The 113,579-nt window shown below is 71.6% G+C and carries 99 protein-coding genes (2 of these 99 cut by a window edge); 45 read left to right on the top strand and 54 right to left on the bottom strand.

Annotated elements, in window-relative coordinates; translation table 11 throughout:
- Positions 1–779: the 5' portion of a class II 3-deoxy-7-phosphoheptulonate synthase gene (locus ACIRD8_RS17060; RefSeq protein WP_403991490.1), read on the bottom strand. Its footprint begins 577 nt before the window's first position; 779 of the gene's 1,356 nt are visible here — the first part of the coding sequence; it begins with the start codon at positions 777–779; the stop codon falls past the left edge of the window.
- A gap of 197 nt (positions 780–976) precedes the next feature.
- Between ACIRD8_RS17060 and ACIRD8_RS17055 the strand changes: the two genes are divergently transcribed.
- Together ACIRD8_RS17055 and ACIRD8_RS17050 are read left to right on the top strand one after the other, a co-directional pair.
- Positions 977–2,479, top strand: coding sequence for an anthranilate synthase component I family protein (locus ACIRD8_RS17055; protein WP_403991487.1), 1,503 nt, complete (start codon positions 977–979; stop codon positions 2,477–2,479).
- Positions 2,476–3,090, top strand: a complete 615-nt coding sequence (locus tag ACIRD8_RS17050; protein WP_403991484.1) for an anthranilate synthase component II — start codon at positions 2,476–2,478, stop codon at positions 3,088–3,090. The genes ACIRD8_RS17055 and ACIRD8_RS17050 overlap by 4 nt, the downstream gene beginning before the upstream one ends.
- Here the strand turns inward: ACIRD8_RS17050 and ACIRD8_RS17045 are convergent.
- Entirely contained in the window at positions 3,077–4,465 is a 1,389-nt protein-coding gene (locus tag ACIRD8_RS17045; RefSeq protein WP_403991481.1) for a PLP-dependent aminotransferase family protein, read from the bottom strand. The two genes, ACIRD8_RS17050 and ACIRD8_RS17045, sit on opposite strands and share 14 nt — an antisense overlap.
- 143 nt (positions 4,466–4,608) lie before the next feature.
- Between ACIRD8_RS17045 and trpD the strand changes: the two genes are divergently transcribed.
- A complete protein-coding gene (trpD, locus tag ACIRD8_RS17040; RefSeq protein ID WP_403991479.1) occupies positions 4,609–5,676 on the top strand; it encodes an anthranilate phosphoribosyltransferase in 1,068 nt (355 codons plus the stop codon).
- A gap of 98 nt (positions 5,677–5,774) precedes the next feature.
- Here trpD and trpC read toward each other — a convergent pair whose 3' ends face one another.
- Complete coding sequence (gene trpC / locus ACIRD8_RS17035) at positions 5,775–6,569, bottom strand: indole-3-glycerol phosphate synthase TrpC (protein WP_403991858.1); 795 nt, start codon at positions 6,567–6,569, stop codon at positions 5,775–5,777.
- Positions 6,570–6,778: 209 nt separating this feature from the next.
- Here trpC and ACIRD8_RS17030 point away from each other — a divergent pair, with 209 nt between their 5' ends.
- From ACIRD8_RS17030 to ACIRD8_RS16990, 9 genes are read left to right on the top strand one after another with little or no spacing between them, the layout of a single operon-like run.
- Entirely contained in the window at positions 6,779–7,039 is a 261-nt protein-coding gene (locus tag ACIRD8_RS17030) for an acyl carrier protein (protein ID WP_403991476.1), read from the top strand.
- A gap of 34 nt (positions 7,040–7,073) precedes the next feature.
- Positions 7,074–8,309: a beta-ketoacyl-[acyl-carrier-protein] synthase family protein gene (locus tag ACIRD8_RS17025; RefSeq protein ID WP_403991473.1), complete on the top strand. Its 1,236-nt coding sequence runs from the start codon at positions 7,074–7,076 to the stop codon at positions 8,307–8,309.
- On the top strand, positions 8,306–9,112 hold the full coding sequence (locus ACIRD8_RS17020; protein ID WP_403991470.1) for an alpha/beta fold hydrolase: 807 nt from the start codon (positions 8,306–8,308) through the stop codon (positions 9,110–9,112). Before ACIRD8_RS17025 ends, ACIRD8_RS17020 begins: the two co-directional genes overlap by 4 nt.
- The gene (locus ACIRD8_RS17015) at positions 9,109–10,065 is read left to right on the top strand and encodes a hypothetical protein (protein ID WP_403991467.1); all 957 of its coding nucleotides are present in this window, start codon (positions 9,109–9,111) and stop codon (positions 10,063–10,065) included. Before ACIRD8_RS17020 ends, ACIRD8_RS17015 begins: the two co-directional genes overlap by 4 nt.
- On the top strand, positions 10,062–11,171 hold the full coding sequence (locus ACIRD8_RS17010) for a beta-ketoacyl synthase N-terminal-like domain-containing protein (RefSeq protein ID WP_403991464.1): 1,110 nt from the start codon (positions 10,062–10,064) through the stop codon (positions 11,169–11,171). Before ACIRD8_RS17015 ends, ACIRD8_RS17010 begins: the two co-directional genes overlap by 4 nt.
- A 45-nt stretch (positions 11,172–11,216) precedes the next feature.
- Positions 11,217–12,104, top strand: a complete 888-nt coding sequence (locus ACIRD8_RS17005) for a hypothetical protein (RefSeq protein ID WP_403991461.1) — start codon at positions 11,217–11,219, stop codon at positions 12,102–12,104.
- The gene (gene fabG, locus ACIRD8_RS17000; protein ID WP_403991855.1) at positions 12,104–12,838 is read left to right on the top strand and encodes a 3-oxoacyl-ACP reductase FabG; all 735 of its coding nucleotides are present in this window, start codon (positions 12,104–12,106) and stop codon (positions 12,836–12,838) included. Before ACIRD8_RS17005 ends, fabG begins: the two co-directional genes overlap by 1 nt.
- Before the next feature lie 13 nt (positions 12,839–12,851).
- Positions 12,852–13,547, top strand: a complete 696-nt coding sequence (locus tag ACIRD8_RS16995; protein WP_403991459.1) for a 2-hydroxychromene-2-carboxylate isomerase — start codon at positions 12,852–12,854, stop codon at positions 13,545–13,547.
- A gap of 8 nt (positions 13,548–13,555) precedes the next feature.
- Positions 13,556–14,767 (top strand): acyl-CoA dehydrogenase family protein, encoded by a 1,212-nt coding sequence (locus ACIRD8_RS16990; protein ID WP_403991456.1) that lies wholly within the window; start codon positions 13,556–13,558, stop codon positions 14,765–14,767.
- Between the two features lie 71 nt (positions 14,768–14,838).
- Here the strand turns inward: ACIRD8_RS16990 and ACIRD8_RS16985 are convergent, their stop codons facing one another.
- The 7 genes from ACIRD8_RS16985 to ACIRD8_RS16955 form a co-directional block, all read right to left on the bottom strand.
- The gene (locus ACIRD8_RS16985) at positions 14,839–17,079 is read right to left on the bottom strand and encodes an MMPL family transporter (protein ID WP_403991453.1); all 2,241 of its coding nucleotides are present in this window, start codon (positions 17,077–17,079) and stop codon (positions 14,839–14,841) included.
- A 195-nt stretch (positions 17,080–17,274) separates the two neighbouring features.
- Positions 17,275–17,898: a hypothetical protein gene (locus tag ACIRD8_RS16980; RefSeq protein WP_403991451.1), complete on the bottom strand. Its 624-nt coding sequence runs from the start codon at positions 17,896–17,898 to the stop codon at positions 17,275–17,277.
- Complete coding sequence (locus tag ACIRD8_RS16975; RefSeq protein WP_403991448.1) at positions 17,895–18,755, bottom strand: hypothetical protein; 861 nt, start codon at positions 18,753–18,755, stop codon at positions 17,895–17,897. The genes ACIRD8_RS16980 and ACIRD8_RS16975 overlap by 4 nt, the downstream gene beginning before the upstream one ends.
- Positions 18,756–18,757: 2 nt before the next feature.
- Positions 18,758–19,057, bottom strand: coding sequence for an acyl carrier protein (locus ACIRD8_RS16970; protein ID WP_403991445.1), 300 nt, complete (start codon positions 19,055–19,057; stop codon positions 18,758–18,760).
- A gap of 76 nt (positions 19,058–19,133) precedes the next feature.
- On the bottom strand, positions 19,134–20,426 hold the full coding sequence (locus ACIRD8_RS16965; RefSeq protein WP_403991442.1) for a type III PLP-dependent enzyme: 1,293 nt from the start codon (positions 20,424–20,426) through the stop codon (positions 19,134–19,136).
- On the bottom strand, positions 20,416–21,801 hold the full coding sequence (locus ACIRD8_RS16960; RefSeq protein WP_403991440.1) for a hypothetical protein: 1,386 nt from the start codon (positions 21,799–21,801) through the stop codon (positions 20,416–20,418). The genes ACIRD8_RS16965 and ACIRD8_RS16960 overlap by 11 nt, the downstream gene beginning before the upstream one ends.
- A 44-nt stretch (positions 21,802–21,845) precedes the next feature.
- Positions 21,846–22,775: a 3-oxoacyl-[acyl-carrier-protein] synthase III C-terminal domain-containing protein gene (locus ACIRD8_RS16955; RefSeq protein WP_403991438.1), complete on the bottom strand. Its 930-nt coding sequence runs from the start codon at positions 22,773–22,775 to the stop codon at positions 21,846–21,848.
- 165 nt (positions 22,776–22,940) lie between these two features.
- On the opposite strand from ACIRD8_RS16955, the gene ACIRD8_RS16950 reads away from it, so the two are divergent.
- From ACIRD8_RS16950 to ACIRD8_RS16940, 3 genes are all read left to right on the top strand, one after another.
- Positions 22,941–34,262 (top strand): amino acid adenylation domain-containing protein, encoded by an 11,322-nt coding sequence (locus ACIRD8_RS16950; RefSeq protein WP_403991435.1) that lies wholly within the window; start codon positions 22,941–22,943, stop codon positions 34,260–34,262.
- Positions 34,259–35,110: an ABC transporter permease gene (locus ACIRD8_RS16945; protein ID WP_403991432.1), complete on the top strand. Its 852-nt coding sequence runs from the start codon at positions 34,259–34,261 to the stop codon at positions 35,108–35,110. The genes ACIRD8_RS16950 and ACIRD8_RS16945 overlap by 4 nt, the downstream gene beginning before the upstream one ends.
- Before the next feature lie 172 nt (positions 35,111–35,282).
- On the top strand, positions 35,283–36,230 hold the full coding sequence (locus tag ACIRD8_RS16940; protein ID WP_403991429.1) for an ATP-binding cassette domain-containing protein: 948 nt from the start codon (positions 35,283–35,285) through the stop codon (positions 36,228–36,230).
- A gap of 80 nt (positions 36,231–36,310) precedes the next feature.
- Here the strand turns inward: ACIRD8_RS16940 and ACIRD8_RS16935 are convergent, their stop codons facing one another.
- The 10 genes from ACIRD8_RS16935 to sbnB all read right to left on the bottom strand — a co-directional run bounded on the left by ACIRD8_RS16935 (position 36,311) and on the right by sbnB (position 46,421).
- Positions 36,311–38,848, bottom strand: coding sequence for an ABC transporter permease (locus ACIRD8_RS16935; protein ID WP_403991426.1), 2,538 nt, complete (start codon positions 38,846–38,848; stop codon positions 36,311–36,313).
- A complete protein-coding gene (locus tag ACIRD8_RS16930; RefSeq protein WP_403991423.1) occupies positions 38,848–39,639 on the bottom strand; it encodes an ABC transporter ATP-binding protein in 792 nt (263 codons plus the stop codon). The genes ACIRD8_RS16935 and ACIRD8_RS16930 overlap by 1 nt, the downstream gene beginning before the upstream one ends.
- Entirely contained in the window at positions 39,636–40,364 is a 729-nt protein-coding gene (locus tag ACIRD8_RS16925; RefSeq protein WP_403991420.1) for a sensor domain-containing protein, read from the bottom strand. Before ACIRD8_RS16925 ends, ACIRD8_RS16930 begins: the two co-directional genes overlap by 4 nt.
- The gene (locus ACIRD8_RS16920; RefSeq protein ID WP_403991417.1) at positions 40,361–40,597 is read right to left on the bottom strand and encodes a hypothetical protein; all 237 of its coding nucleotides are present in this window, start codon (positions 40,595–40,597) and stop codon (positions 40,361–40,363) included. Before ACIRD8_RS16920 ends, ACIRD8_RS16925 begins: the two co-directional genes overlap by 4 nt.
- Positions 40,594–40,902, bottom strand: coding sequence for an ArsR/SmtB family transcription factor (locus ACIRD8_RS16915; RefSeq protein WP_403991852.1), 309 nt, complete (start codon positions 40,900–40,902; stop codon positions 40,594–40,596). The genes ACIRD8_RS16920 and ACIRD8_RS16915 overlap by 4 nt, the downstream gene beginning before the upstream one ends.
- 125 nt (positions 40,903–41,027) lie before the next feature.
- A complete protein-coding gene (locus ACIRD8_RS16910; RefSeq protein WP_403991414.1) occupies positions 41,028–41,669 on the bottom strand; it encodes a 4'-phosphopantetheinyl transferase family protein in 642 nt (213 codons plus the stop codon).
- Between the two features lie 75 nt (positions 41,670–41,744).
- Entirely contained in the window at positions 41,745–42,713 is a 969-nt protein-coding gene (locus ACIRD8_RS16905; RefSeq protein WP_403991411.1) for a LysR family transcriptional regulator, read from the bottom strand.
- A gap of 688 nt (positions 42,714–43,401) precedes the next feature.
- Positions 43,402–44,145: a BTAD domain-containing putative transcriptional regulator gene (locus ACIRD8_RS16900; protein WP_403991849.1), complete on the bottom strand. Its 744-nt coding sequence runs from the start codon at positions 44,143–44,145 to the stop codon at positions 43,402–43,404.
- Positions 44,146–44,372: 227 nt separating this feature from the next.
- Complete coding sequence (gene sbnA / locus ACIRD8_RS16895) at positions 44,373–45,344, bottom strand: 2,3-diaminopropionate biosynthesis protein SbnA (RefSeq protein ID WP_403991408.1); 972 nt, start codon at positions 45,342–45,344, stop codon at positions 44,373–44,375.
- A gap of 15 nt (positions 45,345–45,359) precedes the next feature.
- The gene (gene sbnB / locus ACIRD8_RS16890) at positions 45,360–46,421 is read right to left on the bottom strand and encodes a 2,3-diaminopropionate biosynthesis protein SbnB (RefSeq protein WP_403991405.1); all 1,062 of its coding nucleotides are present in this window, start codon (positions 46,419–46,421) and stop codon (positions 45,360–45,362) included.
- Between the two features lie 310 nt (positions 46,422–46,731).
- Between sbnB and ACIRD8_RS16885 the strand changes: the two genes are divergently transcribed.
- Genes ACIRD8_RS16885 through ACIRD8_RS16875 form a run of 3 tightly spaced genes read left to right on the top strand, consistent with a single transcriptional unit; the run spans position 46,732 to position 50,148 of the window.
- Positions 46,732–48,282: a tryptophan halogenase family protein gene (locus ACIRD8_RS16885; protein WP_403991402.1), complete on the top strand. Its 1,551-nt coding sequence runs from the start codon at positions 46,732–46,734 to the stop codon at positions 48,280–48,282.
- Positions 48,283–48,316: 34 nt separating this feature from the next.
- The gene (locus ACIRD8_RS16880) at positions 48,317–49,618 is read left to right on the top strand and encodes a cation:proton antiporter (protein WP_403991400.1); all 1,302 of its coding nucleotides are present in this window, start codon (positions 48,317–48,319) and stop codon (positions 49,616–49,618) included.
- Positions 49,615–50,148, top strand: a complete 534-nt coding sequence (locus ACIRD8_RS16875; protein WP_403991397.1) for a flavin reductase family protein — start codon at positions 49,615–49,617, stop codon at positions 50,146–50,148. Before ACIRD8_RS16880 ends, ACIRD8_RS16875 begins: the two co-directional genes overlap by 4 nt.
- Before the next feature lie 16 nt (positions 50,149–50,164).
- On the opposite strand, the gene ACIRD8_RS16870 is transcribed toward ACIRD8_RS16875, so the two are convergent.
- From ACIRD8_RS16870 to ACIRD8_RS16820, 11 genes are all read right to left on the bottom strand, one after another.
- Positions 50,165–51,115, bottom strand: a complete 951-nt coding sequence (locus ACIRD8_RS16870; protein WP_403991394.1) for an ArsR/SmtB family transcription factor — start codon at positions 51,113–51,115, stop codon at positions 50,165–50,167.
- A 187-nt stretch (positions 51,116–51,302) separates the two neighbouring features.
- Positions 51,303–51,512 carry an MbtH family protein gene (locus tag ACIRD8_RS16865; protein ID WP_403991391.1) on the bottom strand — a complete coding sequence of 70 codons (210 nt, stop codon included), beginning with the start codon at positions 51,510–51,512 and terminating at the stop codon, positions 51,303–51,305.
- Positions 51,513–51,749: 237 nt separating this feature from the next.
- Complete coding sequence (locus ACIRD8_RS16860) at positions 51,750–53,321, bottom strand: amino acid adenylation domain-containing protein (protein ID WP_403991388.1); 1,572 nt, start codon at positions 53,319–53,321, stop codon at positions 51,750–51,752.
- 70 nt (positions 53,322–53,391) lie between these two features.
- Positions 53,392–54,378 carry a TauD/TfdA family dioxygenase gene (locus ACIRD8_RS16855; protein WP_403991385.1) on the bottom strand — a complete coding sequence of 329 codons (987 nt, stop codon included), beginning with the start codon at positions 54,376–54,378 and terminating at the stop codon, positions 53,392–53,394.
- A 138-nt stretch (positions 54,379–54,516) separates the two neighbouring features.
- Positions 54,517–54,750: a hypothetical protein gene (locus ACIRD8_RS16850; RefSeq protein ID WP_403991383.1), complete on the bottom strand. Its 234-nt coding sequence runs from the start codon at positions 54,748–54,750 to the stop codon at positions 54,517–54,519.
- Positions 54,747–55,088, bottom strand: a complete 342-nt coding sequence (locus ACIRD8_RS16845) for an ArsR/SmtB family transcription factor (protein ID WP_403991380.1) — start codon at positions 55,086–55,088, stop codon at positions 54,747–54,749. The genes ACIRD8_RS16850 and ACIRD8_RS16845 overlap by 4 nt, the downstream gene beginning before the upstream one ends.
- A gap of 59 nt (positions 55,089–55,147) precedes the next feature.
- Entirely contained in the window at positions 55,148–55,843 is a 696-nt protein-coding gene (locus tag ACIRD8_RS16840) for a 4'-phosphopantetheinyl transferase (RefSeq protein ID WP_403991377.1), read from the bottom strand.
- 200 nt (positions 55,844–56,043) lie between these two features.
- Positions 56,044–57,003: a D-2-hydroxyacid dehydrogenase family protein gene (locus ACIRD8_RS16835; RefSeq protein ID WP_403991374.1), complete on the bottom strand. Its 960-nt coding sequence runs from the start codon at positions 57,001–57,003 to the stop codon at positions 56,044–56,046.
- Positions 57,004–57,097: 94 nt separating this feature from the next.
- Positions 57,098–58,213 (bottom strand): nuclease-related domain-containing protein, encoded by a 1,116-nt coding sequence (locus ACIRD8_RS16830; RefSeq protein ID WP_403991371.1) that lies wholly within the window; start codon positions 58,211–58,213, stop codon positions 57,098–57,100.
- Between the two features lie 96 nt (positions 58,214–58,309).
- Positions 58,310–59,626, bottom strand: a complete 1,317-nt coding sequence (glyA, locus tag ACIRD8_RS16825; protein WP_403991368.1) for a serine hydroxymethyltransferase — start codon at positions 59,624–59,626, stop codon at positions 58,310–58,312.
- Positions 59,627–59,843: 217 nt separating this feature from the next.
- Positions 59,844–60,920 carry a Ku protein gene (locus ACIRD8_RS16820; protein WP_403991365.1) on the bottom strand — a complete coding sequence of 359 codons (1,077 nt, stop codon included), beginning with the start codon at positions 60,918–60,920 and terminating at the stop codon, positions 59,844–59,846.
- Between the two features lie 59 nt (positions 60,921–60,979).
- Here ACIRD8_RS16820 and ligD point away from each other — a divergent pair, with 59 nt between their 5' ends.
- The 5 genes from ligD to ACIRD8_RS16795 all read left to right on the top strand — a co-directional run bounded on the left by ligD (position 60,980) and on the right by ACIRD8_RS16795 (position 67,395).
- Positions 60,980–61,873 carry a non-homologous end-joining DNA ligase gene (ligD, locus tag ACIRD8_RS16815; protein ID WP_403991362.1) on the top strand — a complete coding sequence of 298 codons (894 nt, stop codon included), beginning with the start codon at positions 60,980–60,982 and terminating at the stop codon, positions 61,871–61,873.
- Positions 61,874–62,050: 177 nt separating this feature from the next.
- Positions 62,051–64,171 carry a HEAT repeat domain-containing protein gene (locus ACIRD8_RS16810; protein WP_403991359.1) on the top strand — a complete coding sequence of 707 codons (2,121 nt, stop codon included), beginning with the start codon at positions 62,051–62,053 and terminating at the stop codon, positions 64,169–64,171.
- The gene (locus ACIRD8_RS16805) at positions 64,168–64,488 is read left to right on the top strand and encodes a zinc-ribbon domain-containing protein (RefSeq protein ID WP_099174493.1); all 321 of its coding nucleotides are present in this window, start codon (positions 64,168–64,170) and stop codon (positions 64,486–64,488) included. Before ACIRD8_RS16810 ends, ACIRD8_RS16805 begins: the two co-directional genes overlap by 4 nt.
- Before the next feature lie 82 nt (positions 64,489–64,570).
- On the top strand, positions 64,571–65,935 hold the full coding sequence (locus ACIRD8_RS16800; RefSeq protein WP_403991356.1) for an FtsW/RodA/SpoVE family cell cycle protein: 1,365 nt from the start codon (positions 64,571–64,573) through the stop codon (positions 65,933–65,935).
- On the top strand, positions 65,932–67,395 hold the full coding sequence (locus ACIRD8_RS16795; RefSeq protein ID WP_403991353.1) for a peptidoglycan D,D-transpeptidase FtsI family protein: 1,464 nt from the start codon (positions 65,932–65,934) through the stop codon (positions 67,393–67,395). Before ACIRD8_RS16800 ends, ACIRD8_RS16795 begins: the two co-directional genes overlap by 4 nt.
- Before the next feature lie 10 nt (positions 67,396–67,405).
- Here ACIRD8_RS16795 and ACIRD8_RS16790 read toward each other — a convergent pair whose 3' ends face one another.
- Positions 67,406–68,326 (bottom strand): ADP-ribosylglycohydrolase family protein, encoded by a 921-nt coding sequence (locus tag ACIRD8_RS16790; protein ID WP_403991351.1) that lies wholly within the window; start codon positions 68,324–68,326, stop codon positions 67,406–67,408.
- A gap of 122 nt (positions 68,327–68,448) precedes the next feature.
- On the opposite strand from ACIRD8_RS16790, the gene ACIRD8_RS16785 reads away from it, so the two are divergent.
- Complete coding sequence (locus ACIRD8_RS16785; protein ID WP_403991348.1) at positions 68,449–68,763, top strand: SCO0607 family lipoprotein; 315 nt, start codon at positions 68,449–68,451, stop codon at positions 68,761–68,763.
- Between the two features lie 20 nt (positions 68,764–68,783).
- Here ACIRD8_RS16785 and ACIRD8_RS16780 read toward each other — a convergent pair whose 3' ends face one another.
- Positions 68,784–69,893 (bottom strand): ferritin-like domain-containing protein, encoded by a 1,110-nt coding sequence (locus ACIRD8_RS16780; RefSeq protein ID WP_403991346.1) that lies wholly within the window; start codon positions 69,891–69,893, stop codon positions 68,784–68,786.
- A gap of 189 nt (positions 69,894–70,082) precedes the next feature.
- Between ACIRD8_RS16780 and ACIRD8_RS16775 the strand changes: the two genes are divergently transcribed.
- From ACIRD8_RS16775 to ACIRD8_RS16765, 3 genes are all read left to right on the top strand, one after another.
- A complete protein-coding gene (locus tag ACIRD8_RS16775; protein ID WP_403991343.1) occupies positions 70,083–71,018 on the top strand; it encodes a diiron oxygenase in 936 nt (311 codons plus the stop codon).
- 41 nt (positions 71,019–71,059) lie between these two features.
- Positions 71,060–71,821, top strand: coding sequence for a TetR/AcrR family transcriptional regulator (locus tag ACIRD8_RS16770; RefSeq protein WP_403991340.1), 762 nt, complete (start codon positions 71,060–71,062; stop codon positions 71,819–71,821).
- Positions 71,822–71,894: 73 nt separating this feature from the next.
- On the top strand, positions 71,895–73,112 hold the full coding sequence (locus ACIRD8_RS16765; protein WP_403991337.1) for a hypothetical protein: 1,218 nt from the start codon (positions 71,895–71,897) through the stop codon (positions 73,110–73,112).
- Positions 73,113–73,145: 33 nt separating this feature from the next.
- On the opposite strand, the gene ACIRD8_RS16760 is transcribed toward ACIRD8_RS16765, so the two are convergent.
- Positions 73,146–74,177, bottom strand: a complete 1,032-nt coding sequence (locus ACIRD8_RS16760) for a hypothetical protein (RefSeq protein WP_403991334.1) — start codon at positions 74,175–74,177, stop codon at positions 73,146–73,148.
- Between the two features lie 114 nt (positions 74,178–74,291).
- On the opposite strand from ACIRD8_RS16760, the gene ACIRD8_RS16755 reads away from it, so the two are divergent.
- The 3 genes from ACIRD8_RS16755 to ACIRD8_RS16745 all read left to right on the top strand — a co-directional run bounded on the left by ACIRD8_RS16755 (position 74,292) and on the right by ACIRD8_RS16745 (position 78,551).
- Complete coding sequence (locus ACIRD8_RS16755; protein WP_403991331.1) at positions 74,292–74,567, top strand: hypothetical protein; 276 nt, start codon at positions 74,292–74,294, stop codon at positions 74,565–74,567.
- Positions 74,568–74,638: 71 nt separating this feature from the next.
- Entirely contained in the window at positions 74,639–77,245 is a 2,607-nt protein-coding gene (locus ACIRD8_RS16750; protein ID WP_403991328.1) for a PQQ-binding-like beta-propeller repeat protein, read from the top strand.
- A 151-nt stretch (positions 77,246–77,396) separates the two neighbouring features.
- Positions 77,397–78,551 carry an NlpC/P60 family protein gene (locus ACIRD8_RS16745; protein ID WP_403991325.1) on the top strand — a complete coding sequence of 385 codons (1,155 nt, stop codon included), beginning with the start codon at positions 77,397–77,399 and terminating at the stop codon, positions 78,549–78,551.
- 60 nt (positions 78,552–78,611) lie between these two features.
- Here the strand turns inward: ACIRD8_RS16745 and ACIRD8_RS16740 are convergent, their stop codons facing one another.
- Genes ACIRD8_RS16740 through ACIRD8_RS16720 form a run of 5 tightly spaced genes read right to left on the bottom strand, consistent with a single transcriptional unit; the run spans position 78,612 to position 84,303 of the window.
- Entirely contained in the window at positions 78,612–79,853 is a 1,242-nt protein-coding gene (locus ACIRD8_RS16740; protein ID WP_403991322.1) for a styrene monooxygenase/indole monooxygenase family protein, read from the bottom strand.
- Positions 79,854–79,903: 50 nt separating this feature from the next.
- A complete protein-coding gene (locus ACIRD8_RS16735; RefSeq protein WP_403991319.1) occupies positions 79,904–80,563 on the bottom strand; it encodes a GTP-binding protein in 660 nt (219 codons plus the stop codon).
- A complete protein-coding gene (locus ACIRD8_RS16730; protein ID WP_103513691.1) occupies positions 80,544–80,957 on the bottom strand; it encodes a DUF742 domain-containing protein in 414 nt (137 codons plus the stop codon). The genes ACIRD8_RS16735 and ACIRD8_RS16730 overlap by 20 nt, the downstream gene beginning before the upstream one ends.
- Positions 80,954–81,433, bottom strand: a complete 480-nt coding sequence (locus ACIRD8_RS16725) for a roadblock/LC7 domain-containing protein (protein ID WP_403991316.1) — start codon at positions 81,431–81,433, stop codon at positions 80,954–80,956. The genes ACIRD8_RS16730 and ACIRD8_RS16725 overlap by 4 nt, the downstream gene beginning before the upstream one ends.
- Entirely contained in the window at positions 81,430–84,303 is a 2,874-nt protein-coding gene (locus ACIRD8_RS16720; protein ID WP_403991313.1) for a nitrate- and nitrite sensing domain-containing protein, read from the bottom strand. The genes ACIRD8_RS16725 and ACIRD8_RS16720 overlap by 4 nt, the downstream gene beginning before the upstream one ends.
- A gap of 370 nt (positions 84,304–84,673) precedes the next feature.
- Here ACIRD8_RS16720 and ACIRD8_RS16715 point away from each other — a divergent pair, with 370 nt between their 5' ends.
- On the top strand, positions 84,674–85,459 hold the full coding sequence (locus ACIRD8_RS16715; protein ID WP_403991310.1) for a protein phosphatase 2C domain-containing protein: 786 nt from the start codon (positions 84,674–84,676) through the stop codon (positions 85,457–85,459).
- A 48-nt stretch (positions 85,460–85,507) separates the two neighbouring features.
- On the opposite strand, the gene ACIRD8_RS16710 is transcribed toward ACIRD8_RS16715, so the two are convergent.
- Positions 85,508–86,005, bottom strand: a complete 498-nt coding sequence (locus tag ACIRD8_RS16710) for a MarR family winged helix-turn-helix transcriptional regulator (RefSeq protein WP_403991307.1) — start codon at positions 86,003–86,005, stop codon at positions 85,508–85,510.
- A 234-nt stretch (positions 86,006–86,239) separates the two neighbouring features.
- Here ACIRD8_RS16710 and ACIRD8_RS16705 point away from each other — a divergent pair, with 234 nt between their 5' ends.
- Together ACIRD8_RS16705 and ACIRD8_RS16700 are read left to right on the top strand one after the other, a co-directional pair.
- The gene (locus ACIRD8_RS16705; protein WP_403991304.1) at positions 86,240–87,076 is read left to right on the top strand and encodes a lysozyme; all 837 of its coding nucleotides are present in this window, start codon (positions 86,240–86,242) and stop codon (positions 87,074–87,076) included.
- Positions 87,077–87,255: 179 nt separating this feature from the next.
- Positions 87,256–88,008 carry a polysaccharide deacetylase family protein gene (locus ACIRD8_RS16700; RefSeq protein WP_403991846.1) on the top strand — a complete coding sequence of 251 codons (753 nt, stop codon included), beginning with the start codon at positions 87,256–87,258 and terminating at the stop codon, positions 88,006–88,008.
- A gap of 98 nt (positions 88,009–88,106) precedes the next feature.
- Here ACIRD8_RS16700 and lon read toward each other — a convergent pair whose 3' ends face one another.
- Positions 88,107–90,536, bottom strand: a complete 2,430-nt coding sequence (gene lon / locus ACIRD8_RS16695; RefSeq protein ID WP_403991301.1) for an endopeptidase La — start codon at positions 90,534–90,536, stop codon at positions 88,107–88,109.
- Between the two features lie 332 nt (positions 90,537–90,868).
- Between lon and ACIRD8_RS16690 the strand changes: the two genes are divergently transcribed.
- From ACIRD8_RS16690 to ACIRD8_RS16670, 5 genes are all read left to right on the top strand, one after another.
- Positions 90,869–91,552: a spermidine synthase gene (locus ACIRD8_RS16690; RefSeq protein WP_403991298.1), complete on the top strand. Its 684-nt coding sequence runs from the start codon at positions 90,869–90,871 to the stop codon at positions 91,550–91,552.
- A gap of 231 nt (positions 91,553–91,783) precedes the next feature.
- Positions 91,784–92,521, top strand: a complete 738-nt coding sequence (locus ACIRD8_RS16685) for a response regulator transcription factor (protein WP_014154105.1) — start codon at positions 91,784–91,786, stop codon at positions 92,519–92,521.
- Entirely contained in the window at positions 92,518–93,594 is a 1,077-nt protein-coding gene (locus ACIRD8_RS16680; protein WP_403991295.1) for an ATP-binding protein, read from the top strand. The genes ACIRD8_RS16685 and ACIRD8_RS16680 overlap by 4 nt, the downstream gene beginning before the upstream one ends.
- Before the next feature lie 272 nt (positions 93,595–93,866).
- Positions 93,867–97,679, top strand: a complete 3,813-nt coding sequence (locus ACIRD8_RS16675; RefSeq protein ID WP_403991292.1) for a multifunctional oxoglutarate decarboxylase/oxoglutarate dehydrogenase thiamine pyrophosphate-binding subunit/dihydrolipoyllysine-residue succinyltransferase subunit — start codon at positions 93,867–93,869, stop codon at positions 97,677–97,679.
- A gap of 90 nt (positions 97,680–97,769) precedes the next feature.
- Positions 97,770–97,949 (top strand): DUF6104 family protein, encoded by a 180-nt coding sequence (locus ACIRD8_RS16670; RefSeq protein WP_014048295.1) that lies wholly within the window; start codon positions 97,770–97,772, stop codon positions 97,947–97,949.
- Between the two features lie 100 nt (positions 97,950–98,049).
- Here the strand turns inward: ACIRD8_RS16670 and ACIRD8_RS16665 are convergent, their stop codons facing one another.
- Positions 98,050–98,892 carry a hypothetical protein gene (locus ACIRD8_RS16665; protein WP_403991289.1) on the bottom strand — a complete coding sequence of 281 codons (843 nt, stop codon included), beginning with the start codon at positions 98,890–98,892 and terminating at the stop codon, positions 98,050–98,052.
- Positions 98,893–99,058: 166 nt separating this feature from the next.
- On the opposite strand from ACIRD8_RS16665, the gene ACIRD8_RS16660 reads away from it, so the two are divergent.
- Together ACIRD8_RS16660 and ACIRD8_RS16655 are read left to right on the top strand one after the other, a co-directional pair.
- Entirely contained in the window at positions 99,059–99,916 is an 858-nt protein-coding gene (locus tag ACIRD8_RS16660) for a DUF4097 family beta strand repeat-containing protein (RefSeq protein ID WP_403991287.1), read from the top strand.
- Position 99,917: 1 nt separating this feature from the next.
- Complete coding sequence (locus ACIRD8_RS16655) at positions 99,918–100,898, top strand: helix-turn-helix transcriptional regulator (protein WP_403991284.1); 981 nt, start codon at positions 99,918–99,920, stop codon at positions 100,896–100,898.
- A gap of 63 nt (positions 100,899–100,961) precedes the next feature.
- Here ACIRD8_RS16655 and ACIRD8_RS16650 read toward each other — a convergent pair whose 3' ends face one another.
- The 5 genes from ACIRD8_RS16650 to ACIRD8_RS16630 form a co-directional block, all read right to left on the bottom strand.
- Positions 100,962–101,534 (bottom strand): Clp protease N-terminal domain-containing protein, encoded by a 573-nt coding sequence (locus tag ACIRD8_RS16650; RefSeq protein ID WP_403991281.1) that lies wholly within the window; start codon positions 101,532–101,534, stop codon positions 100,962–100,964.
- Complete coding sequence (locus tag ACIRD8_RS16645; RefSeq protein WP_033298277.1) at positions 101,534–101,743, bottom strand: sigma factor-like helix-turn-helix DNA-binding protein; 210 nt, start codon at positions 101,741–101,743, stop codon at positions 101,534–101,536. Before ACIRD8_RS16645 ends, ACIRD8_RS16650 begins: the two co-directional genes overlap by 1 nt.
- 31 nt (positions 101,744–101,774) lie before the next feature.
- Positions 101,775–102,320 (bottom strand): GNAT family N-acetyltransferase, encoded by a 546-nt coding sequence (locus tag ACIRD8_RS16640; RefSeq protein ID WP_403991277.1) that lies wholly within the window; start codon positions 102,318–102,320, stop codon positions 101,775–101,777.
- Entirely contained in the window at positions 102,317–103,282 is a 966-nt protein-coding gene (locus ACIRD8_RS16635) for a zinc-binding dehydrogenase (RefSeq protein WP_403991843.1), read from the bottom strand. The genes ACIRD8_RS16640 and ACIRD8_RS16635 overlap by 4 nt, the downstream gene beginning before the upstream one ends.
- Positions 103,283–103,556: 274 nt before the next feature.
- Positions 103,557–104,807, bottom strand: a complete 1,251-nt coding sequence (locus ACIRD8_RS16630) for an NADP-dependent malic enzyme (RefSeq protein WP_403991274.1) — start codon at positions 104,805–104,807, stop codon at positions 103,557–103,559.
- Between the two features lie 521 nt (positions 104,808–105,328).
- Between ACIRD8_RS16630 and ACIRD8_RS16625 the strand changes: the two genes are divergently transcribed.
- Genes ACIRD8_RS16625 through ACIRD8_RS16615 form a run of 3 tightly spaced genes read left to right on the top strand, consistent with a single transcriptional unit; the run spans position 105,329 to position 108,042 of the window.
- Positions 105,329–106,288 carry an ABC transporter substrate-binding protein gene (locus tag ACIRD8_RS16625; RefSeq protein WP_403991271.1) on the top strand — a complete coding sequence of 320 codons (960 nt, stop codon included), beginning with the start codon at positions 105,329–105,331 and terminating at the stop codon, positions 106,286–106,288.
- A 27-nt stretch (positions 106,289–106,315) separates the two neighbouring features.
- Positions 106,316–107,284, top strand: a complete 969-nt coding sequence (locus tag ACIRD8_RS16620; RefSeq protein ID WP_403991268.1) for an amino acid ABC transporter permease — start codon at positions 106,316–106,318, stop codon at positions 107,282–107,284.
- 5 nt (positions 107,285–107,289) lie between these two features.
- Positions 107,290–108,042 (top strand): amino acid ABC transporter ATP-binding protein, encoded by a 753-nt coding sequence (locus ACIRD8_RS16615; protein WP_403991840.1) that lies wholly within the window; start codon positions 107,290–107,292, stop codon positions 108,040–108,042.
- Between the two features lie 67 nt (positions 108,043–108,109).
- Here the strand turns inward: ACIRD8_RS16615 and ACIRD8_RS16610 are convergent, their stop codons facing one another.
- From ACIRD8_RS16610 to ACIRD8_RS16600, 3 genes are all read right to left on the bottom strand, one after another.
- A complete protein-coding gene (locus ACIRD8_RS16610) occupies positions 108,110–108,886 on the bottom strand; it encodes a hypothetical protein (protein WP_403991265.1) in 777 nt (258 codons plus the stop codon).
- A complete protein-coding gene (locus ACIRD8_RS16605) occupies positions 108,883–109,386 on the bottom strand; it encodes a SigE family RNA polymerase sigma factor (protein WP_403991262.1) in 504 nt (167 codons plus the stop codon). The genes ACIRD8_RS16610 and ACIRD8_RS16605 overlap by 4 nt, the downstream gene beginning before the upstream one ends.
- 138 nt (positions 109,387–109,524) lie before the next feature.
- Positions 109,525–110,286: a class I SAM-dependent methyltransferase gene (locus ACIRD8_RS16600; protein ID WP_403991259.1), complete on the bottom strand. Its 762-nt coding sequence runs from the start codon at positions 110,284–110,286 to the stop codon at positions 109,525–109,527.
- Positions 110,287–110,381: 95 nt separating this feature from the next.
- Here ACIRD8_RS16600 and ACIRD8_RS16595 point away from each other — a divergent pair, with 95 nt between their 5' ends.
- A complete protein-coding gene (locus ACIRD8_RS16595) occupies positions 110,382–111,011 on the top strand; it encodes a CGNR zinc finger domain-containing protein (protein ID WP_403991256.1) in 630 nt (209 codons plus the stop codon).
- Here ACIRD8_RS16595 and sodX read toward each other — a convergent pair.
- On the bottom strand, positions 110,915–111,352 hold the full coding sequence (gene sodX / locus ACIRD8_RS16590) for a nickel-type superoxide dismutase maturation protease (protein ID WP_403991253.1): 438 nt from the start codon (positions 111,350–111,352) through the stop codon (positions 110,915–110,917). The genes ACIRD8_RS16595 and sodX overlap by 97 nt on opposite strands.
- A gap of 181 nt (positions 111,353–111,533) precedes the next feature.
- On the opposite strand from sodX, the gene sodN reads away from it, so the two are divergent.
- Positions 111,534–111,929 carry a superoxide dismutase, Ni gene (gene sodN, locus ACIRD8_RS16585; protein WP_014154121.1) on the top strand — a complete coding sequence of 132 codons (396 nt, stop codon included), beginning with the start codon at positions 111,534–111,536 and terminating at the stop codon, positions 111,927–111,929.
- A 121-nt stretch (positions 111,930–112,050) separates the two neighbouring features.
- Here the strand turns inward: sodN and ACIRD8_RS16580 are convergent, their stop codons facing one another.
- The 3 genes from ACIRD8_RS16580 to ACIRD8_RS16570 all read right to left on the bottom strand — a co-directional run.
- Positions 112,051–112,935, bottom strand: coding sequence for an SDR family oxidoreductase (locus tag ACIRD8_RS16580; protein WP_403991250.1), 885 nt, complete (start codon positions 112,933–112,935; stop codon positions 112,051–112,053).
- Positions 112,932–113,294, bottom strand: a complete 363-nt coding sequence (locus ACIRD8_RS16575; RefSeq protein ID WP_403991247.1) for a DUF952 domain-containing protein — start codon at positions 113,292–113,294, stop codon at positions 112,932–112,934. The genes ACIRD8_RS16580 and ACIRD8_RS16575 overlap by 4 nt, the downstream gene beginning before the upstream one ends.
- 95 nt (positions 113,295–113,389) lie before the next feature.
- Positions 113,390–113,579 carry the final stretch of a LysR substrate-binding domain-containing protein gene (locus tag ACIRD8_RS16570; RefSeq protein ID WP_403991244.1) on the bottom strand. Its footprint extends 764 nt past the window's final position, so only the last 190 of its 954 coding nucleotides appear in the window; the start codon falls outside the window, past its right edge — the gene reads right to left on this strand; it ends in the stop codon at positions 113,390–113,392.

The following is a 113,579-nucleotide window of genomic DNA, read 5'->3' as shown; positions in this document are numbered from 1 at the left end:
ATGTGCCCGCTGGTGGCGTAGGTACGTCCGCTCTCCGCCTCGGTACGCGTGAGAGCGGCCTCGTAGTCGAGGAGCAGACCCTCGTGTCCGACGAAGAACTCGGCGGACGACAGCTCCGTGGTGTCGACCCCGCAGGCCCGCATGAAGGCGATGCTGCGGTCGATCTCGTCGGCGATCGACTCGTAGCGGGCACCGGCCTCGGAGTTCGCGACGAAGCCGCGGTTCCAGGTGTGGACCTGTCCGAGACCGGCGAATCCGCCTGTGGCCAGGGCGCGCACCAGGTTGAGCGTGGTCGCCGAGCTCTCGTACATCCGTTTGAGCCTCCGCGGGTCCGGGCGACGGGCCTCCGGGGTGAACTCGACGCCGTTGACCGCGTCACCCCGGTACGAGGGGAGTTCCACCCCGTCACGCCGTTCGACCGGGCTGGATCTCGGCTTCGCGTACTGCCCGGCCAGCCGTCCGATCTTGACCACGGGCAGGCTGGTGGCGTGGGTGAGGACGACGGCCATCTGCAGGAGCGTCCTCATCTTGCCGTTGATCGCGTCGGCGGTCAGCCGGTCGAAGGTCTCCGCGCAGTCGCCGCCCTGCAGCATCACCGCCTCCCCCCGGGCCACCGCGGCCATCCGGGCGCGCAGCAGGTCGCACTCGGCGGCGAAGACCAGCGGCGGCGCCGTGCCGAGGAGGTCCGTGACGCGCCGGAGTTCCCCGGTGTCCCCCCATGCCGGCTGCTGGGCCGCCGGAAAGGAACGCCACGAACTGACGGGTGAGTTGTCGTTCATCTCGACTGCCTTTCGTCGCCGGTATTCGCTCCAGCTGAATCCTCGGCCGTGCCCGGGGTCAAGGGTTTTCGAAGTGGTCCGTATGCGGGGCCGGGAATTGGTCTGGCAGCCGGTGCGCGGCTGCTGATTCTCTGATGTCAGCGATGAGAACACTCGCGTATTCCGGCCGGTGGCAGTCGATTCACAGGGGGTTCATCATGGATACGGCACGACGGGTCGAGGTCCGGGTCACCGCTTCCGGAGTGCCTCCGCACGATCCTCTGGAGCTTTACGAGCGATTGCGCGCGGAGACCGGTGACCGGAATGTCTTTCTGCTGGAGAGCTCCGGCGACACGGGAGCGGAGGGCCGGGGCGCCGTCGTGGGCGTCAACCCCGTCGCGGAGATCCGGGTGTTCGCGCGTCATGTCGAGATCGACGGGGCTCCGGGTGTGGTGGCCGCCCTGTCGCGGGCCGCCGAGGAGACCGGGGCCGTCCCGGAGGGCGCGCCGTCCGGGACCGTCCGGCTGCCGCTGCGGGACCGTGAGGAGATCTGGCGGCTGCTCCCCGCGGCCCAAGGCGTGTTCGCCGTGGACACGGATGTCCCCGTGACCGAGCACGCCTTCGGGTTCCTGGCCTCACTGGCCTACGAGGCGGTGTGGCACGTGGAGTCGCTGCCCGGGCGCGACGATCCCGGACGCGGGCCCGACATGGTGCTCGCCCTCTTCCGGGACACCGTCGGATACGACCCCGACACCGGCTCCGCCCGGCTGCTGACCGCGCAGAGCCCGCTCTTCGGCGCCCGGCAGGTGACCCCGCGGCGGGTGGCGGAGCTGGCCGCGTGCGCCGCGGAGGCGGCCCCGGCGCCCGTGCCCGGAGCTCCTGAGCCCCTCGGTGTCCAGGACACCGTGAGCCGTGGGACGTTCCTCGGCTGGGCCGAGCGCTGCCTCGAACACATCCGGGTCGGTGATGTCTACCAGATCCAGATCGGTCACCGCATCGACGTCCGCACCGCCCTGAGCCCCCTCGATCTGTACCGGCGTCTGCGGGCGCGCAACCCCTCCCCGTACATGTACCTGGCGCCCCGGGCCGGCAGTCTGCTGATCGGCGCCAGCCCCGAACTCTTCGTACGCGTCGAGGGAGACGGCATCGAGATGCGTCCGATCGCCGGGACGGCGCGCAGGGGCCTGGACGAGGCGGAGAACGAACGGCGCGTGAAGGAGATGCAGGAGAGCGCCAAGGAGCGTGCCGAGCACATCATGCTCGTCGACCTGTGCCGTAACGACATCGGGCGGGTCTGCCGCCCGGGCACCCTGCCGGTGGACCGGCTGATGGCTGTGGAGCGCTTCTCGCACGTCTTCCACCTCGTCTCCACCGTCACCGGCCGGCTGGCCCGCGACGCGGACACCTGGGACGCGGTGCGCGCGACCTTCCCCGCAGGGACGATGAGCGGGGCCCCCAAGGTCCGCGCCATGGAGATCATCGACGGCCTCGAACAGGAACGCAGGGGCAGTTACGCGGGTGCCGTCGGCCTGCTCGACGTGCGGGGACGGGCGGAACTCGCCTTGTGCATACGTTCGGTCGAGTACGACGGCGACACCTACTCCACCCAGAGCTCGGCGGGCATGGTGGCGCAGTCGGACCCGGAGTCCGAGTGGCGGGAGACGCTGGCCAAGATGGGCGCCGCCTACTGGGCGCTGACCGGGAAGGAACTGCAGGCATGAGTGGCACGAGGGTTCTGCTGATCGACGCGTACGACAGTTTTGTGCACATCATCGACCAGTACCTGCGCACCCTGGGGGCACGCACCGAGGTCGTGCGCTCCGCGACCCGCTCCCCCGGTGAGCTCGCCGGGCTCGAACCGGAGGCCGTGGTCCTGGGCCCGGGGCCGGGACATCCGGCCGACTCCGGACACGTCGAGCTGGTACGGGAGTTCGCCGGCCGCGTGCCGGTCCTCGGTGTGTGCCTCGGCCATCAGGCGATCGCGTTGGCCTACGGGGGCCGCGTCGAGGTGGCCGGCCAGGTGATGCACGGACGGACCAGCGTCGTACGCCATGACGGCGCGGGTGTGTTCGCCGGTCTCGGGAACACGCTGGAAGCGACCCGTTACCACTCCCTGGTCGTCGCGGAGCCGCTGCCGGAGCCTCTGATGACCACGGCCGTCGCGGCGGACCACGGCTATGTGATGGGCCTGCGGCACCGCTCGCTGGCCGTGGAGGGCGTGCAGTTCCATCCCGAGTCCGTGATGACCTCGGGGGGCCTGGCCCTGATGGAGAACTTCCTCTCCTCGGCGGACGTGTCCCCCTCCCCCGGCCTGCGGCTCAGCCGCTCCTGACCGCCCGCAGGATCCTCAGCGCCTCCGTGATCCCGGAACGCGGCAGATGCGCGTGGCCGACGACCAGCGCGGGCGGCGCCGCGGACGGACGGGCGTGGAAGGCGGCGGCTCCGCGGACCGCCACGGACGCGCACAGCGCCCCGGCCACCAGCGCCGCCTCGTCGGTGTGCCGGGGCAGCCGGACGTAGGAGTGGAGTCCCGCCGCCGCGCCGGTCACCGACGCTCCCGGAAGGTACCTGCGGACCGCCTCCTCCAGGGTGTGACGCCGGGAACGCGCATGGGCGTTGAGGCGACGCAGATGACGGTCGAGCAGCCCGCACCTCAGCAGTTCGGCGAAGGCCAGCTGGGTGAGGGTCTCCGTCCCCAGGTCGTGACGTGCCCTGACCCTCAGGAGCCGGGCGAGGAGTTCCGCGGGTGCGGCGATCCAGCCCAGCCGCAGCCCGGGGGCGAGCGACTTGCTGGCCGTGCCCGCGTAGACGACGTGTTCGGGGGCGAGCCGCTGCAGCGCCAGGGGGCGTGGGCCCCGGCCGTACCACAGGCCGCCGTCGTAGTCGTCCTCGATGATCAGGCCGCCCGTGTCGCGAGCCCATCGCACCAGGGCCTCGCGTCGCTCGGCGCACAACGTCGCACCCGTGGGGTACTGGTGGGCCGGGGTGATCAGTACGGCGCGCAGGCCCGACACGGCCAGTGCCTCGACGTCGAGTCCCAGGTCGTCCACCGGCAGGGGCACCGGGCGCAGGCCGGACTCCCGTACGAACTGCCGCTGGCCGGGGTGGCCGGGGTCCTCCGTCCCGAGCGCCTCGACACCCTGCTCGCGCAGCACACCGCAGAGCAGTGCCAGCGCCTGCGAGAAGCCGGCCACCACCGCGACGTCCTCCGGGGCCGCCCGGACCCCCCGGGTCCGCCCCAGATAGCGGGCGAGCTCGATCCGCAGCCCCGGGTCACCTGCCAGCGGCGGGTAGGCGTGGGCGGCGGGGCCCGCCGACCAGAGGACTCGTTCGTAGCAGGCGAGCCATTCGCGGCGGGGGAAGGCGAACAGGTTCCCGCCCCCCGGGAGCAGGTCCCAGCGTGCGCCGGGGGCCCGGCTCTCCTCCAGCAGGGTCGGCACGATCTCCCGGCCGGTGAGGTGTTGCACGACGCGGGTCCCCGCCCCCTGGGCCGCCTCCAGATATCCCTCCGCGACGAGCTGGCCGTACGCCTCGACGACCACACTGCGCGAGACGTCCAGGTCGTCGGCGAGACGACGGCTGGAGGGAAGTCTGGTACCGGGGTGCAGAATCCCGTCGCCTATCTCCATCTTGATGAAGTTCTGTATTTGCGCGGTCAGGGAGACATGGGAATCTCTGACGACGTCCATTGCCATGTGCAGGGCCATGGCAGGGCTCCTTTCGGAATTGGACCGCAATGATCGACATGGAGTGGTCTGGCGGGCTTCGGATTGCGTACACAGACTGGCCTTCGGCACAAAGGCGTTCCGCTCTCCGCCGCGCCGTTCGCTTCGTTCTAGGGAGAATTGACGTGACTGTCGAATCGCCGGACCGGACATGGTCCGAACTGCTGGACGCGCTGCTGGACGGACGTGGGCTGTCCGCGCGGGAGACCGGCTGGGCGATGGATCAGGTGATGTCCGGCGCCGCGGGTCCGGTGCGGCTCACGGGGCTGCTCGTGGCGTTACGGGCCAAGGGCGAGACCGCCGAGGAGATCGAGGGGCTCGTCGAGTCCCTGCGCCGCCATGCCGTGCCGCTCAGCGTGCCGGGTACCGCCCTGGACATCGTCGGTACCGGCGGGGACGGCTCGCACAGCGTCAACATCTCCACGATGTCGGCGGTGGTCGCGGCGGGCGCGGGCGCGCTGGTCGTCAAGCACGGCAACCGCTCCGCCTCGTCGTCCTGCGGATCGGCCGACGTGCTGGAGGAGCTGGGGGTGACGTTGCACCTGCCGGCGCAGGACGTGGCGGAGGTCGCCGAGGAGGTCGGCATCACCTTCTGCTTCGCCCCCTCCTTCCATCCGGCCATGCGCCACGCGGCGGCGCCGCGCCGCGAGTTGGGTGTCCGCACGGTCTTCAACGCGCTGGGACCACTGGCCAATCCGGCCTCCCCCGCCGCGACGGCGATCGGAGTGGCGGACGCCCGGCTCGCTCCGCTGCTCGCGCGGGTACTGGCACGACGCGGCACGGAAGGCTTCGTCTTCCGTGGCGACGACGGCCTGGACGAACTGTCGGTCACCACGGCCTCCACGGTCTGGACGGTCACCGACGGCCGGGTACGGTGCGAGGCCCTCGACCCTCGCGACCTGGGGCTGGCCCTCGCCCCCGCAGGTGCGCTGCGCGGCGGCGACCGGGCTCACAACGCCCGGGTGTTCCACGAGGTGCTGGCCGGTGCGGGGGGTCCGGTGCGGGATGCCGTCCTGCTGAACGCGGCCGCGGGGCTGGCCGCTCTGGAGCCGGCGGCCGGCCGCTCCGTCACCGAGCGGCTGGCCGCCGGGCTGGGGCGGGCGGCGGAGTCGGTGGACTCCGGGCAGGCCGCGGCCGTACTGGAGCGCTGGGCCGCGCTCACCACCAAGCGGGCGGAACGCACGGCCGGCTGACGGCCGCACGCGTCGGGGCCGGGGCCCCCGGCGGTCACCGGCAGGTCCACGGAGCGTGCGGGGCGCGCCGTCTCCCGGAGCGGTCCTCCGGTGGGTTCTCACCGGACCGGCCGCCGGCCGGCGAGGAGGTTCCTCACGGCCTCACCCGGGCTGTCACCGGTGACCAGCGCCTCACCGACCAGCACCGCGTCCGCTCCGTCCCGCGCGAGAGCGGCCACGTCACGCGCGTCGCGCACCCCCGACTCCGCGACGCGCACCGGACCGGCCGGGATGGACGGAGCGACCCGGGCGAAGGTCCCCCGGTCGACCCGCAGCGTCCTCAGGTCGCGGGCGTTCACACCGATCACCCCGGCGCCGGCGGCGACCGCCCCTTCCACCTCATGCTCGTCGTGCACCTCCACCAGCGGCGTCAGCCCGATCTCCTGTGCCTCCGCGTGGAGTTCGGCGAGCTGGGCCCGGCCGAGCGCCGCGACGACCAGGAGGACGAGGTCGGCGCCGTGGGCACGTGCCTCCCAGAGCTGGTAGGAGTCCACGACGAAGTCCTTGCGCAGCACGGGTACGCCGACGCGGCTGCTCACCGCATCGAGGTCGGCGAGCGAGCCGGCGAACCGCCGCTGTTCGGTCAGGACGCTGACCGCGGCCGCACCGCCGGCCACGTAGTCGGCGGCGAGCGCCGCCGGGTCCACGATGTCGGCGAGCGGCCCGCGCGAAGGACTCGCCCGCTTCACCTCGGCGATGACCTGGACCCCCGTACCGCTGCGCAGCAGCGCGGCGCAGTCCCGCGGGGCGGTCAGGGCCGCGCACCTGTCCCGCAGCTCCGACCGGGGCGTGCGCGCCCTGCGGAACGCGAGGTCCTCCCTCACTCCTCCGACGATCTCGTCGAGCACATTCATCGCGGGAATTCCCTTCACGGCCGGGACGGTCGACGCAATCGAGACCGGACCATAGGCGCGTCGCACACACGGCATCACCTTCTTTAAGCCGCAGCCGAAACATCGTTGTCAGCCGCGTGAACGAGGGCGTCAGCGGGCCGTCAGTTCGGCGTCAGCTCTCGTCGGGAGAATCCACGATGTCCCGTCGAAGCAATTCATCTGGAGGCGAAATGACCAACGCGGTCCGCATCAACGAGGAACAGCGTGCCCAGATCAAGGAAATCGTCTGCGAGATTCTCGAGATCGAGCCCACGGACGTGACCGACTCCAGCCTCTTCAAGGAGGACCACAACGCGGACTCCCTGGGAGCGATCGAGATCCTTTCCTCGCTCGAGCGCACCTTCGACATCGAGATCGACCAGGCCGAACTGACGCGCATGGTCAACCTCGACGGCGTCGTCGCAGTGGTCGAAGAGAGCCTGTCCAAGTAATCCGGGCGACCTGGTCAACGACGAAGGAGAGGCAGTGACGAACAGCACGGATCAGGAGCCGCGCCGGGTGGTCATCACAGGGCTCGGTGTGGTGACCAGCATCGGGACCGGTCCCCGTGAATTCCTCGACGGGCTCCGCACGGGCCGCAGCGGCGTCAAGCCGATCACTTCCTTCGATACGGCCGGCTACGCACACGCCAACGGCTGCGAGATAGACGACTTCGACCCGGCCGAGTGGATCGAGAACATCGATCCGCAGGAGCTCGGCCGGGCAAGTCAGTTCTCCGTCGCCGCCGCGCGCATGGCGGTCGCGGACGCGGGGCTGGATCCGGAGGAACTCCGGGCCCGCCGGGCCCTGGTGTCGGTGGGCACCACCGACGGCGAGTCCCATGATCTCGACACGCTGATGGCCGATCAGCTCGCCTCGGGCCCCGAGGGGCTCGACGGACGCGTGGCACGCAGGACGGGTGCCGGCATGCTCTCCAGCAGTATCGTGCGTGAGCTGCGGCTCACGGATGTGGAGGCGGTCACCATCCCGACGGCGTGCGCCGCGGGCAACTACGCCATCGGCTCGGGGTTCGACGCCATCCGGTCCGGCGAGGTCGACGCCGCGCTGTCCGGCGGCGCCGACGCCATCTGCCGTAAGACGTTCACCGGCTTCTACCGGCTCGGCACCATCGCTCCCGAGGTCTGCCAGCCCTTCGACGCCGACCGCAAGGGCATCCTGACCGGCGAGGGCGCGGGCATCCTCTTCATGGAGAGCCTGGACTCGGCGCTGGCCCGCGGTGCCCGTATCTACGCGGAGGTCCTCGGGTACGGCCTCAACTGCGACGCGCTGCATCCGGTCGCTCCCGACCGGGACAGCCTCGCGGCCTGCATCGAGATCGCCCACCGCAACGCGGGCGTCAAGCCCGAGGACATCGATTTCATCTCGGCGCACGGCACCGGCACCAAGGCCAACGACGTCACGGAGGCCGGTGCCATCCGGCAGGTCTTCGACACACCACCGCCGACGGTCTCCATCAAGAGCATGCTCGGGCACACCATGGGTGCGGCGAGTGCGCTGGCCTCGGCCGCGTGCGCGCTCGCCCTGACCGAGGGGTTCATCCCGCCCACGATCAACCACAACCGGACCGATCCCGACTGCGGGCTCGATCCCGTGGCCAACACCGCACGCGAGGCCGAACTGCGGGTGGTGCAGAACAACGCGCTCGCGTTCGCCGGCAACAACGCGGTCCTCATCCTCGGCTCGTACGCGAGCGCGCGGTGACCACCGTGCCACGGGCGCGGCTGCGCAGACCGGCATCGGGCGGTGACCCCCGGCGCGTGCTGCTGCTGCACGGGCTGGGCGGCACCGCGGCGGTGTGGGAGCGCATGGCGCCGCTCGCGGACGAACGGCTCGAACTCTGGGACGCCGAGCTGCCCTGGCGCGGCATGGCCGGCACCGACCAGAGCCTCCTCACCGATCCGGGCCAAGTCCTGGCGGGCCTGGCCGACGCCTCCTACGACGGTGTCGTCGCCCATTCGTTCGCGGCCGGGATCCTCCTGGAGGAGTACGCGAGCGGCCGCATCCCGCCGCGGCCGACCGTGCTGCTCAGTCCGTTCCACAAGTCCACGCCCGGCGAGTTCGACTGGTCGTCGATCACCTACTACCTCAACGGCTTCCACCAGGTCTTCGAGGAGGCCCTGGAGGTAGGGGACACCGGCCGGTACGCCGCCAGGCACCGGACGTGGCTGGCCCGCCAGTTGCGCGACCTGGTCGGTCCGTACGGCTGGATGCGCTTCTTCGAGTGCTATCTGCGCTCCCCCTTCGTGGATCTGGACGCGGTGCGGGCCCCGGTGCTGGTGGTGTCCGGCGAAAAGGACACCGCGGCGTTCCCCCGGGACGGCCGTGCCCTGGCGGCCGGGCTCCCCGACGCACGCTTCGAGCTCCTGGCCGGCTGCGGCCACTTCCCCATGCAGGAGCAATCCGCCCAGGTGGCACGGCTGCTGAGCGACTTCCTTCTCCCGGCGTCCGAGGGGCACCGGGCATCACGCACCTCTACCGTCCACACGTCCCTGGAGATGTCATGAGCGTTACCGCCGTCGGCGAAGCCACCCGGACGGAGATCCGGCCCCGCTACGAAGGGTCGAACATCTGCACCTGGATCGGCTTCAAGCACGTGAACTACATGGTCGAGGAGGCCGTCTACGACCACCTGCGGCAGCGGGGTCTGGCCGCCGGCGACCTCTACGAGCGCTGTGGTCTCGGTGTCGACATCACCGACGTGGACACCAAGATCCTCACGGCCTTCCACATCGACGACCTGGCGACCGCGACCGTCCGCCCGGCTCCCGGCAAGGGGGACGGCGCGCGTTTCACCGTGGAGCTGACCGTGGAGCGGGAGGGCCGGCCGGTGAAGGCCGTCACCTCCAAGGTCGCGGTGCAGCTGCGCCTCGACCCGCGCGGGCACTCGGTGGAGGAGCCGCCCGCCGAGGCCGCCCCCTTCGTGGTCGACCGCCTCGGCCGGGGCGGCGAGCCGGTGCCGGTGCCGGAGGGCGCCGACCCGCTCGGCCTGCTGACGGAGGGCCGGAACGCCTTCGGCTGGGCCTGGCGGATCCCCTACTTCTACTGCCACTTCACCGAGCGGGTGCAGATGTCGGGCTATCTGCGGCAGATGGAGGAGGTCGTGGACCTCTTCCTCGAGGACCGCGGTGTGTCCATCAAGCGGCTGCTCGACGAGCAGGACTGGATCCCCGTCGTCCCGCACTCCCGGATCGAGATCCTGGACGAGGCACGGATGGAGGAGACCCTCTACACCGTCTACACGGTGGAGAGCGTCTTCAAGCGCCTCACCTACACCTCGCGGATGGACTGCTACGTCCTGCGTGACGGTGTGCTGGTGCCCACCGCCACCGGCCGGATCACGCACGGCTGGGCCGTCATCGGCAACCGGCGTGACTGGAGCCTCGTCGACTTCGACGACCGCCTGCTCGACGGCCTCAACGGCAAGGCGGGCGCGATCACCGGCCGGGGAACCGCGTGAGCACCGCGACGGCGGCGGCCCCCGTGCTGCCGGAGCGCAGGGCCACCGATGACCTCGTGTTCTCCGCCTGGTCGGCGGTGTCCCCCTTCGGGCGGGGCAGCGAGGCGTACGGCTCCGGGCTCCGGCAGGGCGTCAGCGCCCTGAGCGACGTCGACCAGGGCACCTGGCCGGGACCGTACGCGCAGGCGGCCACGGTCCCCGATTTCAGCGCGGCCGAGGCTCTGGGGAAGAAGGGGACGCGGACCATGGACCGGGTGACGGCCCTCGCCGTCTCCACCGTGGGGCAGCTCCTGGAAGCCTGCGGCCCGGACCTCGCCGAGCCCCCGGAGCGTACCGGTCTCGTCCTCGGCACGGGCTCGGGCAGCGTCCAGTCGATCATGGACTTCACCCGTGACTCGCTGACCGGTGGCAAGCCGTACCACGTCGATCCGGCCCGCTTCCCCAACACCGTCATGAACAGGGCCACCGGGCAGAGCGCCATCTGGCACGGCATCAAGGGCCCCAACACGACGATCGCGGGAGGCTGGCTGACCGGGCTGCTCGCGCTGAGTTACGCCGCCCGGCTCTTCCGGGGCGGGCACTGCGACCGCGTGCTGTGCGGGGCCGCCGAGGAGTACTCCGTGCAGCGCGCGTGGCTGGAATGGCACTCGGCCGACGACACCGCACGCACGCCGCTCGGAGAGGGCGGGACGGCCTGGCTGCTGGAGACGGCGGAGTCGGCGCGGGCCGCCGGCCGGGCACCGCTCGCCCGGCTCCGGGCGACCCGCTTCCGGACGTACCACTCCCCTGACGAGGCGTCCGCGGCCCTCACCCGGTGCGTCCGGGACGCCCTGGCCGATGCCGGGGTCTCCGCCTCGGACGTCGGCTTCGTGGCGCCGCTCGGCACCCCGGGAGAGGAGGACGCGGTACGCACGGCGCTCGGCACGGAACCCGCCCGGTGGCTGCGTGTCCGGCCGCTTCTGGGGGACACGTCGGCAGCCGCCACGGGCTTCCAGACCACCGCGGTCCTCGCCGCCCACGAAGGTGGGCTGTCCTCCGGGACAGCCGCCCTGATCACCGGAATCGACCGGGACGGCACTGTCGGCTGCGCGGTCCTCTCCGGCTGAACCGGAGACGGCCGGCCGCCTCACGACTTACGGAGCAATCCACCCATGCCACTGCAGTCCTCCACCGAGCGGACGCTCCGGGGCACGTACACCGTCGCCTCCGACGACCCCTTCCTCGCCGGGCACTTTCCCGGATTCCCCCTGGTGCCGGGGTTCCTCCTGTTCCAGTACGTGCACAGTCTGGTGAGCGGGGCCGGGGCTGTGGACCCCACGCTGCCGATCACGCTGGAGAAGGCGCGGTTCCGCAGCCCCGTACGACCCCGTGTACCGGTCCGGGCGGAGGCCACGGTGCGTCAGGAGGCGGGGGCCGCCCAGGTCTCCGCCTCCCTGACGACGGCCGAAGGCCCGGTCGCCCAGATGCGGATACGGATCGGCGGCGCACCGGCCCGGGACTCACCCGGCCCCGCACGGCACGGGGTGCCCGCGACCCCGGCCACCACGCTCCCGGAGATCGAGTCCCTGATCCCGCACCGTGCCCCGGCGCTGCTCGTCGACTCCGTGATCCACGCCGAGCCGGGCAAGCGGCTCCACGCCCGCAGGGCGGCCGTCGCCTGTGACGCTCCGTCGGTCACGGCCGCCCACGGCTCGTCCCAGGTGGTGCCGCCGGGCCTGGTCCTGGAGTCCTGGGCCCAGTCGGCCGTCGCGCTGGCCTGCTGGACACGGCCCAATCCGCAGGTCGGGACGGGTCTCGTGACCCTCCTCTCGGGGGTACGCGACGCCAGGCTCCTCGCACCGGTGCCGGTGGGCGCGGTGATGGAGCACGAATGCGAGACGGTGCGCGACCTCGGCGACACCGTCATCACCACGGGCACCTGCTACGCGGACGGCCGGCCGGTCCTGGAGGTCGGGCAGCTCATGCTGGTCCTGCGGGCCGCCGACACGCTCGCGCCCCATTCGCCCGCCGCCCGCCGGTCAACCCAGGAAAGGTCATGATGTCCGTACAGAAACGGCGCGTAGCACTGGTCACAGGAGGCTCCCGGGGAATCGGGCGCAGTGTGGTCACCCGTCTGGCCCGCGACGGCTACGACGTGGCGTTCTGCTACCGGTCGAACCAGGAGGCCGCCGATCTGGTGGCCAAGGACGCCGAGCAGGAGGGCGCCGCCGTCATGACGCGGCGCGTGGACGTGGCCGACCAGGCCGAGGCGCAGGCGTTCGTACGTGCGGCGGAGGCGGAGCTCGGGCCGCTGGACGCCGTGGTGTCGTCCGCCGGAATCGTCCGCGACAATCCGCTGATCATGCTGTCGCCACAGGACTGGCAGGACGTGATGCGGATCAACCTGGACGGCACCTACAACGTGTGCCGCGCGGCCGTCTTCGGCATGATGAAGCGCCGCAGCGGCTCGCTGGTGACGCTGTCGTCGGTGGCCGGGGTGTACGGCCACGCCACGCAGACCAACTATTCGGCCTCCAAGGCCGGGATCATCGGGTTCTCCAAGGCGCTGGCCAAGGAGGTGGCCCCGCGCGGCATCCGGGTCAACGCGGTGGCGCCCGGATTCATCGAGACGGACATGACCTCGCAGCTGCCGTCCGACACCGGGGCGTCGATTCCGCTCGGCCGGTTCGGCAGGCCCGAAGAGGTCGCCGACCTCGTCTCGTTCCTGGTCTCGGAGCGCGCGTCGTACATCACCGGGCAGGTGCTCGGTATCGACGGCGGCCTGGTTCTGTAGAGGAGGACGGATCATGGCGAAGAAACCGGTGTTCTACTTCTCGTTACGCAGTCCCTATTCCTGGTTCGCCTACCGCGAACTGCTCGACAGGTATCCGGATGTGGCCGCCACCGTGACGTGGCGGCCCTTCTTCGAGCCGGACCCGCGGAGCGAGGAGGCCCTGCGGGAGGCCAGAGGTTCCTTCCCCTACGTGGCGATGTCCCGCGCCAAGCACCTCTACATCCTCAGGGACGTCGGCCGGCTCGCCAAGGAGAGGGGGCTGTCCCTGACCTGGCCGGTGGACCACGACCCGGTGTGGGAGGTGCCTCACCTGGCCTATCTGGTGGCGCTCCGCGAGGGCCGCGGGCCCGAGTTCGTCGCGGCCGCCTACCGGACGCGCTGGGAGGAGGGCGGTGACATCTGCGACCGTTCGGTGATCGCCCGGATAGCGGGTGAACTGGGCCTGGACCCGGTCGGGACGGCGGGTGCGAGCGACGACCCGGCGCTTCGGGAGGAGGGCACACGCCTCCTCCTCGACGTGTGCCGGGACGGTGTGTTCGGAGTCCCGTTCTTCGTGAACGGCTCCAGCCGCTACTGGGGCGTCGACCGGCTGGAGCGTTTCGTGGCCGAGGTGCGCGCGGGCAGGGAACCGGAGCCGGTTCCGCCCGCGGCGGTGCCCGGACCGGCCGGTGCCGGCTCCGACTTCGGACACGCGGGCGGCTGCGGATGACGGCCACCATGACGGACCTCGCCGAATCGTCCCTGCTCGACCCGGAACTGCGCGCACTGCGCGACCAGTTCGGCGAGTGGGGTGCCGACTTCCCCGGTCACGCCCTCGCGCTCGACTCCGACCCCGAGTGGATCCGCCGCTGCTTCGATCTGCCCGCCGTGCGCTATCTGTCGCGCATGGGGATACCGGCCGAGTACGGGCATGAACCCGAACCGATCGCCGGCCGGCGGTTCCGCGGTGAACTGGCCATGGAACGCGCGGTCATCATGGAGGAACTGGCCTTCGCGGACGCGGGCATGCTCGTCGCGTCGCCCGGCCCGCTGCTCGCCGGAGTCCTGGTCGACGTACTGGCGGACGCGGCGCAGAAGGAGTGGTTCTACGGCCGGATGACGGCCGAACCGCTGTGGACGTGCTTCGCCCTGACGGAGCCCGAGCGAGGTTCGGACGCCGCGGCGATGGCCTCCTCGCTGACCCCCCGTGAGGACGGGAAGGGCCTGGTGCTGAACGGCACCAAGCGCTACGTGGGCAACGCCGCACGCGCGGGGATCGCGACGGTCTTCGCCCGCACCGGTCCCGGGCCGCTCGGGGTGACCGCGGTGCTCACGGCTACGGACGTACCGGGTTTCAGGGCCGAGGCACTGCCCATGATCGGTCTGCGCGGCGCCATGATCAGCGCGATCGAGCTGGACGGCGTGCCCGTGGGCGAGGAGTCGGTCCTGGGCCGGCATCTGTCGGCGAGCCGGCGGGGCACCTGGGCGTTCATCCAGACGTTCAACCGGCTCCGGCCGGGCGTCGCCGCCATCGCGGTCGGTATCGCGCGAGCCGCGGCAGCGTACGTACGGTCCGGCCGGAGCGCTCTCACCGCGGACGAGCAGGACCGGCTGGACCGGCTGGACCGGCGTGTCCGTGCCTGCCGGGAGCTGGTGCACCGGGCCGCCGCCGCGGTCGACCACAACGGCTCGAACGGCTATCTGGCCTCGGCCGCGAAGGTGCGCGCGGCCGAACTGGCCGAGTCCGCGACGCGCGAGGCGTGTTCCTTCTTCGGGCCCGGAGCCCGGCTGGAACACCCGCTCCTGGACAAGTTCGCGCGGGACGCCAGGGCCATGGAGTTCCTGGAGGGCACCAGCAGCATGCAGAAGCTGAACCTCTTCCAGGGCTACCGCTCCAGCAGGTTCGACCGGGACCGGCCGTTCCCGGCGGGGAGCGTTCCCCGGGAGTGAGCCGCCGGCCGGTGTGTGTACGCAGATGTCCCCCACCACGGTCCGTGGTGGGGGACATCTGCGTCACGCGCTCACAGGGACGTCCGCACCTCCCGCCGGTGCTCCGTCCCGGCAGCGGGGGCGCTCTTCGCGAGGCCGCCCGGCCACCACAGTCTGTGGGCCAGGAGCTGCAGCGCGGCCGGCAGGACGAGGATGCGGATGATCACCACGTCGAGGATCACGGCGACGCACAGCCCGAAGCCGAGCTGCTTCATCTCCAGCAGGTCGGTGAACATGAAGCTCACGAAGACCGACACCATGACCACCGCGCCGCCGGAGACGACGCCCCCCGACCGGCTGACGCCCTCCAGGACGGCCTGCGTCGTGGACCGTCCCGCCAGGGCCGCCTCCTTGATCCGGCTCATCATGAAGACGTTGTAGTCGGTGGAGAGTCCGAAGAGGATCACGAAGAGGAAGAGCGGGACCCGGGAGACGATGAAACCGTCGGAGTCGTAGTCGAGCTGGTTCTGCACCCAGTCCGACTGGAACACCAGGACCAGCAGTCCGAGTGCGCCCGCCGCCGATGCCACGTTCAGGAGCGTCGAGACGAGCGCGACGGGTGCGGACCGGAAGGCGATCAGCATGACCAGGAAGCTCAGCACCAGCACGGCGCCGATCACCCAGGGCAGGGCGTTCATCTGGTGGTCGAGCACGTCCGCGTTGCGGGCCACGTCACCGGAGACCGCGGTCTCGGCGCCGGGGACCTTCCCCGCCGTCTGCGGCACCAGGCCGTTCCGGATCTGTTCGAGCGCCTGCTGTGCCTCCTCGGAGTCGATGGCGTACGGGGTGCGCAGGCGGACCGTACCGGTTCCGCCGTCCTCGGCCACCCTGGTCACCGCCTCGGAGTCGGAGCGCAGGAGGGGCTCCTGCCCGGCCCTGCCCACCAGGTCGTCCAGAGCGCCCCGCAGCTCGCCGCGGTGCTCGGTACCGGTCTTGACGACCACGAGGTAGTCGGCGCCCTGCGAAGGGAACTGCGCCATCATCCGGTCCCGTGCCTGGACCGCGTCGACCTTCGGCAGGGTGCTCACCTCGGTCGACGACAGCTGCATGCCGAGCGCGGGCAGGGCGAGCGCGGCGATCAGGAGAAGCCCGGTGGCGAGCGCGGCACGCGGGCGGCGGATCGCCGGCCGCAGGAGCCGCGGCCAGAGGGTGCCGGGGCCCGAGGACCCTGCCGTGATCCGGCCGATGAGAGGGAGACGCGGCCGGTCGATGGCCCGGCCGAGCTTGTTGAGCAGCGCCGGCAGCAGGGTCATCGACGCGCCGAGGACGATGGCGACCACCGCGATGGAACTGATGGCCAGCGAGGAGAACACCACGTCACCCACGACGAAGAGCGCGCCCAGCGACACGATGACGGCCCAGCCCGAGACCACCACGGAGTGTCCTGCCGTCGCGGCGGCGATACGCAGCGCGGCCTCGTCGCCGATGGCGGCTCCGGTCCTGGCGCGCTCCTCACGTACCCGCTTGAGGAAGAGCAGGGAGTAGTCCACACCGACCGCCATGCCCATCAGGAGGATCAGGCTGTTGTTGGCGCCCACGCTGGGGAAGAGGTGCGAGAAGAGCTGGGAGAGTCCCATCGCGGCTCCGACGGCCGAGAGGGCGAGCACCAGCGGCACCCCGGCGGCGATCACCGCGCCGAAGACGACCATGAGGATGACGAGGGTGAGCGGCAGGGTGATGCGCTCCGCGGTGGCGAGGTCCTTCCCCATGGACTCGGAGACGCCCTGCCCCATGGAGAAGTGGCCGGTCTGCGCCACCTGTACCTGCGGGTGCGCCTTCTGGACGGCCTCGGTCCGCTCCAGCAGCGCGGGGACGTCCTCGGAGATCGCCGCGTCCTCACCCTTCATGGTGAGCGTGACGAGTAACGCCTCACCGGTGGGGGAACGTTCGGGCTCGGCCACCTGCGCCACCGACGGCGCGCCGGTCATCCGCCGTACGGCGTCCTCGGCCGCGGAGCGTGCGGCCGGCTCGTCCAGGGAGGAGCTGCCGGGGCGCGGGGTGATGACGACCTTCTCCTCCAGCGGGTCGAGGATGCCGGCGGCTGCGGCCAGCTCCTCGGCCCGCCCGGCCTCGCCGACCCGGTAGTCCACGCTGTCGGCCATACGGGTGCCTGCCATCGAGCCCAGCGCGAGACAGACCACCACCAGCAGCAGCCAGCCGCCGATGGCACGCCACGGGTGCCGTGCGCTCCACAGCGCGACCCGGACGCTCAACCGGTCCGGTCTCGGTGCCGTGTTCCCGGTCCGGACGGCGCGCTCTTCATGACGGTTCATCAGTGGGTACCTCGCTCCGCGATTCTTATACCTGTCAGTCAACGATTACAGGTGTCTTTGTACGCCGTCAACTGTCACTGATGAATGAGTCGGAATGGCTTGTTCCAGGCGTTCGGAGGGATGGATTCCGGTCGATGGGCATGGCTGTGGGCCGGAGCGCCCACGCGCTCCGGCCCAGCTCGGGCCCTTGTTCCGTTATCCCGCCGGGTACGCCTCCGCCAGCAGCTCGGAGACGTACGCGACCTGTCCAGGACCCGTCGAGAGGTAGCCGGACGCACCCAGCATCCGCACCTGCGACCGGTCGGCGACGGTCAGCCGTTCCTGCAGGTCGTCCAGTGCCGCGCCGGACAGCTCCCCCGGTGCCGCGCCCTCGACGACGGCGCGCACCTCCAGGTGTTCCAGCAGCGCCTCGGCCACGGCCGACCTGAGCAACTGCTGCTGGAGCAGGGGGTTGCCGTCGCCCACCGTGCGCCCCTGGAGGTAGGCGACGACCTCCTCGCGCAGCCACTCGGACAGCCCGAGGCGGAGCCAGACCAGTCCGAGCCCGAAGGCCGCGTCCTGATGACCGGCGCCACCGCCGCCGTCATGGCGCACCATCACCACCGGCCCGCCGGGCAGGCCGGCGGAGCCCACCTCTGTCACGCCGGCCGGCAGCTCCGTGGTGGCGGCGTACAGCCCATGGCCTCCCGGGCCACGCGGAAGCCGGTCCGCGGCCACCGTCCCGCACAGCGCTGTCAGCGCGGGAGCGAGCCCCTCGTCCCGGGCGGCCCTGTGGACCGCCTCCAGGGTCTGCCCGCCGGGCAGGGTGCGGACCGTCATCGCGGCCGGTCCCCGGACGCCGTGGTGCACACCCCGAGGTCGCCGGTGACCGGATCGCGGTCGATCAGGACCAGCCGTTCCCGCGACAGGTCCGCCGTGGCGAGTTCCGACCACAGCGCCGCGCACGGGAAGCCCTTGGCGACCGTCCTGACCGCCGCCGCACCCTCCGGCAGGTCGCGCGCGGGCTCGATCCCGGGCCCCGCGACCAGCGTGACCGGACCCGCCTCCAGAACGGGCGCCAGCCGTCGTGCCAGTTCGCCCCGCACGTCCTCGGTGCCGACGCCCGGGAAAACCCGCGCGTCAGGTCGGGGACCCGGCCCGTCGTCCGCCGACAGCAGCAGTGCCACACCGGCGTCACCGGCCAGCTCGGTGCCGGTGTCGTAGGGCAGCGACGCCTGGTCGAGCACCAGCACGAGAACGTGCCGCATGCCGTGGCGGTGCGCGTAGGCGCCGGCCAGGCCCAGTGCGCCGAACGGCGTGATGCCGCCCTGCTCACCGACTCCGAAGGCGAGGGGACCGTGCGGCCAGGCGTCCGACAGATAGGTCGCTGCCGCCCGGCGGCAGTCGAGGTCCGGGGTGGCGTGCGCGACGACGGCCACCCCCACCTCCTCCCCGGCCACATCGAGCCGCTCGACGAGCTGCCGGGCCATCAGGGCGAAGTCGTTGCCCACGCCGCCGCCGACCAGACCGGGCCGGTACTCACGCCCGTAGGCCCCGGTCACATCGGAGAAGTGCCGGGCGGAGAACGCGTCGTCGATGCGGATGTCACCCCGGGGGAAGACCTGGTGGACCGCGCGGGTCAGGCGGAGCGCGGACGCAGGAGGAGCCCCGCCGGGAGATGCGGCCGTCCGGTACACGGTCAGACGCTCATCTCGTCGAGCAGGAAGTCGGCGAGCGTGCGCACGGTCTCGAAGTGCCGCATCTCCAGGCTGTCGGTGTCGAGTTCGACGGAGAGCCGGTCCTCAAGACCCATGAGCAGCTCGAAGACGCCGCTGGAGTCGAGGCCGACCTGGTCGAAGAGCCGGGAATCCTGTTCGAGCCCGGGGATGTCGTGGCCGAGTACCTCGGTCAGGGCGGCCTTGATCGCCTCCACGACCTCCTCGCGGCGCGGGTCCACGGCGGCCGCGGGTGCCTCGGGGGTCAGGGCTGTGTCGGACATGGTGGGGCTTCCTTCCGTGAAGTGCGTGGTGATGCCGCCCGGGACGGTCCCGGGCCGGGATGCGGGCGGGACGGCGTCAGCGTCCGGCGGAACCGCCGAACGGGACTCCCTCGGGCAGGCGCTGCGCACGCAGCAGGTCCTCGGGCCGGTCCGGCTCGCGCACCAGGTGAGCTCTGCCGTCCACCACGAGAACCTCGGCGGGATGACCGTGGCTGAGGAAGTTCACCGGCGAGGCGCTCGGTCCGTACGCTCCGGACCGCGCCACGCCGATCAGGTCTCCGGGCCGGACCTCGGGCAGTGCGACCTTCTTGCCCAGGGTGTCGTTCGGGGTGCAGAGCGGTCCGGTGATGTTCCAGTCGCCGCTCGCGCTCTCGTCCAGCCGGTTGAGTACCCGTATGGGGAAGTTCCGCTTGACGAACGAACCGATGCCCACCGCGGCCATGTGGTGGTTGGTGCCGCCGTCGGCGACCGCGAAGTTCTCCCCCATGGAGGTCTTCACATAGCGGACCCGCACGGTGTACGTCCCCGCCAGCGCCGTGAGGTAGCGGCCCAGCTCCATCACGAGCCGGGTGCCGGGATGGGCCGAGGCGAACTTGTCGAGCAGCGGATTGATGCGCGCGGCGACGTCGGCGAGGTCCAGGTCGCTCTCGTTGTCGAAGTAGGCGACGCCCAGGCCGCCCCCGATGTCGACCATGTCGAGCGGGAAGCCGAGTGTGCCGGCCAGTCGTTCCGCGAGCCCGAGGATCCGCTCCGTGTTCTCGGCGACGGCGCCCTCGCTGAGGATGCGGGTGCCCATGTAGACCTGTACGCCCATCAGGCGGACATGGGGGTGGCGCGCCGCCAGGTCCGGAGCGGCGAGCAACTGCGCCTCGTCGATGCCGAACTGGCGCGGCTTGCCCCCCATGGTGAGGCCGGAACCCTTCACCGCGAACTCGGGATTCACCCGCAGCGCGACGTCGGCCACGATGCCGCGGGCGGCGGCCGCCTCGTCGATGAGCGTCAGCTCGCCGAAGGACTCGCAGATGATCGTGTACACGCCGCCGTCCAGGCAGGCCTCCAGTTCCTCCCTGCTCTTGCCTGGGCCGAGGAAGACGATGTCCTCGGGGGAGACTCCCGCCCGGCGGGCCGTGGCCAGCTCGGCGAGCGAGGACACCTCGGCGCGGGCACCGTGCGCGTGCAGCAGTGAGCACACCGCCACGTTCGGGTTGGCCTTGAGGGAGAAGAAGACCTCCAGCCGCGGGTGGAGCAGGTCCCGCAGGTCCTTCATCCGCCCGCTCAGCGCGTCCCCGTCGTAGAGGTAGAGCGGGGTGCCGAACTCCTCGGCGAGATCGGTGATCCTGAGTCCTTGTACCTCGAACTCAGTGGGCATGAACCGCTCCTTCCGTCATGAGGCGAGCGGTGACGGCTTCGTCGAGCGCGGTGAGCCCGTCCACCGAGTCCGCCACCACCAGTCCGTAGAGGCGGCCGTCGAAGGGCTCACCGGCACGGACGGTGTGCCCGGCGTTGACGGTCGCGTAGTTGTTGACCAGCAGGCCCGAACCTCCGGGCCGCTCCAGCAGCAGGCCCTTGAGCAGGTCCGCGAGGGCCCCGAAGGGCAGCGGACCGGCGAGACGCAGCGGGTAGTGGCGGGCCAGGGCGCTGCGGCCCTCGCCGACGAACCGCTCCTGGAGGCGGACCTGGTAGGTCGACATGTTGTTGCGCGCGTTGATCTCCAGGACCGGGAACACCCCGCCCTCGGTGTCCAGCAGGGCGTCCACCCCGACCACTCCGTAATAGCCGTCGCGGGCCAGCCGGGCGCCGATGCCGGCCGCGGCCTCCCGCAGCGGCCCCAGCTGGGCGGGGGTGAGCAGAGCCGGCATCCGGTGGCCCTTGTGCACCCCGCCCTCCGTGACTGCCCGCTTCACGAAGTCGAAGTCGACGCGGCCGTCCCGGCCGACGGTGAACTGGTAGTTCAGGTCGCCCCCGTGGTCCACCCACTCCTCGACCACGAAGGCGATCCGCGGCTGCCCCGAGCGCTCCACGCGCTGACGGACCATGCGCAGCACGCGTTCGGTCCAGCGCTCGTTCTCCAGGACGACGATGCCCTTGCCGGAGACACCGAAGGCCTCCTTGACCACCGCGCGCTTCCCCCGGGCGAGCAGCTCCCCGGCGTGCCCCAGCGCCGTCTCCAGCTCGTCGAGCGTCTCGCAGGTCCAGCCCTTCGGCTGGCGCAGCCCCAGCTCGTCGGCGACACGACGGCTGTAGATCTTGCTGTTGACGGCCTTGCAGGCCTCCGCCCCCGGCGCGGCGAGCGGCAGTCCCGCGCTCCGGGACAGCTCCTCCTCCACCACGGAGACCCCGTGCGGCAGCAGTCGCACGCCGCGGCCGGCCAGTTCGCCCAGGGTGGCCAGCAGATCGGGGTCGGCGAGGGCGTCCTCGGTGACCGTACGCTGGCTGTCCTGTGTGCCCACGGAGTGGATCTCGGGCAGCTCGACGCCCAGGCGTTCCAGGTGCGTCAGGTAGTCGGGGTCGGGGGCGGCCTTCAGGACGACATGGTCGCCCTTGTCCGCGAGCAGCAGGGCCAGCTCGTCCATCCGGTTGACCACGGCGCTGCCCGAGGCGGCCGAGAAGCGTGGCAGCGTGTGCTCTCCCCGCGCCCACACCTCCTCCACCTCGAAGTTGCCCAGAAACACGAGGGGCGTCCCGGGGGAGCCGGCCACCGCCTTCTTCAGCCTGGGCAGGAAACCGGGCAGGAATTCGTCCATGTCGTCGACGCCTCTCTCCTGTTCTGTCCGATCGCGGACGGCCGTCAGTGCTGGAGCACCGCGGCGGCGAAGGCCTGGCCGAGACCCGCCGCGGTCATCAGGTAGTAACCCCCCGGCTCCAGCAGCCCGCGGTCGCGGGCGGACCGGTAGTTGATGAAGGGGTCCGCGCAGAAGCTGTGTCCCACGGCGCCGATGTTGTCGAGGAAGATCTTGCCGGGGGGTATACCGAGGTTCTTGGCCGCAACGGTCCAGGAGACCCGGTTGACGTTGTGCGGCAGGACGAGGTCGAGGTCGGCGACGGTGATGCCCGCCTCCTCGGCGGCGGCGACCACGACCTCCTCCAGCGCGTCCTGGTAGATACGGATGGCGTCCTTGGCCAGGTCCCCGGTCAGGTCGATCACTCCGTCGGCCCGGCCGTGGATGCTGCTGGCGTACCCCAGGACCCGGTCGGGACCGCCGCCCGGCCCGACCAGCACCGCGGCCGTCCCCTCCGCCATGATCGACACATCGACGACCCACTGCGAGAACGGGGTGAGCGTCTTGTCCCCCGCGAGGATCAGCGCGAGCCCGTCCGGGTCGCCGTCCCGCTCCAGCAGCATTCCCGCGATGTCGAGCGCGAGGAGTCCGGTGGCGCAGCCGTGGTCGGCGACGGCGAAGGTCCGGGCGCGGCGCAGGCCGAGGGCCTCCCGTACGTCCTGGAGCGGGTTCTCGGGGTAGGGGGCCGTCGTCCGCAGGCCCTTGGCCCGGATCACGTAGCGGATCCGGTCCTCCTGCCCGGCGAGCCCCTCCAGCTTGCCCGCGGCCGCCAGCAGCAGCTCGGCCTCCGAACGCCCGGGGGCCTTGCAGATCCGGTCGAGCCCGTAGAGCCGGGTGAAGCGTCGCACCTGCTGATCGTTCAGGCCCAGTGATTCCTTGAGCCCATCCACCGGCACGGTCTCCGGAAGATGGCTCGACACCGCCACCAATGAGGTCATGGCCCGGACGGTATTGAGCACCGCTGACGGCGCACTGACGGTCCGTCCGGTCCGGGTCAGCTCGCCGTCAGCGCGCCGTCAGCCCCGTTCCCGAGCATGAGCGGGTCCAGATCCGGGGGCGGCGGCAGGCACCGCGCCTCCGAGGCAGCTTGAAGAGGGGGCACCATGACCGCCACCGCATCCGGAGCAGCCGAGCTGCCGTTGTCCGCGGGCCAGGCCGACATCTGGTTCGACGAGATGCTCTCCGGGGGCAGTCGTGCCTACAACACGGCCGGCTATCTCGACATCACCGGGGATCTCGATGCGGATCTTCTGCGCCGGGCGGCACACCGCCTGGTCGAGGAGGCCGAGTGCATGCGGTCCCGGTTCGTCGAGGACGGCGCGGGACCGCGCCAAGTGGTGGTGCCCCTCGACCGGCTTCCCTACGCCGAACGCGACTTCACCGGTCACCACGACCCCGGGGCCGCCGCCGCCGGGTGGATGCGGGCCGATCTGGCGACCGCCTTCCCCTCCGACGGGACCCCGCTGTTCCGGCTGGCCCGGCTGCACATCGCCCAGGGCCGCTCGTACTTCTACATGTGCATCCACCACATGCTCTGCGACGGCTACAGCCAGGTGGTGTTCTGGCGGCGGCTCTCGGAGCTGTACGACGCTCTCCTGACGGGCTCCCCGGCCGAGGAGGGGACGCTGCCTCCGCTCTCCGCCCTGCTGGACGCCGAACAGACCTACGCCGGCTCGCACCGGGCCCGTCAGGACGCCTCGTTCTGGGAGAAGCGGTTCTCGCGGCCCCCCGCGCCGGTGAGCCTGTCCCGGCGGGACCGGCCGCCCGGCCAGGGCTTCGTACGGGCGGATTTCACCCTGACGGCAGGGACCGCCTCCGCCATGCGATCCCTCGCGCGGGCGTCCTCGGTCACCTGGCCGACCGTGGTCATGGCCGGGGTCGCCGCATACACCCAGCGCCGGACCGGTACGTCCGACGTACTCCTCACGGTGCCGGTGACGACCAGGGTCGGCGCGCTGATGCGGGCCGTGCCCGGCATGGTCGCCAACACGATCCCGATGGCCCTGTCCGTGACACCGGGCACGACGGCCGGTGAGCTGCTGGACCGCACCTCCCGGGAGTTCACCCGGATACTCCGGCACCAGCGGCACCGGGTGAGCCGGATCCGTCAGGCGATGGGGCTGCGCAGCGACGACAAGCGGCCCTTCGGCCCGCTCGTCAACATCCTGCCCCAGCAGACCGTGATGACGCTGGGTCCGTGCGAGATGACCGTCAACAACCTGTCGACGGGCCTGATCGACGACTTCGAGATCACCGTGGTCGACGCCACGGACGGCGGCATCACCGTGCACCTCAGCGGCAACTCCGGTCTCTACACCTCCGAGGACGCCGACGAACACGCCGCGTGCCTGAGCCACTTCCTCCAGGCGTTCGTGACGGCGGGCCGGGACACTCCCCTGGCCCGGCTGGACATCCTGGACGCCGCGGCCCGCGACCAGGTCCTGGCCGTGGGCCGCGGCACCCCGGACCCGGGCACGGACGAGGGTGTGGTGGAGCGGGTGCGCCGGGTCGCCGACCTGTACCCGGACGGTGTGGCCGTGCAGGACGACGACGGCGGGACGACCTACTCGGCTCTGGTGCGGAGCGCCGGTGCGCTCAGCCGCAGGCTGCCGGGCGCGGGCCGGGTGGCGGTGCTGGCCGCTCCGGGGTCCGGCTTCGTCACCGCCGTGCTCGGCGTCCTCGGCGCGGGTGGTGCGTACGTCCCGCTGGACGTCGACGCGCCCGGCGCCCGGCTCGGCGCGCTGCTGCGGGACAGCGGGGCGCGGCACGTGGTCGCGGACCCGGCCCACGCCGGCCTGGCCGAGGAGCTCGCCGCGGGTGCGGGTTCCGGGGTCGAGGTGGTCGTCCTGGACGGCGCGCTGGATCCGGCGGATGATCCCGCCCCCCTCACGGGCACGGGTGACGATCTCGCCTACGTCATCTTCACCTCGGGTTCCACGGGCCGGCCCAAGGGCGCGATGGTGCACCGCGCCGGGATGTTCAACCATCTGCTGGCGAAGGTCGAGGACCTCGACCTCTGCGAGACCGACACCCTGGTGCAGAACGCGCCCGTGACCTTCGACATCTCCGTGTGGCAGATGCTCGCGCCGCTGCTCGTCGGTGGCCGGGTGCGGGTCGTGCCGCGTCCGGTGGCCGCCGATCCCGACCTGCTGTTCCCGCTGACCACCGAGGCCGGGGTCACCGTTCTGGAGGTCGTGCCCTCACTGCTGCGCGCGGCCCTGGACAGCTGGGACGAGGGCGGCACCCATCCTCCGCTGGAGCTCCTGCGCATCCTGATGGTGACCGGTGAGACCCTGCCGGGCGACCTCTGCGGGCGCTGGTCCGACCGGTACCCCGATGTCCCCCTCGTCAACGCCTACGGTCCGACGGAGTGCTCGGACGACGTCACGCACGCGTTCATCGGCCCGCACGACGTGCCGGCCGGCCCGAGCGCGCCCATCGGACGCGCCGTGCGCGGCACGCGCCTGGTGGTGCTCGACGATGTGCTGCGCCCGGTGCCGCAGGGCACACCCGGCGAGCTCTACGCGTCGGGCACCGGGGTCGGCCGCGGCTATCTCGACGACCCCACCCGTACGGCGGTGGCCTTCCTGCCGGACCCCTTCGGCCCGCCCGGCAGCCGCATGTACCGCACGGGCGACCGGGTGGTGCTGCGGACGGACGGACAGTTCGAGTTCCTCGAACGCCGCGACCACCAGGTCAAGATACGGGGGCACCGGATCGAACTCGGCGAGATCGAGGCGGCGCTGCGCGACCTGGACCGGATCGCGGACGCGGCCGTCGTCGTCCACACGGATCCGGGCGGCCACAGACGGCTCCTCGGATATCCGGTCGCCGCCGTCGGCACCGCGGCGGACCCCGCGGCCGTACGCGAGGAGCTCGCCCGGGTCCTGCCCGACTACATGGTGCCGGCGCACATCCACTACCTGGGCTCCCTGCCGCTGACCGCGCACGGGAAGGTCGACCGCAAGGCGCTGCCCGCACCGGAGTTCGGCGCCCCGGTCACCACGGACCGGCCGCGCGGGCGCGGTGAGGAGATCCTCTGCTCCGCCATGGCGGACACGCTCGGCCGCGCCTCGGTCGGCAGGGACGACAACTTCTTCGCCCTGGGCGGCGACTCGATCAGCGCCCTGCAGGTGGTCAGCAGGGGCCGCCGGGAAGGGCTGGAGCTCTCGGCACGCACGGTGTTCGAGCATGCGACGCCCGCGGCGATCGCCGCGGTGGCCGGCGAGCCGGGCTCCGCACCGGGCGGCACGTCCGGGCCCGCCGACGACGGCATAGGCGAGGTGGAGCTGCTGCCCGCGGCCGACCAGCTCCGGGAGACGCTCGGGACGCTGGACGCGCCGATGCGCGAGTACAGCCAGCATGTGGCCGTCGAGGTGCCCGCCGGCCTCGAACACGGGCTGCTGGAACAGGCGCTCCAGACGGTGGTCGACTGTCACGACGCGCTGCGGCTGAGGCTGCACGTACCGGCCCCCGGCCTGTGGAGCACGGCCGTCGAGCCGCCCGGGGCCGTCGTCGCGGCGGATGTGCTGGAGGTGGTGGCGGACGACCGGCCGGACGCGGAGCTGATCGGCGCGCTCGCGGCACGGGCCAGGCGGGCCCTCGACCCCGTGGCCGGCGTCATGGTGCGGGCCGTCCTGGTGGAACGCGGGCCCGGTCGCACCGGCCGACTGGTTCTGGTCGCCCATCACCTGGTGGTGGACGGGGTGTCCTGGCGGATCCTCGTCCAGGACCTGCGGACCGCGTACGAGGCGCTCGCCGCGGGAGGCGAGCCGGTGCTCCCGCCCGTGACCACATCACTGCGCCGCTGGTCCCGTGAGCTGTCCGGGCATGCGAGGGGCGCCGGGCGGACCGCGGAACTCCCCCTGTGGACACAGCAGTCGGCCGAAGCCGAACCCCTGGTGGGCAGTCGGCCCCTGGATCCGGCCGAGGACGTGCACGCCACGGCCCGGACCCTGCGCACCGAACTCCCCCCGCATCTCACCGAGGCGCTGCTCACCGAGGTTCCCGCGCTCCTGAACGCCGAGATCAACGATGTGCTGCTGACCGCCTTCGCACTGGCGCTCGCCGGCCGGCGCCGGCACCACGCCGAGGCCGGCGGGCATCCGTCCACGGCGACGGTCGTCGAAGTGGAGGGGCACGGCCGCGAGGACCTCGTACCCGGACTCGACATCTCCCGGACCGTCGGCTGGTTCACCAGTTCCTATCCCGTACGTCTGGCTCCCGGCGAGGTGTCCGGGCCGGCCCTCTCGGCAGGCGGCACCGAGGTCGGCGCCGCGCTGAAACGCGTCAAGGAACAGTTGCGCACCCTGCCCGACCACGGCATCGGATTCGGTCTGCTGCGCCACCTCAACCCCCAGACCCAGCGGGTGCTCGCCCGGTCCGCCGCTCCGCAGTTCGGCTTCAACTATCTGGGCCGGTTCGGAGGTTCGGGCGGCCTCTGGTCCCTGGACGGCGCCGACGCGGTCGTAGGGCTGGGAGCCCACCCCGACACGCCGCTGCGCCACGCCGTGGAGCTGTCGTCGGTCGCCGACGAGCGGCCCGGTGGGACCGTGCTGGTCGCCGAGTGGGTCTGGGCCGCCGGCCTGCTGGACGAGAGCGACGTCGCGGATCTGGCGTCGGGCTGGCACCGGGCCCTGGAAGGGCTCGTCACCCACGCGCGGCAGCCCGGCGCCGGCGGGCGCACCCCGTCGGACTTCCCGCTCGTGAGCGTGGAGCAGCACGAGATCGAGGCGTTCGAGGAGGCCTGCGGCCCGGTCGCGGAGATTCTGCCGACCTCGCCGCTGCAGCAGGGGCTGCTGTTTTCCGCCCAGTTCGACGCGGAGGGGCTCGACCCCTACACCCTGCAGATCGGCGTGGATGTCCGGGGCCACCTGGACACCGGGCTGCTGAAGGCGAGCGCGGCGGAGCTGCTGCGCCGGCACAGCAGCCTGCGCGCCTGCTTCCCCCGGCGCGCGGGCGGGGATCCGGTCCAGGTCGTCCCGGAGGAGGCCGAGGCGCACTGGGAGCACACGGACCTGTCCGGCCTCACCGGGCAGGAACGTGAGGACGCGCTGGAGAGCGCGACCCAGCAGGAGTGGACGCACCGGTTCGATCTCGCCCGTCCGCCGCTGGTGCGCTTCCGGGTCGTCCGGCTCGGCGGGGAACAGCACCGGCTCCTGTGGAGCGTGCACCACTCGTTGGTCGACGGCTGGTCGATGGCGGTCTTCGCCCAGGAACTCTTCACCCTGTACGCGAACGGCGCGGACCCGGCCTCCCTTCCGGAACCCGCCCCCTATCGCGCGTACGCGGCGTGGCTGAGCCGTCAGGACGAGGAGGCCGCCCGCCTCGCGTGGAAGTCCGCGCTCGAAGGTGTCGGGGAACCGACCCGGCTGGTGCAGAACCCCGGCACGGACGGCCCCTCGCTCCCCGGCGAGCTGATCGTCGACCTGGACGAGGAGCTGACCGGCGGGCTCACCTCCGCGGCCGCCCGCAGCGGTGTCACACTCAACACCCTGATGCAGGGCTCCTGGGCGATGCTCCTGGGACAGCTCACCGGTCAGCAGGACGTCCTGTTCGGCGCGGTCACCTCCGGCAGGCCGGCCGGCCTGCCGGGCGTCGAGTCCATGGTGGGCTCCTTCCTCAACACGCTCCCGGTACGGGCGAGGCTGTCGCCGGGCCGCAGGTTCGACGAGGTACTGGGCGAACTCCAGTCACAGCAGTCCGCCCTGGCCGAACACCAGCATCTGGGGCTCGCCGAGGTACAGCGGCTCGCCGGTCTCGGCGATCTCTTCGACACCGTGGTGAGTTACAACAACTACCCGATGGCCGACGTGTCGAGCCTGGCGGGGAAGGTGCCGGGGCTGCGCTTCCTGAGCAGCCACGCGCGGGTCGTGGCCGAGTACCCGCTCGCGCTGTCCTGCTACCCGGGGAAGCGGATGCGGCTCCACACCCAGTACGCGCCCGGCTCCCTGGACCACGCGGCCGCTCAGGCCGTGACGGACCGGTTCGTCCGGCTCCTGCGCTCGGTGGCGGACCGGCCCGACGCGCCGCTCGCCGCTCTGGGGACGCTGTCGGACGAGGAGAGGTCGGCGCTGCTCGGCACGTGGGCCGGCGAGACGCCGGTGATGCCCCGGACCGTGGTGACCGAGGTCGTGGAGGAGTGGGCCGCACGTACTCCGGACGCTCTCGCCGTCATCGCTCCCGAGGGCGACCTGACGTACCGGGAGCTCAACCAGCGGGCCAACCGGCTGGCCAGACTGCTCCTGGCGCGCGGCCTCGGCCCGGAGCGGACGGTGGCGCTGGCCCTGCCCCGCTCCTCCGGCCAACTCGTCGCGGTCCTCGGTGTCCTCAAGACCGGCTGCGCCTTCCTCCCGGTCGACCCCGCCTACCCCGCCGACCGGATCGCGCACATGCTCGACGACGCGCGCCCCGCCGTGCTGCTGACCACCGGGGACCTCGCGGGGGCACTGCCGGCCACGGCGACACCGTCGCTCCTGCTCGACTCGGGTCAGGTCCTGACCGAGCTCGCCGGCCTGGCGGACACCGACGTGGCGGACACCGAGCGGACGGGCCCGCTGCTCCCGGAGCTGGCCGCCTACATCATCTACACCTCCGGGTCCACGGGCCTCCCCAAGGGGGTCCAGGTCGACCACGCGGGCTTCTCGGCCATGCTCACCAGCCTGACCGCGCGCTTCGGCCTCGACGGGACGGTGCGTGTGCTGCAGTTCGCGTCGTACTCCTTCGACGCCTCGGTGTGGGAGTGGGGTCTCGCCCTCCACAACGGGGGCGCCGTGGTCGTCACCGACGAGGAGGCCCGCGCCGGGGGCACGGCGCTGACCGGACTCCTCCACCGCACCGGGGTCACGCTGGCCGGTCTGCCCCCGGTGATGATGAGCACCCTGCCCGACGGGGCCGAGCTCCCGCCGGGCCTGACCGTCGCCGTGGCGGGCGAGGCGTGCCCGCCCGAGGTGACGGCCCGCTGGGCCGGCCGGGTGCGGCTGTTCAACGGCTACGGGCCGACCGAGGCGGTCGTGGCATCCACGGTGGGCGGCCCGCTGGGCGCCACCGCCCGGCCGCCGATCGGCCGGCCGACGGCGGCGCACCGGGTCTATGTGCTGGACCGGGCGCTCCGTCCGGTGCCGGAGGGCGTCACCGGTGAGCTGTACGTCGCCGGCGGGCTGGCCCGCGGCTACCTGAACCGTTCCGGGCTCACCGCCTCGCGGTTCGTCGCCGATCCCTTCGGCACTCCGGGAAGCAGGATGTACCGCACGGGCGACGTGGTGCGCTGGCTCACCGACGGGCAGCTCGACTACGTGGGCCGCCACGACGACCAGGTGCAACTGCGCGGCTACCGCGTGGAGCTGGGCGAGATCGAGGCCGCCGTAGCCGCCCACCCGGCGGTCTCCGGCGCCGTGGTGACCGTGCACCGTGACGCGTCCGGCCATCAGCACCTGGTGGCGTACGCCGTCGCGGACGGGGCCGTCGGCTCCGGCCCCGGGGCGCCGGACCTCGTCGACGCGCTGCGCGGCCACGCGCGCACACTGCTGCCTCAGCACATGGTGCCCTCGGCCTTCGTGGTCCTCGGCGCCTTCCCCGTGACGGCACAGGGCAAGGTGGACCGCAAGGCGCTGCCCGCCCCGGAATTCGGCGGCACAGCGGCCGGCCGGGCTCCCCGGACACCCGTCGAGGAGATCCTGTGTTCGCTCTTCGCCGAGGTGCTGGGACTGCCGGGCGTCGGCGTCGACGACGACTTCTTCACGCTGGGCGGCCACTCCCTGCTGGCGACCAAGGTGGTGGCGAAGGCGCGCTCGGCGCTGGGTGTGGAGCTCCCGATCCGAGCCCTGTTCGAGGCGCGCACGGTCGCCGGTCTCGCCGTGCAGGTCGCGGATGCCGCGGTCGCACGGCCCGCGCTGCGCCGCTCGGACACCGGGGCCGAGGACTCCCCCCTGTCCTACGCGCAACGGCGGCTGTGGTTCGCCAACCGCCTGGAGCAGGGCGGCCGGGGCACCTACAACGTGCCGTTCGCGCTGCGGCTCAGCGGCGCCGTGGACACCACCGCGCTGGCCGCCGCCCTGGGCGACCTGGTCGCGCGTCACCAGGTGCTGCGCTCGGTCTTCCCGGCCGTGGACGACACCCCGGTGCAGCGGCGGCTGCCCGCACGCGGCCCGCTCGGCCTCCCGGTCGGCCGGCCGGCTGCGGGGGAACTGCCCGGGATGCTGGCGGACGAGGCCGAGCGGGGCTTCGACCTGACGGTCGAACCGCCCCTGCGGGCCGTGCTGTTCGACGTATCCGAGGACGAGGGGGCGGCCGGCGAGGGGGGCACGGAGGCCGTCCTGCTGCTCGTCTTCCACCACATCGCTTTCGACGGCTGGTCCATCGCTCCCCTGGTACGCGACTTCGCCCTCGCCTACCGGGCCAGGTGCGGAGGCGCGGAGCCGCGGTTCGCCCCGCTGCCGGTGCAGTACTCCGACTACGCCCGCTGGCAGCACGACCTGCTGGGATCACCCGAAGAGCCGGACAGCATCGTCGCCCAGCAGCTGGCCCACTGGAAGAACACGCTTGCGGGGCTCCCCGAGGAGATCCTGCTGCCCCGTGACTTCGCGAGGCCGGCCGTGGGCAGCCATGCCGGGGACAGCGTCGGCTTCGCCGTCGACACCGCCCTCGCGGACGGGCTCGACGCACTGGCCCGGCGCTGTGGCGGCACCCTCTTCATGGTGCTCCAGGCAGCCTTCGCCACCCTGCTCGGCCGTCTCGGCGCCGGTCAGGACATTCCGCTGGGAACGCCGATCGCCGGCCGGACGGACGACGGACTGGGCGACCTGATCGGCACGTTCATCAATACGGCGGTGCTGCGCACCGACCTGTCGGGCAACCCTCCCTTCGCCGAACTCGTCGGCCGGGTGCGGGAGGTGAACCTCGCCGCGTACGCCCATCAGGACGTCCCCTTCGATCTCGTCGTCGACGCGGTCAAGCCGGCCCGCTCGCTGGCGAGGCACCCGCTGTTCCAGGTGATGCTCGTCCTGCAGAACACCGAAGAGGCCCCGGTGGTGGACCTGCCGGGTGTCGTGGTCCGTGGCGAGCCGGTGCCCCAGCGTCTGACCAAGTTCGACCTGCGGCTGCAGTTCGACCAGCAGGACGGGCTGAGGGGCGTGCTGGAGTACGCCACCGAGCTGTTCACGCGGGCCACTGCCGAAAGCGTCGTCCAACGTCTTCTGAGGGTCCTGCGCACCGTCGTGTCCGATCCGCAGACCCGGCTCACCGACATCGATCTTCTGACCGGAAAGGAGCGGCAGCGGGTGCTGACCGACTTGAATCACACGGACCGCGAGACCACGCGGGACTGCCTGCCGGACCTCTTCGAAAGGGCCGCCGGGCCGGCGGCGGACAGCGAAGCCGTAGCGGCATCCGGCGTCTCGTGGACCTATCGCGAGCTGGCCGGCCGGGCAGGCAGGCTCGCCCACCACCTGGTGGCGCTCGGAGCGGGCCCGGACCGCATCGTGGGTATCGCCCTGCCGCCCTCGCCCGACCTCGTCGTCGCCGTCCTGGCCACGCTGGCCTCAGGCGCCGCGTGCACCCTGATCGACCCCGCCCTGCCGGCCGGGAGGATCGAGGCCGTCACCGGCCAGGCCGGTCCGGTCTGCCTCGTGACGAACCGTGCGGCGGCCGCCCGACTGCCGCTGGGGACCCCGCTGGTGGCCCTGGACGACCCCGCCCTGCGGGAGGCACTGGACTCGCTTCCTCCGACGCCGCCCGCGGTGGCGCACGACCCGCTCCACCCGGCGCTGGTCGCCTACGCCCCGGACGCGGACGGCCGGCTGCTCGGCACCGTCGTCGGGCACGGAGCGCTCGCCGCCCGGGCGGTCCGCGCCTCCGGCGGCCAGGACGGCAGGAACCTGCTGACCCCGGCCGGTCTGGCCGCCGGGCTGCTCGCCCCGCTGATCACCGGCGGGACCGTACGCCCGGAAGCCCCCGCGGCCGGCCCGGACGTGGAGTCCGACGAGTACGTGGCGGAGATCCTCACCTCGGGGAGGGCCACGGGCGGCGTGCGCGCCTATGTGCTGGACGGCTCACTGCGGCCGGTGACCCCCGGAGCGATCGGCGAACTCTACCTTTCCGGCGAGGAGTTGCCGCGCGGCTACCTGGCAAGGCCCGGGCACACGGCCGAGCGCTTCGTGGCGGACCCGTTCGGCCCCGGCGGCGCCCGGATGCTGCGCACCGGCACCGCGGTCCGCTGGACCGCGGACAGCCGGATCCTTCCCGCGCAGCCGGACACCACCCGTGAAGAGGCTGACGCGGCGACGGCGGAACCGGCTCCCACGGCCCCGCGCACCCGGAGCGAGGAGGTCCTCCTCGGCATCGTCCACGATGTGCTCAAGCGGCCCGGCCTGGGGGTCGAGGACAACTTCTTCGCCAACAGCATGGACAGCATCCGCTCGCTGCACGTGGTGAGCCGGTCGGGCAAGGCCGGGCTCGAGATCACCGTCGCGGACGTGTTCGCCCACCAGAGCGTGGCGGCACTCGCGGCCGAGGTCGACCGCAGGCAGGAGCCGGCTCGTCAGGCGCCCCCGCGCGGCTCGGTGATCGACGAGGTGTTCCACCGCCTCGGGCAGAGCGACGAGGACCCGTTCGGGACGGTGGTCCGGCTCAAGCCGACCGGTACCCGGCCGCCCCTCTTCTGCCTGCACAGCGGAGTCGGCTTCTCGCTCCCCTACGTCGGTCTCGCCCAGCACCTCGGCGAGGACCGCCCGCTCTACGGGATCCAGGCCCCGAGCATCAGTGAGCTGGCCCCGCTGCCGGGCAGCGTGCGGGAGATGGCCACCGGATACGCCGAGCTGATCAGGAAGATCCAGCCGTCGGGCCCCTACCACCTGCTGGGCTGGTCGTTCGGCGGCTGCCTCGCCCACGAGGTCGCGGTGTGCCTCCAGGAGAGCGGGGGTGAGGTGGCGCTGCTGGCCGACCTCGACTCCTATCCGCGCACCGCCGAGGAGGAGGCGGGCGACGACCAGACCCTGCTCGGCTGGGTCATCGAGCTGGTGGGCCAGGACGCCTCGCGGTTCGCCGGACGCGAGCTGACCACGGACGACGTGGTGGCGGCGCTGCGGAAGGGCGGGAGCCCGATGGCCGCGCTCGGGGAGCGGAAGGTGCTCGCCATGCTCGACACGATGCGCAACAACGCCCGGCTGATGAGCGAGTTCAGGCCCCGTGAGTTCCGCGGTCGCATGCAGCTCTTCGTGGCCTCCGCGAACCTCTCCGAGTCCGAGGTCGCCGAACGCGCGGCCCTGTGGGCGCCCCACGTCGACGGCGCGGTGAACGTGCACCAGGTGCCGTGCGCCCACGACTACATGATGCATCCGGACCCGCTCGCCCTCATCGGTTCCGCCCTCGCGGCGGAGCTGCAGCGGCTGCACATGACCTCCGCCCTGCGCGAGGGCGGGTCGTCGTGACTCTCACCGCCACTCCGGGAGAACGGACCGCCGTGCCCGCGGCTCCGGGTCCCGCCGGGCGGCTGCGGCACTGTGCCGTGGAGGCCTTCGCGGTGGCGGGGCGCCGGCTGCGCCACCTGCGCAGGGCCCCGGGGCGGTTCCTCGGCATCACTCTGAACCCGCTGCTGACCATGCTGGTGCTCGGTTTCCTGCTGGAGAAGTCCCTCGTCGTACCGGGTGGCGGGAGCTACCAGGAGTATCTGTTCGCGGGCGCGGCGGTGCAGGGCGGTCTCGCCGGGGTGGGCCCCACGGCCATCGCTGTGGGCAGCGACCTCAAGGGCGGCATCATCGACCGGTTCCGCTCCCTGCCGGTGGCCCGTTCCAGCATCCTCCTGGGCCATACGCTCGCCGACTTCCTGGTGGGTCTCGCCGGACTCGTGGTGGTCACCGGATTCGGGCTGCTGCTCGGGTGGCGGCCGCACGGCGATGTCTGGCAGGTCCTGCTCGGCTTCGCCCTGCTGGCCGCCTTCTCGTACGTGATGCTCTGGGTGGGCGTGCTGTTCGGTCTCGCCTCGCGCAGCCTGGAGACGATCAGTTCGGTCACGCCGCTCGTGGTGACGGTGCTGCCGTTCCTCTCCGGCGCCTTCCTCGCCACGGAGAACCTGCCGGCGGGTCTGCGTACGGTCGCCGAGTGGAACCCGGTGAGCGCCGTGGCCCAGGCGTGCCGGGAACTGTGGGGCAATCCGGTGGCCCAGGGCAGCGGGCTGCCGGCCGAACATCCGCTGCCGGTAGCCGCGTTGACGCTGGGCACGCTGCTGCTCGTCTCGGTGACGCTGGCACTGCGCCGCTACCGGTCGGCGGGCGGCTGAGTTCCGTCCCTGCCCGTCGTCGACCCGAGCCCGGCCCGGACGCGTCCCCTGGACACAGCCGCGCCGGGCCACGGCACGAGTCCGCCGGCCCAGGCGCCCGGACCCACCCGACAGCACAGGCCGGCGCCACCCCACCGTGCCGCCGCATCCGCCAGGCAAAGGAGAGACCCGCATGGACGCGGAGCTAGCGATAGAGGCGACCGGGCTGCGCAGGCGGCACGGTGACACCCAGGCCCTGGACGGGCTGGACCTGTCCGTACGGCCGGGCACCGTGCTGGGACTGCTCGGCCCGAACGGCGCGGGCAAGACCACGACGGTGCGGGTGCTGTCCACCCTGCTCGCGCCCGACGCCGGGGTCGCCCGGGTGGCGGGCCACGACGTGGTACGGGAACCCGCCGAGGTCCGGCGGAGGATCGGCCTGGCCGGCCAGTACGCGGCTGTCGACGCGCTGCTGACCGGTCGGCAGAACCTGGAGCTGATCGGCAGACTTCTGCATCTGGACCGCCGTACCGTCCGCAGCCGCGCGGCCGAACTGCTGGAGCAGTACGGGCTGACCTCCGCGGCCGACAAGCCCGTCGGGGGCTACTCCGGAGGGATGCGCCGCCGCCTCGACCTGGCGAGCTGCCTCGTCGTCCGGCCGTCCGTGCTCTTCCTGGACGAGCCGAGCACGGGGCTCGACCCCGCCAGCCGGATCCTCCTGTGGGGCGCGGTACGCGAGCTGGTGGCCGAGGGCATGACGGTGCTGCTGACCACCCAGTACCTGGAGGAGGCCGACCAGCTCGCCGATCTGATCGTCGTCATCGACCGCGGCCGGGTGATCGCGGAAGGCACCGCGGAAGTACTCAAGAGCAAGGCGGGCCGTACCCATCTGCATCTCACGGTCCTCGACCGTGCCCAGCTGCCGGCGGCGCTCTCGGCCCTCACCCCGGTCATGGCCGGCACGCCCCGGACCGACGAGGAGCGCGGTGCCGTGACCGTCCAGATCGTCGAGGGCATGGCAGGGGTGACGGCCGCCGCCGCGGCCCTCAGGGACGCGGGCGTCGGGATCGGGGAGTTCGGTCTGCGCCGGCCCACCCTCGACGACGTCTTCCTCGACCTGACGGGAGGGGACCGGAGCTGACCGGCGCCGGCCGCGGCCGGCACTCACCGCGAAGCCCCCGGCGGGATGGTCCCGCCGGGGGCTTCGCGTTGTCACGGCGGTCAGGTCACCGCCACCGCCTCGGCCGGCCTGCCGCGCAGCACCAGGGAGGTGGGCAGCAGGCTCGCGGTGAGGGTCAGGAACCCCGCGAAGCCGACGACCGCGAAGTAGATCCAGACCGGGCCCTGAGGCATCCACGAGCCGCCGAGCGCGATCCCGAAGGGTGCCAGCGTCGCCACGGCGACCGCGCTTCCGAGCACGATGCCGACCACGGCGACCAGCACGGACTCGATGGCCATCATCCGCATGACCTGGCCGTTCGTGGCACCGACCAGACGCTGGAGCGCGAACTCCCTGCGCCGCTCGGATGCCGAGATCACCAGTGTGTTGATCAGGGAGATCACCGCGTAACCGACGATGGTGCCGGCGAGCATGTAGTTGATCCAGGCGCTCGTCGCCCCGTCGTCCGCGGCGTCCGCGGAGGCCCGGTTCACGATCCGCACTCCGGCCAGGCCCTCGGTCGCCTTCCGCACCTGGGCGGCGAGCTGCTCCGCGGAGGTGCCCTTCTCCCCGGAGACAAGGATCTCCGGCACCAGACCCGTGGTCGAATGCGCGAGCATCAGCTCAGCGGGCAGGAACGCGGTGCCGAATCCCTTGCGCGCCTCGTAGGACGCCACGATCTCCGCCTTCACCTGCGTGCCGTCACCCAGCAGCACGGTGACCGTGTCTCCGACGCCCTTGCCCTTCTCTCCCGTCAGGGAGGTCGGCAACGCGATCGAGTTGCCGCGGAGCTTCGCGAAGGACCCCTCGGCCGCCGGCGCCGCGAGGGTACGGTCGGCGCCCTCGGCGGTGATGCCCTGCACCGCGAGCTCGGTGTTGTCGGGATCCTCGCCCTCGGCCCGGTCCTCCGCGCTGAGCGGTTCGAGGATGTACGCGGTCCCGGGGAGGTAGGCGGAGGCTCCCCCGACCCCCGGCTGCCGGGCGATCGTGTCCACCAGGTCCGGAGCGAAGCCGCCGGTGGACGAGGTGACCACGGCATCCGCGGCAACGAGTTCGCGTGCGGCTTCCTCGGAGGCCTCGGCCTGCGAGGTCTGCAGGTAGATCAGGGCGGTGGCGAGCCCGGTGGCGAGCATCACGGGGGTGACGGCTCCGGCGACCCGGATCCGCCGGACCCGCGCGTTGTTCATGGCGAGGCTGCCCGCGAACCCGGTGAACGCCTGCAGCGGCCAGCGCAGGATCGCCGTGAACACCCTCGTGAGACCCGGGCTGATGAGGGCGAACCCGCCGGCCCAGAGCAGCGCCGCGGGGCCTGCCGTGCTGGCGGCGACCGTGCCCTCCATCACCAGGGCGGTGACCAGCGCGAGTCCGGTTCCGCCGGCGAAGCACAGCACCGCGAAGAGCAGTCTGCTCCCGCTCAGCCAACGGCGCTGCAGACCGGACTCGGCCAGCGCGTCGGCCGGGCGGGCCTTCGCGGCCCGTCGCGAGGCGATGAAGGCGGCGGCGACCGCCGAGCCGAGTGAGGTGCCGGCCGCGACGATCATGGGGACCCAGCCGGCCCGGAAGTCGATCTGCGGTGCGACGACACCGCCCCCGGCCAGCCGGTCCAGCATCCAGCCACCCGCGTAACGGCCCGGGAACAGGGCGAGCGCCACCGCGATCACGGCGATCACCAGTGTCTCGCCGACGATCATCCGGCGCAGCTGTCCGGGCAGGGTGCCGACAGCGCGCAGCAGCGCCATCTCGCGCAGCCGCTGCTGCACCAGCAGCGCAAGGGTGGAGCCCACGACGAAGACGGCGACCATGACGGCGATGCCTCCGAAGACCGCTGACAGCGAGATCAGCCGTGTCGACGCCGCGAGGGCCTGGGGGAACTCCGCCTTGCCCCGGGCGTCGCCGGTCAGGGTGACCGCGGGGCTGTCGCCGAGCGCCTTGCCGATCCGTTCCGCGAGCTCGCCGGGGGACGTGCCTGGGGCAGGCACGACGGCGATGGAGTCGACCTGGTCCGGCCGGCCCATGAGCCGCCGGGCCTCGTCGTCGGCGAAGTACACCGCGCTCGCGGCGCCGTCGACGGGCTCGGTGGTACCGCTCACCGTGACCTCGCGGGAGCCGCCGGCGACGGCGAGCCGCAGCCGGTCGCCCGGCTGCACGCCCAGCCGCTGCGCCGCCCTCCGGTCGAGGGCCACCTGCTCGGCGCCCGCGGGTGCCTTTCCCGACGCCGGTCCGGCCGTGGCGAGGGCGGCGCTGGACCAGCCGTGTCCCTGCAGCGCGTCGCTGCCGGAGCCCTCCGCGTCGCGCAGCGCGCCGACGGGGAACGTGACGTCCGGCAGCGCGCGTCCGACGCCCTCCACGCCACGCACCGTCTCGACGTCCGAGACGTCGAGACGGACACGTTCGGGGAGTACGTCGTGGTCGAAGCCCTGGTCCCCGGTGACCACGACGGAGGCGGCGTCGAGACGCTGCGGCGGCACCGCGCTGCGGATGCCGGTCTCCATGAGCGCGCCGCAGGCCATCAGGATCAGCGCACCGAAGAACAGGGCTACGAAGGACGCCAGGAAGCGCCCCTTCCGGAACTTCAGGGACTGCAGTGCCAGGCCGAACATCACACGGCCCCTTCCGCGATGTCGGAGAAGCGCTCTCCCCAGGCACCGAGGTGCGTCATGCGCTCCGCGATGGTGTCGGCGGACGCTCCGTACAGCTCGTCGACGACACGGCCGTCGGCCAGGAAGACGACGCGGTCGGCGTGCGAGGCGGCCACCGGGTCATGGGTGACCACCACGGCGGTCTGGCCCTCGTGGTGCACCGCGTCCCTCAGCAGTCGCAGCACCTGCAGCGCCGAACGGGTGTCGAGTGCGCCGGTCGGCTCGTCCCCGAAGAGGACGGCGGGCCGGGCGATCAGCGCGCGGGCGATGGCGACGCGCTGCTGCTGGCCTCCGGAGAGTTCTCCGGGGCGGTGTGCGGAGCGGGCCGCGAGGCCGACACGCTCCAGCGCCTGCTGCACGGCGCCGCGCTCCGGCTTACGTCCGGCCAGCCGCAGGGGGAGGGCCACGTTGTCGGCGACGGTGAGGGCGGGCAGCAGGTTGAACGCCTGGAAGATGAAACCGATGCGGTCCCTGCGGAGCATGGTCAGCTCCTTCTCCCCCAGCTGTGTCAGCTCCTGTCCGTCGATCTGCACGGAGCCGGCGGTGGGCCGGTCAAGGCCCGCCGCACACTGCAGCAGTGTGGTCTTCCCCGATCCGGAGGGCCCCATCACGGCGGTGAAGGTGCCGCGCCGGAAACCGATGGTGACCTCGTCCAGCGCGCGCACGAGGGTGCGCTCCGGCCCGTAGGTGCGGCTGACCCCGGTGAGCCGCACGACCTCGTCGGTGCGGGCCGCGGCAGGTGGCGTACTCATAATTCCCCTTGAGTGGTGGCGTTCCGGTCCGAACCGGAGCGGTCGAGTGGGCCGGGGCTCGCCAGGACGCGGCGCGCTTCGGCCAGCGGGTCGGCCGGGCGGCCGAGCACCGTGCGGGCGACGATGTGGTGCAGACTCGCCGCACCGGTCACGGCGTAGCAGGACAGCGGGACCAGCGCGCAGGCCACGACCGTGGCCACGAGCGCGGTCGGCAGGTCGCTCACGCCCAGGAACCCCAGAGCACCGCCCTCGGGAACGGCCCAGTACCAGGCGGGCACCAGGACCACCGCGAGGTTTGTCAGCCACAGGCCGAGCGCCAGGGCGTCGAGGAGCAGGAGCGGCACGAACAGGACGGTGAGGTAGGCGAGGTCGCGGAGTACCGCGGGATCCGTCCACCGTGTCCTGACGCCGTTGATAACGCCTGGTTCGGACACCGTCCTGTGGTCGGCGGTCACCGCTTCGGCGATCAGCCCGGTGCGCGCCCGTTCGATGTGCGCGCAGCCACGGACGACCGCTGCCGCGCCGATGAGCAGGGGGACTCCGAAGACCAGGAGGCTCAGGACGAAGCACACCACCACGACCACCATCGTGAAGGCGAACAGGAGGGGGCCGGCCAGCAGGTAGCTGGCCAGGTAGGCGGTGGACCTCCAGGGACGCGACGAACGCAGCAGCTCCATGGGGGCGGGCACCGGACCGACGCGGGCAGGCCGCGATTCAGCGCTCATGTGTCCACGCTCCGCAGCAGGCTCTCGACCCCGGCGATGCGTCCGTTGAGGTCCGCGAGTTCCGCGCGCAGGGCCTCCTGCTCGGCGACGGCCTCCTCGGCGAGCCTGCGGAAGCCCGCCATCGCGACGGCGTCGGCCCGGTGCCTCTGGAGCGTGAAGTAGGCCATGGTGGCCCCCGATACACCTCCGACCACGATGAAGGTGATCAGGATGGCGACGATGCCGCCCGTCATGTGGGACTTCCTTTCTCTTCCGCGGCATCGGCCGCCGTGTCAGCTCTGGCCTCGTCCTCGCGGAACGCCTCGAGCACGGTATTGGCCGTCACCTGGACCTCGAAGGGCTGGAGTTCGAAGAACTTCAGCGCCTTGCCGTCCTGCGACAGTTCCAGCACGCCCGCAACCAGGCCGGCCGCCTCCAGCCGCTGCAGATGCATGTAGAGGAGCGGTCTGGACAGGCCCAGACGGCGGGCCAGCTCGCTCACATGCACACGTCCGCCTGCCAGCTCGCGGATGATCCGAAGCCGTTGGGCATGCCCCATCGCTGCCAGAAGCACGAGAAGTTCGTCGGTCGTCAGAGCAGGACACCCCCTCCAGCTTTCACCTGTAATGCAAAACTGACATGTATAAGTGGGGGTGTCAAGCGCGGCGCGGGCGCCGTGCCGTCTCATGCACGCAGGTCCACGAACGCCCCCTCCGCGTCCGCTCCGGCCGCCGCCACGGCGAGACTCGCGGAGACGTCGGGGGAGGCCACGGTCAGGGTGGGCGCCGCCACGGCGAGCGCCGGGACGGAAGGCGTGCCGTCCCACCGCAGCCGGGTCCGGGCGGGCGGCGGCCAGCGGTCGGGCAGGGGCACCGGGCGGAGCAGACCACCACGGGCCAGCCCCGTGCCGAGCGCCTTGCCCATCGCCTCCTTGTGCGTCCAGAGCCAGAAGTAGGCCGCGGGCCGGTGCCGTTCCGGCAGCGTGCGCAGCCATGCCGCCTCTTCCGGCACGAACCACCGTCGCGCCAGGCGCAGAGCGGGAAGAGGACGGACGGCCTCGATGTCGACCCCGACGGGCCCCAGACCGGTCACCGCCACGGCCGCCAGACCGCGTCCGTGGCTGATACTGATGCGCGCACCGGGCCCGAGCCCGTCCAGCAGGGGTCGCCGCATGCCGTCATGGCGCACCCGCAGCGCTCGCGGTGCCACACCGAACTCCATGGCGGTCCGGGCGAGCGCCGCTCCCCTCGCCTGCGCGTCGCGCAGCCCCGCGGTCGCCGTGACGACGACCGTGACGTGACAGAGCGAGGGGGCGATACCGTTCACCCGGCCGATACTGCCGCCCCGGCCTGACGCCGCACTGACGGGAAATCGACGGCCGAGCCGTTGCCACGGACCGGGTCAGGCCCCGTACGCCGGCGTCAGGAACGCGCTCAGTTCCTTGAAGTCGTCGGGGTGTTCGCGTATCCAGGCCCAGTACCGCGGGATGCTCCGGGCGTATTCGGCGTAGTACCGGCGCACGGCGTCGACCAGGCGGCGCAGGGCGGCGTGGGCGACCGAACCTCGGCGCCACACGACGAGCATCTCGGAGCTCTCGGTGTCGCGGAGCGGCACCAGGGAGACGTCGGGGGTGGCGCCGGTGGGCGTGGTGAGAGCCGCCGCCTGCGCGTCCCGCACCCAGCTCATCGCCTCGTGGTGGCCATCGGCGTAGTGGAGCACCTCGGGGTGCGACGGCTCGAACCTGCCGAAGGTCCGGCTCTCGATGGAGTGGAACCAGTGGTCGCGGGCGTAGCACACCCAGTTGAGCGTCGACAGCTCCGAGGACCGCACCGCGTCACCCCCTGACAGCCGGTGCCCTTTCGGGAGGGCGAGCCACACCGGTTCGCGGGCGATGAGTGCCGCGTCGAGGGGAATCTCGTCCGTGTCCGTCGCACGGGCGAGCGCCACACCGGGGACCATGGCCGCGGTGAGTACTCCGCGCCGCACCGCGTCCACGGCGGCATCGGGGCTGAGGGTCTCGGTCTGCACCTCCGGCGCGGACAACGAGGAACGCAGCGCGTCCAGCAGGGAGGGCGGCGTCCACTCGGCGGTCCCGAACCGGAAGACGTCGCTGGCGTGCGAGGCCGCCTCGACGATCACCAGATCGGCCTGCTGGACGAGCTCGGAAAGTAAGGGAATCAGCCGCTCCCCTCGCTCCGTGAGCTCGACGCCATGAACCGAACGCACAAAAATCTGTCCGCCCAGAGCCTTTTCTATCCTTCGTAACTGTGCAGTCAGGCTCGATTGTGGAACATTTAGTTCGGACGCAGCCTTCGAAATGCTGCCCATTCTGTTTATGACCGTAACGATTCGGGCGTGCCGAAGTTCCACGTCCACAATTCCCCCATGAACGGCAGCGTATAAGAAGAGCGATTTTTGGCCCCTCCCGAGAGCCGCTCCACACGCTAACAGCGAACCTTCACCTCGTCCATGGATCATCCCCACAGGGCCTCCATGCACGATTTCAGCAGCTCGGCGGCCCGCACCCAATACCGATGCCCGTTCACCGGTGCCCGAGTTCATCGGACCGCATCCCCTGATTTGCCGTGGCTCCATCTTTCCGGGCCGCCCCGCCCGGACGTCCTGGTGCGGCACGACCTCCGCCGCGCTTTCTCCGTCGCACTCACCGGGGTCCGCCGTGCCGAGCGAAAAGGCTGGTCAGCCGGAAGGTCAGGAGCTCACGCCGCCTCGGCCGCACCGATGTACGACCGCGTCCCGCTCCCCGCCGCCCGACGTCTCCGGCGCCGGCGCCCGACACCGCAGGCGACCGGCCCGGACCCTCGTCGGCCCGGCGGCCGGCCGCCCGGCAGGAGCACCGGCGCCGTCACCTCGGGTGTCGCCGCGGCGAGCCGCCCTGCCCCGGCGAGGGTCGATCTTCGGTCATTCTTCCGGCAGCGGCCGACGGGCCCCTTACGGCACCGCTATGCACCCTCGTTCATCGAATTCCGGCCAGGTGAACTCCGGGCCCGGAACCCGGACCCGCGGGCCGGGGCCCGACTGCGCCGCGATGTGCCGGGCGTCAGGCCGAAGCCGAGTAGGCCAGGGCCATGCGCGGCTCCCCGAGCCCCGCGTCCTGGGCGAGAATTGCCTGGTAGACGGAGTGCAGAGCCCGTCCCGGCTCCAGTCCGAGGTCGTCCGCCAGACGCCGGCGCGCACCGTGGAAGACCTCCAGCGCCTCGGCCTGCCTGCCGTCACGGTAGAGCGCCAGCATCAGCAGTTCGCTGAGCCGTTCGCGCTCCGAATGCTCGGCGGCGAACTGCCTGAGTTCAGCCAGCGGGACCCGCTCCGCGTCGCCGGCCAGCTTCGCGGCCACCAGATCCTCGTAGGCGCTGACCCTGCGCTCCTCGAGATGCGCCGCCTGCGCGCGACACCGCAGGCCATCGGCGGCATCGAGCAGCGCGGGCCCCCTCCAGAGCGCGAGAGCCGCCTCCAGTTCGACCACTGCCGACCGTGGGTCCCGCCGGGCGAGCGCACCCCCCTTATCAGCCATTTCCACAAATCGGTGTGCGTCCACCGCATCGGGGGCGACATCGAGCAGATATCCACTCCCCACCGTACGAACCAGATTCTCGCCATCCAGCCCCGTAATGTCCTTCAATATTCTACGAAGGCGGACAACGTTGGCCTGGAGTGCATTTCGGGCATTCACCATGGATCGCCCGGCCCACAGCTCGTCCACTATCTGGTCGAACGGTACCGGGGCCCCCGGCGTCAAAGCGAGAAGACTGAGAACGACGCTTGCCCTCTGTGAAGCCGGCGACACCCTCCTGCCTCTCCAGGTGATGCACAGCGAGCCCAATACATTGACCTCCACGGCCTTACCCCCGTCACCATCGGAATCAGTCGCAATTCTGGCCACGTTCACCCCTCGGAGGGAAATACCATGCTGCCCACTCCGGCGTGATTCCGCGGTATACCCCCCTGCTGCGGGGTACAGCGACGCCGGGCCGCCCGGGGGAATGATGCGGCCCGGCGTCTGTTCCTGGGGGGTCAGCGGCTCGGTTCACTCACCGGCGACTGGTCCCCGTACACGTCCGCCACCCAGCTGGGCCGGTAGACGGAGTCGAGGTAGCGCTCACCCAGGTCCGGTGAGATCGCGACGGCGGTGACGGACTCCCCGTCCCGGTGCTTCCGCAGCCAGCGGGTCGCACCGGAGATCACGGTGCCCGTGGAACCGCCGAACAGGAAGCCGCCGGATGCCAGCCGGTGCACATCGCGGATGGCGTCGGTCTCCGCCACGTGCACCACGTCGTCGACGAAGGACTCGTCGAGAATGGGGGGCCGCACGCCGGCTCCCAGACCGGGGATCATCCGCGGTCCCGCCGGGCCGCCGAACGTCACGGACCCGATCGAGTCCACCGCCACGACGGTGACGGGCAGCCCCTCCTCCTTGAAGTAACGCGCGCAGCCCATCAGGGTCCCCGTGGTTCCCGCCCCCACGAACAGGACGTCCAGTTCGGGGAACGCCTTCGCGATGGACGGCGCCGTCGTGCGGTAGTGGGCCATCCAGTTGTACGGATTGGCGTGCTGGTTCATCCAGAAGTACCGGCTGTCCGATGCGCAGAGCTCACGCACCAGGTCCAGACGCGCCCCGAGGAACCCCGTCCCCGGATGCGGCTCGGTCACGACGTGCACCTGTGCCCCCATGGCCTCCATGAGCTGCCTGGTGACGAGGTTGCAGCGGGTGTCCGTGACACACAGGAAGCGGTATCCCCTGGTGGCGGCGATCATGCTGAGCGCCACCCCGAGGTTTCCCGAGGAGGACTCGACGATGACCGATCCGGGGGTCAGCTCCCCGCGCGCCTCGGCCTCGGCGACCATGGACGCCGCGGCCTTCAGCTTGATCGAACCGGCGAAGTTGAAGCCCTCGCACTTGAGGTAGAGCGGTACGTCGAAGGTGGGCCGCAGATCCACGTACAGATCCTCCACGTGGAAGTCCTCCGGCGCGGAGATCACGGGCATGGCGACCACCCCCTCTCAGCCACAGCGGGCGGCAGCGTCTACGCGGCCGTACCGGTCGACCTCGTGGAAGAACCCGTCCACCACCTGCAGTTCCCCGAGTTCCTGGATCATGTCGTACACGTGCTTGCCCACGGCCAGGTCCAGCACGCCGAGACCGAAGGGGGAGAAGATCACGGTGCGGTCCACCGGAGGACGCACCTTCCCCGTCAGCACCTCGTACAGCGTGCCGTCGATGAACTCCCGGCTCCCGGTGCACTGTTCGACCAGATGGGGTGAGGTGTCCGCCTTGAGCACGTGTTCCACGTCGTCCACGAAGTTGGCCGAGGCGAGCAGAACCTCGGGGCCGAGGTCGCGCAGGGACACGTTGAGGACGACCGGGTGGTGCGCGAACCACTCCGGGTCCACGACGTGCGGCGCGGACGCCACGGTGGCGAAGACCACCAGGTCCGATTCACGGATCAGCTCCTCGGCCCCCTCGTGCACCGTGACCCGCGCCTCGGAGCCGCTCTGCTCCAGGTAGGAGCTGAAGGACCGGGCGTGCTCCGCCGAGAGGTCGTGCACCCCGATCTCGTCGAACTGCCAGCCCGTGCCGGCCAGGTACATGTGGATGTGCCGGGCGATCAGCCCGGTGCCGATGAAGCCGATCCGCCGGGGGCGGCCCCGCTCACCGCTGAGCCGGTCCGCCGCCAGAGCGGCGGAGGCCGCCGTTCGGGCGGCGCTGATGATGGAACTCTCCAGACACGCGAAGGGATAGCCCGTGCTGTAGTCGTTCAGCACCAGCACCGCCGAAGCGCGCGGAACTCCGGATTCCACGTTCCCGGGAAAGCTGGAGATCCACTTCAGGCCCTCGACCCGGTTGTCTCCGCCGATGGACGCCGGCAGCGCGATGATCCGCGAGGCCGGGCGATCGGGAAAGCGCAGAAAGTAGGACGGCGGGTTGACCGTCTCTCCCTCGCCGTGCAGCCGGTAAGCCTTCTCCACCAGGTCGACGGTGCGCTGTTCCTGGCCCGCCAGGACGCTGTGCACCTGCACTCCGGGGATCACGGCGAACGGCGGTACATGGACTTGCTGTGTCATGCACAACTCCATTGAAGTAGGGCGGTGGCCCGGTGGTCACCCGCACGATGAGGCGCCGATCCGCCGACGCCTATCGCCATTCGCGCGGCAATGTTGCCGACTCGCGCTGACACAGGACTGACGCCCATTCGACCGGCACCCGATCCGGCGTCAACAGCCGTTCCCACCAGTACTTTTCGCCAGAAACTTAATGTCCTGTTCCTGGGTCGCGGACCGACCTAACGTAATTCCTCGGTGGCGCCACCCCAGCTTTTTCCCCTCCGGGACGACGCCATGCCAACCCATTCGATCCACCGAACAGGAGACAACGATGCTCAACAGAGTCGTTATTGTGGGCGGCGGCACCGCGGGATGGATGACGGCCTCATATTTCAAGGCTGCGTTCGGCGACCGGATAGACATCACTCTGGTCGAGTCCGGAAATGTCGGAGCCGTCGGCGTCGGAGAGGCCACCTTCAGCGACATCCGCCACTTCTTCGAGTTTCTCGGACTCAAGGAGAAGGACTGGATGCCGGCGTGCAACGCCACCTACAAGCTCGCCGTGCGCTTCGAGAACTGGCGCGAGAAGGGCCACTACTTCTACCACCCGTTCGAGCAGATGCGCTCCGTCAACGGCTTCCCGCTGGCCGACTGGTGGCTCAAGGAGAAGCCGAGCGAACGGTTCGACAAGGACTGCTTCGTCATGCCGTCCGTCATCGACGCCGGCCTGAGCCCGCGCCACCGGGACGGCACCCTCATCGACCAGCCCTTCAACGAGGGTGCTGAAGAGATGCAGGGCCTGACCATGTCGGAGCACCAGGGCAAGACGCAGTTCCCCTACGCGTACCAGTTCGAGGCTGCCCTGCTCGCCAAGTTCCTGACCAAATACGCCGTCCAGCGCGGCGTCAGGCACATCGTCGACGACGTCCAGGACGTCTCCCTCGACGACCGGGGCTGGATCGGATCGGTCCGCACCAAGGAGCACGGCGACCTCTCCGGCGACCTCTTCATCGACTGCACGGGATTCCGCAGCCTCCTCATCAACAAGGCACTCGAAGAGCCTTTCATCTCGTATCAGGACACTCTCCCGAACGACAGCGCCGTCGCCCTCCAGGTCCCGATGGACATGGAGAAGCGAGGAATTCTTCCTTGCACGACAGCCACCGCTCAGGATGCCGGGTGGATCTGGACCATTCCGCTGACCGGCCGTGTCGGTACCGGGTACGTCTACGCCAAGGACTACCTCTCCCCGGAAGACGCCGAGCAGACCCTCCGCGATTTCGTAGGGCCCAACGCGGCTGATGTCGAGGCCAACCACATCCGTATGCGCATCGGGCGGAGCAGGAATTCCTGGGTCAACAACTGTGTGGCCATCGGCCTTTCCAGCGGTTTCGTCGAGCCGCTGGAATCGACCGGAATCTTCTTCATCCACCATGCCATCGAGCAGCTCGCGAAGAACTTCCCCGGACCGGACTGGGACGCGAACCGGCGCAACACCTACAACGACTCGGTCCGTCACGTCATGGACGGCGTACGGGAATTCCTGGTCCTGCACTACGTGGCGGCGAAGCGCAACGACACCCAGTACTGGCGCGACGCGAAGACCCGGCAGATCCCCGAGTCCCTGGCCGAGCGCATCGAGTTGTGGCGGACGCAGCTGCCCGACTCGGAGTCGATCTACCCCTATTACCACGGTCTGCCCGCCTACTCGTACATATGTGTCCTGCTCGGCATGGGCGGCATCGACGTCAAGTCGTCGCCGGCGCTCGCACTCACCGACAACGAGGCGGTCCGGCGGGAGTTCATGAAGATCCAGGAGAAGACCCAGCGCCTGACCTCGACGCTGCCCAAGGCGTACGACTACTTCAGCCAGATCGGCTGAGCCCGCTCGACGACCGCGAAGGGACTGCGTATCCATGGTCGTTCTGGAATCCCTCGTCCGTCCCGCGCACGTGGCTGCCGCGATGGTCGCCGCACTGCTCCTGGCCCGCGCGGGGCGGGTGGCCGCCCGTAGGCTGCGGCAGCCGGAGGTCGTCGGAGAGGTGACGGTGGGCCTGCTGGTCGGGCCCGCCGTTCTCGCCCTGGCCGGCCGTGACCGGTTCGAGTCGCTGCTGCCGGGTGCCGTGCTCGACGCCCTCGCGCTCGTCGGCCAGGTCGGCCTGGTGCTGTACCTGGTCGGCCTGGCGCACAAGCTGCGCCCCGGCCCGGACAGCCCGCCCCAGCGTTCGCTGTCCGCCCTGGTCGTCTGCGCGTTCGGGGTTCCGCTCTGCACCGGCGTGCTGCTGACCGGATTCATCATGGTCACCGACGACACGGCGGCCCGCGGCAGCGCTCCGCTGCCCGCCTTCACGCTCATGGTCGCGGTGGCGATGTCCATCACCGCCGTACCGGTGCTGTCCAGGATCCTCGGCGACCGCGGTCTGGGAGACGCGCCCAGCGGGCGGCTCGCGCTCTCGGCCGCCATCCTCATGGACGGTCTCGGATGGATCCTGCTCGTTCTGGCCATCGGTCTCGGGACGGGGAGCCTCTCCGGACTCGCGGACGCCGGGACCGCTCTGTTCGTGGGCGGCGTCTGCGCTCTCCTGGTGCGGCAGACCCTGAGGACCCGGCGTGCGCGCCGGTTCCGTGAGCGGCTCCCCAGGACGGCCTCGGTCCTGCTCGGTTGTGCCGCTCTGGGCACCGCGCTGGCGACGGAGCACCTGGGGATGACCGCCATCGTGGGGGCCGCGATGGTCGGCCTGGCGATCCCCGGCGACGCGGGGTCCCCCTGGGCCTCCACGGTGTCCGGCGTCTCACGCGCCGGACGGACGCTGACCCCGGTCTTCTTCGTGGTCACCGGTGTGACGGTCTTCACCGGCACCTTCTCGGCGGCCTCCTGGTCACTGATCGCCCTGGCGGTCCTGCTCGGCTGCGCGGGCAAGCTGCTGGGCGGATACCTCGGAGCCCGGCTGGGCGGAAGCCGGCCCGCCGAGGCCCGGCGGATCGGCGTACTGATGAACACCCGGGGGCTGACCGAGCTGATCGTGCTGGAGGCCGGACACCGGGCCGGCATCCTGCCCGGGCCCCTGGTTCTCGCGCTCGTGGTGATGGCGCTCGTCACCACGGCCATGACCGGACCGCTGCTCGGTCCGGCCGGCCGCACCGGCGAGCCCGCGGAGAAAGCCATGTTCCGGCCCCCGTCACCCGATCCCGTCGTCACGGAAGGCAGCACACCATGACCGAGTCCAAGGCTCCGCCCGCCTCGACCCTGCCACCGCCTGCCGGGGCGACCTCCGACGGCTTCCGCACCATGATGAGTACCTTCCCCACCGGTGTGTCCGTGGTGACGGGCCTCGACCGCGAGGGCGGCCCCTGGGGGATGACGTGTTCCTCGGTCTGCAGCGTCTCGCTCGACCCGCCGACCCTGCTGGTCTGCCTGCGCGAGGGCAGCCCGACGCTCGCCGCCGTCCGTGAACAGGGTGGCTTCGCCGTCAACCTCCTCCACGAGGGTGCCCGTGAGACCGCCGAACTCTTCGCCTCCGGCAACCCGCGCCGGTTCGAGCTGACCCCGTGGACGCAGGACCCCGACGCGGGCGGACCACATCTCGTCCGGGACGCCCACACGGTCGCGGACTGCACCGTCGTACTGACCCAGCCGGTCGGTGACCACGTCACCGTGTTCGGCAGGACCCGGCGGATCACGCGGCAGAGCACCCGGCCGCCGCTTCTGTACGGGATGCGGGAGTTCCGGGCGTGGCCCGGTATCTGACCCGTACGTGCCCGGCTCAGGCCGGCAGGACGCGGCGCGTCCTGCCGGCCCCTTGGCGTGGCTGAGGCTGCGGCTGCGGCCCCCGGCCGTCGAGCAGGGCCATGCCCAGCGGGGTCACGGTGTGCAGGACCGTGTTGCGGATACGGCGCGTGGTGATGAGCCCGGTCTCCCGCAGCACGGCGGTGTGCTGGCTGGCCCCGGCCGCGGAGATGCCGAGCTTGTCGGCGAGCTGGGTGGTGGTGCAGGTGGTGCGCAGGACGCGCAACGCCGCGGCCCTGGTCTGTCCGACCAGCGCGCCCAGCGGGCGTTCGACGCCCTCCGTGTCCTCCCACAGGCACGCCGACCGGCGGGCGTCGGGCGGGGCCGCGAACGCGAGCACAGCGGCCCCGTCCGTGGATCGGCCGGCCAGGATCCGGGCGGGCGGGTCGCAGAGGAAGACCGAGGGCGTGAGCACCACGCCCCGGCCGTCGAGCCGGATCTCACCGTCTGGGACACCCGTCACCTCGAGGCAGGGCGCCCGCCAGACGAGGCGCGGGTGCAGGGTGGCCAGAAGCTGTTCCACTCCCCCGGCCATGACGATCCTGCTGCGCGCCTCGCGTTCGGTTTCGAGGTAGGCGGTGATCCGGTCCCAGTACGGTGCGACGGCGGTCTGCCAGGTGTCCGAGAGCGCCGCGGGCAGCTGCGGCTGCACGGCGGGCTGCCGGGCCGCGCCCGGGACCGCCTCGGTGTCGGCGATGAACCGCTCCGCGAGACCCAGCAGTGCATCGGCGTCGAGTGACGCCGTCTGCGGCGCCGTGGAGGGCCCGGGCGGCGTACGGCTGCCCACCTTCCGGCGCCAGTGGACGTACGGCAGGCCGACGCTGCGGCCCAGCAGCGACACGGCGAACGCCGTCTCCATGACGGGGCCGACGGTGGCCCCCAGGCGGATTCTCGCTATGTCGGCCGCAGTGAAGTGGATCCTGAGCATGGATGACCCCCGTAGGTCCCGCGAATGCGAAGTGCCCCGTCGAGGGGCGGGAGCCGGTCCTCGTCATGGGACGCGGGACACGGGCTCGTCCGGCCCGGCGGCGCGCACCGGGTCGGGGCAGAGAGCGGCCCGCGTCCCCAGGACGCGGGCCGGCCACAGAACGTTCACGGCGTGCGACGCCGCCGGATCAGGCCGACTGGGGCTCCCTGAGGGAACGCGGCCGCATGTCCGTCCAGTTCGCTTCCACGAAGGCGAGTGCCTCCGCCCTCGGCGCCGCGTCGAGCGCGACCTGCCAGCCGTCGGGCTGCTGGGCGAAGGACGGCCACAGGGAGTGCTGACCTTCGTCGTTCACCAGCACCAGAAACGTTTCGTCCTCGTCGTCGAAGGGGTTCGCCACGTGTACTCCCTGTCCGGATGGCTTACGGGGCGCGGACCTCCCTGGCCCGCCGGTGCGGGAATCGGGAACCTCAGGACCGCTGTGCCATCGTGGCCAAGTCCGCTGACGCCGGGCTGACTCGCCCCTGATGCGAGCCCCCGCCCGGTCCGGGACACCGGACGGACTCCGTCCGGACGGAGCGGCACCACGGCACACGCCGGGTGCCGCGGCCGCCTCCTCCCGGAGGCACGGAGGCGTTCACCGCCCGGCCGGCAGCCCCGCCCACAGGTTCCGGGTCGCGGCCACGTCCCTCTTGCCGTTGGCGTTGAGGACGATCTCGGGAACGACATGCACCTGTCCCGGGACCAGCGCCGAAGGCAGCACCGCGGACAGCGCCTTGTGCACCGCCTCGGCCTGCTCGTCGGGCCGGTTCCGGCTGTCCGCGGGACGGACGAACAGCTCCAGTACGTCGACGGGCCCGCGGACGACCTCGAAGACGGCGTCCTCGACTCCCGGCACGGACAGGACGTGGTGCCTGAGTTCGCCCAGTTCGACGCGGTAGCCGTTGACCTTCCACTGGTCGTCGCGACGCCCCAGGTGGAGCAGCACCCGCTCCGGCAGCATCTCGACCATGTCGCCGGTGCGATAGGCGCGGCCGGGCCGGCCCCCGAGTTCCCGCTCGTCGATGAAACGGTCGCCGGGTGCGGAGGGGCCGAGGTATCCGGCGGCGACGGCACGGCCGGCGATCACCAGCTCCCCGGGCTGCCCCTGGGGAACCGGGCGCAGCTGCTCGTCGACCACGTAGGCGCGGGTGTTCCACGCGGGCACCCCGATCGGCACCGTGGGCGTCGTGGGCAGCCGGGTGCGGTCGAAGGAGTGGGCACAGCAGCCGATCGTGGTCTCGGTGGGGCCGTAGTGGTTGACGAGCCGCAGGCCGTCCAGCCGGGAGCCGAGCCCGTTCAGCAGCGCGGGGTCGAGAGCCTCACCGCCGAACATCAGCAGACGGCTCGCGCGGTCGTAGCGGGGAGGCTCGACCAGTGCCTCGAAGAAGCGGGCGTGGGACGGCGTCAGCTTCACGAACGTGTAGGGATCCGTCCGGCCACCGAAGAGAGCGGCCTGGTCCCACAGGCCGGCCACCGTCACCACCCGCCCGCCCTGGGACAGCGGCACCCACAGCGACGTCATCGCCAGGTCGTACCCGAGGCTCGCGAACAGCGGACTGCCGCCGCCGCCCGTTCCGACCAGACTCCCGCACCACGCCACGTAGTTGGCCAGTGAGCCGTGCTCGACCATGACGCCCTTGGGAGCTCCCGTGGAGCCCGACGTGAAGACGATGTAGGCGAGGTCCGTGGCGCGGGGCGGCTCCCGGTCCGGCGGCGCCACGCTGTCGGCGAGAGCCGCCAGGTCGAGGACGGGCACATCGACCGCGGGCAGGGCCTGGCGCGCGGCCGCGCCGTCGTGCACCAGGGCGACGGGCCTCGCGCCGTCCAGTACCTGCCGGACCCGTTCCTCGGGATGGGTCGGGTCCACGGGCACATACGCGGCGCCCAGCGCCATGACGGCGAGGGCCCCCGCCACGGTGCCGGCCGTCCTGTCCGCCCAGAGCACCACGCGGTCCCCCGCCCCGGCACCCGCCTCGTCGAGCGCTGCGGCCACGACCATGGCCCGGTGCCACAGTTCCCGGTACGTCAGGAGGGTTCCGCCGGATTCCACCGCCACCGCGTCCGGCCGCTGCCGGGCGTGCCCCCGCACCATCTCCACCACGGAGCCGGCCGTGACCCGGCGGACCTCGCCGGCCAGCATCCCGGGATTCGTCCCTGACGGATTCATCGCTGCTCCTGTGTGTGGTTGCGCGCCCACGGCGGGGGTCACGCCGTCTCGGCTGCGGGAGGACGGGCCGTCAGGACGTGGGCGTGGCGGCGACCGCGTCACGGGTGACCATGTCGCCCATGGCCACGATGATCTTCCGCTCCCCTCCGAAGGGGTCACGGCCGTGCGAGACGAGCATGTTGTCGATGGCCACCACGTCGCCCTTCTCCCAGACGAAGCGCCGCGCCAGCGAGTCGTAGAGGCCCCGGAGCCGGCCGACCGCGGCCGCGGGGATCGGCGATCCGTCGCCGAAGAAAGCGCTGCGTGGGTACGCCGTCTCGTCGTCGCCGAAGATCGAGCTCATCACTTCGCGCACGGAGGACTCCAGGCACTCGGTGTGGTGCAGGAAGAGCTGGTTGAAGAAGACCTGTTCACCGGTCACGGGGTGCCTGATCACCGCGGGCCCCTGCTGTGTGGTGCGCAACGATCCGTCGCGTCGCCACTCGCACTCCACGTCCTGGGCGGCGCAGCGCGCCTCCACCTCGCCCCGGTCCTCGGTGCCGAACATCTGCTGCCAGCTGACGTCGAGTCCAGGGATGAAGTTGCGTACGTAGCGGATGCCGAGACGCTCGAAACGGTCGCGCAGGTCGTCGGGGAGAGCCGCCCACACCTTGCGGCCGTCGACGAGAGGGGTGGCACCGCCCTCGGCGGCCGGCTGCAGGCAGCAGAAGAACTGCCGGCTCGGCCACTGCGGCATGTGCGAGCTCTCGTGGTGGAAGAGGATCGACTGCTCGGACGGGTAGGGCGTCGACTTGTAGACCTGGTCGGCGTCCTTCTCGTGCGGCAGATCGCCGTAGTCGCCGTACAACTCGCCCACCAGGGAGGCGGCGAGCGACTCGAAGGCGTCGGGGGTCTCGACACCGAATCCGCGCAGGACCACCGCACCGTGCTCGCGGAGCAGGCCTTCCAGGGCTCCGCGGTTGTCCGCCGCCCACTGCGGTGCGATGTGGTCCGGTGCGGTGCACCGGACCAGCGGGGGGAAACTCTCGTCGTGGAACCGGACGCCAGGACCGAACATGCCCGACCAACCCTTCTGCTCAGGGGGAACGGCGCAAGTCTAAAAAGGGGTCGGACCGGTGGACCAGACTCTTAAACCGCGGACTAAAGTCGCAGGTCAGCCGAGCGATGAGGGCATCAGCAGATGGCCCGGGCGGAATCAGTCGACGCTGCGGAGCAGGTTCTCGACCGCTGTGACGCGTTCGCTGATCACGGCGAGTTCGCCGTTCACCGACGCCTGCCGCGCGACCGCCTCCTCGGCGAGCTTGCGGTACGAGGCCATGGCCACGGCGTCGGCCCGGTGCCGCTGGAGTCTGAAGTACGCCACCACGCTCGCCGTGACACCTCCGACGACGATCAGAACAATGGCGATCGTGATGACGGCCCCGGTCATGTCCTCTTCCCCTTCGCGTCGTCCGCATCCCGTACGTCGGACATCGGTTCGTCGGACCTGACGGCCCCGAGGATGGTATCGATATTCAACCGCAGGTCGAATGCGGTGAGTTCGAAGTACTTGAGCGCCTTGCCGTCGTCGGACAGTTCCAGGTTGCCCGTCACCAGGCCGGCCTTCTCGAGACGGTCGATGTGCATGTACAGCAGGGGCCTCGACATGCCCAGCCGACGGGCGAGCTCGCTCACGTACATCCGGCCGCCGGCGAGCTCAGCGAGAATCCTCAGCCGCTGCGCATGGCCCACGGCGGCGAGCACGGCGAGTAGCTCCTCGCTGCTCATGGCCACCTCTGACATCCCGGGTCGGTTCGAAGGAGACTCTCCCACGCCCCGGAGAATCATCAGAGGACCGGGGGTACCTCCACCACCACGGCCGCGACGATGTGCTCACCGACGGCGGCCGACCACCGTCCCTCGAACGATACGGGGCCATGGTACCCGGGGCGGACCTTGACCACGTCTGCCCGGAACATCCCTGTTTCCGGGCCGAGGGCGTCCGTGCGGGGCAGGAGCGCCACCTCGGCGTCCCGGAAGGAGAGCCGGATCCCGGTGAGCGGGAACCACGCCTTGTAGAGGGCCTCCTTGGCACAGAAGAGCAGCCGGTCCCAGCGCACCTCGGGATCCTCGTGCGCGAGGGCGGTGTTCCTGGCCAGCTCCGGCGGGAGCCCGATGGTCTCCATGACCCCGGGGCGCAGCGGCCGGTGCGGTTCGGCGTCGATCCCGATCGCGCGGAGGTCCTCCCGCCGCGCGACGGCGGCCGCCCGGTAGCCGCGGCAGTGCGTCATGCTGCCGACGACCCCCTCGGGCCAGCCCGGCGCGCCGTGGCGGTCCGGGAGCAGGGGGGCGGGCGGGTGCCCGAGTGCGTCCAGCGCGGTGCGGGCGCAGGCGCGCACCGTGGTGAACTCGCGGCGGCGCCCCTCCCCCATGCCGGCCGCGACGGCCTGCTCCTCGGGGAGGAGGGCGCCGTGCCCGCGCTCCGGTACGTCCTGGAAGGCCTCGGCGGTCCGCACGGAGGCCGGCAGGATCCGCCGGATCACCGCGGTTCGTTCCGGCTCACGCGGTGCTCGCAGAAGAACCCGGTTCCCAGGCCCACGCCGCAGTGCCGTTCCACCTCGCCGTACGACTCCATCTTCGGGCTCCTCAGCATCAGCGGGCGGGACCATGCTCACCGGCCCCGCTGACGGAACGCTGACACCGCGCCCGGCCCCCGGGCCCCCGGCGCGGGAGCGCGGACCGCTCAGCCGAGGGTGCGGACGGGAGCGCCGTCGAGATAGGCGCGGATGTCCTCCACGGCCTGGCCGTAGAACGTCTCGTAGTTGGCCCGCGAGACATAGCCCAGGTGCGGCGTCGCCAGCAGTCGGGGTGCCGTGCGCATCGGGTGGCCGGCGGGCAGCGGTTCGATGTCGAACACGTCCACTCCGGCGCCCGCGATCGTCCCCTTGTGCAGGGCGTCCAGCAGGGCGTCCTGGTCCACGACCGCGGCCCTGGACGTGTTGATCAGATAGGCGGTGGGGCGCATCAGGGCGAGCTCCGCAGGACCGATCAGCCCACGGGTGCGGTCGCTCAGCACGAGGTGTACGGAGACGAAGTCGCTGGTCTCCAGCAGCTCTTCCCTGGACGCGGCGAACCCCGCCCCGGCCTCCTCGGCCCGCTCCGGGGTCAGGTTCTCGCTCCAGGCCACCACGTCCATGCCGAAGGCGCGGCCGACGGCGGCGACCCTGCCGCCGATCTTGCCGAGGCCGAGGATACCGAGCCTGCGCCCGTGCAGATCCGCTCCGACGGTCGACTGCCAGGGGCCGCCCTCCCGGAGGGAGTTGGCCTCGGTCACGATCCCGCGCGCCAGTCCGAGCAGCAGCGCCCAGGTCAGCTCGACGGGCGGGGTGGCCGTGCTGGCGGTGCCGCAGACGGTGACCCCGTGGCGTTCGGCGGCGGCGTAGTCGATGGAAGTGTTACGCATGCCGGAGGCGACGATCAGGCGGAGCCGGGGCAGCCGCTCGATCAGCGTCGCGGGGAACGGCACGCGCTCCCGGAGTGTGACGACCAGGTCGAACTCCGCTAGGCGATCGGCCAGTTCGTCCTCCGATGCGCAGTGCTCGGCGAAGCTGACCACGTCGATGTCGTCGGCGACGGGCGACCAGTCGGCGGCGGTGGCCGCCACGGACTGGTAGTCGTCGAGCACGGCACAGCGGAGTTTCACGGTGTCTTCCCCTTCGGCGGCACGGCGTCGGCGCGGCGGTGCTGCCGCAGCACGCTGCGGCAGCACCGGGAAATCTACCGGCCGCGTCCGGGGCTCACACGTCCAGCCAGGCCTCCCCGTTCCGGGCGACGTCGTAGATCCGCTCCACCTGGGTGAGGGTGAACACACCTGTCAGCGGGGCGAGGGCGGAGACCTGGCGCTCCCGGCAGACGCGGATGCCGGCCGGGGTGGCGACCACCTCCAGCGCGGTGACCCCGGTGAACACCAGCACGGTCTGCACGGGCACGTCGAAGGCGCAGTACGCCTCCAGCGCCGCCCGGGCCCGCCGGGCCTCCGGGCGGCCGTCGAGCGCGTACGGCTGCGGGGCGCCGTCGTCGGTCCGCAGGGTGCCGTCGGCGATCCGTACCGCTGCCCCGGGACGGTGGTCGGTGCTCACGGCGAACACCCCGCCGGGCCCGATCAGCAGGTGGCCGATCTCCGCGCCGTCCGGCAGGGGCACGGAGTGCAGGACCCTCCAGCCGTGCCGGGTCAGCCGCTTGAGCTCGGCCCCGACCCGCCGCTCCCCCGCGAGGGCGCCGCGCCGGGGATCCGCGTCCTTGTGCCGCCGCAGCGCCCCGGTGGCCACCCGTACGAGCGCCCCGGTGCCGCTCTCGCCGAGCTGTTCCCGCAGCGCCGTCCCCGGCCGGCGCGGCGCGAGGTCGCTCCCGGGTGTCAGCGCGGGCAGGACGGCGGGCCGCCCGCGCCGCTCCGGGGCCGGAGCGGGAGCGGGAGCCGGATCAGGAGGAGGAGCCGAGGAGGGCTCGGCCACCCGATCCGGTACGGGTGCCCGCGCGGCCACCGGTTCGGGCGCCGGCTCCGCGCCCCGCACGGGTTCCGGTTCGGGCTCCGGCGGCGGCGCCGGTGTCCGTACGGCCGCCGTGTCCTGCCCCGCGCCCCGCTTCCGCATCCCCCGCATGGGCGGGATCCGCGGGACCGGCGGCGGGGCGGGCGGGGCCGGGTGCCCGGCCGGCGCGTCCTCACCGACGAGGGCCGGCAGGTCCGGGACCTGGCGTGCGAGTGCGTCGGCCACGGCGTCGCGGTACCGCGGGTGCAGGACGGTGATCGTGCCGCTGCCCCGGTCCGCCCATCCGATCGCGGTGCCGTCCGGCAGGTTCACGTAGAGCCGGTCGTGCCCGAAGAGCTGCCATGACGTGACCTTGAGATCCTGCATCGTGCCCCCTCTGTCCACCCCTCCGGCCATCCTGCTTTCCCCTCAGCCTGTACGGCGGTCCGGCCGCCGCACAGGGCGCAGAGCGGGCGCGCGGAATCAGGCCAGGGGGAGACCCGGCGCCGGATAGGCGTCCATCATGGTCCGCACTTCGTCCCGCACCTTGGAAACGGTCGATTCATCACCTGTACGAGCGGCGTCGACCACGAGATCGATCCACTGCGCGACCGCGCCCATCTCGGAGGCGGGGATGCCCCGTGAGGTCAGCGCGGGGGTGCCGATGCGGATGCCGGACGGGTCGAAGGGCTTACGGGGGTCGTACGGGACGGTGTTGTAGTTGACGACGATCCCGGCCCGGTCGAGCGCCTTGGCCGCGATCTTCCCGGAGACGTCCTTGCTCGTGAGGTCGGCCAGCAGCAGGTGGTTGTCCGTACCGCCGGAGACGAGGTCGAAGCCCCGTGCCGCCAGCTCTTCGCCCAGCGCTCGGGCGTTGGCCACGACCCGGTGGGCGTACGCGGCGAAGTCGGGCGCGGCCGCCTCCTTCAGCGCGACCGCGATGGCGGCGGTGGTCTGGTTGTGCGGGCCGCCCTGGAGGCCGGGGAAGACGGCGCGGTCGACGGCCCTGGCGTGCTCGGCCCGGGTCAGCAGCATCGCCCCGCGCGGTCCGCGCAGGGTCTTGTGGGTGGTGGTGGACACGACATCGGCGTACGGGGCGGGCGAGGGGTGCGCGCCCCCGGCGATCAGCCCCGCGATGTGGGCGACGTCGGCCACCAGCACCGCGCCCACCTCGCGGGCGATCTCACCGAACCCGGCGAAGTCGATCTCCCGGGGCACGGAGGTACCGCCGCAGAAGATCAGCTTGGGGCGCTCGGCCCGCGCCAGGTCGCGCACCTCGTCGAGGTCGATGCGCCCGGTGTCGCGCCGCACGCCGTAGCGGACGCCCCGGAACCACGTGCCGGTGGCCGAGACGCCCCAGCCGTGGGTGAGGTGCCCGCCCATCGGCAGCGACATCCCGAGGACGGTGTCACCGGGCTCCAGGAACGCCATGTAGACGGCGAGGTTGGCCGGGGAGCCGGAGTAGGGCTGGACGTTGGCGTGGTCCATCCCGAACAGTGCCTTGGCCCGCTCGACGGCGAGGGTCTCCACCTGGTCGATGACCTGCTGGCCCTCGTAGTAGCGCTTTCCGGGGTAGCCCTCGGAGTACTTGTTCTGCAGGACGGTGCCGGAGGCCTCCAGCACGGCGGCGGACACGTAGTTCTCACTGGGGATCAGGCGCAGGGTGTCCGCCTGGAGCCGCTCCTCGGCGTCCACCAGGGCGGCGAGTTCGGGGTCGGCCGCTGTGAGAGCGGGACGGCGTGCATCGGACGGCTGTACGGCCACGGGGTTCCTCCCGGGTCGGTCGCACGGGGGCGACATGGACCCGGATTGCCCAGGCGGACGGCCCTCCGGCGATGACGCCCCGGGCATGCCCGGAGTGTGCCGCTCCCTCGTGGTCGGTTCCACGGAGCACCCTGCCGGGTACGCGCCAGTCGCGGCACCGGTCACCTTACTGCGGTGCGGCCCGTTCGGACACAGCGCCGGGGCGCGCGGCGCGCGTGGCTTCCGGCCGGCACGGAGGCGGCTCAGGCGCGGGTCAGGCCGAGGTGCGCTTCCGTGTGCCTCCCGGCGACTTCTTCGCCCCGGTCTTCTTCGCCGTCGCCTTCTTGGGCGCGGCCTCCTTCGCAGGAGCCTCCTTCGCCGGGGCCTTCTTCGCCGCCGGCTTCTTCGCGGCACTCTTCTTCGCCGTCGTCTCTTTCGCCGCCGTCTCTTTCGCCGCCGTCCTCTTCGACGGGGTCCGCTTCGAGGCCGGGTCCCCGGACTTCTTCGCGCCGCCGCCCCGGCCGGACCCGATGTGGTGGACGTCCGCGTCCTCGCCCCCGTGACCGTCGTCCTCCCCGTGCGACTCCTTCGCCGCCCGCACGCTGCTCTCCAGCGCCGCCATCAGGTCGATCACCTTGCCGCCGGGCTCCTCGGCCTCCTCCTCCGCCACGGGTTCACCGGCCGCCTTCGCCGCGACCAGTTCCTCGACCGCCTCGCGGTAGTCGTCGTGGAGCGTGTCCATGTCGGCGTCGCCGAGGGTGTTCATCAGCGCGTCCGCCAGGTCCAGTTCGGCGTCGCGGACCTTGACACCGGCGTCCGGGGCGACGCCTTCCGGGGCGCGGATCTCGTCCGGCCAGAGCAGCCCGTGCATCGCGATCACGTCGCCGGACACCCGGAGCATGCCGAGCCGTTCCCTCCCGCGCAGCGCGTACTTCGCGACGGCGACCTTGCCGCTGCGCCTGAGGGCCTCGCGCAGCAGGGCGTACGGCTTGGCGGCCGGGACGCCGTTGGCCGACAGGTAGTACGCGGAGTCCAGCTGGAGGGGGTCGATCGCCGAGGACGGCACGAACCCCTCGATCTCGATCGTCTTCGCGGTGGGCAGCGGAAGCGAGGCCAGGTCCTCGTCGGTCACGGGGATCACCGTGCCGTCGGCGTCCTCGTACGCCTTGACGGTCTCGGAGGCGGGTACCTCCTCCTCGTCCAGCTCGCAGACCTTGCGGTAGCGGATCCGGCCCCCGTCCTCGGTGTGGATCTGCCGGAAGGAGATCGCGTGGTTCTCCGTGGCGTTCATGAGCTTGACGGGGATGCTGACCAGACCGAACGAGATGGAGCCGTTCCAGATGGACCTCACCGTTCACCCCTTACGACCGCCATGGCAGCATTCATCCGATTTCATGTGATTCTTATCGTATGACGCCGATCACGGAGGTGGAGGGGCGGCGCCTGGCGCTCAGCAATCTCGACAAGGTGCTGTACCCGGCCACCGGTACGACCAAGGGCGAGGTGCTGCACTACTACGCGGCCACGGCGGCGGACGCGATGCTGCCGCACCTGCGCGACCGTCCGCTGTCCTTCCTCCGGTACCCGGACGGCCCGGAGGGGCTGCGCTTCTTCACCAAGAATCCGCCGCCCGGTACGCCCGACTGGGTCCGCACGGCCCCGGTCCCCCGCAGTGACGACCCCGGTGCCCGGCAGGTGCTCGCCCAGGACCTGCCCTCGCTGATGTGGGCGGCGAACCTGGTGGTGGAGTTCCACACCCACCAGTGGCGGCAGGACTCCCCGGCCGTGGCCGACCGGATGGTGTTCGACCTGGACCCCGGGCCGCCCGCGAGCGTCGTCGAGTGCTGTGCGGTCGCCCTCTGGCTGCGGGACCGGCTGGCCGAGGACGGGCTGTCCTCGTACGGGAAGACCTCCGGCTCCAAGGGGCTGCACCTGCTGGTCCCCCTGGAGCCCACGCCCTCCGAGGAGGTCACGGCCTATGCGAAGGGGCTCGCGGTGGAGGCGCAGGGCGCGCTGCCCGAGCTGGCGGTGCACCGGATGACGCGCTCGCTGCGCCCGGGGAAGGTGTTCGTGGATTTCAGCCAGAACGCCGCCGCGAAGACCACCGCGGCCCCGTACACCCTGCGGGCGAAGGGCAGCCCGACCGTCTCCGCACCCGTCACCTGGGACGAGATCGAGGCCTGCGGGGCACCGGACGACCTCGTCCTCCTCGCCGGGGACATGGCCGCGCGGCTCGACCGGCACGGGGACCTGCTGGCTCCGCTCAACGATCCCGGGCGGGCCCGGCCCCTGCCCGGGAGCTGAGAGGGCGGAGGGTACAGGGCCCGCACAGCCCCTTCACAGCCCCGGGCGGGCACGGCGAGGAAAGGCCGCAAGTGGAGGGTGGATTGTCCTGGCCGTGGTGCACACTCTGCGCAGACGCTGCTTCGCGGGCACGGTTCCGGCCGTGTCCGGGGCGGGAAGACACGGGGAGGGTGTGGCGTGTTCACGGGGATCGACGAGGTCGACTGGGCCTCGATGGAGCATGCCTACGGCCCGGCCGACGATGTGCCGGGGCTCCTGTACGGACTCGCCTCCGCCGATCCGGCGGAGCGGGAGAGCGCGCTCGACGGTATGTACGGCGCGGTGCACCACCAGGGCGATGTGTACGCGTGCACGCTCGCGTGCATCCCGTTCCTCTTCGAGCTGGCCGTGGATCCTGGGATACGGGACCGGGGCGGGATCGTCGAGCTGCTCACCAGCATCGGCGGCATCGATCTGGACGAGGATGACGAGTGCGAGCTCGACGAGGACGAGATCGAGGGCGTCGCGAACTACGCGATGGCCGCGGCCGCCGTGTCCGCGGGTTCCGCGGTCTTCTTCGGGCTGGTCGCCGACGAGGATCCCGGGGTGCGGCTGGCCGCGCCGCTGGCCCTGGCCACCCTGCACGGCCGGCCGGGCAGGGTGCTCGAACTGCTGCGGGAGCGGCTGCCGGAGGAAGCGGACGACGAGGTGCGGCTCGCGCTCGTCGAGGCGGCGGGCCGGCTCGCCCTGCGTCACCGGCCGCTGGCGGGGCAGGCGGCCGACTGGCTGAGCCGGCTCGCCGCGGAGGCGTATCCGCCGGGGCTGCGGCTCGCGGCCCTCGCCCAGCTGGCCAGGTGCGCCCCGGACGCGCTGCCCGGTGATGTCGTACGGGTGGTGTCGGGCCTGCTGCGGGAGCTGCGCTCGCGGCCCTGCCGGCCGGAGCCGTCCGCCGCGCAGGCGCAGGGCGGCGACGACACCGCGGCGGACCGGGCGGCCTCGCCGACGCTGGTGGGCCAGCTGCGGGAGCTGTCGGCGGAGGACTCCGCGGGACGCAGCACCCCGTGGGCCGCCGACCTGCTGCGGACGCTGCACGTCGGCCTGGACGACCGGGTGGAGGACCGCACGGCGCTGCTGACGGACCAGCTGTGCAGCCCGGACCCCTGGCAGCGCCTCGACGCCGTACGGATGAGCGGCGGGCTGATCCGGGCCTGGCGCGGTTCGTACGAGGGGCTGGTGCGGCTGGTCGGCGCCCAGCTCACCGATCCGGAGCCACGGCTCGCGGAGGCCGCCTCGCATGTGCTGGAGGAGCTGTTCGGCCTGGCGGCACCGGCGGCCGACGCCCTGGCCGCGCGGGTGGCGGCGGATCCCGGGGGGTGGGTCAGGGAGTGGGCGAGCGGGCCGCCGGGCCTGGGCTCGGCGGTGAAGGCGCTGGCCCGGCTGGGTGACGCCCGGGCGCTGCCCGCGCTGGCGGCTGCCCTGGAGCGGCCCGAGGTGCCGCACGACGTGGGGTTCGCGATCCACTGCCTCGGTGACGCGGCGGCCCCGCTCGCCGGGGCGCTGCGGCGCAGGCTCGGCGAGGTCGGCCTGGACGAGAGCGCGTACGACCGGGCGAGCCCGCTGCTCGCCGGGCTGACGGCGCTGCGCGCGGGCGAGGCCGCCGAGGAGGTGCTGCGGGTGCTGCGGGGGGCACCCGAGTACCGGGGCGAGTGGCTGCGCACGGCGGCCCTGCGGGCGCTGCGGTCGTTCGGGCCTGCCGCCCGCTGTGCCGTTCCCGAGCTGCGGCGGCTGACCCTGCGGCCGGGGACGGCGGCGGCGACGGAGGCTGCGGAGGCCCTGTGGGCGGTCACGGGCGACGCCGACGCGGTGCTGCCGGTGCTGGCCGAGGGGCTGCGGGCGGAGCAGGTGCACGACTGCCGGGCGGCGGCGAGCGCGCTGGGCGGCCTGGGGAGGCGGGCCGAGGCGGTGGCGCCGAGGCTGCGGGCCCTGCTGGCGCACGAGGAGCTGTGGCTCCGGGTGGACGCCGCGATCGCCCTCCGTGAGGTCTCGGGGTGCACCGGTGAGGTCGTGCCGGTCCTCCTCTCCGCGTGGGAGAAGAACCGTCACGTCAGGGTCCGGGTCGCGGAATGCCTGGCGCGGATGGGCCATGCTGGTGCAGGGTCGGACGCGGCACAGGTGCTGCGTGCCGAGCTTCTCTCCGTACGCCGTCACAACGCGATGGACGGCGGATACGGCAGTCACGACACTTATGAGGACGAGAAGCTGCTGGCGCTCTGCCGGCGGGCGCTCACAGGAGACACGGGGAAAGGAACCTCATCATGATCATCTTCGGTACTCGGGGCTATCTCTACCAGCTGGCGGTCCTGACGATGGTGTGCGGCTGGTGCGGCAACCCCGCCGCGCACACCCTGCGCAAGCGGGTCACCAAGTTCACGCTGTTCTTCGTCCCGCTGTTCCCGTTCTCGACGAAGTACGCGACGCAGTGCACCTTCTGCGGCGGGGAGCGGCAGATACCCAAGGAGCAGGCCGACCAGCTGCTGGCACAGGCCCAGGGCGGGCAGGACGGCAATCCGTACGGCGCCGCGCAGCAGCAGCCCGGCTACGCGCCCCCCGGCGGCCAGAACCCGTACCAGCGCTGAGCTGCCCCGGGAACACCGGCCGGGGAGTGCCACGAGGCTGACATAAGGGAAATAGCACCCGCCTCTTGCTACGTTGCGGAGCATGACCGCAACGACGGCGGAGTCACGCCCGCCCGAGCTACGCCTGCCCAAGCGGCGCGGGGTCGAGCTCTCGCTCCTGATCGGGGCCGTGATCGTCTCCGTCTACGGCTACGCCGCCGTCGGCCTCGCCCGGAACGACGCCGTGCCCCCCGATGTCGCCGGGTACGGCGCCGGTCTCGGGCTCCTCGCCCTGCTCGCCCATCTCGCGGTCCGCTTCCGCGCCCCGTTCGCCGATCCGCTGCTGCTCCCCATCGCCGTCCTGCTCAACGGGCTGGGCCTGGTGCTGATCTACCGGCTGGACCTGGAGACCCCGAGCGACCGGGCGGCGACGACCCAGCTGATCTGGTCCACGCTCGGGGTCGCGTTCTTCATCGCGGTGGTGGTGTTCCTGCGCGACCACCGGGTGCTCCAGCGGTACGCGTACCTGTCGGTCGCCGCCGCCCTCGTCCTGATGATCGTGCCGATCTTCTTCCCGGCGGTGAACGGGGCCAAGATCTGGATCAGGGTCGGCGGATTCTCCTTCCAGCCGGGCGAGTTCGCCAAGATCCTGCTCGCCGTGTTCTTCGCCGCCTACCTCGCGGCGAACCGCAACGCGCTGGCGTACACCGGCCGCAGGATCTGGAAGCTCCAGTTCCCCACCGGCCGGGTACTGGGCCCCATCGTCGCGATCTGGCTGCTCAGCGTCGGTGTCCTCGTCCTCGAACGGGACCTGGGCACCTCGCTGCTGTTCTTCGGCCTGTTCGTGATCCTGCTCTACGTGGCCACCGGCAGGACCGGGTGGATCGCCGTCGGGCTGCTCCTCGCCGCGGCGGGCGCCTTCGCCGTCGGCTCGTTCGAACCCCATGTGCACAGCCGGGTGGAGGACTGGCTCGACCCGTACGCCACCATCAACGCCGGCCAGGGGCCCAGCCAGCTCGCGCAGTCCCTCTTCGCGTTCGCCGCGGGCGGCATGCTCGGCACCGGGCTGGGGCTCGGCCACTCCATCCTCATCGGCTTCGCCGCCAAGTCCGACTTCATCCTGGCGACCGCGGGCGAGGAGCTCGGCCTGGCCGGACTCACCGCGATCTTCCTGCTGTACGCCCTGCTGGTGGCCCGCGGATTCCGCGCGGGCCTGGCCCTGCGGGACCCCTTCGGACGGCTCCTGTCGATCGGCCTCGCCTCGATCCTGGCGCTCCAGGTCTTCGTGATCGCGGGCGGGGTGATGGGGCTGATCCCGCTGACGGGGATGGCGATGCCGTTCCTCGCCCAGGGCGGATCCTCCGTGGTCACCAACTGGATCATCGTGGCGCTGCTCATCCGGGTCAGCGACGTGGCCCGCACCCCCGACCCCGATACGGACGCCGCGCCGGCCGGGGACGGACCGTGATCCGCTACATCCGGCACGCCGCCGGATTCTGTCTGCTCCTGCTCCTCGCCCTGCTGGCGAACGCCGCCCGCGTCCAGCTCTTCGAGGCCGACGAGCTGAACGCGAACCCGGCCAACCGCCGCACCACCATCGACCGTTACGACCAGCCGCGCGGCAACATCCTGGTCGGCGACGAACCCGTCACCGGGTCGAAGGACACCGGCGAGCAGCTCGCGTACGAGCGCACCTACCGCCACGGCCCGCTGTACGCGCCGGTCACGGGCTACGCCTCGCAGACGTACGGCACCACCCTGCTGGAGAACGCCGAGGACGGCGTCCTCTCCGGCACCGACCCGATCCTGGCCCCGCTCCCGCTCTGGGGGGACATCACGCGCAGCCGGCAGCCCGGCGGGAACGTCGTCACCACCATCGAGGACTCGATGCAGCGCGCGGCGTACGAAGGCCTGGAGGGCCGGCGCGGCGCGGTCGCCGCCCTCGACCCGGCGACCGGCCGGATCCTGGCGCTGGTCTCCTCCCCCTCGTACGACCCCGAGGTCCTCTCCGGCACCGGCTCCGCCGTGACCGACGCATGGGCGCGGCTCAACCGGGCGCAGAGCCGGCCGATGCTCAACCGGGCCATCCGGCAGACCTATCCGCCCGGTTCGGCCTTCAAGATCGTGACGGCCGCCGCGGCGCTGGACGCCCGTGTGGTGACCGATCCGGACGCGGAGACGGACACCCCGTCGCCGTACGTCCTGCCCGGGACCTCGACCACCCTGCCCGACGAGGCGCGCGGCTGCGAGGAGGCGTCACTGGCGGAGGCGATCCGGGTCTCCTGCAACACGGTGATGGCGCATCTCGGCGTCGAGGTGGGGCTGGACGGGATGCTGGAGGCGGTGGGCAGGTTCGGCTTCAACGACGACGACCTGAGGATCCCCTCCCGGGTGGCCCGCAGCAATTTCGACTCGGACATGAGCGACGACCAGCTCGCCCAGTCCTCGATCGGCCAGTTCGACACGACGGCGACCCCGCTCCAGATGGCGATGGTGGCCTCGGCGGTTGCGAACGGGGGCGATCTCAGGCGCCCGCACCTGGTGGAGCGGGTGACCACCGACGACGGCGACACGGTCCGGCAGCAGGGCTCCGACTCGTACCACCAGGCGATGAACCCGGCGACGGCCCAGCAGCTCCGGCGGATGATGGTCGACGTCGTGGAGAACGGCACCGGCACGAACGCGGCGATCGACGGTGTGACGGTCGGCGGCAAGACGGGCACCGCACAGCACGGCATCGACAACTCCGGTACGCCGTACGCCTGGTTCATCGCCTGGGCGCAGGCGCCGGACTCCGGCCGCCCTGCGGTCGCCGTCGCGGTGGTCGTGGAGGACGCCTCGGCCGACCGGGCCGACGTCAGCGGCGGCGGCAACGCGGCTCCGATCGCCCGGGCGGTGATGGAGGCGGCGCTGGAGGGCGGAGACTGACGGCATGACGTCAGAGGTGGCGGCGGCGCTCGGCTGACCGTCGGCCCAGCGGCTCCCGTCGCAGGCGCCACTCGGCGGGGACGCCCTCCACGCCGGTCACCGCCCCGACGACACCGGCCGTGATGGCGCAGGTCGTGTCCACGTCGCCGAACCCCTCCGCCGTCGCCCACAGGGCGGCCTCCAGGTCGCCGGGGTGCCGGGCGGCGGTCCACAGGGCGAACGGCACCGTGTCGTCGGCCCTGATCCGGCTCCCGTTGCCCAGGAGGTCGGCCGCCTTCCACGGCTCGGTGGCGAACGGCACCTCCACGGCACGGAGTACGCCCTCGCGGACCAGCCCCTGGGGCGTGCGCTCCGCGACCGTCTCCAGCGTGAACTCTCCGCGTACGGAGAGGGCGGCGGCGACCGCGACCGCCACCGCGCCGGCGACGCCCTCCGGGTGGGCGTGGGTGACGACCGCCGAGAGCACGGCCTGCTCGCCGGCCCGGTCCGGGTCCGCGTGGAAGTACGCCCCGAGGGGCGCCACGCGCATCGCGGCGCCGTTGCCGAGGCTGCCGCCCTCGAAGAGCCCGGGTGCCAGCGTGCGCCAGTCGGCCGGAGAGGCCAGCAGCTCCGGGAGCAGGATGTGCATCCCGTGCCCGTAGCCCCGGGCCTGGTCCGCTTCGAAGGCGAGCGCGAAGTGCAGGGCGAGGCGGTCCTGTTCGACGTGGCCGTACTCGTCCAGGACCCGCTGCAGGGCGAGCGCCAGCGCGGTGTCGTCGGTCCAGTGCCAGACGGGCTCGTGCGGGGTCCGGCGCGCCCGGACCTCGGCGTACGCCTGTCGCGGCGGCCGGAAGAGCGGGAACCAGCGCTCGCCGAACGCGTCACCGAGGGCGAGCGCTTCGAGGCTGCGGCGCGCCGCCGCGGAATCACCGGGCCGGGAAGGGGAGTTCATGCCCGCCATCCTCCGTCCGCGCCCACGGTACGTACACCGGATATGAGTACGCGTGCTCACGCTCCTCGCCCTCCGGCCACGGCAGGCTGGGCCCCGTCAGCCACCGCCAGAGGGAGACCACCATGCGCACGGCCCACCGACTCCGCGTCCCGTCCCGCACCACGCTCGGGCTCGCCCTGGCCGCCGTCACGGTCGCCCTGTTCACCTCCGCCTGCTCCATGCAGGACGCCGTGTGCGGGGGCGGCGAATACCCGGTCCTGGCCGTGGGCAGCGCCGGCAGCGCGTGCGCGTCCGACGACGAGGAGCCGCCCAAGGGCTACGCCCGCTACCCGGAGGGCAAGGTTCCCGAGCACGTGGACGACACGTGGTACACGTACTGGCAGACCCGGACCCTCGACGAGAACGGAAAGACCATCGAGATCCCCGAGGAGAACTGAGGCCGCGCCGGGGCCTGCGCTCAGCCGTCCGTCCCGCCCTCCGCGATCGCCTCCGCGACCTCCGCGACCCGCTCCTGCTCCTCCACCGCGAAGCGGTCCCGGTCCAGCTGCTCGGCTATCTCCTCGTCCTGGGCCATCAGCAGGTCCAGGTTGGAGTCGCCCAGCTCGAAGACGCCCATGTCGACGTAGGCCTTCTGGAGCCGTTCGCCCCAGAGGCCGATGTCCTTGACGCAGGGCACGATCCGGCTGAAGAGCAGCTTGCGGAAGAGCTGGAGGTACTCCGAGTGCTCGGAGAGGTCCTTGGCCTCCTGCTTGCCGATGCCGAAGTTCTCCAGGACCTCGACGCCGCTGAGCCGGTCGCGCATCAGGTAGCAGCCCTCGATGACGAACTCCTCGCGCTCGCGGAGTTCGGCGTCGCTCAGCTGCTTGTAGTAGTCGCGCAGCGCCATCCGCCCGAAGGCCACGTGCCGGGCCTCGTCCTGCATGACGTAGGCGAGGATCTGTTTGGGCAGCGGCCGGGTCGTGGTGTCGCGGATCATGCCGAACGCGGCGAGCGCGAGCCCTTCGATGAGGACCTGCATGCCGAGGTAGGGCATGTCCCAGCGGGAGTCGCGCAGGGTGTCGCCGAGCAGCCCCTGGAGGTTGTCGTTGACCGGGTAGAGCATCCCGATCTTCTCGTGCAGGAAGCGGCCGTAGATCTCCGCGTGCCGCGCCTCGTCCATGGTCTGGGTCGCGGAGTAGAACTTCGCGTCCAGGTCGGGGACCGACTCCACGATCCGGGCGGCGCAGACCATCGCGCCCTGCTCACCGTGGAGGAACTGGCTGAACTGCCAGGAGGTGTAGTGCTTGCGCAGCTCGCCACGGTCCCGCTCGGTCATCTTCGCCCAGTGCGGGGTGCCGTACAGGGTGAGGGCCTCGTCGGGGGTGCCGAGCGGGTCCGCGGGGTCGACCTCCAGGCTCCAGTCGATGCGTTTGTTGCCGTCCCACTGCTTGTCCTTGCCCTTCTGGTACAGGGCGAGGAGGCGTTCGCGGCCGTCGTCGTAGTCCCAGCTGAACCGGGCCGCACCGGTGGCAGGCACCTGCCATGTCGGCGCGGGGGGCGGGGTGATGTAAAGGTCGTGTGTCGACACGGACAGCTCCTTCGCCTGGCGAGGGTCGTGCATTCCGTGGTGCTGACGTCAGTTGGCAGGTTCACACGTTGGTAGACGCGCGGTCAACAAGTCGCGCACAGGGGATTGACTGCCTTGCTGACAGGCAGTCTCATAATCCGTGAGCGGAAACTTGACCGCCGGTAACCCCTCTGCGAAGGGCTTTCAGCCATGACGACAGTGACCGACGAGTCCCTCCAGGCGCTGCGCGACGCGCTCGGCCCGCTCAAGGACCGCGAACAGGTCGCGATCCGCCTGCTGGAGGCCTCGGCCAAGCACTCCTTCGACCCGGACACCGATCTCGACTGGGACGCGGGCATCGAGGACGGCAAGTGGTTCTGGCCGCCCGAGCTGGTCTCCCTCTACGACACCCCGCTCTGGCGGACGATGTCCGAGGAGCAGCGGATGGACCTGGCCCGCCACGAGGCGGCGTCGCTGGCCTCGCTCGGGATCTGGTTCGAGATCATCCTGATGCAGCTGCTGGTGCGGCACATCTACGACAAGTCCGTGACCAGCAAGCACGTCCGCTACGCGCTCACCGAGATAGCCGACGAGTGCCGGCACTCCATGATGTTCGCCCGCATGATCGAGTGGGGCGGGGCGCCCAGCTATCCGGTCCCCCGGCGCTACCACAACCTGGCGCGGGTGCTGAAGACCATCTCCACCACCCCCGGTTCGTTCGCCGCGACCCTACTCGGCGAGGAGATCCTGGACTGGATGCAGCGGCTCACCTTCCCCGACGAGCGCGTCCAGTCGCTCGTGCGCGGAGTGACCCGCATCCATGTCGTCGAGGAGGCCAGGCACGTGCGGTACGCACGCGAGGAGCTGCGCCGCCAGATGGTGACGGCGCCGCACTGGGAGCGCCGGCTGACCCGGCTCAACTGCGGTGAGGCGGCACGCGTCTTCTCCGTCTGCTTCGTCAACCCGCAGGTGTACGAGAACGTCGGCCTGGACCGTCACGAGGCCGTCGCCCAGGTGAAGGCGAGCGGCCACCGGGCGGAGGTCATGCAGACGGGCGCGAAGCGGCTCACGGACTTCTTCGACGACATCGGCGTGCTCAACGGGGTGGGACGCAGGCTGTGGAAGAGCTCGGGACTGCTGGCCTGAGGCCACCGCCGCTTCTGCGGGGAGCGCTTAGGCTTCGGGGTATGACGTCCGCACCCGCAGCACCGCCGGCCCGCGCGTACCGACGGCTCGGTGTCGAGGAACGCCGCGCCCAGCTGCTGGTCGCGGCGCTCACGCTCTTCGCCCACCGGGCTCCGGACGACGTGTCGATCGACGAGGTGGCGGCGGCGGCCGGGGTCTCCCGGCCGCTCGTCTACCGCTACTTCCCGGGCGGCAGGCAGCAGTTGTACGAGGCCGCCCTCGGGTCGGCCGCCGAGCAGCTCACCCTCTGCTTCGCGGAACCCGCCGTCGGCCCGCCCACCGAGCGGGTCAGCCGGGTCCTGGACCGCTATCTCGGCTTCGTCGACCAGCACGACGCCGGCTTCAGCGCCTTGCTGCGCGGCGGCAGCGTGGCCGAGACCTCGCGCACGTCCACGATCGTGGACGGCGTACGCCGGTCCGCGGCCGAGCAGATCCTGCTCCACCTGGGCCGGGGCAGCGGCCCCGGACAGCAACCCGCGGGGCCGCGCCTGAGGATGATGGTGCGCACCTGGATCGCGGCCGTGGAGGCGGCGTCCCTGATCTGGCTGGACGAGGGGAAGCAGCCGGCCCCCTCGGACCTGCGGGGCTGGCTGGTCGACCATTTGATGGCCCTGCTCGCGGTCACGGCCGCCTCCGACGAGGAGACGGAGTCGGTGGTGGCGGACCTGCTGAGCCAGGAGACCGCCGACGGGCCCGCCGGACGGCTCGCGACACTGATCATCCCCGTGGCGGGCCGGGCCGCGCACCTGCTGCCGCCGGGCTGAGAGCCCACGGGAGCGGGCCGGTGGACCGATCCCCGGGGGACCCCCGCACGCCGACGGTCGCTAGTCTGCCCGGATGCGTGATGGGGGAAGCAACGACGACAGTGACGGCTCGCGCGCCGCAGCAGCCGACGGCACAGGGTCCGGCGGCCGGCTGCGTCGGCTGAGGGAGCACCGGGCGGCCGTCCTCGCGGTGGCGCTCCTGGTCCTCGCGGCCGGGGTGACGATTCCCCTGGCCGTCTCCGGCTCCGATGACGCCGGTGAACAGGCCTGCCACCACCTGCCCGCCTCGGCCCTCGCCCTCGCGGACGACCCCAGGGCAGCCACGGAGGCCCTCGATCCGGGGGACGATCTCGCCCGTATCGGATCGGCGAGGACACTGCTGAGGCACAAGAGCGTGTGCGGTGACGGCGCACGGGTTCTCGGCCGCATCGTGGACGGCGCCACGCGCTCCACAGGTCCCGGCAGGCCGCACACCATGGCGCAGGCCCGCGCGGCCTACGCGGTGGCGTCCGCCGTGCACGGCATCGAGCTTCCCGAGGGGCTGGCGCCGGGCATGGCCCGCATGGTGGCCGAGTACGTGGTGGACGCCGGAGCGCACCTGTCATGGAGCGGGGACAAGTTGCCCGGACCGGCGGTCTCTCCCGAGGAGGCGCGGCCCGACAGCAGAGGCTGGTCGATGTTCGGCCGCTTCCTTGCCCCGGGCGAGGCGCACCCCGTCTTCGAGTACTCCGGCAGCAGCCGGAGCGCGCACGCGGACATCGAGTCCCTGGTCGGGGAACTCAGCAAGGACCCGGAGGCGTTCGCGATTCTCTACGACGCCGAGCGGGCCAATTTCGCGCACTACCTGGAGCGGCTCACCGACGACGGCGGCGACCCGGACTTCCGCCCCCCGCCGCGCCCGGACAGCTTCTCCCCCACCTCCACGTCCTGGCCCGACAACGACCTCCAGGCCGTCGCCGACCGCATAGGTGCGCTCATGGGGCACCGGGCCGAGTACACCAGGAACCACACCATCCCCGATCTCGCCGAGTTCGACAGGGTCGTGCGCCGGAAGACTCGCGGCACCTTCCGCCCCGCCGGGAAGCAGGTGGACTCGCGTCCGGCCATGGGCGACATCGCGGACCGGCCGGTGGCCGGGCCGGTGGAGGGTGACCTCACGGACGGCCGGCGCCAGCTGTTGATCGTGCTGGACGACTGGGCGAAGGACCGCGATGTGCCGGTGCGGCGTGCCGCGGCCATGAGGCAGTCGATGGACGACTTCTATGTCCAGGCACTGAGGCTGCCGTTCTGAGCCGCCTCCGCGCTCCCGCTCGGCCGGCGCACGTCAGAAGTGGAAGCGCAGGCCGGAACAGCCGCGCCGCCGTACCTCGCCCTCGGCGAACAGCTTCAGCATCCGCTGCCTGACCGTCACCCCGACCCCCGGAATGTCCTGGGACCCCACCAGCGCGTAGTTGGCGGCCTCGCCCTCGCACTGTGCGGTGGCGGTCATGGACCGGGGCGTGCCATTGTCCCGGAGGGCGGTGAGGCGGTTGCTCCAGTCTCCGTACCAGGAGGCGAGAGCGAGCCTGGAGGGATCCTCCGTATCCTCCCCGTCCTCGGCGGAGAACACGTCACAACGACCGCTGGGCGAGGCGTCGTTGGCCCCTACGGCAATCTGCCATCTGCCGTCCGCGGGCAGTCCGGCTCCGGTCACCCACCCGCAGGCCGTTCCCTCGGCCCGCGCCACCGGAACCCTCTTCGGATCGTCCGGCGGTACGGCCAACGGCGCTGCCCGCTCCGGGGCCTTCAAGGGCTCCGCACCACAGCCGAGTTCGTCCGAGGCCGCACCGGTCAGCGCGACCGCCATCCGGTGGGCGGCCCCGGGGACTCCGGTGAGGACGTCCCGCCCCGCGTGGACGCTGACCAGGAGCTTGTGCTTCCTGCCGTCGTCGTCCGCGGGCAGGTCCGGGCAGGGCACGAGCAGACGAATGGATCCGAACTGGTCGACGAACCCGGGCATCCCCTCGGGCAGTGGGGCCTGCTGGTCGAATCCGTTCTGTGTGAAGACCGACGTCAACACCCGGTCCTGGTCGTCACGCCGGGTGTACGCGGCCACCGAGACGAACCGTTCACCGTCCGCCTCCCCGCCCGCGAGGGTGACCTCGCAGGTGTAGGAGCCGAGCTCCTTCGTTCTCGTCGACTCCTCCGAATCCAGGACGGAGCCGTCCGGCGTCAACTGCTCCACCGCGTCCCGGGGAAGTCCCCCGCCGCAGGCGTCACGGATCAGCACCCACTCCTTCACGTAGGGCTGCGCCACATAGCCGCCCACGCCCAGGATCACAGCCGCCGCCACCGACACCTTCACCCAGCGCCGCATCCGTCCCCGCCCCCGTCGCACCGTTCGGACTCCGGCCCCTGCCGGGGCCGTACGTACTGGCCGCACCCTACGGGCCGGGGAGCCGCTCCCGGCCCCCTGGGTCAGACTGGCACCGTGAAAAGCGAGAACACGCCCTTCCGCGGCGGCCCCCTGGACGGCCGGGTGCTGCCCGTCCTGCTCGGACCGACCGGCCACCCGCCCAAGTGGTACGAGGTCCCGGTGCCGGACGCCGACGGCGGCCCCGCCACCGTGTACGCCTACCGGCGCGCCCCGGCGGGCCATTCGAAGCGCCTCGGGCTGCAGCGCGGCTGGGTGTACGAGTACGCCCCCGAAGGCCGTGAGCGTTTCGCTCCCAAGTGGCCCTGGACCAGGCCCCGCAGCGGGTCCTGAGCCGTATCCGGGCCCCCGCCCGTAAGATCGGCGGTCAGGTGCCGAGGGCACGGTCACAAGGGGGGTGCGCCATGGAGGCGCTGCGTCAGGACGATCCACGCCACTTCGGCCCGTACACCGCGCTGGCCCGCTTCCGCGCGAGCGCGAGCGCCGTGCACTTCCTGGCCCGGGGCGCGGACGGCGACGATCTCGCCGTGGTGACGGCCGCCCGGCCCGACCTCGCCTCCGTACCCGCCTTCCGGCGCCGCTTCCGGGCCGAGGCCCGTACCGCCGAGCGGCTGGCGGGCGGCTGGGTGCAGCCGCCGCTCGCCTCGCCGGACGACGACGGCCTGTGGACCGCCGCGGCCTACGTTCCTGCGGTGACGCTCGCCGAGGCGATCGGCCTCGCCGGTCCGCTGCCCGAGCGTGCCGTGCGGATACTGGGCGCGGGTCTGGCCGAGACGCTCTCCCGGGTGCACGCCGCCGGGGCCGTGCTCCAGGGGCTGGCGCCCGAGACGGTGCTGCTGGCCGAGGACGGCCCCCGGCTGACCGCGTTCGGGCCGCTGGGGGCGGCGGCCTCCGCCGAGGCACGGGAGGGCGGGCAGCTGTCCGTACGGCTGGGCTATCTCACCCCCGAGCAGGTCGAGGGCGAGGAAGTGGGCCCGGCGTCCGACCTGTTCGTCCTGGGCCTGCTGCTGGCGTATGCCGCGACCGGGACGACCCCGCTCGCCGAGGGGCCCGCGGAGGAGGCGGCGGAGCGGATCGCGCACGGGTCCGCCGAACTCGGCGCCGTACCCGACGAGTTGCGCGCGCTGATCGCCCGCTGCCTGGCGAAGGACCCGGACGACCGGCCCGGGGCGGGTTCGGTCGCCGCGGAACTGGCGCTGGAGGGCGCGGCGGGCCTCGCCAAGGGCGGCTGGCTCCCCGGTCCCCTGTCGGCCGCCGTGACGGACCAGGCGGCGCGGGTACGGGCGCTGGAGGCGCCGGTGGACCCGGTGGCCCCGGTGGCCCCGGTGGCCCCGGTCCAGGACGCGGTGCCCGCGGACCAGGTGCCCACGGACGCAGCGCAGGAGAGCGGCGACACCACCGGCACCGGCGACATCGGCGAGGACAGCCGGACCACGCGCTTCCTGGGGGCCGGGGCGCGCGCACCGCGGTCCGACCGGGCCACGACCCAGCTCACCGTCCCCCAGGAGGCGGCCGGGCCCGTGCCCCCGCACTCCCCGGCACCCGCACCGGCGCCCGCCCAGCCCTACCCGTACGCCTACCCTGCCGCCGCCCCGCAGGCCGCGTCCGCCGCATCCGCCCCGTTCCACCGGGCCCTGCCCGCCGCCCTGCCGCCCGCCGCACCGGCCACCGCGCCGCGCGCCGCGTCCGCCCCGGCGACCAGCCGGCGGGCGCTGCTCACCACCGTCGCCGCCGGGGCTGCCGGGCTGGTCCTGGGCGGAACCGCCGTCGCCGTCATCGGGTCCGACGAGGCCGCCTCAGCCACGAACGACAAGCCCGCCGCCGAGCCCCGCCCCGCCGTCCCCGGACGGGCACCCGAGCCCCGGTGGATGTACACCCACCCGGCCGCCGCACCGGCCCCGCTCACCGCGGACGTCTGGCAGGACGAGCTGCTGGTGCTGACGGACACGGCCGGGGCGACCGCCGTCGATCTGCGGACCGGACGGAAGATCTGGGAGCGCGCCGACGCCGCGGGCGCCCAGGCGGTCCTGACGGCCGGGGACGGGCTCTGCTTCCTCGCGAGCCCGACCGAGTTCCTCTGGCTGTCGCCGAAGAACGGGCGGATCGAGCACCGGGTGCGCTTCGTGGACCAGTTCACCGGCGTACCGAACATGAAGGTGGGTCCGCTCACCGGTCTGTCCGGCACGGTTCTCTGGTTCACCGGCTCCCACACCGTCACCGAGAAGGCGCCGAAGCCGAAGAAGGGCAAGAAGCCCGGCAAGGACAAGCAGGTCGTCAAGGCGTACTTCTTCGCGTACGACGTGGTGCGGCGCAAGGAGCTCTGGCGCGTCGCCGTCCCCGCGGGCCGGGCGCCCGGCACCCCGGCCTACCGGCTGACCGCCGTCAGGGACGCCGACCTCGTCGTACGCCAGGACGCCGGCACGCTCACCCCCGCCGACGCCGCGGCGGGCAAGGGCAAGGCGTCCTTCCGCTGCTTCGAACGCACCACGGGGAAGCTGCTGTGGAACCGGCAGTTCGGCACGGTCGCACCCGAGGGCGCGGCGGCCGGCGACGAGGAGGGGCAGCTGTACGGCGCGGTGGGCGACGACCTCCAGGCCTTCGAGACCGGCACCGGAAAGCCGGTCTGGACACTGAACGGCACCGACTCGTCCGTCTTCGGCACCCCCCTCCCGGCAGGGACGCTGCTCCACACCACCAACCGCAACCAGGAGGTCGGCGCGGTCGAGCGGGCGACCGGGAAGCTGCTCTGGCGGCGGTCCACCGAGGTTCCGCTCGGCGGCGGCGCCCCCGCGCTCACGCTGAGCGGCGGCGGGAAGACGCTGCTCGCCGCGGACGCCTCGCAGGTGACGGCGTTCGCCGCGGCGGACGGGCGCCGGCTGTGGAAGTTCCAGGACATCGGGGCCCAGGACCCGAAGGGTGCCACCGTCAGTGCGTCCTACCGGGTGCTGGCCACCGGGAAGACCGCCGTCGTCCAGCGGGAACGGGCCTTCTACGCGTTCCCCGTGGAGTGACGTCCGGGCGTCCACCGTTCGGGGCATCCCCCGGACGGCACGCCGGGCGGTCCTTGCATCACCCGACACCGAGTGACCGGATGGACGAAATCCGAGCACTTGTGGGGTAGTCCGATTAATCGGCCTCGCCCCTGTCACCGGAGGTGATGTCGTGTCACGCGGGTTCGCGCGCACCCTCTGCACCGCGGCTCTGGCCGCGGTCGTCGCCGCCTCCCCCGCCGTCGCCGAGCCGTCGGGGCCCGGACCGGCTCCCGCACCGGCCGCCGGGGCGCCGGGGAGCGTCGCCGGGCTCCTGAAGCAGCTGCAGACGCTCTACCGGCAGGCCGAGGAGGCCGGCGAGCTCTACAACGGCACCGAGGTGGAGCTGAAGAAGCGGACCGCCGAGGCCGCAAAAGTGCGCGCCGAGCTGGCCAGGGCCCAGACCGCGCTGACCGTCGGGCGCCGGGACGCCGGACGGCTGGCGCGTGACCAGTACCAGGGGCGCACCGACTTCTCCGTGTACATGCAGCTGCTGCTGGCCGAGGACCCGTCCCGCGCCCTGGAGCAGAGCCATGTCATCGAGCGCGCCCAGGCGGGCCGCTCCGCCGTGGTGGACCGGCTGACCGGCGCGGAGAAGCACGCCGAGGCCCTGGAGGCCAAATCCCGGGAGGCGCAGGAGCGGCAGCAGGTGCTGACGGCCCGGCAGAAGACGCAGCGCGACACCGTGCGGTCCCGGCTGAAGGGCATCGAGGCGATGCTGGCCTCGCTGTCGGCCGAGCAGCTGGCCGCGCTGTCGGAGCTGGAGGAGAAGAACATCGGCGCGGCCCAGGACGCCCTGACCGCGTCGGGGTCGCTCAGCTCCGTACGCCCGCCGTCCGAGGAGGGCGGGGAGGCCGTCCGCTACGCCGTCGAGCAGATCGGCAAGCCCTATGTGTGGGGCGCGGAGGGGCCGGAGTCGTACGACTGCTCGGGGCTCACCTCGCAGGCCTGGTCCGCCGCCGGCCGGGACATCCCGCGCACCTCGCAGGAACAGTGGCGCCAGTTGCCGAAGGTGCCGCTCGGCTCGCTGCGCCCCGGCGATCTGGTGGTCTACTTCCCGAAGGCGACGCATGTGGCGCTCTACATCGGCAACGGCCTCGTGGTGCAGGCTCCCAGGCCCGGCGCCACGGTGAAGGTCTCGCCGCTGGCCTCGAACCCGCTGCTGGGAGCCGTACGCCCCGACCCGGACGGGGCACCGCTCAGCGCGTACACCCTGCCGGAACTGCCCGAGGGCGCCACCTCGGGGTCGGACACCGGGTACGACGCCCAGGGCACCCCGGACGACTGAGAACCGGGCCGGCACGCCCTCGTGACGGACGTGGCGGCCCGGTCCCCGTGCGCGCGGGTGTCAGCCCTGCGCGCCCGTCAGCGAGCCCAGGTACGCGTTCGTCTTCTCCGGCTCGAAGAAGAAGTTGTCGAAGTCCGCCGGGTTGTTGAACCCGTTGGCGAACCGGTCGGCGGCGGGCTGGAGCTGACCGGCCGCGCCGATCAGGTTCAGCACGTGCTCCGGGGGCGGCCCCAGCATCGCGTTCGTCCACTTCACGACGTGCTGGGTGTTCTCCCAGTGCCGCTCGAACGTGGCCTCCATCCACTCCTCGTCGAACGGCCGGTCGCCGTGCTCCAGGATCGAGTGGAGGTAGGAGTGCGCACACTTGGACGCGGTGTTGGAGCCCTGGCCGGTGATCGGGTCGTTGGCGACGACCACGTCGCCCACGCCGAGGACCAGGCCACCGCCGGGCAGCCGCCCGACGGGCTTGCGCACGGTCGGGGCGTAACGGCCCGCCAGCGTGGCGTTGGCGTCGGTCAGCTCGACCTTGGTGGCGCGTGCGTACTCCCACGGGGTGAACCGCTCCATGAGCTCCAGGGTCTTGGCCAGGTGCTCCGAGGGGTCCTTTATGCCCTGGAACGCGTCGAGCGGGCCGCCGGGGATGCCCTCCCAGAAGAGGATGTCCGCGCGGCCCGACGTCGTCAGGGTCGGCATGATGAAGAGCTCGCCGACGCCCGGGACCAGGTTGCACCGCACCGCGTCGAACTCCGGGTGCTCCGGGCGCGGGCCCAGACCGTGGACGTACGCGACGGCCAGGGCGCGCTGCGGGGCGTCGTACGGCGAACGGGAGGCGTCCCGGCCGAACATGGAGACGAGCTCGCCCTTGCCGGCCGAGACCATCACCAGGTCGTACGTACGGGAGAAGTAGTCCAGGTCCGAGACCGCGGCACCGTGGATGACGAGCTGCCCGCCGCGCTGGGCGAACGTCTCCATCCAGCCGGCCATCTTGACGCGCTGGTCGACGGACTGGGCGATGCCGTCCAGCTTGCCGACCCAGTCGATGACCCGGGAGGAGTCCGGCCCGGCGACCGAGACGCCGAGGCCCTCGATCCGCGGGGCCTGCGACTCCCAGAAGTTCAGCTGGAGGTCACGCTCGTGCTGGAGAGCGGTGTGGAACATGCACTGCGTCGACATGACCCGGCCGGACCGGATCTCGTCCGCGGTGCGGTTGGACATCAGGGTGACTTCGTACCCGTTGGACTGCAGTCCGAGGGCCAGCTGGAGACCGGACTGGCCGGCTCCGACTATGAGTATCTTCCGCATCGCGGTTCTCCGTTACGTGTACTGGGTGCGTGTGCCGTCATGAGGGGGTGTCATTCGGGGGCGACGTCGAGCGCGTGACCCACCAGGGCGAGCAGCGACTCGACGACGGTGATCCTCTTACGCGCATCCATGATCACAACAGGTACGTGCGGAGCTATCGTCAGGGCCTCCCTGACATCGTCCTCCTCGTAACCGGTCGTTCCCTCGAAGTGGTTGACGGCCACGATGTAGGGAAGGCCACAGCTCTCGAAGTAGTCGAGCGCCGCGAAGCAGTCGGCGAGGCGCCGTGTGTCGGCCAGGACGACCGCGCCGATCGCGCCGCGCACCAGGTCGTCCCACATGAACCAGAAGCGCTGCTGACCGGGTGTGCCGAAGACGTACAGGACGAGGTCGTCGTCCAGGGTGAGACGGCCGAAGTCCATCGCCACGGTCGTGGTGACCTTGTCGGGCGTGGCCGTGAGGTCGTCGGTCTCCTCACTGGCCTGCGTCATCAGCGCTTCGGTCTGCAGCGGGGTTATCTCGGAGACCGAGCCGACGAAGGTCGTCTTGCCCACGCCGAATCCGCCCGCGACCACGATCTTGGTGGCGATCGGCGCGCGGGTGTGGTCGAGCTGCCAGGTCTGTACCGTCTCGTCGGGCCGGTCCTGCTGGTCCTGCGGCCCCCGCTGACGCGGAGTGAAGAGCGGCGCCTCAGAGACGGCGGAGTCCATTGAGCACCCTTTCGAGCAGCGCGCGGTCGGGCTGGCCGGTGCCGTGACCGGTTCCGTAGACGCGGATCTTTCCTTGGTCGGCCAAGTCGCTGAGCAGCACCCGGACCACCCCGAGCGGCATCTTCAGCAGGGCCGAGATCTCCGCGACCGTACGCATACGGCGGCAGAGCTCGACGATGGCGTGGAGCTCCGGCATGACGCGCGAGGCGAGGTTGCCGTTGGTGAGCTCGCGGCGCTCCTCGGGGGCGTCCAGCGCGGCGACGAACGTCTCGACGAGCAGGACGTGGCCGAAGCGGGTGCGGCCGCCCGTGAGGGAGTACGGACGGACCCGTGCGGCCTTGCGGTCGGCGCCCCTGACGGGGAGTTTTCGTACGGGTTCAGCAGCTGACGTCACTGGGCGCTCTCCATCGATTTGCGCAGCTCACTGCGGAGTTCGGGGGTGAGTACGTGTCCGGCACGGCCGACGAAGAGCGCCATGTGGTAGGCGACGACGCTCATGTCGCAGTCGGGGGTGGCGTGCACACCGAGCAGGGAGCCGTCACTGATCGACATGACGAAGACGCTGCCCTCGTCCATCGCGACCATCGTCTGCTTGACGCCGCCGCCGTCCATCAGCTTGGCGGCACCGATCGTGAGGGACCCGATGCCGGAGACGATGGTGGCGAGGTCGGCGCTGGAACCCCTGGGGCCCGTCTGCCGTCCCGCCTTCCTGGCCGTCGCGAGACCGGGGTCCGAGGAGAGCAGCATCAGTCCGTCGGACGAGACGACGGTGACCGAGTGGACCCCTGGCACCTCCTCCACGAGATTGCTCAGCAACCAGTGAAGGTTCCGGGCCTCGGTGCTCAGCCCGAATGTGCTGGGCGCAGTCAACTGCGTGCCTCCTCGACTGTGTCCCCCGTCTCATCGATTCGACCGTCGGTACGGTCCTGGTCGGTCTGTGGCCCCGTCTCGGCGATCTCCGCCTCGACATCGCGGCGGCCGTCCTTCGCACCCTGGTGGAACCCGCCGAGCCGACGGCGCAGGGCCTCCTTGTCGAGGCTGCCCTTGCGCTCGGTGGCGGGGGCCGACGGCGGCGGCGCGATCTTCGGGGTGCGCTTGGGCAGCCCCTTGTCCGTGAGGCGTTCCGGCAGCGGCGCCGGGTCGGGCACCTCCTCACCGAGTCCGGTCAGCGGCTGCCGGGGGCCCGGAAGGGCGTCGGCGGCCGGAGCGGCGGCGGGCGCGGGAGCCGGGGCCGGGCTCGTGTCGGCGGCGCGCTCGTGGCGGTCGGGCCCGATGGCGTACGGGCTCGGCGCGTCCTGCTGCGCGGGCAGCCGGACCTGCATCGTGGTCTCGGACTCCGACTCGGGCCCGGGTCCGGGCTCGGGCTCGGGCTCGGGCTCGGGCTCGACGACGGGCGCGGACGCAGCAGGTGCGGGCGCAGCGGGCGCGGCCTCGGGCTCCGCCACGGGCGCGGTGGGCTCCGGTGCCGCGGGCTGCGGGGACGCCGCCTCCAGGGTCCGCTCGGCGGCCGCGATCAGCGGGTCCTCGGCGGGGAGGGACGAACGGGGCGGCAGCGCGTTGGAGTTGGCCTCGGCGACCGACCCCGGGAGGTTCAGCGTGGGCGCGTCCCCGGGCAGCGGCACGGGCGGCGGGGACGCCGCGGGGGGCGCCTTGGGCAGCAGCGCCTGCGGAAGGACGACGACCGCGGTCACCCCGCTCCCCTTCTGTTCGCGCAGCTGCACCCGCACACCGTGGCGGGCCGCCAGCAACGAGGTCACCTGAAGACCAAGACCGGCCCCGTCCGCGGCCTGTTCGCCCGCTTCGAAGGACGCCGGGTCGGCCAGCCTGGCATTGAGTTCGCTCATCCGGACCGCCGACATGCCGATGCCCTCGTCCTGCACGGAGAGCATCACCTCCCCGGTCTCCAGCAGCCAGCCGGAGAGCTCGACATGGGAGTCGGGCGGCGAGAAGGAGGTCGCGTTCTCCAGGAGTTCGGCGACGAGGTGGCTCAGGTCGTCGGCGGCGAAGCCCGCGACCTGGGCGTGCGGGGGCAGGGACTGGATGGTGACCCGCTCGTACCGCTCGATCTCACTGACCGCGGCGCGCAGTACGTCGACGAGCGCGATCGGGCCCGCGTGCCCCTGGTTGTGGTCGGTTCCGGCGAGGACCAGCATGTTCTCGCTGTGGCGCCGCATGACGGTGGCCATGTGGTCCAGCTTGAACAGGGTCGCGAGACGCTCCGGGTCCTGCTCGCGCTCCTCCAGGCCCTCGATGACACCGAGCTGGCGCTCGACGAGACCGAGCGTGCGCAGCGACAGGTTGACGAAGGTGTGGTGGACGGTGTTCCGCAGCCGTTCGAGCTGGCCGGTGAGCTCCGCCACCGTGACCTGGAGTTCGGCGCGCTGGAGCGTGAGGGCCTCCCGGCCGGCGATGAGCTCGCCCCGCTCGGTCTGCAGGCCTTCCAGCCGGCCGGTGACATCGTGGTGCAGTCCGTGCAGCTTGCCGTGCAGGGCGTTGATGGACCGTACGACCTGGGCGAACTCGTCGTTGCGCCCGGTGTAGCGGACCGGTTCGGCGGTCTCGGGATCGGCAGCGATACGGCCGGCCCCGATCCGCAGGACGGCGAGCGGCTGGGTGAGGGTGCGGGCGACGGCGGTGGAGACGCCGACGGCGATCAGCAGACAGCCCCCGAGCAGGGCGAGGCGGAGTTCCAGCGCGGTGACGTCGTCGTCGCGCAGCCCCTCAAGACGCTTGACCTGCGCGGTTCCCAGCGCGGACTCGACCCCGCGCATGCGGTCGATGCGGGCGGAGAGCGCCGCCTCGACCTTCTTCGGGTTGGCCGCCCGGTCGGAGTCGGACAGCTCGGGACGGTCGGTGAAGCGGGTGAGGTACTTCTCCGCGCTCGTGACCTCGGGGCCGGTGACCGTGGAGGAGAGCCGGTCCCGGGCGGACGGTCCGGCCGCCTGGTCGAAGTCCGCGAGGGAGGCGAGTTCGCGCACCCGCGCCTGCTGGGCGGCGGCGCTCAGTTCGTCGCGGTCGCGGTCGTTCTCGCTGTCGCCCTCGGCCTGGTTCTGCACGGGCAGCCCGGTGAACGGGTCGATCTGCTGCTGCTGCGGCTTCGTGCCGGGCACCGCGAGTGCGGCCAGGATCAGCCCCCTGGTGGCGGAGGCCTGCTCCACCGCGCCGCCGAGGGCGAGCGGGGCGCGGGTGGCGTCGGCGGCACGCGGCGGGGTCTTCTGCGCGAGCTCGTCGGCGATGCCGTGGAGCTTGGCGATGACCTCGGAGTACGCCTGGTACGCCTCCATCGCCGAGCCCTTGCCGGTGAGGGCGGTCCTGCGGAGCGAGGGGATGGCGGCGAGGTCACGGCGCAGCGCCGCAGGGGCGGCCTCCCGGATCTCGTCGACCTGCTGGTCGACCCGGGCCGCGGGGCTCGTGGTGCCGGGCGTGCCGTCCTCGTCCTCACGGCCGGCCGCGATGTGGGCGGTCACCTCGTCGCGCTCGTCCGCGAGGGAGTGCGCGAGAGTGATCGCCTGCTGGTTCAGCTCGGCGAGCGTGACCAGCTGCTGGGACTCGTTGAGGTCCGAGGACGCGCCGAGGGCCGCCGGGGCGCCCGCGGCGATGACCGTGATCCCCACGACGGCAACGCCGGCGACGAGCCGGCTGCGTACCCGCACGGTCCGCTTGGAGGCACCCGCTGCCTGAGGCATCGCCCCGGGCTCCTCGCGCGTGCTGTCCTTGCTCCGAGGCCGCTTCTTCTGCACCGGTGCTCGCAATCTTGACTCGTCCGCCCTTGAAGCAGAGGTGACGCACGGTCACGTGAATGGGGCGCCCCGCCCTGGTGTGCGCCGTACGGCTTCTGACCATTCCAGCGCTTTTGAGAGGGGGCCGTGCATCAACCGCTCCGCCACTCGAACGAGTGAACCGCACTCCGGAGTTGGCGAACAAGTCTCTCCACAGGCGCCGCGGACCATGCACGGACCGCCGGGTGGAACTTCGGGCCAGGCTTTGGCAGTATGCCCGCCCGCATATGCACGGAGCCCTGAATTCCGCCCTCGGCGACCATCTGACCTGCTGGTACGGCCCAACCGCCGATCGTGCAGGGTACGTGAAGGCATCGTGCAGACTGGCCGGATGCGCATCGAACTCGCCACCGGACCGGGCAGCCCCGAACGCCCCAACGAGGACTGGGCGTCGGCCGTCGCCCCCGCGGCAGGCCAGGGCGGTGTCCTCGTTCTGCTCGACGGCGTCACGCCGCCGCCGGGCAGCGACGGCTGCGTGCACTCGGTCCCGTGGTTCACGGCGCGGCTCGGAGGCGCGCTGGCCGAACTGTCCGCTTCGCGGCGGGATCTGACACTGACCGAGATCCTCTCGGCGTCCATCCGGCGCACCGCCGACACGCACCGTTCCCTGTGTGACCTTTCTCACCCGCGTACGCCTCAGGCGACCGTGGTCCTCGCGCGTTGGGACGACGAGCGGGTCGAGCACCTGGTGCTCTCCGACTCGGCCCTGCTCGTCGAGGCGCCCGACGGCACGGTCCGGCCGCTGCTCGACGACCGGCTCGACCGGCTGCCACCCGGCTCGCTCGCCTCGGAGGAGATCGCGGACGCACGCGTACGGAACAAGGAGGGCGGCTTCTTCACGGCGGCGGCGGACCCCCTGGTGGCGTCCCGTGCGGTGACCGGCGAGACCCCGCGGTCCGAGGTCCGGGCGCTGGCGGCGCTGACCGACGGGGCGAGCCGCTGGACGGAGAAGTTCCGCCAGGGCGACTGGACGGCCACCCTGGACGTGCTGCGCAAGGAGGGGCCGCAGGGGCTGATCGACCGGGTGCGGGAGCTGGAGCGGGCCGACACCGACCGGGTGTACCTGCGCCGGGGGAAGACGCATGACGACGCGACAGCGGTCCTGGTGGAGCTGTAGCGGCCCCGGCCGGCCGGGCCTGCCCCCGTGGTCCCGCAGCCGGACGCCTCAGTCCGCGGCGCGCTCGTTGAAGTGGTGCAGCAGCCGGGCCAGTTCCGCGACCTCGGCCCGGTCCCAGTCCTGGAGCTTGCGGGCGTAACGGCCGCGGCGGGCGTCACGGACGCTGCGGAAGCGCGCGAGGCCCTCGTCGGTGAGATGGACGAGCGAGGCGCGGCCGTCCGCCGGGTCGGTCTCCCGCGCCACCAGGCCGAGGCCCTCAAGAGCCCGCAGCTGGCGGCTCATCGTCGCCTTGCCCACCCCGAAGTAGGCGGCGAGGTCGGTGGCGCGCTGCCGCCCGGCCGACTCCAGCCGCACGAGGAGCCCGTAGGCCGCCGCTTCCAGATCCGGATGTACCTCGCGGGCCATTTCACCGGAATTGGCCCGCGCCCGGCGCAGAAAGACCGACAACTCCCGCTCCAGAGCGAGGAACTCATGGTCCACACCACTTCCGGCCTTCGTACCGGGTTCATCGCCGCTTCCGCTGCCGTGCACGTCAGCACCCCTCATACGCTTTCCCGCCGATGAAAGTTTCTTTCAGCCCCGGCCATCGCCGCAGCTGGACCAGTATTTCGCAGGAGTAGACCTCCGGCAGCGGCCAGGCCCCCTTCCGGAGCACGGGTCTACGTGCGTAGCGTCATGGGTGCCGTGGGTGGCATGTCCACACCATGACGCGCACCGCAGGAGCGTCCCGCACCCGCTCCTGGGCCATGAGCTCCCCCACCGAGCCCTCGGAGGCACGCAATGCCCGTGCACAGATCCGGAACCGCAGCACCCTCCCGCCGACGCCGCCTCTTCGCGGCGGGCACGCTCCTCGCCGCCCTCACCCTGCTGCTCACGCTGCCCGGCGCGGCGTCCGCGGACACCGTCCCCGAACGGGGGACGGCGAGGATGGGCCAGGGCGTGATCGCCCACGACGGCCAGGGAGGCACCCCCCCGACCGGGACGAGGGCCGTACAGACCGAAGGCGTGGACGTCGCCAGCCACCAGGGCAACGTGGCCTGGTCGACGCTGTGGAGCAGCGGCGTGAAGTGGGCCTACGTCAAGGCCACCGAAGGCACGTACTACAAGAACACGTACTTCACGCAGCAGTACACCGGCTCCTACAACGTCGGGATGATCCGGGGCACGTACCACTTCGCCACCCCGGACACGACGAGCGGTGCGGCCCAGGCGAACTACTTCGTGGACAACGGCGGCGGCTGGTCGAAGGACGGCAGGACGCTGCCCGGCGTGCTGGACATCGAGTGGAACCCGTACGGCGCCCAGTGCTACGGCAAGACCCAGGCCGCCATGGTCGCCTGGATCCGCGACTTCGTGAACACCTACAAGGCGCGCACCGGGCGTGACGCGGTGATCTACACCGCCACCAGCTGGTGGAAGGACTGCACGGGCAACAACGCGGGCTTCGGCACCACCAACCCGCTCTGGGTGGCCCGCTACAACACCACGGTCGGCGAACTCCCGGCCGGCTGGGGCGTCTACACGATCTGGCAGTACACCTCGTCGGGCCCGACGGTCGGCGACCACAACCACTTCAACGGCGCGCTCGACCGCGTGGTGGCACTCGCGAACGGCTGATCCCTCCGCTCCTCCAGCACTGGGCCCCGGTGACACGCTCCAGGTCACCGGGGCCCGGTGCTGCCCCATCCCCCGCTATGCACTCCGCGTATACACACTATGTATAGTCCCTGGCGTGCCGCACCACCGCCGTGCGGCCGAGCCATGGGGAGTGCGCTGTGTCTGTTGTGCCCGGAAAGATGTCTCCGTCGCGTACGGGGTTGGCCGCCGCCCTTGTGACGGTGCTCACCCTGACGCTCGGCGGATGCGCGATGCAGACCACGGCTCCGGGATCAGCCCGCGCCGACGCCGCCCCCGACGCCAAGGGGTCGTTCGGTTCCGTGGACTGCCGGAAGGCCAAGTGCATCGCCCTGACGTTCGACGCCGGGCCCGGGGAGAACACCCCGCGTCTCCTGGACATCCTCAAGGAGAAGAAGGTGCCGGCCACGTTCTTCCTGCTGGGCAAGAACCATGTCCTCAAGCACCCGGACACCGTGCGGCGCATCGCGGCCGAGGGTCACGAGGTCGCCAACCACACCTGGTCGCACGAGATCCTGACGGACAGGAAGCCCGCCGAGATACGCGCCGAGCTGGAGAAGACCCAGGACGCGATAGCGGAGATCACCGGTAGGAAGCCGCGGCTGATGCGTCCGCCGCAGGGCCGCACCGACGACACGGTCTCCGAGGTCAGCAAGGAGCTGGGCCTCTCCCAGATCCTGTGGAGCACGACCGCCAAGGACTACTCGACGAACGACTCCACGCTGATCAGGAGACGGACCCTCGAACAGGCGGACAAGGACGGGATCATCCTGCTGCACGACATCTACAAGGGCACGGTGCCCGCGGTGCCGGGCATCATCGACGCGCTGCAGCGGGCCGGCTACACCTTTGTGACGGTCCCCCAGCTGATGGCCCCCGCGGAGCCCGAGCCCGGCAAGATCTACCGCCCCTGAGCGGTGACGGCACGCGGAACGGCCCGCCTTCCGGGGGGGGAAGACGGGCCGTCCGTACCGGCCGTCGGCGTGATGCCACGCCCGTCACAGCATGGCGCCTACGCGGCGGCCGGGATCCTGTTCTCCACCCTGGCCGAGGCCGGGGCGAGCGCGATCTCCAGCACCTGCCGGACATCGGTCACCGGGTGGACGTCCAGCTTCTCCAGCACCTCGGCCGGGACGTCGTCCAGGTCGGCCTCGTTGCGCTGGGGGATCACCACGGTGGTGATGCCCGCGCGGTGGGCCGCCAGCAGTTTCTGCTTGAGGCCGCCGATCGGCAGCACCCGTCCGGTCAGCGACACCTCACCGGTCATCGCCACGTCCGTACGGACGAGCCGTCCGGAGAGGAGCGAGGCCAGCGCCGTCGTCAGGGTGATACCTGCGCTCGGGCCGTCCTTGGGGACCGCGCCCGCCGGGAAGTGGATGTGCACGCCCCGGTCCTTGAGGTCGGCGACCGGCAGCTCCAGCTCCGCGCCGTGCGACCGCAGGAAGCTGAGGGCGATCTGCGCGGACTCCTTCATCACGTCGCCGAGCTGACCGGTCAGGGTCAGTCCGGACGCCCCGGTCTCCGGGTCGGCCAGCGAGGCCTCGACGAACAGCACGTCGCCGCCCGCCCCGGTCACCGCGAGCCCGGTGGCCACCCCCGGCACCGCGGTGCGACGCCCGGCCGGGTCCTGGGCGGACTCGGGCACGTGGTGCGGCCGGCCGATCAGGCCCCTGAGGTCCTCGTCGGTCACCGTGAACGGCAGCTCCCGGTCGCCCAGTTCGTGCTGGGCCGCGACCTTGCGGAGCAGTCTGGCGACGGCCCGCTCCAGATTCCGTACGCCCGCTTCCCGGGTGTACTCGCCGGCCAGCTTGCGCAGCGCCGAATCGTCGAGCCCGACCTCGTCCTTCTGCAGACCGGCCCGCTCCAGCTGGCGCGGGAGCAGGTGGTCCCGGGCGATGACGACCTTCTCGTCCTCGGTGTAGCCGTCGAGCGTGACCAGCTCCATGCGGTCGAGCAGGGCTTCCGGGATGGCGTCGAGGACGTTGGCCGTGGCCAGGAACACCACGTCGCTGAGGTCGAGTTCGACCTCCAGGTAGTGGTCGCGGAAAGTGTGGTTCTGCGCCGGGTCGAGCACTTCGAGCAGGGCGGCCGCCGGGTCGCCCCGGAAGTCCGAACCGACCTTGTCGATCTCGTCGAGCAGGACGACCGGGTTCATCGAGCCGGCCTCCTTGATCGCCCTTACGATGCGGCCGGGGAGCGCGCCGACGTACGTACGCCGGTGGCCCCGGATCTCCGCCTCGTCCCGGACACCGCCGAGCGCGACCCGGACGAACTTGCGGCCCATGGCGTGCGCGACGCTCTCGCCGAGCGAGGTCTTCCCGACGCCGGGCGGGCCCACCAGCGCCAGCACGGCGCCGCCGCGCCGGCCGCCGACCACACCGAGGCCCCGGTCGGCACGCCGCTTGCGTACGGCGAGGTATTCGGTGATGCGTTCCTTCACGTCCTGGAGCCCGGCGTGCTCGGCGTCCAGGATCTCCTGGGCGCCCTTGATGTCGTAGGCGTCCTCGGTCCGCTCGGTCCAGGGGAGTTCGAGGACGGTGTCCAGCCAGGTCCGGATCCAGGAGCCCTCGGGGCTCTGGTCGGAGGCGCGCTCCAGCTTCTCGACCTCCTTGAGCGCCGCCTCGCGGACGTGCTCGGGCAGGTCGGCGGCCTCGACGCGGGCCCGGTAGTCGTCGGACTCGTCTGCGCCGGAGCCGGATTCACCGTTGAGCTCGGACAGCTCCTTGCGCACGGCCTCCATCTGCCGCCGCAGCAGGAATTCGCGCTGCTGCTTGTCGACGCCCTCCTGGACGTCCTTGGCGATGGACTCGGCCACGTCCTGTTCGGCGAGGTGCTCGCCGAGCCACTGGATGGCCAGCTTCAGCCGGGCGACCGGGTCCACGGTCTCCAGCAGCTGGACCTTCTGGGCGGTGGTGAGGAAGGGCGAGTACCCGGAGTTGTCGGCGAGCGCGGAGATGTCCTCGATCTGCTGGACCCGGTCCACGACCTGCCAGGCACCGCGCTTCTTCAGCCAGCTGGTGGCGAGCGCCTTGTACTCCTTGGCGAGCTCGGCGGCGGAACCGGGCACGGGATCCGGAACGGATACGTCGATCCGGGTGCCCTCGACCCACAGCGTGCTCCCGGGCCCGCTGGTCCCGGCACCGATCCGCACCCGGTCACGGGCCCGGATCAGGGCGCCCGGGTCCCCGTCCGACAGGCGTCCGACCTGTTCGACCGTGCCCAGGACACCGGTCCCGGTGTAGTTCCCGTCGATGCGCGGCACGAGCAGCACCTCGGGCTTGCCGCCCCCGGGCCGCGCGACTGCCTGGGCGGCCTCCACGGCGGCGCGCACCTCGGTGTCGGACAGGTCCAGCGGCACCACCATGCCGGGCAGGACGACCTCGTCGTCGAGCGGCAGCACGGGCAGGTCGATCGGTGTGAACGCCTGGGACTCGTTAGTCATGATCTCCCCTTCGGCAGGCAAGTTGAGCTATGTGGACTCAATGCTTGTGAGCTCATGAATGTTCCCCCGGCGGTGTTCGCTCTCAGCGATCACCCACATCACCCGACATGCCCTGCGGGGATCGGGGCCCGCACGGACAGCCCGCGACGCCCCGCTCCTACGGCAGCACCCTTCGGGGCACAGCCATTCCCCGGGCCGGAGTCCGACCCGGGACGGCCTCGCACCCCCGGAGGGTGAGACCGGGGAAATCCACTGGTCCACGGGCCCGGCGCCAAGGAGGATGGGCAGCCGCACGAGCGACCGCCGCCTGCCGGAGACCGGAGACCGCGCCCATGCCCGCCACAGACGCCCGCCGCCCCGTCGTCCTCGACCGTCGCGAAGGCCCCTTCGGTGAAGTCGTCCTGCGCGAGCACGGCGACGGCTTCGAGATCATCGCCAACGGCTGCTTCCTGATGGACACCTCCGACGGGCGCTCCGAGCGGCTGCTGATCGACGCGGCGCTCGCCTCGCTGCCCGCCGGCCGTCCGGACCCGTCGGTGCTGATCGGCGGGCTCGGCGTCGGCTTCTCCCTGGTGCGGGCGGCCGGCGAACCGCGCTGGGGCCGGATCGCGGTCGTCGAGCGGGAACTGGCCATCGTGGACTGGCACCTGGACGGACCGCTCAGCCGGATCTCGGGGGACGCCCTCGCCGACCCCCGGACCGAGATCCTCCGCACGGACCTCGTCGACCATCTCCGTACGACCACGGAGCGTTACGACGCGCTGTGCCTGGACATCGACAACGGCCCCGACTGGACCGTCACCCAGGACAACGGAAACCTCTACTCACCCGCCGGTCTCGCGGCCTGCCGGGCGCGCCTGACGCCCGGCGGAGTCCTCGCCGTGTGGTCCGCGCAGCCGTCCGAAGCGTTCGGCGACGCTTTGCGGAATGCCGGATTCCACGCAGTAACGACCGAAGAAGTAGCGGTTGCCCGAGGTGTGCCGGACGTGGTCCATCTCGCACTCAGGGACGACTGAACCCCCACGGGGTGTCCACATCCCTGCCGCACCATGGATCTACGGCGCAAGTCCGCCGATCCGTCTCCTTTCCTGTGGGTAACACCTTCACGACGGACAACACCCTGCGTAGCCGAGAGGCGCCTTCTGCCTTTACGCTCTGACCGGCACACAGGAACCACGACGTAATCCACAAGCGATAACCGTGCCTCCGGGGGAATGGCCTCCGCGAGAACGGGCAGGGGCGGGGCGATGGAACAGACACACACCACCCACAACGGCGTCGCGGCCACCCCCGGGGCTCAGCGCCGGGTGCTGGTGGTTGAGGACGACGCAACGATCGTCGACGCCATTTCCGCCCGGCTGCGGGCCGAGGGCTTCCTGGTGCAGACCGCACTGGACGGGCCCGCGGCCGTGGACGCGGCAGAGGCCTGGCAGCCCGACCTGATGGTGCTCGACATCATGCTTCCCGGCTTCGACGGTCTGGAGGTCTGCCGTCGTGTGCAGGCCCAGCGCCCCGTGCCGGTGCTGATGCTCACCGCACGCGACGACGAGACCGACATGCTGGTCGGGCTCGGGGTCGGCGCCGACGACTACATGACCAAGCCGTTCTCGATGCGGGAGCTGGCGGCCCGGGTCCACGTCCTGCTGCGCCGGGTCGAGCGGGCCGCGCTGGCCGCCGTGACGCCGCGCAGCGGCATCCTGCGCCTCGGCGAGCTGGAGATCGACCACGCGCAGCGCCGTGTCAGGGTGCGCGCCGACGACGTCCACCTCACCCCGACCGAGTTCGACCTGCTGGTCTGCCTGGCCAACACACCGCGCGCGGTGCTGTCCCGGGAACAGCTGCTGGCCGAGGTCTGGGACTGGGCGGACGCCTCCGGGACGCGTACGGTCGACAGCCACATCAAGGCCCTGCGCCGGAAGATCGGCGCCGAGCGGATCCGTACCGTGCACGGCGTCGGCTACGCCCTGGAGACACCCGCGCCATGACCCGGCCCGGTTCCGGACTGCGGCCCTTCTCGATCAAGGCCAAGCTGGGCACGCTCGTGGTGGTCTCCGTGTTCATCACGACCGGACTGCTGATCGTCGCGCTGCGGACCAGGACCGAGTTCCGGTTCATCACGGTCTTCTCGGTGATCGCCACCCTGCTGATCACCCAGTTCGTGGCACACGGTCTGACCGCGCCGCTCGACGAGATGCGCGCCGTCGCGCGGTCGATCTCGCACGGCGACTACACGAGACGGGTGAGCGGCGCCGGGCGGCGTGACGAGCTCGGCGACCTGGCGCAGACGATCAACCGCATGGCGGACGATCTGGAGGCGGAGGACCGGCACCGCAAGGAGCTGGTGGCCAATGTCTCCCATGAGCTGCGCACCCCGATCGCGGCGCTCAGAGCCGTCCTGGAGAACGTGGTGGACGGGGTGTCCGCCGCGGATCCCGAGACGATGCGTACGGCGCTGAAACAGACCGAACGCCTGGGCCGGCTGGTGGAGACCCTGCTGGATCTCTCCCGGCTGGACAACGGCGTGGTGGCGATCAAGGCGCGCCGCTTCGAGGTCTGGCCGTACCTGTCGGGTGTGCTGAAGGAGGCGAACCTCGCCGCCTCGCAGCGCCGGCTCTCCTCCGGCTCGGGCAACCACTCCCGTACGGACGTCCATCTGCACCTCGACGTGTCGCCGCCCGAGCTGACGGCGCACGCGGACGCGGAACGCCTGCACCAGGTGGTCGCCAACCTCATCGACAACGCCGTCAAGCACAGCCCGCCGCACGGCCGGGTCACCGTGCTGGCGCGGCGCGGGGAGCACCCCGAGTCGCTGGAGCTGGAGGTCATCGACGAGGGGCCCGGCATCCCGGAGGCAGAGCGCCACCGGGTCTTCGAGCGCTTCAACCGCGGCCAGGCGCCCTCCCCGCACGGGCCCGGGTCGGACGGCGGCACGGGACTGGGCCTCGCCATCGCCCGCTGGGCGGTGGATCTGCACGGCGGGCGCATCGGCGTGGCCGAATCCGCCCGCGGCTGCCGGATCCAGGTCACTCTTCCGGGGACCGCGCAGACACACGATTGACCCCGCGTTTGACCCCGCGTTCGAAGCGGAGGGCCCCGTTTCTCCCTCCCGTTCGGGAAAGAGATACGGTCCAAGGGGCCTCAGCACTGGCCTCGCGTACCCGAAGGGCAGCGGAACCCTGCTTGTTTCCCGCCATTTCATGCGCCGAAACCCGGCTTCCGATGTGATGTGCACGACGAAGACCGGCCCGGCCTGCACGTAACGGCTCGGGAGGCGTAGCCTTGATTTCCGCTGTCCATCACCTTGTGAAGCGGAAGAGGGCGGTTGCCGCCGTGTCGTCTCAGTCCCCCAGTAACTCGAGCATCTCGACCGATCAAGAAGCAGGCTCCGGGTCCAACCCGGCGGCCGCTTTCGGCCCCAATGAGTGGCTCGTCGACGAGATCTACCAGCAGTACCTCCAGGACCCCAATTCGGTCGACCGTGCCTGGTGGGACTTCTTCGCCGACTACAAGCCGGGCACGTCCGGCACGGCGGACAAGCCCGTTCCCGCACCCGCGGGAGCGGTGACCGCGGCCCCGGCCGTGAACACCGTGAACAACTCCGCTCCGGCACAGGCCGTGGCGCAGCCCCCGGCCGCGCCCCCTGCCGCTCCGGCCAAGCCCGCGGCCGCCGCCCCGGCGGCTCCCGCCAAGGCACCGGCCGCCGCCCCCGCGAAGGCCGCGCCGGCCAAGGCGGCCGTGGCACCCGCCAAGGCGGACGCCACGGCCGAGGCGCCCGCCGGCCCGGAGTACGTGACGCTGCGCGGCCCTTCGGCCGCCGTCGCGAAGAACATGAACGCCTCCCTGGAGCTGCCGACGGCCACGTCGGTCCGCGCCGTGCCGGTGAAGCTGCTCTTCGACAACCGCATCGTCATCAACAACCACCTGAAGCGCGCCCGCGGCGGGAAGATCTCCTTCACGCACCTCATCGGGTACGCGATGGTGCAGGCCCTCAAGGCCATGCCGTCGATGAACTACTCCTTCGCGGTGAAGGACGGCAAGCCGACCCTGGTCAAGCCCGAGCACGTCAACCTCGGCCTGGCCATCGACCTGGTGAAGCCGAACGGCGACCGCCAGCTGGTCGTCGCGGCCATCAAGAAGGCCGAGACGCTCAACTTCTTCGAGTTCTGGCAGGCGTACGAGGACATCGTCCGCCGTGCCCGTGTCGGCAAGCTCGGCATGGACGACTTCTCCGGTGTCACCGCCTCGCTGACCAACCCCGGCGGCATCGGCACCGTCCACTCGGTGCCCCGCCTGATGCCCGGACAGGGCCTCATCATGGGCGTCGGCGCGATGGACTACCCGGCGGAGTTCCAGGGCACCTCGCAGGACACCCTGAACAAGCTGGGCATCTCGAAGGTCATGACCCTGACCTCGACGTACGACCACCGGGTCATCCAGGGTGCCGCGTCCGGCGAGTTCCTCCGCGTCCTGGCCCAGCTGCTGCTCGGCGAGAACGACTTCTACGACGAGATCTTCAAGGCGCTGCGCATTCCCTACGAGCCGGTCCGCTGGCTCAAGGACATCGACGCCTCGCACGACGACGACGTCACCAAGGCCGCGCGGGTCTTCGAGCTGATCCACTCCTACCGGGTCCGCGGCCACGTCATGGCCGACACCGACCCGCTGGAGTACCGCCAGCGCAAGCACCCCGACCTGGACATCACCGAGCACGGCCTCACCCTGTGGGACCTGGAGCGGGACTTCGCGGTCGGCGGTTTCGCCGGCAAGACGATGATGAAGCTCCGCGACATCCTCGGCGTCCTGCGTGAGTCGTACTGCCGCACCACCGGCATCGAGTTCATGCACATCCAGGAGCCCAAGGAGCGCAAGTGGCTCCAGGACCGGGTGGAGCGTCCGCGCCCGGCTCCGGAGCGTGAGGAGCAGCTTCGGATCCTGCGTCGCCTCAACGCCGCCGAGGCGTTCGAGACGTTCCTGCAGACGAAGTACGTCGGCCAGAAGCGGTTCTCGCTGGAGGGCGGCGAGTCCGTCATCCCGCTGCTCGACGCAGTCATCGACTCCGCCGCCGAGGCCCGCCTCGACGAGGTCGTCATCGGCATGGCCCACCGCGGCCGGCTGAACGTCCTGGCGAACATCGTCGGCAAGTCGTACGCGCAGATCTTCCGGGAGTTCGAGGGCAACCTCGACCCGCGGTCGATGCACGGCTCCGGTGACGTCAAGTACCACCTGGGCGCCGAGGGCACCTTCACCGGTCTGGACGGCGAGCAGATCAAGGTCTCGCTGGCCGCCAACCCCTCGCACCTGGAGGCGGTCGACCCGGTCCTGGAGGGCATCGCCCGCGCCAAGCAGGACATCATCAACAAGGGCGGTACGGACTTCACGGTCCTGCCCGTCGCGCTCCACGGCGACGCGGCCTTCGCGGGCCAGGGCGTAGTCGCCGAGACGCTCAACATGTCGCAGCTGCGCGGCTACCGCACCGGCGGCACCGTGCACGTGGTGATCAACAACCAGGTCGGCTTCACCGCCGCCCCGGAGTCCTCGCGCTCCTCGATGTACGCAACGGACGTGGCGCGCATGATCGAGGCGCCGATCATCCACGTCAACGGCGACGACCCGGAGGCCGTGGTGCGTGTCGCGCGCCTCGCCTTCGAGTACCGGCAGACGTTCAACAAGGACGTCGTCATCGACCTCATCTGCTACCGCCGCCGCGGTCACAACGAGGGCGACAACCCGGAGTTCACCAACCCGCAGATGTACACCCTGATCGACAAGAAGCGCTCGGTGCGCAAGCTCTACACCGAGTCCCTCATCGGTCGCGGCGACATCACGCTGGAAGAGGCCGAGCAGGCCCTCCAGGACTTCCAGGGCCAGCTGGAGAAGGTCTTCGCGGAGGTCCGCGAGGCCACCTCGGCGCCGTCCCAGCCGCACGTCCCGGACGTCCAGGCCGAGTTCCCGGTCGCCGTGACCACCGCGGTCTCCTCGGAGGTCGTGAAGCTGGTCGCCGAGTCGCAGGTGAACATCCCCGACGGGATCACCGTCCACCCGCGTCTGCTTCCGCAGATGCAGCGCCGTGCCGCCTCCGTGGAGAACGGCACGATCGACTGGGGCATGGGCGAGACCCTCGCCATCGGCTCGCTGCTCATGGAGGGCACCCCGGTCCGGCTCGCCGGCCAGGACACCCGCCGTGGCACCTTCGGCCAGCGCCACGCCGTCCTCGTCGACCAGAAGACCGGCGAGGACTACACCCCGCTGCTCTACCTCTCCGACGACCAGGCCCGTTACAACGTCTACGACTCGCTGCTCAGCGAGTACGCGGCGATGGGCTTCGAGTACGGCTACTCGCTGGCCCGCCCGGAGTCCCTGGTCATCTGGGAAGCCCAGTTCGGTGACTTCGTCAACGGCGCGCAGACCGTCGTGGACGAGTTCATCTCCTCGGCCGAGCAGAAGTGGGGCCAGACGTCCGGCGTCACCCTGCTGCTCCCGCACGGCTACGAGGGCCAGGGCCCGGACCACTCGTCCGCCCGCCCGGAGCGTTTCCTGCAGATGTGCGCGCAGGACAACATGACGGTCGCGATGCCGACCCTCCCGTCGAACTACTTCCACCTCCTGCGCTGGCAGGTGCACAACCCGCACCACAAGCCGCTCATCGTCTTCACCCCGAAGTCGATGCTGCGTCTGAAGGCGGCGGCATCGAAGGTGGAGGAGTTCACCACCGGCGGCTTCCGTCCGGTCATCGGTGACGAGTCGGTCAAGGCCGAGGCGGTCCGCAAGGTCGTCTTCGTCTCCGGCAAGCTCTACTACGACCTGGACGCCGAGCGCGAGAAGCGCGGTGACACGGAGACGGCGATCATCCGTCTGGAGCGTCTGTACCCGCTGCCGGGTGCGGAGATCCAGGCCGAGATCGCCAAGTACCCGAACGCCGAGAAGTACCTCTGGGCCCAGGAGGAGCCGGCGAACCAGGGTGCGTGGCCGTTCATCGCGCTCAACCTGATCGACCACCTGGACCTGGCCGTCGGTGCCGACGTCCCGCACGGTGAGCGCCTGCGCCGCATCTCGCGTCCGCACGGCTCGTCCCCGGCGGTCGGCTCGGCCAAGCGCCACCAGGCCGAGCAGGCCCAGCTGGTCGCCGAGGTCTTCGAGGCCTGATCAGCGGCTGTACGTCATCGGAGGGCCCGGCCCCGCGAGCATCTCGCGGGGCCGGGCCCTCCGGCTTTCCGGCCTCGTTATTCTGGTCGCATGTACTTCACGGACCGTGGCATCGAGGAACTGGAGAAGCGGCGCGGCGAGGAGGAGGTCACCTTCGAGTGGCTCGCCGAGCAGCTCCGTACGTTCGTCGACCTCAACCCCGACTTCGAGGTCCCCGTCGAGCGCCTCGCGACCTGGCTGGCCCGGCTGGACGACGACGAGGACGAGTAGTCACCGTCCGGGCCGCCACCTTCCGGGCCGTCACCTTCAGGGGCTGTCACCTTCAGGGGCTGTCACCTTCAGGGGCTGTCACCTTCAGGGGCTGTCACCTTCAGGGGCTGTCCGCGCCCCTGAAGCGGTTGTACGCGAATCCCAGAAGGCCCTGCACGAGAAGGATCAGGCCCGCGGTGATCCAGCCGCCGCTGCGCCTGCGCGCACCCCACAGGGTCAGCGGCAGACCGGCGGCGACCTGCGCCGTCGCCACGGCGCGGGCCCTCGGGCCGACCATCCAGGGGCCGAGGCTGCCGCTCTCGACGACGTCGAGCTCCACCCGTACGGCATCGCGCCAGCCGGCCCATTCGATCTGTTCCGCCTCCGGATGGATCCTGGCGACCGAGCGCAGCCGGTCGGCGGGCTCGCCCGGGGTGAGCCCGGGCGGCAGAGCCACCCCGGCCCGGGTGAGTACGGCGAGCAGTCCACGCAGCCGGGCTCCGGCGTCCGCCTCCGGGTCCGCACGGGTGAGCGCCTCCAGCGCCTGGACATCCAGTACGGGGTCGAGGCCCAGCCGGGCGGCGGAGGTCCGCATGGCCTCCTCCTCGGCGGCCGGGGTGCCGTCGGCGAGCCAGGTGTAGCCGACGGGGCGGCGGAAGCCCGAGGCGAGGGTGTAGCCGGACCGGTCGTCGTCCCACCAGAGGGCGAGCACGGGCCAGGTGGATCCCACGGCGAGAGCGGTGGCCCAGCCGCCGACCACCCGGTCGACGGGTTCGGGGCCCCCGTCGGCCGCAGTGCCTTCACGGGGGTCCTTCTGCCAGGGCTTCCCCTCGGGGACGAGCACGCTCCAGCCGTCCCCGGCGGGCACGAGCAGCATGCGCTCCCGCAGCAGATGGGCCACGGGCCGTACGGTCTCGGGTTCGGCCCGGCAGAGGAGCAGGGCACCCACGGAAGTCGCGGTCATGCCCCACACGCTAGGGCAATTTGCCCATATATGAACCATTTACGGTACTCACCTACCCCTCCATGCCCCTTTCTGATCCGGCCTTGACTTTCCTCAACCGCGATATATCGTGTTCTGAAGAAGACGCGATATGTTGCGTCACGCCACCCAGTGGGAGGTCAGATCCATGCCTGAGTCGACGTGGACCGTCGCCGAGCCCCAGAAGCTCACCTTCGACGACCCCGTGACAGCACTCAACGTGCGCATCGTCGACGGCATGATCAATGTCGTCGGCACCGACGAACCGACCGCCCGCCTCGAGGTGTCCGCGATCGAGGGGCCGCCGCTCGTCGTGACCCAGGAGGGCGGCACCCTCACCGTGGCCTACGAGGACCTGCCGTGGCAGGGCCTCCTGACCTGGCTCGACCGCAGGAGCCCGCGCCGGAGCGCCGCGGTCTCGCTCGCCGTGCCGGCCGGCGCGAGGGTGGAAGTGGGTGTCATCGGAGCCGAGGCGGTCGTCTCGGGGATCCGAGGGCGCACCGAGCTGCGGGGCATCTCCGGCGACAGCACCCTGGTGGGTCTCTCCGGTGTCGTCCGCGCAGAGACCGTGTCCGGCAGCCTGGAGGCCCAGGCCGTCACCGGCGAGCTGCGCTTCCAGTCCGTGTCGGGCGATCTGACGGTCGTCGAGGGCGCGGGCACCTCGGTCCGGGCGGAGTCCGTCACCGGTCACATGGTGCTCGACCTCGACACCTCGCCGGCGCCGACGGACATCAGACTGACCTCGGTGTCCGGCGAGATCGCCATCCGGCTGCCCCACCCCGCGGACGCGAAGGTCGAGGCGAACACCGCGAGCGGTACCGTCTCCAATGCCTTCGAGGACCTGCGCGTGGGCGGCCAGTGGGGCGCCAAGAAGATCACCGGCACCCTGGGCGCCGGCACTGGCAAGCTGAAGGCGACCACTGTCTCGGGCTCGATCGCCCTGTTGCGCCGTCCACCCGCCCAGGACCACGCGCATGATGCCGAGCCGACCGGAAAGGTGCTCTGACATGGCCCCCGTATTCGCCCACGGCCGCCTGCGCCTGTACCTCCTCAAGCTGCTGGACGAGGCCCCCCGCCATGGGTACGAGGTGATCCGCCTCCTGGAGGAGCGCTTCCAGGGGCTGTACGCACCGTCGGCGGGCACCGTGTACCCGCGGCTGGCCAAGCTGGAGGCCGAGGGCCTGGTCACGCACGCCACCGAGGGCGGCCGCAAGGTCTACTCCATCACCGACGCCGGACGGGCCGAGCTGGCGGGCCGTGGCGGCGAACTGGCCGATCTGGAGCTGGAGATCCGCGAGTCCGTCTCCGAGCTGGCCGCCGAGATCCGTGACGACGTGCGGGGTGCGGCCGGCCAGCTCCGCAGCGAGATGCGCGCGGCGGCCTCCGAGTCCCGCCACACCTCCGGCGGCGGCAAGGGCGGCTGGGACCCCGGTCTCGGGGAGAAGGAGGCGTGGCGCACGGCGAAGGAGGAGCTGCGCAAGGCCAAGCAGGAGTGGAAGGAACAGGCGCGCAGGGCGAAGGACGAGTCGCGCAAGGCCCGCGAGGACGCGGAGCAGGCCCGCCGCCAGGCCCAGGAGGCGCACGAGAAGGCGCGGGAGCAGATGCAGAACGCCGCGCGTCAGGTCCAGGAGCACTTCGCGCGGGGCGACTGGCCCGCAGGGGTGCGTGAGGGACTGGCCGAGATCACCGGGCAGCTCGGCGGCTTCGCCAGGACCGGCACCTGGCCCTCGTACAGCCGTCCCGCACCCGAGGAGCCGGACATCGAGTGGGCCGCCGACGCAGCGGCCACCGGCGATCCGGCCCGCGACCTGGACCGCCTGCTGGACCGCTTCCGCGACGACATCCGTGACGCGGCCCGGGACCGGGGGGTCACGGAGGCTCAGCTCTCGGAGGCCCGGCGGCATCTGGCCACGGCCGCGACGCACATCGGCTCGCTGTTGCGCGCACCGGCCGACGAGGCGAAGGGGAAGACCTCCGGCCCGTCCTGACCCCGCGCGCCGTCCGGCCGGAGGAGAGACCCCGGCCGGGCAGCGCCCGCCCGGTCAGCCCGGTCAGCTCGCCCGGGCCTGGCCCTCTCCGCCGTCCCCGTACAGCGCTCGCTCCACCGTCGCGTAGGTCGCGCCGTGTTCGGCGAGCACGTCGGCGACGACGCCGGGGCAGGCCGTCAGGGCCAGCAGCAGGTGCTCCTCACCGATGAAGCGGTCGCGTCGGCCGAGGGCGATGCGCAGGGACTTCTCCAGGATGCTCTTGGCGCCGCCCGCGAAGGGGCGGCGTCCGGACCGCCGCCGAAGGTTCCCGCGATCGCCTGCCAGGGCTCCTTCGCCGTGAGCACCCTCGACCCGGGCAATGATCTCGGTGACGTCGATACCGATGCCGGCGAGCGCCTCCGTATCGGCCCTGGTGAGGCCGCCACGGCGACGGGCCTCACCGAGTGCCGCCTCGACCGAGGCGCGCCGGTCGGTGAGTCCGAGGGCGGCGACGGCGAAGGAGGCCCGACTGCCCTTCTGGTCCAGCAGGGCGAGCAGGAGGTGCTCCTCCGTGACGGAGTCCACTCCGGCCCGCTCGGCATGGGTGACCGCGCCGGTCACGGTGGCCCGGGCGCCCTTGGTGAATCGCTCGAACATCAATGCCTCCCGTACTTCTTGTGCACGGCCTGCCTGCTGACACCCAGCTCGGCAGCGATCTCCTGCCACGACCAACCCTGGACGCGGGCACTTCTCACCTGGACGGCTTCGAGTTGCTCGAGCAGACGCCGCAGCGCGGCGACGGCCCGCAGCCCGACGCGCGGGTCGTGGTCACCGGCACGTGCGGCGAGATCCGTTGCTTCGGTCATGACGTCAACTTACGTTGACAGTCGACCCCTGTCAACCGTCGTTGACATCATCGGTGGCGAGGCGGGCGTGGCGCTCCACGTCGTAACGGATGTCCCCGTAGCGGAGCTTCTCGCGTTCGATTCCCTCCGCGGTGAAGCCGGCCCGCACCGCCACCGCGCAGGAGGCGGGGTTGTTCGTCCTGTGCCCGAGTTCCAGCCGGTAGAGCCCCAGGCCGTCGAAGGCCCAGCGCGCCAGCGTGCGTACAGCCCCGGTGGCGACCCCTGTCCCGCGTGCCGTTTCGACGGTCCAGTAGGAGAGCCAGGCGACGTCGTGGACGTGGTTCACCGCCGCCAGGGTCACCGAGCCGAGCGGGGCACCGTCGCGGACGACGGCCCATGTGTATCCACTGCCGGCCGCCCGCTCGCCCTCCCGGGCGGCGATCCATTCCAGCGCCTCGGCGGTGGTCGTGACGGGCCGGCCCGCCTGCCGCGCCATCTCCTCGGGGGCAAAGGCCCGGAGCACCGCCGGGGCGTCGTCGGGCAGCCAGGGCCGCAGCAGCAGCCCTTCGGGCGTCTCCAGTTCGGTCGCCGGACTCACGACGTGGTGAGCACGATCTTTCCGAACAGGTCGCCGGCGGCGAGCCGCTCGAAGCCTTCGCGGGCGCGGTCCAGCGGCAGGGTCTCGTCGATCACGGGCCGCACACCGGTGGCGGCGCAGAACGACAGCAGGTCCTCCAGCTCGTCCTTGGAGCCCATCGTGGAGCCGACGACCTTGAGTTCCAGGAAGAAGATCCGGGTCAGTTCGGCGTGCGAGGGGCGGTCGCCGCTGGTGGCTCCCGAGATGACCAGGGTGCCGCCGGGCCGCAGCGACTTGACCGAGTGGGACCAGGTCGCCGCTCCGACGGTCTCGATGACGGCGTCGACGCGCTTCGGCAGCCTCGCGCCGGGCTCGTAGGCCTCGACGGCCCCCAGTTCGACGGCCCGCTTGCGCTTGGCCTCGTCACGGCTGGTGGCGAACATCCGGAGCCCGGCGGCCTTGCCGAGCACGATCGCCGCGGTGGCCACACCGCCGCCCGCCCCCTGGACGAGGACGGAATCGCCGGGCCGTACACCGGCGTTGGTGAACAGCATCCGGTACGCGGTCAGCCAGGCGGTCGGCAGGCAGGCGGCCTGCTCGAAGGTGAGTTCCTTCGGCTTGGGCAGCACGTTCCAGCTGGGTACGGTGACCTGCTCGGCGAAGGTCCCCTGGTAGCGCTCGGTGAGGATGGAGCGTGGCTCGTCCGGGCCGACACCGTGTCCCGTCTGCCCGATGACGGAGTGCAGGACGACCTCGTTGCCGTCCTGGTCGATCCCCGCGGCGTCGCAGCCGAGGATCATGGGCAGCTTGTCCTCGGCGAGGCCCACACCACGGAGGGACCAGAGGTCGTGATGGTTGAGCGACGCGGCCCTGACCTGGACGGTGGTCCAGCCGGGGCGCACCTCGGGCGAGGGTCGTTCGCCCAGCTCGAGTCCTTCGAGGGGCTGGTCACGGTCGATGCGTGCGGCGTAGGCGGCGAACATGGCCATGACGATAGGGCGTGACGCCACGTGACGTAACCGTTCGAGGGTGTGACACGCACCGCGCCGGCCCGCCCCTGGACAAACCCCTGCCCGCAAATTCCAGCCCGCCCGGCGTTTGAGGGCAAACCGCAGCCCACCCCGTGCCCAAGCGCGAAACCCAGCCCGCCCGGCGTTTGAGGGCCGGGGTCCGGGGCGGAGCCCCGGTTTCGGGAAGGGGCGGGGTGGGGGAACAGGCCCCGCGCAGCGGACCCCGCACCCCCACACCCCCACGGCGTCAGCGCCGCGCAACACCCTCCGCACGAGCGGCAGCAGCCACCGCGGCGGTGACCGCAGGAGCGACCCGCTCGTCGAACGGCGAGGGAATCACGTAATCCGCCGCCAGCTCGTCGCCGACGACATCCGCCAGCGCGTTCGCCGCGGCGATCTTCATCCCCTCGGTGATCCGGGAGGCACGCACCTGCAGCGCACCCGCGAAGATCCCGGGGAACGCCAGCACGTTGTTGATCTGGTTCGGGTAGTCCGAACGCCCGGTCGCCACCACGGCCGCGTACTTGTGCGCGACGTCGGGGTGGACCTCGGGGTTCGGGTTGGCCATGGCGAACACGAACGCGCCGGGTGCCATCGAGGCCACGGCCGGCTCGGGGACCGTACCGCCGGAGACTCCGATGAAGACGTCGGCACCGGCCAGCGCCGTCTCCAGGGAGCCGGTGATCCCGGCCCGGTTGGTGAGCTCCGCCAGCTCGCGCTTGACCTCCGTGAGGTCGTCGCGGTCGGCGCTGACGACGCCCTTGCGGTCGGCCACGGCGACGTCACCGATGCCCGCCTCCAGCAGGAACTTCGCGATGGCCACACCCGCCGCACCGGCGCCGGAGATGACGGCGCGCAGATCGCCGAGCGTCCGGCCGGACAGCTTCGTCGCGTTGCGCAGGGCCGCGAGGGTGACCACGGCCGTGCCGTGCTGGTCGTCGTGGAAGACCGGGATGTCGAGCCGCTCCTGGAGCTTGCGCTCGATCTCGAAGCACCGGGGCGCCGAGATGTCCTCCAGGTTCACGCCGCCGAAGGACGGCGCGAGGCGCACGACGGTTTCGACGATCTCGTCGGCGTCGGTCGTGGCGAGCGCGATCGGCACCGCGTCGACCCCGCCGAACTGCTTGAAGAGAATCGCCTTGCCCTCCATCACCGGGAGGGAGGCCTCGGGACCGATGTCCCCCAGGCCGAGGACGGCCGTGCCGTCCGTCACGACGGCCACGACCTGCGACTTCCAGGTGTAGTCGTGGACGAGCTCGGGCTTCTCGGCGATGGCGCTGCACACCTTCGCCACACCGGGCGTGTACGCGAGGGACAGGTCGTCCTTGTCGCGGATCGGAACGGTGGCCTGCACGGCCATCTTCCCGCCGCGGTGAAGGGCGAACGCCGGATCGAAGGGCTCGTCCGCACCGGTCAGCCCTGCCGCACCGGCCGTGCCGTGCGTCTTGCTGTCGCTCGTCTTGCTGTCGCTGCGAGGATTGACGATCTCCGCTGCCATTGTGTTGACCCCTTAAGTCTTCATCAGTTGAGGGTGGCCACTCCTGGTTGAGGAGGGGTGGGCGGGCACCGCGTACGTTCCCGGCACTGGCGGTTGGACCGCTCCGGCAGGGGAGGCACATACGCGCGGGCGCGCCGCACACGCGCCCTGAGCCCCGGATGAGGGGTGTAAAGGTCTTTCTTACCGGACGGACCGGGCCTCTTACGAGTCGGTATCGACTCGGTGACATGACTCATAGCCGAATATCTGGACAAGTCCACTAAGGACTACAAAGGCCGTCCGTAGGTCGAGACGCACCGGAGATTCTCCGGAGGGGCACGCACTTTCCAGCAGATGGTCCGGCCTTGCGGTACCGGCCCATTGAGGTTCGGGGGTCGCCCGTTACCCGATTTTGACATGACCGGCCCCCTGAATGGGCGAGTCCGAATGGCAAGATGCCCTAATCACACAAGGTGGCGACACTCGAAGGTGCGTGCGTGCCCACCTGACCAGCATTCCCTCACCGCCGGAGGATTCCGATCATGACCGCAAGCACCCTCTGTCGTACGACCGCGAAGTCCCGGATTGCCGCGGTCTGCGCAGTCGCGGTCGCCGGCACCCTGCTGCTGACCGCCTGTGGCGACCAGACCGACAGCGGTTCGACGAAGGCCGGTGGCGACACCTCCGGGAACACCGCCCCGCTCTTCGACAAGCTTCCGGAGAAGTACCAGAAGTCCGGTGTCATCAAGGTCGGCACCAATGCCGAGTACGCCCCGATGGAGTCCGTCGAGAACGGCAAGATCGTCGGTGTCGACCCCGACCTCGCGGACGCGCTCGGCAAGCAGCTGGGTGTGAAGTTCGAGTTCACCTCCGGTTCCTTCGACGGCCTGATCACCGCGCTCAACACCGGCCGCCACGACGTCGCCATGTCGTCCATCACGGACAACAAGCAGCGCCAGGAGGGTCTGGACGACAAGGGCAAGAAGCTCGGCAAGGGCGTCGACTTCGTCGACTACTTCCTGGCCGGCACCGCCGTCTACACCAAGAAGGGCAACCCCGAGGGCATCAAGTCCATCGAGGACCTGTGCGGCAAGGTGGCGGCGGTCCAGCGCGGCACCACGTACGAAGAGGCTCTGAAGAAGCAGTCCGCGGCCTGCACGGACGGCGGCGAGAAGGCCGTCAAGATCGAGTCCTTCGAGAACGACACCGAGGCCCAGACCCGTGTGAAGTCGGGCGGCGCCGTCGCCGGCGTCAACGACTACCCGGTCGCGGTCGACCTGGCCCGCAAGGCCGGTGGCGGCAACGACTTCGAGGTCGTCGGCGAGCAGGTCGACGCCGGCCCGTTCGGCATCGCCGTGAACAAGGACAACACCGAGCTGCGTGACGCGCTCAAGGAGGCCGTGGACGCGATCATCGCCGACGGCTCGTACAAGAAGGTGCTCGACAAGTGGGGTGCCGGGACCGGCGCGATCGACAAGGCCGCCGTCAACGGCGGCAAGTGACCGGCGCACCACCGAAGGGCAGTCACCATGACTGACAAGCTCGACAAGGTGCCCGGCGGCCCATCGGCCGCCGCCGCACCCGTCTCCAAGGCAACCACCGTCGCACCGGAGACCATCAAGGCCATCCCCGTACGGCACTACGGCCGCTGGATCAGCGGCGTGGTCGTCATCGCCCTGCTCGCCGCCCTGGCCTACGCCTTCTCGCAGGGCGACATCCAGTGGCAGGCGGTCCGGGACAAGCTGTTCGACGACACCGTTCTGGCGGGGGCGGGCCGCACGCTGATGATCAGTGTGCTCGCCATGGTCCTCGGCGTGGTCCTGGGTGTGGTGCTCGCCGTCATGCGGCTCTCCAGGAACCCGGTGACCAGCTGGGTCGCCTGGCTGTACATCTGGTTCTTCCGCGGCACCCCGGTCTACGTGCAGCTGCTGCTCTGGTTCAACCTGGCGCTGATCTTCCCGGTCCTCAACATCCCGTTCATCTACAAGGACGAGATGACCGATGTGATGACCCCGTTCATGTGCGCCCTGCTGGGGCTGGCCCTCAACGAGGCCGCGTACATGGCGGAGATCGTCCGGGCGGGCATCCAGTCGGTGGACGAGGGCCAGACCGAGGCCTCGCACGCGCTCGGCATGACCCAGGCGAAGACCATGCGCCGCGTGGTGCTCCCGCAGGCCCTGCGGGTGATCATCCCGCCGACCGGCAACGAGTTCATCAACATGCTGAAGACCTCGTCCCTTGTCTATGCCGTCACCTACAACGAGCTGCTGCGCTCCACCTCGCAGATCGGCTCGACCAGTTACGCGGTGATGGAGATGCTCTTCGTCGCCTCGATCTGGTACATCGTGATGACCAGCGTGTTCAGCGTCGGCCAGTACTACCTGGAGCGCCGTTACGCCCGGGGCAGCCTGCGGAGCCTGCCGCTCACACCGTTCCAGCGGATCAAGGTCAACCTCGCCTCCTTCAGCAACCGCCCCTCGGGAGGTGTCTCCGCATGACCGCCATGGTGAAGGCCGAGGGCGTCCACAAGTCCTTCGGCGCCGCGCACATCCTCAAGGGCATCGACCTGGAGGTCGCCCCGCGGGAGGTCTTCTGCCTGATCGGCCCGTCGGGCTCCGGCAAGTCGACGTTCCTGCGGTGCATCAACCACCTGGAACAGATCAACGCCGGGCGGCTGTACGTCGACGGGGACCTGGTCGGCTACCGGCAGAAGGGCGACAAGCTCTACGAGCTCAAGGACAGCGAAGTCGCCCTGCAGCGCCGTGACATCGGCATGGTGTTCCAGCGCTTCAACCTGTTCCCGCACATGACGGCCCTGGAGAACGTCATGGAGGCGCCGATCCAGGTCAAGGGCGAGGCCAAGGCCGTCGCCCGGGCCCGCGCGGAACGGCTCCTGGACCGGGTGGGCCTGTCCGACAAGGCGAAGAACTACCCGACCCAGCTCTCCGGCGGACAGCAGCAGCGCGTGGCGATCGCCCGCGCCCTGGCCATGGAGCCGAAGCTGATGCTCTTCGACGAGCCGACGTCGGCCCTCGACCCCGAGCTGGTCGGCGACGTCCTGGACGTCATGCGCGGCCTCGCGGAGGACGGCATGACGATGATCGTCGTCACCCACGAGATGGGCTTCGCCCGCGAGGTGGGCGACGCGCTGGTCTTCATGGACGACGGCGTCGTGGTCGAGTCCGGCCACCCGCGCGACGTCCTGTCGAACCCGCAGCAGGACCGGACGAAGTCCTTCCTGTCGAAGGTGCTGTAGGGCCGGAGCGACACGACGGAGGGCGGTACGGGGCCGGATCCCGTACCGCCCTCCCGTGCTTTCCCCGCTACCTCGCGGGCAGCAGCTCCGGGCGCTGCATCAGCGCGCGCAGCTGTTCCTGGTCGAGGGGAGGGCTCGTGAGCAGCGGGCCCTGGGACCGGTCGCCGAGGTATCCGCTGCTGGCCCGCATGCCCAGCAGCGAACCGTCCTTCAGCTGCAGCCGCCCGACGCGTTCGGGGCCCCACTCCGGCGTGCTGTCCCGCCCCGCGTACTCCATGGAGTCGCTCCAGGTCGTCAGGGTGCTGCCGTCCGGGAGCTTCTCCCGTACACAGTCCGCGCGGCTCGGTTCATCGCCCCGGGTCTCGCAGAGGTCGGGCTGCTTCGTGCCACCGAACTTCTTGGCCACCTCTCCGCGTCCCATGTACCTCAGGACGAGGTAACCGGTGCCGCCGTCCTTGCGGATCATGTATTCGCCGTCCAACGGGCCCGTGTACGTCGTCTTCGCCTCCCCGGGACTCGCGTCCTTGATCAGGACCGCGAGCGAGACCTGCTCGACGCTTCCCACACCCTTCGGCAGCAGTGCGGTCAACCGGTCGGCCTTGCCCGCTGCGCCGGTTTCCCCCACCGGGGCGGCCGCCACGGAGGACCGATCCGTCGCCGCCGGGCCGGTGGCTCCCGGCAGCACGGCGCCTCCGGCCGCGACGACGGCGAGCGCCGCCACCGATACGGCGGCCCTGCGCCGGAACCGGATGCGCGAGGCCCGGGCGTACACCCCCTCCGTGGAGACGGCGGGCCGGCCGGCGTCCTCGGCTGCCCGCTCCAACAGTGCGCGTACCTCGTTCATACAAGTTCCTCCGTCAGGTCCGCGGCGATGTCGGCGCGCAGCGCCGCCAGCCCCCGTGCCGTATGACTCTTGACCGTGTTCTCCCGCATCCCGAGCAGGTCGGCGGTCGCCTCGACGCTCAGGTCCTCCCAGTAGCGCAGCACCAGCACGGCCCGCTGCTTGACCGTGAGCCGGGCGAGCGCCGCCCGCACCATCAGGCCGGTGTCCGTGTCGGCCGGCTCCCCCGCCCGGTCGGGCAGCTCCCCGTAAGCCTGTTCGCGCCTCCAGAACCGGCGGCGGCCGGCGATGAAGGTGTTGACCAGGGTCCTGCGGGCGTACGCCTCGATGTTGTCGAGCCGCCCGTGCCGCTTACCGCCGAGCACGACCTTCACCAGCGTCGTCTGGACCAGGTCATCGGCCTCGTGCCGGTCTCCGCACAGCAGATAGGCGCTGCGGAACAGTGCCGTGCGTCTGCCCTCCACGAACGCGTGCAGTGCGGCGTCATCGTCGATCCGCGTCATCGGCGCCCCTCTCCGGGTCCGCGGATGCGGACCGTCTCACCCTTCCAGTGCGCCGGGGCGGGCAGGAGGTTGCGGTGCGGGACGAACTGAAGGAGGGGCGGCCTTCCGGCCGCCCCTCCTCCCGCACTCCCCCGTGGCCTACTTCAGGGCGAGGAGCAATGTGTCCGACGGCGAGGCCCAGACCGCGCGGGCCTCACCGAAGCCGGCCTCGCGGAGGGTGCGGGCATGCCACTGCGGGGAGGGCATGTCGCCGTCCGCGTGCTCGCCGTAGATGACGAACCGTTCGGCGGTGGGCTCCGCGAGCACCGGGTCCTTCGCCATCAGGTCCCACCACTCGCGCCAGTCCACGGCCCCCGCGGCCTTGGCCCGGTCCATGGCCGCGTGCCGGTGGGCGCGTTCGGCGGCGTTGATGCGCGGGGTGCCGGTGTCGATCATGTGGTCCGCGTTCATGAAGACCCCGCCGTCCCTGACCACCCCGGCGACCTGGCCGTACAGGGCGGCGAGCGGCTCGCTGTGCAGCCAGTGCAGGGCGGTGGCGGTGAGCACGGCGTCGTACGACGTGTGCGGGAGCCGCTCGGTCCAGGCCGGGTCCTTCAGGTCGGCGGTCACGAAGGTGACCCGGTCGTCCCTCTCGAAGGTGCCGCGCGCGATGGCGAGCAGCGCGGGGTCGAGGTCGACGCCCGTACTGGTGGCGCCGGGGAACCGCTTGAGGAGCCGGTCCGTGATACTGCCCGTACCGCATGCCAGGTCCAGGACCCTCGGCTCGGGCCCCACGACGGCCTCGACCATGTCCAGCATCACCCGGAACCGCTCCTCGCGGTCCGGCATGTACCACTCCTGCTGCCGGTCCCAGCTCTTCTGCCAGGACTGCCAGTCGGTGCCCGTAACCGCCTCCGCCATCTCACCCTCCACGTGGTACGTAATACTCAATGTTCGTCACCGACCATTACACTGGTCGACACAGCGACCATAGACCGACGCCGTAAGGACTACAAGTGGAACTGGCCTATTACTCGGATTACGCCGTGCGTCTGGTCAACACCGAGGAGCCGGCCCGCAACAAGGACTCCCTCACGACCGTCGAGTGCGTCCGTGAACTGTTCGGCGCCAACGCCCAGGCGGCCCGGCGTGCCACGGACGCCGACGTGACGCGCTTCCGCTCCGTACGGGCCCGGCTGCGCGCGGTCTTCGAGGCGGCCGACGGCGGCGACGAGACGCTCGCGGTCGACCTGCTCAACTCGCTGCTGCTGGAGTTCCCGGTCAGCCCGCAGATCTCCGGCCACGACACCCGTGACGAGGACGGCAAGCCGGACTGGCACATGCATCTGGCCGACCACCCGTCGAACGCGACGGCCGGTTTCGCCGCCATCGCGGCGATGGGCCTCGCCTTCCACCTCACCACGCACGGGGTGGACCGGCTCGGCCTGTGCGAGGCGGCTCCGTGCCGCAACGCCTACCTCGACACCTCGACCAACCGCTCGCGGCGCTACTGCTCGGACCGCTGCGCGACCCGGGCCAACGTGGCGGCCTACCGGGCCCGCAAGCGCCTGGAGGCCGACCGCTCCGGCGAGACGCGGCGCACCGCGGACACCGCCCAGCCCAGCAGCCCGAACACCGACCGCTGATCCTTCCTCAGCGGCCGGTAGCGGGCCCGCACGCGGGCCAGCACGAGCTCCTCGGGCACCGTCCCGTAGTCCGTGCTGTCCCCGCCCGCGTACGAGTTGTCGCCCAGCACCCACCAGCCGCCGCCGCGTCGCTCGGCGGCCCGCTTCACCACCAGCAGGTCCTGCTGGAAGGGGTGACGCAGGATCACCACGTCCCCCGGGCGCACGGGCGCCCCGCGCTGCACGAGCAGCAGGTCCCCGTGGTAGAGGGTGGGCACCATCGACGGCCCGGTCACCTCCACCACCTGGAACGGCTTACGGCCCGTCCGCCCGCTCCACGGCTCCTGCGCCGGTTCCGGCATCTGTGGCACCTCCCGGTCCGTCCTCCGGCACACGGCTGCGCGCACCGCTCCGTATTTTCCGCCCACCGGTCTCATCCTCACCCCGGACTTTTGGCCTAAGCCCTAGGGGGCAGCAGCAAAAAGCGGCTCCCTACGGAGTAATGTCCCACCTGAGAAGACGATCACGAGGAAGGACAGCTCCATGCTTTCCCGCCTGTTTGCCCCCAAGGTGAAGGTCAGCGCCCACTGCGACCTGCCCTGCGGTGTGTACGACCCGGCCCAGGCCCGCATCGAGGCGGAGTCCGTCAAGGCCGTCCAGGAGAAGTACCAGGCCAATGAGGACGCGGACTTCCGCACCCGCGCCGTTCTGATCAAGGAACAGCGCGCCGAGCTCGCGAAGCACCACGTCTCGGTGCTCTGGAGCGACTACTTCAAGCCCCCGCACTTCGAGAAGTACCCGGAGCTGCACCAGCTGGTCAACGACACCCTGAAGGCGCTCTCCGCGGCCAAGGGTTCGAACGACCCGGCCACGGGCCAGAAGGCTCTGGACCTGATCGCCCAGATCGACACGATCTTCTGGGAGACCAAGAAGGCCTGAGTTGCGGTCCTCCGCACGGCTGTCGAACGACCGCACCCGGTCCGCCGCTTCCTCCCTCCGGGGAGGGGTCCGGCAGGCCGGGTGCGGTCGTTGACCGTGCCCCAGGTGCCAGGGGTGGTCTTCAGGCGGAGCCCGGCAGGAGGTGGGCGTAGCTGTCCGGGTTCTGCTGGAGGTAGGCCGCCAGGTCCTGGGCCGGGTGGCCCGTGAGGGTGGGGACGGCGTCCGAGACGGTGGACAGTTCGCCGGATGCGATCGCCTCGTACGACGTGACCCAGCCGGCCACTTCCCACTCCGGGGCCCCGTAGTGGGCGCGGGAGGCGTAGGCTTCCTCCCTGGTCTCGGGCACGTAGCGGATCGTCCGCCCGGTGCGCCGGCTCAGCTCGCCGGCCGCCTCCGCCAGCGTGAACGCCACGGGCCCCGTGAGGTCGTACGTCGCGCCGTCGTGGGCGGTTCCCTCGTCCAGCAGCACGGCTGACGCCGAGTCCGCGATGTCGTCGTGCGAGACGGCCGACACTCGTCCCTCGCCGCCCGGACCGCGCAGGACGCCGTCGGCTCCCGTCATCGCGGGGATCCCCGCGAGGTACCAGCTGTCCCGCAGGAAGGTGTGGCGTACGCCGGTCATCCGGATGTGCGCCTCGGTGTACCAGTGGTCGCGCGCGAACGTGAACGTCGCGTCCGGTGCCGCGCCGAGGAACGACACGTACACGATGCGCTCGACGCCCGCCGCCAGGGCGGCGTCCACCGCGGTGGTGTGCTCGGACACACGGTCCGGGCTCTCGTGCGCCGAGACGAGGAACAGGGTGTGCGCCCCGTCGAGCGCGCGGCGCATGGCCTCGCCGTCGCCGTACGTGGCAGGGGGTGCGGCGACCGTGCCGGGGAGCCCGGGCAGCCTGGACGGGTCACGGCCGAGGAGGCGTACGGGGACCCCGGTGCGGGCCAGCCGGGCGGCGACCCTGCCGCCGACCGCGCCGCTCGCACCGGTCACCGCGACGAGTGGGCTGATCACCTGGCCTCGCCCCCCTCGCCCGCGGAGCGTGCGGCGTGTTCGGCCCAGGGGCGGACCTCCACCACGGCGCTCGCCGGCAGCGGTCCGTAGATGTGGGGGAACTCCTCGCCGCCGGGCTCCAGTGCCTCATAGCGGACGGGCGCCGGGAGCCGGCCTGTGTCGATGACCAGGACCACCAGACCCTCGCCCCCGGACCCGTACAACGCCCGGGCCACAGCGGGGAGCTGATGGGGCAGGGAGCAGTGGATGAACCCCTCCTCCCGCAGAGTGCGGCCCCGGGTGGACATCTCGTACGACCCCGCTCGGCGGGCGGCCTCCCACAGAGGCTCTTCGGTGAGGTGCAGCAGCTGTTCGGTCACCGGGCCACGCTAAGGGCTGCCGGGCTCCGCGAGGAGCTGGCCGGGCCCGCGCGTCGGAACCGGGCCCGCGCGCCACGGCCCCGCCTCCCCTCCGTTCAGGACGTGAGCGCCAGGGGACTGCGGTGGCGCAGCAGCCACCGGTGGTACTCCTCGGCCCTCCTCGCCGCGTCGCGGTAGGCCCTCTCCAGCTCCTCGTACACGGCGTCCATGTCCGCGCCCGGCCGTGAGACCAGCAGCAGCCGCACCGCCAGCGGGTCGCCGCGCAGGGGGCGGATCGCCATGTCG

This window comes from Streptomyces sp. NPDC102451, from assembly GCF_044765485.1.
Classification (GTDB): Bacteria; Actinomycetota; Actinomycetes; order Streptomycetales; family Streptomycetaceae; genus Streptomyces.
This window is presented reverse-complemented; position numbering and strand designations above follow the sequence as displayed.

Bases quoted from the DNA above. Each gene is read 5' to 3' on its own strand.
- ACIRD8_RS16665 (WP_403991289.1), bottom strand. From the start codon at position 98,892: ATGACCGCGACTTCCGTGGGTGCCCTGCTCCTCTGCCGGGCCGAACCC.
- ACIRD8_RS16685 (WP_014154105.1), top strand. From the start codon at position 91,784: ATGGAACAGACACACACCACCCACAACGGCGTCGCGGCCACCCCCGGG.
- sbnB (WP_403991405.1), bottom strand. From the start codon at position 46,421: ATGACACAGCAAGTCCATGTACCGCCGTTCGCCGTGATCCCCGGAGTG.
- ACIRD8_RS16925 (WP_403991420.1), bottom strand. From the start codon at position 40,364: ATGAGCGCTGAATCGCGGCCTGCCCGCGTCGGTCCGGTGCCCGCCCCC.
- ACIRD8_RS16625 (WP_403991271.1), top strand. From the start codon at position 105,329: ATGACCGCAAGCACCCTCTGTCGTACGACCGCGAAGTCCCGGATTGCC.
- ACIRD8_RS17015 (WP_403991467.1), top strand. From the start codon at position 9,109: ATGAGCGTTACCGCCGTCGGCGAAGCCACCCGGACGGAGATCCGGCCC.
- ACIRD8_RS16920 (WP_403991417.1), bottom strand. From the start codon at position 40,597: ATGACGGGCGGCATCGTCGCCATCCTGATCACCTTCATCGTGGTCGGA.
- ACIRD8_RS17005 (WP_403991461.1), top strand. From the start codon at position 11,217: ATGCCACTGCAGTCCTCCACCGAGCGGACGCTCCGGGGCACGTACACC.
- ACIRD8_RS16970 (WP_403991445.1), bottom strand. From the start codon at position 19,057: ATGTCCGACACAGCCCTGACCCCCGAGGCACCCGCGGCCGCCGTGGAC.
- ACIRD8_RS16850 (WP_403991383.1), bottom strand. From the start codon at position 54,750: ATGACCGGGGCCGTCATCACGATCGCCATTGTTCTGATCGTCGTCGGA.
- ACIRD8_RS16760 (WP_403991334.1), bottom strand. From the start codon at position 74,177: ATGCGGCGCTGGGTGAAGGTGTCGGTGGCGGCGGCTGTGATCCTGGGC.
- ACIRD8_RS17030 (WP_403991476.1), top strand. From the start codon at position 6,779: ATGACCAACGCGGTCCGCATCAACGAGGAACAGCGTGCCCAGATCAAG.
- ACIRD8_RS16680 (WP_403991295.1), top strand. From the start codon at position 92,518: ATGACCCGGCCCGGTTCCGGACTGCGGCCCTTCTCGATCAAGGCCAAG.
- ACIRD8_RS16715 (WP_403991310.1), top strand. From the start codon at position 84,674: ATGCGCATCGAACTCGCCACCGGACCGGGCAGCCCCGAACGCCCCAAC.
- ACIRD8_RS16740 (WP_403991322.1), bottom strand. From the start codon at position 79,853: ATGCGGAAGATACTCATAGTCGGAGCCGGCCAGTCCGGTCTCCAGCTG.
- ACIRD8_RS16845 (WP_403991380.1), bottom strand. From the start codon at position 55,088: ATGAGCAGCGAGGAGCTACTCGCCGTGCTCGCCGCCGTGGGCCATGCG.
- ACIRD8_RS16635 (WP_403991843.1), bottom strand. From the start codon at position 103,282: ATGTTCGCCGCCTACGCCGCACGCATCGACCGTGACCAGCCCCTCGAA.
- ACIRD8_RS16710 (WP_403991307.1), bottom strand. From the start codon at position 86,005: ATGAGGGGTGCTGACGTGCACGGCAGCGGAAGCGGCGATGAACCCGGT.
- ACIRD8_RS16700 (WP_403991846.1), top strand. From the start codon at position 87,256: ATGTCTCCGTCGCGTACGGGGTTGGCCGCCGCCCTTGTGACGGTGCTC.
- ACIRD8_RS16955 (WP_403991438.1), bottom strand. From the start codon at position 22,775: ATGACCTCATTGGTGGCGGTGTCGAGCCATCTTCCGGAGACCGTGCCG.
- trpC (WP_403991858.1), bottom strand. From the start codon at position 6,569: ATGAATGTGCTCGACGAGATCGTCGGAGGAGTGAGGGAGGACCTCGCG.
- ACIRD8_RS16690 (WP_403991298.1), top strand. From the start codon at position 90,869: ATGCCCGCCACAGACGCCCGCCGCCCCGTCGTCCTCGACCGTCGCGAA.
- ACIRD8_RS16880 (WP_403991400.1), top strand. From the start codon at position 48,317: ATGGTCGTTCTGGAATCCCTCGTCCGTCCCGCGCACGTGGCTGCCGCG.
- glyA (WP_403991368.1), bottom strand. From the start codon at position 59,626: ATGTCGCCCCCGTGCGACCGACCCGGGAGGAACCCCGTGGCCGTACAG.
- ACIRD8_RS16885 (WP_403991402.1), top strand. From the start codon at position 46,732: ATGCTCAACAGAGTCGTTATTGTGGGCGGCGGCACCGCGGGATGGATG.
- ACIRD8_RS16960 (WP_403991440.1), bottom strand. From the start codon at position 21,801: ATGGACGAATTCCTGCCCGGTTTCCTGCCCAGGCTGAAGAAGGCGGTG.
- ACIRD8_RS16995 (WP_403991459.1), top strand. From the start codon at position 12,852: ATGGCGAAGAAACCGGTGTTCTACTTCTCGTTACGCAGTCCCTATTCC.
- ACIRD8_RS16770 (WP_403991340.1), top strand. From the start codon at position 71,060: ATGACGTCCGCACCCGCAGCACCGCCGGCCCGCGCGTACCGACGGCTC.
- ACIRD8_RS16705 (WP_403991304.1), top strand. From the start codon at position 86,240: ATGCCCGTGCACAGATCCGGAACCGCAGCACCCTCCCGCCGACGCCGC.
- ACIRD8_RS16940 (WP_403991429.1), top strand. From the start codon at position 35,283: ATGGACGCGGAGCTAGCGATAGAGGCGACCGGGCTGCGCAGGCGGCAC.
- ACIRD8_RS16610 (WP_403991265.1), bottom strand. From the start codon at position 108,886: ATGAACGAGGTACGCGCACTGTTGGAGCGGGCAGCCGAGGACGCCGGC.
- ACIRD8_RS16645 (WP_033298277.1), bottom strand. From the start codon at position 101,743: ATGACCGAAGCAACGGATCTCGCCGCACGTGCCGGTGACCACGACCCG.
- ACIRD8_RS17055 (WP_403991487.1), top strand. From the start codon at position 977: ATGGATACGGCACGACGGGTCGAGGTCCGGGTCACCGCTTCCGGAGTG.
- ACIRD8_RS16855 (WP_403991385.1), bottom strand. From the start codon at position 54,378: ATGTTCGGTCCTGGCGTCCGGTTCCACGACGAGAGTTTCCCCCCGCTG.
- ACIRD8_RS16950 (WP_403991435.1), top strand. From the start codon at position 22,941: ATGACCGCCACCGCATCCGGAGCAGCCGAGCTGCCGTTGTCCGCGGGC.
- ACIRD8_RS17050 (WP_403991484.1), top strand. From the start codon at position 2,476: ATGAGTGGCACGAGGGTTCTGCTGATCGACGCGTACGACAGTTTTGTG.
- ACIRD8_RS16655 (WP_403991284.1), top strand. From the start codon at position 99,918: ATGGCCCCCGTATTCGCCCACGGCCGCCTGCGCCTGTACCTCCTCAAG.
- ACIRD8_RS16805 (WP_099174493.1), top strand. From the start codon at position 64,168: ATGATCATCTTCGGTACTCGGGGCTATCTCTACCAGCTGGCGGTCCTG.
- ACIRD8_RS16735 (WP_403991319.1), bottom strand. From the start codon at position 80,563: ATGGACTCCGCCGTCTCTGAGGCGCCGCTCTTCACTCCGCGTCAGCGG.
- ACIRD8_RS16630 (WP_403991274.1), bottom strand. From the start codon at position 104,807: ATGGCAGCGGAGATCGTCAATCCTCGCAGCGACAGCAAGACGAGCGAC.
- ACIRD8_RS16985 (WP_403991453.1), bottom strand. From the start codon at position 17,079: ATGAACCGTCATGAAGAGCGCGCCGTCCGGACCGGGAACACGGCACCG.
- sbnA (WP_403991408.1), bottom strand. From the start codon at position 45,344: ATGCCCGTGATCTCCGCGCCGGAGGACTTCCACGTGGAGGATCTGTAC.
- ACIRD8_RS16785 (WP_403991348.1), top strand. From the start codon at position 68,449: ATGCGCACGGCCCACCGACTCCGCGTCCCGTCCCGCACCACGCTCGGG.
- sodX (WP_403991253.1), bottom strand. From the start codon at position 111,352: ATGCCGGAACCGGCGCAGGAGCCGTGGAGCGGGCGGACGGGCCGTAAG.
- ACIRD8_RS16750 (WP_403991328.1), top strand. From the start codon at position 74,639: ATGGAGGCGCTGCGTCAGGACGATCCACGCCACTTCGGCCCGTACACC.
- ACIRD8_RS16980 (WP_403991451.1), bottom strand. From the start codon at position 17,898: ATGACGGTCCGCACCCTGCCCGGCGGGCAGACCCTGGAGGCGGTCCAC.
- ACIRD8_RS16765 (WP_403991337.1), top strand. From the start codon at position 71,895: ATGCGTGATGGGGGAAGCAACGACGACAGTGACGGCTCGCGCGCCGCA.
- ACIRD8_RS16615 (WP_403991840.1), top strand. From the start codon at position 107,290: ATGGTGAAGGCCGAGGGCGTCCACAAGTCCTTCGGCGCCGCGCACATC.
- ACIRD8_RS16965 (WP_403991442.1), bottom strand. From the start codon at position 20,426: ATGCCCACTGAGTTCGAGGTACAAGGACTCAGGATCACCGATCTCGCC.
- ACIRD8_RS16800 (WP_403991356.1), top strand. From the start codon at position 64,571: ATGACCGCAACGACGGCGGAGTCACGCCCGCCCGAGCTACGCCTGCCC.
- ACIRD8_RS16670 (WP_014048295.1), top strand. From the start codon at position 97,770: ATGTACTTCACGGACCGTGGCATCGAGGAACTGGAGAAGCGGCGCGGC.
- ACIRD8_RS16930 (WP_403991423.1), bottom strand. From the start codon at position 39,639: ATGAGTACGCCACCTGCCGCGGCCCGCACCGACGAGGTCGTGCGGCTC.
- ACIRD8_RS16650 (WP_403991281.1), bottom strand. From the start codon at position 101,534: ATGTTCGAGCGATTCACCAAGGGCGCCCGGGCCACCGTGACCGGCGCG.
- ACIRD8_RS16790 (WP_403991351.1), bottom strand. From the start codon at position 68,326: ATGAACTCCCCTTCCCGGCCCGGTGATTCCGCGGCGGCGCGCCGCAGC.
- ACIRD8_RS16775 (WP_403991343.1), top strand. From the start codon at position 70,083: ATGACGACAGTGACCGACGAGTCCCTCCAGGCGCTGCGCGACGCGCTC.
- ACIRD8_RS16990 (WP_403991456.1), top strand. From the start codon at position 13,556: ATGACGGACCTCGCCGAATCGTCCCTGCTCGACCCGGAACTGCGCGCA.
- ligD (WP_403991362.1), top strand. From the start codon at position 60,980: ATGACGCCGATCACGGAGGTGGAGGGGCGGCGCCTGGCGCTCAGCAAT.
- sodN (WP_014154121.1), top strand. From the start codon at position 111,534: ATGCTTTCCCGCCTGTTTGCCCCCAAGGTGAAGGTCAGCGCCCACTGC.
- ACIRD8_RS16830 (WP_403991371.1), bottom strand. From the start codon at position 58,213: ATGCAGGATCTCAAGGTCACGTCATGGCAGCTCTTCGGGCACGACCGG.
- ACIRD8_RS16860 (WP_403991388.1), bottom strand. From the start codon at position 53,321: ATGAATCCGTCAGGGACGAATCCCGGGATGCTGGCCGGCGAGGTCCGC.
- ACIRD8_RS16870 (WP_403991394.1), bottom strand. From the start codon at position 51,115: ATGCTCAGGATCCACTTCACTGCGGCCGACATAGCGAGAATCCGCCTG.
- ACIRD8_RS16605 (WP_403991262.1), bottom strand. From the start codon at position 109,386: ATGACGCGGATCGACGATGACGCCGCACTGCACGCGTTCGTGGAGGGC.
- ACIRD8_RS16915 (WP_403991852.1), bottom strand. From the start codon at position 40,902: ATGGGGCATGCCCAACGGCTTCGGATCATCCGCGAGCTGGCAGGCGGA.
- ACIRD8_RS16935 (WP_403991426.1), bottom strand. From the start codon at position 38,848: ATGTTCGGCCTGGCACTGCAGTCCCTGAAGTTCCGGAAGGGGCGCTTC.
- lon (WP_403991301.1), bottom strand. From the start codon at position 90,536: ATGACTAACGAGTCCCAGGCGTTCACACCGATCGACCTGCCCGTGCTG.
- ACIRD8_RS16620 (WP_403991268.1), top strand. From the start codon at position 106,316: ATGACTGACAAGCTCGACAAGGTGCCCGGCGGCCCATCGGCCGCCGCC.
- ACIRD8_RS16875 (WP_403991397.1), top strand. From the start codon at position 49,615: ATGACCGAGTCCAAGGCTCCGCCCGCCTCGACCCTGCCACCGCCTGCC.
- ACIRD8_RS17045 (WP_403991481.1), bottom strand. From the start codon at position 4,465: ATGGCCCTGCACATGGCAATGGACGTCGTCAGAGATTCCCATGTCTCC.
- ACIRD8_RS16600 (WP_403991259.1), bottom strand. From the start codon at position 110,286: ATGGCGGAGGCGGTTACGGGCACCGACTGGCAGTCCTGGCAGAAGAGC.
- ACIRD8_RS16660 (WP_403991287.1), top strand. From the start codon at position 99,059: ATGCCTGAGTCGACGTGGACCGTCGCCGAGCCCCAGAAGCTCACCTTC.
- fabG (WP_403991855.1), top strand. From the start codon at position 12,104: ATGTCCGTACAGAAACGGCGCGTAGCACTGGTCACAGGAGGCTCCCGG.